Here is a 115,343-nt window from a genome sequence, read left to right as displayed (position 1 = left end):
GTGGTGAGCCAGATGGCGTTCAGGAATGCCATGATAGCTGAAGAGAAGGTAATCATGAGAAGCCAGGTAAGGTTCGATAAGCGCTGCTTGTGCTTTGATAAAGCCTGGATGATGATAAAAATCACGGATCACAGTTAATGTCGGTATGCTCTTTTGGGTTGCAAGTAACTTCAATAGTTTCTCAATGGCAGAACCTGTTGCGGCAGAAGAGTATTGTGGGAAGAGGGGGAGAACGGTCAGGCGTTCACAGTCATTGACCTCATCTAAGGCTTCACTAATCGAAGGATTGCCATAGCGCATTCCCAAAACAACTTTATATTCTTCCCCAAGCCTACATTGTAATTTAGTTTGTAATTTACGACTGTTGATAAGTAGAGGAGATCCTTCCTTATCCCAGATGGCTTTATAAGCATGCGCAGCTTGTTTAGGTCTGAAAGGTAAGATGAGGGTATGAAGTATTAAATACCTAAGCGGAGCCGGCAAATCGATAACTCTTTTATCAGCAAGAAATTCACGAAGGTAGCGTTTAACTGCAGCAGGAGTGCAATGATCAGGGGTACCTAGATTAATGAGCAGTAAACCATTTTTCATAAAATAAAAAACATCAACATATGACAAAAGATTGTCAATGGTAGTGTAAGATAAACGACACAGCAGCCCAGAGCTGCTGCATTTATCGAGGTAGTTTAAGCGCTAGTCTCTTCATTGGCTAGTGCCACCACATTCGAGGCGTGCAAGCCACGCTCGCCTTTCTCAAGGTCATAGCTTACTTGCTGGCCAGGAACCAGTGTTTTATAACCGGTGCCACGAATCGCGGAAAAATGAACAAAGACGTCTTCCCCACCGCCTTCGGGGACAATAAACCCCCATCCTTTGGCGTTGTTAAACCATTTGACTTCGCCTATAGCCATAACATCCCTCCTTTTGCTAAAGCTATCAATCGTCAACTTTCTAAGCTGTTGAGCAATTGCATTCGTCCTTAAATGACAATTGTAGTGCCCATTCATACTTGGGTTATTCCACCTTAACGTAAAATAGGGTTCAGTCTCAATAGTTTTTTATAAAAAATTGTGTAATTTCCACCATAAACGATTAAATACTCACCAAATTTTATTTTTTAAGCGTCGTACCACAGTCGCTGCTTATCAAAATGTTAAATAAAATGGCAGCATGGACGTCATGAATGGTAGTGATAGTAGAATCATAAATAATCGGGTAAAGGTTTTTGATTCGGAAATATTTCTTCCAGTGAGACCGAAAACCCATCTTCCTTTACTATTCTTGCGTGTTTACGTTGCAATTGCCTTGGCTCTTCCACCCCGCAAGAGTGGCTAATAATGGCAACTTCATGAGCCATATTATTGGCATAGTGATAGACGCGCTCTGCTTTATCAGGGACGACGAGACCTCGCTGCAAGCGAGGATTGTGCGTTGCAATTCCTGTGGGACAGGTATTTTTATGACATTGCATCGCTTGAATACAACCTAGAGCAAACATAAAACCACGCGCAGAATTCACAAAATCAGCTCCCGCACAAAGAGCCCAGACAACGCCTGATGGCGTTATCAACTTGCCACTTGCAATGACCCTGATGCGTTCACGAAGATTATATAAAACAAGAATGTCCACCAATCTTGGTAAAGATTCCTGAATAGGAATACCCATGTAATCCATTAAGCCTTGAGGAGATGCTCCAGTCCCACCATCAGCACTGTCCAATGTAATAAAGTCTGGAGCAAATTTAGTGCCTCGTTTATGAATGGCTTTGCACAAATCATGGACCCATTCATAGCTTCCTAGCACAAATTTACAACCCACAGGTTTCCCAGTAACTTCACGTACATGTTCGATGACATCCAAAAGCTCCTCCACATTGCTAATGTCTATGTGACGATTAGGACTAATGGAATCAACGTAGGGAAGAATACCGCGAATCGCTGCAACCTCTGGGGTTACCTTCACTGCAGGCAAAATCCCCCCTTTTCCAGGTTTAGCACCTTGGCTGAGTTTAATTTCAAACATTTTAATGCAGTCTATGGCTGCAAGTTCACGTAGGCGATTGTCAGACAAATAACCTTCCGCATCACGAACCCCATATTTTGCAGTTCCTATCTGAGCAACGATGTCGCAGCCTGCTTCTAAATGGTAAGGAGCCACACCCCCTTCACCTGTATTTAGCCAACACCCAGCCTTTTTTGCTCCTCTCGATAAGGCTTGAATAGCAGGTTTGGAAATCGACCCATAGCTCATAGCAGAGATATTAAAAATGTGAGTCGAAGTAAAAGGTTGTCTGCAGTAAGGGCCTATCGTCATGGGTTGCATAGGCGCTTCACTCGTTGCTAAAGGTGGGAAAGGTGCACTGACGAAATACACCGTTCCGGTTTCATGAAGCGAGCGAGTAGAACCAAAACCAATTGTTGTATCCACATTTTTGGCTGCACGGTAGACCCAGGAGCGTTCGGCTCTGTTAAATGGCATTTCTTCTCGATCGTTAGTAAAGAAATATTGCCGGAAAAATTCGCCCAAGAATTCAAAGAAATAGCGAAAATGTCCTATAACGGGATAGTTGCGTAAAATCGTATGTTCTCTTTGGCGTCTATCCCATAAATAAACGGTAGTCAGTATAGTGATTAACCCTAAGATTATGATGAGTATAACGATCTCATCGAGCTCTAGAAGTCGTAGGAAGAAGATGTCTTGTTTTGAAAGCTGTATTGTTTCCATGATAAAAATCTACTGTTCTTAATCTTTATATATTCTAGATTCTAGATGTAGTCTATAAAAAATTCCTTTTAGAGACATTATTTAGTTTGTTCTCAGAGCTAAAAATTTGGAAATAATAAAATTTCCTGAAATCCAGTCCCAACAAGAAGGTTCTTGTTCCGATCCCAAAATGAGAGGATTTCTCAGCGCGGAAAGAAGGACTCCTACCATGCGCAGCTTGCGGGCACAGTGGGGTACCTTCCGCTGCACTTAAATTATTTAGTATATACTTATATTGAAACCAATCGGAGTTTGAGGGGGTGCGCCATGACAGTAAATTCCTCATTGGCCAATCACCTACTGATCGCCATGCCCTCTCTAATCGACCCCAATTTCTATCACACAGTCGTGTATATTTGCGAGCATCATGTTCAAGGAACGGTTGGATTGATTATAAATAGGCCATTGCAGTATCCTCTTGGTTTGGTGTTCGAACAAATGCAAATTGAACCAGCTCGTCATGAACAAAACCAAATGCCATTACTTTTTGGAGGACCTATCCAACCAGAGCGAGGATTTGTCATTCACCGTCCTGTCGGAGGCTGGCGCTCGAGTTTGGCTTTACGTGATGACGTGACGGTGACGACTTCCAATGATATCATCCACGCTATCGCCGCCGATAAAGGACCTAAAGATGCTTTGGTCACTTTAGGGTATTCTGGTTGGGGTGAAAATCAACTTGAAGAGGAAGTAAGGAATAATACATGGTTGGTTTGCCCATGTACCCCTGAATTACTTTATGAGGTGCCATTTTCAGAGCGTTGGGAATACGCTGGTTCCCTCATTGGAGTGAAAATGAACCAGTTAACCTCTATTGCAGGTCATGCTTAAGTTCTCACTAATCCTACATTGGAGTTTCGCATGCCAAAGGGTGTCTATTTGGGATTTGATTTCGGTTACAAACGAATAGGCGTAGCAGTAGGTCAAAAAATTACTGACAGTGCCAGACCACTAACTACCTTAGATGCAAATTTAGGAATTCCAAATTGGGATTTGATTCAGAAGATGGTAAACGATTGGCAGCCCGAGGCTTTGATTGTCGGGTTGCCAACACATATCGATGACAGTGAGCAGTATACTACAAATGCTGCTCGCAGCTTTGCATCACAATTACAAAAGCGATTCTCCTTGCCGGTGCATTTGGTCGATGAGCGACTTTCCACTGTCGAAGCCCGCGCTCGGTTGTTTGCCAAGGGCGGATATCGTAAAATCAAGCAGTCCGAGGTCGATAGCTTCGCTGCTTGCATCATATTAGAGCAGTGGCTGCAACATTCAAGGTAATAAGATGAAGCATTTTTTAGAAATTAGTCAGCTTTCGCGCCAAGAAATTGATCGTCTTCTGCACAAGGCTCTTTATTTTAAAAGCGCAACACTCTATCCAAATTATTCCCAACATACAGTCGCAAATCTGTTCTATGAGAACAGTACTCGAACACGCGTTAGCTTTGAGTTGGCAGCCAAAAAACTATCGATGTCTGTGATTAACTTGGCTTTGCAAAGTTCCTCAGAAGCCAAGGGAGAGCATATTGAGGATACTCTAAAGACCTTGGCTGCCATGGGTATCAATTTATTTGTCATTAGGCACAGCCAGGATGGATTGCAGCAAACACTAGCCCGTAAGATAGGCGATAATGTTCATATCATTAATGCTGGGGATGGCAAACATGCTCATCCAAGTCAAGCCATGCTTGATTTCATGACGATTTACGAACAAAAACCTGATTTTGAGCAACTTAAAATAGCTATCGTCGGTAACATTCGTCATTCTCGTGTGGCTAATTCATTGCAATGCCTTTGTGCAACAATGGGTGTTAAAGAACTCACTTTGGTGGCACCAGAAGTTTGGCAACCACAACAGGTTCATTTTGGTCGAGTCACTTCTTCTTTAGCCGAGGGGCTAGAAGCAGCAGATGTAGTTATCTGTTTGCGGGTGCAACACGAACGGCTACAAGAGCATGAAGCATTAGACCTGGATGTTTACCGTCGGGAATTTGCGCTCACACCAACTACACTGAAATATGCTAAGCCAGATGCAATGGTGATGCATCCAGGTCCCATGAATCGTGGTGTGGAAATAGATAGTGAGGTTGCCGATGGAGTGCAATCGTTTATATTGCAACAGGTGACTAACGGTGTTTTCATGCGCATGGCTATTCTGGAGGTGCTAACTCAGCACTGATTGTTATTAGCTAGCATTTTGGGCTATAAGGATTTGGGAAGGTTTACAGTGACCGCCTAATTTTGACAGATAATGATCTTAAACGAGGGGTGGGGCGGAAAAGGATGGCTCCTACCGCGCGTAGCCTGCGAGCACGGTGGGATACCTGCAGCGACAGGCCCCCGAGACAAGGCATTCCCTTTGAGGAACGATTAAAAAGAAACCTTTTTTTATCTGTCAAAATTAGGCGTCACTGTAGTAGTGCAAGGAAATTTAGTAAGGAACCACAAGGAATGCATGCTAAAAAACCTCTGGTAGTGATTACTGGCGCTAGTGAAGGAATAGGTCGCGCGCTAGCGAAACAATTTGCTGAGGAGGGTTATCCTTGCCTCTTGATTAGCCGCCATATTGAACCACTGCCTGAATTAAAAAATCATGAAATTATTTATGCCAAACTGGATGTCACGGATTACTCCCAATTTGAAGCTGCTGTCCGCGCTGCTGAAAAAATCCATGGTAAAACGGAGTGTTTGATCAATAATGCCGGTCTTCTTAATGTAGGGGAGTTCAGGGATATTCCAATAGACAAAATACATTATGAAATTGAGGTGCTGATCAACGGGGTTATTAACGGCATTAAAATTGTCTTGCCCGATATGTCTCATAGGAAGTCGGGTACGATTATCAATATCAGTTCTATTGGTGACCGAAAGCCAGCCCCATTAGGAGTAGGCTATCATGCATCTAAGCATGCCGTTCGCTCACTAAGTGAGAGTTTGCAAATGGCAGAAGCAAAAAATAATGTCCGAATTATGAATATTGCGCCTGGCTTAATAAAAACGAACATCCATGCCAATATGGGCATTAGCTTTGAAAATTACTGTGAGATGCTGGGCAATCCCACGTTTATTATGCCTGAGGAGTTAGCTGAAATAATTATGTTCTGCTGGAAGTTGCCCCAAAGGATCTGCATTAGAGATCTTGTAGTGATGCCTACTGATTGTGCGTTTTAGATGATTCGCTCCCATCTTTGAGGTCTTCTATCTCAATAATAGTGGCTTGTCATTTGGGCATCTGTAGCATTTGTCTAAAAGACAAAGCAGACTGAAGCGTCTGCAGCTCTACGTTTTTGTGTTCTTTCATATCGGCAATGGTGCGCGCTACTTTCAATAAGCGATGGTATCCTCGGGCAGAGAGCTTTAAGCGGTTCATGGCTTCAGCTAAAAATGCTTGTTCGTTCTGTCCTAAATCACAATAAAGTTCACAATCTCTTCCACTTAAGTGAGCATTCAGGCATTGTTGGCGTTCCAGTTGTATTTCGCGTATCAAAGCCACCCGTTGGCGCAATTTTTTGCTTTCTTCTACAACAGTGTAATCCGGTTTAATTAAATCTTCCTGTAGTAAGGGTTGTATATTGATTTGTATATCAATCCTATCTAATAGTGGGGCTGATAACTTCGCTAAATAACGAGTAATGCGCTCAGGTGTACATAAACAATTCGCGTGTGGATTCCCCCACTGACCACAAGGACAGGGGTTCATTGCTGCAATCAGTTGGAATTGGGCTGGGAATTCTACTTGGCTGGCTGCTCGCGAAATACAGATATTGCCTGACTCCAGAGGTTGACGCAGCGTTTCCAAGACCTGTTTAGAAAACTCAGGTAACTCATCAAGAAATAGCACGCCATGATGGGCTAAGGAAATTTCTCCTGGTTTAGGAGGATTACCACCACCCACAAGGGCGATTGGTGATGCAGTATGATGTGGGGAGCGAAAAGGTGGATGGCGCCAGGTATTGAAATCTGGGTGTGATCCACGTATGGAGTTTATTGCAGCGCATTCAAGGGCTTGGATCTCGGTTAGCTCAGGAAGGATAGTGCTGAAGCGCTTAGCCAACATCGTTTTACCACTTCCGGGAGGACCACTTAACAAAATGCTATGGCCGCCACAAGCTGCGATTTCCATAGCATGCTTTGCGTGCTGCTGTCCTTTAATATCTGACCAATCCAGTTTGCAATCCACGTTTAAGATTTCGGGACGATCTGGCAGTGGCTGTAAGGCCATGTCTTGACATAAATAACTGCAAACTTCACGTAAATTGTTCGCTGTATAGACGCCTTCATAGCCCGCAATTGCTGCCTCTTTAGCATTGGCAACGGCGATGATAAGCTGTTGGTGATCACGATGAGCAGCCAGCACAACAGGAATAATCGCTGATACCCCTCGTAAATCCCCACTTAAGGCTAATTCACCAACAAATTCATGATCACATAATTTATGTTGCGGTAGTTGTCCGGAGGCAGCGAGTATGCCGATGGCTATTGGTAGATCAAACCCACTGCCTGATTTTGGCAGATCCGCAGGAGCTAAATTTACAGTGATTTTGCGACAGGGGAATTCAAATTGGCTGTTAATAATAGCACTACGTACACGATCTTTACTTTCTTTAACCGCAGTTTCAGCAAGACCTACGATGGTAAAACCGGGTAAGCCATTAGATAGATGTACCTCTACGGAAACAGGTTGCGCATGAATACCTACAGCACTCCGCGTTTTGCTAAAAGCGAGATTCATTTTATCTTCCTGATAAGCTGGACTATTTGCTAACCACTCGATCTTCAAGTTTTTTAATTTGACAAATCAAAACCGAATTACCGTGGCTTGACCACGGTAATTCGATGTTCTAAGAAGTCAAGCAATAAAAACTTGAAGATCGAGTAGCCAGGCTATTTTACTCTTTTTCTTTAAGTTAACCAGTAAATTTTATTTATCTTGCTTCTTAGCTAGCAATTTTTCAATTTGTGCTTGTAAGTCGTCCAATTTCTCGCGCGTGCGCGCTAATACTTTGGTTTGCACATCAAATTCTTCTCTTGTTACTAGATCTAAGCGTGCAAAAGTGGCTTGAAGGACATCCTTGAATTTTTGTTGAATCTCATTTTCAAAGTTTTGTAGACTTGTAGGTAAGGTGGCAAAGAGCTTTTTAGCTAAATCGTCAAAATGTTTTGTATCAAACATGCAAATCTCCTGCGTGTTTATTCATGATACATCAGTCTAACAAAAGTTAGGGCTGGTAGTCATGTGTTAATCGACGTTATTATGAGGAAAACTATGAAGATGCTTACAGCAATTATCAAGCCATTTAAACTTGATGATGTGCACGAGGCCTTGATGGAAATTGGGGTGCCTGGAATAACAATTTCCGAAACTCGCGGTTTTGGTCGTCAGAAGGGACATACAGAACTCTATCGCGGTGCCGAATATGTTGTGGATTTTTTACCAAAGATTAAAATCGAACTGGCTTTACCTGATAACATGATTGAGGCTGCCATTGATGCTATTTGTAAGGCGGCTTATACAGGGAAGATTGGTGATGGCAAGATTTTTGTTTATGAACTTGAACAGGTCGTACGTATAAGAACAGGTGAGGTGGGGGATGATGCGCTTTGAGGCGACAGAATGCAAGAGTGTTTACCAAAACCGTGTCATACCCGACTGGATTCCCGCCTACGCGGGAATGACACAGTTCAGTGGACAGCCCTCCAGAATGCTGTTATTTTAAATGATTAACAATAAAATCCCACTCGCCTGCGCTCACAGGTAAAACTGATAACCGGTTACCTTTACGAAGCAAGGCCATTTTCTCAAGCTCAGGGTATTGTCTTAATTGCTCTAAAGAAATTAAATGCTTGAATTTTTCCTTAAACCGGATATCAACCATATACCAACGTGGATTATCCAGGTTGCTTTTGGGATCGGGATGTTCGCTTTCGGGGTCAAAGGCCGTATGATCCGGATAAGCCTTACTCGTTACTTCTGCGATCCCGATAATACCAGGTGGATTGCAATTGGAATGATAAAAAAATATTTTGTCTCCAATGGTCATTTGATCGCGCATAAAGTTACGGGCCTGATAATTACGTACCCCATCCCAATGAGTCGTTTGATTGGGGGCATTTATAAGATCATCAATACTAAAACAATCAGGCTCTGATTTCATTAACCAATAATGGGTCATTATTTACTCCAATAGATTGCACGTGGGGTAACCACAGCGGTTAGCGGGACATCCCACGGGTGTCGCTCGATAAAAGGTTGTCGTTGAAATTCGTAAGCAACGCCAATGAGCATGGGATGTTTTTCATTGGCCAAGGTCATATCATAATATCCCGCTCCTACCCCTAAACGAGTGCATTTTTCATCGAAAGCAACTAATGGCACAAAAATAATATCCAGTTTGCCAGGGGGAACAGCTTCTTCAATGCTTACATCGGGCTCCGGTATGCTATAACGATTTTCAATAAAAGGAGTGGCAGGAGTGGCAGGTAAAAAAGAGAGGGTTTTATCCTTATTAAGCGCCGGGAAATAACAATACTTTCCTTGTAAGGGGGCGGAATCCCATAAGTTATTTAAATTAATTTCACCTGCAACAGCTTTATAAAGTGCAATCCGTTTTGCATAGCGATATTGATCCAATTTGCGAATGTGTGTGCAAACTTGAGTAGAGGCCATTCGTTGGTAGGCGGGGGAGAGTTTTTCGCGTATTCCTCGACAACTACGTCTTAAAGCATCTTTAAAGCGATCAGCCATGTTGTAATATCTCTTTTTCTCTGTTACTACGCAAACTAGGGAACGTCCCTAAATACTAGTGCAAGTCAGGCGCTTGTGAAAGAAATTTTTTAAAAAGTCTAGTCATAATAATAAAAATAGGGTATATAGCTTTCGAATTTTACTAGAGCTGATAAAGCGAGAGTGTTTACCAAACTGTGTTATCCCCGCGTAGACGGGGATCTGCAGATTAAAGCCGTGTGCTAATCCAGAATGGATTCCCGCCTACGCGGGAATGACACTGATTAATGAACAGTCTCGGTAAAGCGGATAACTAAGTAAAACTTTAGAGAGAATGGCATGAGTGATATGTTTGATGACGATGATTTAGACGAAGTAGATGCCTTTGCGAATCCTGAAGATGAACTAATTAACGCTGATCCACAGGAAGGCTCAACGTTGGATGCGCGTAGACGCCTTGAAAACATGTTAGAAGAAAAGCGCCTCCGCGATGAACTTGATGATTTTGTCGACTATTAATGTTCATGACTATGCTCATTTTTATGAATAAAAATGGGCTAGCTCCTTTTCCCTTGGAAGATCGTATTTTTTTGGGGGAGGGACTTTTTGAGACCCTACGTGTCGCAAACGGAAAACCATGTTACCCAAAGCTCCATTGGCAGCGTCTGCAAAATTCTGCTTCATTTTTAGACATCCCTTTTGATCTGTCTTTTGATACATGGCTAAGGAAACTGTTGCAGTGTATCAAGATAAACGCCATGCAAAATGGGGGTATAAAGGTCTTATTAAGCAGTGGCAGCGCACCCAGAGGACTACTCCAAAAAAGTAAAGAAGCACGGTTGGTCTTTGATGCTTTTAACTATGTTAAAAATCCCCGACCACTCAAGCTTATCAGTGCGCCTTGGCTGCGAGATGGTAACAATCCAATTTATCAAATTAAATCCATTAATTATCTAGAGGCTATCATGGCACGGCGACAGGCCGAACATGCAGAGGCAGATGACGTTTTATTTTTTAATCTAAGACAGCATGCAACAGAAACATCCGTGGCTAATCTGTTTATGATTAAAGATAATCAATTATATACCCCAGGGCTTAAAAGCGGGATACTGGCAGGTATAATTCGCCAGCGTCTATTAGCCTTATGTAAGTCCAATGGTATTGCTCATTGTGAGGGTGAATTAGACAGAGCTACCCTGATAAAAAGCGATGCGATCTTCATTACAAATACGTTACAAGGTATCCGCCTCGTTGCGACACTTGATGATGTGTCTTTCGTGACTAACCATCCCCTAATTACGCTATTGCAAGATTTATTGTCAAAAGATAGCTAGGGACGCTCTCTATTGTAATCGGTGGTTTTGCGACGATGTTGGTAATATCGTGCGAGTTTAATTGCAAAAATAACGACAGCCAAAAGAAGTAAAATAATAAGACTTGAACTGTACAACGATGTGTGATGAGTTAAGACATCCATGCCTGCATACCCACAATAGGTATATACGATCTCGGCAGGGGTTAAAAAAATAAATGTAGTAATAATGTAATGACTAAATTTAATTTTTGTTAAACCTAAGCCGTAATTGACAAGATTGAAAGGAATGATGGGCAATAAACGTAATAATGCAACAAATTGCCAGCCATTCTCTTCAACACCTTGGATAAGTTTATTAATTTTAGGTCCTCTTTTAGTGGCAAACCAATCAGTGGCTAGATGCCTGCTAATACAAAAAGCAAGAGCTGCTCCAAAAGAGGCTCCAAGCAAATTCAAAAAAATACCATACACAGGACCAAATAATGCACCGCCGGCAAGTGTCAATACCATGGTAGGTAAGAGGAGAACAGTAGCAATGGCATACAACAGTAAGAACAACACAGGAGCGAGCCATCCTAAGTTTTTGATGCCCTCAAGAATAAAAGGCGCATTCTGCTGAAAAAGAAAGGCGCTAGCAATAAAGGCGATAATTGCCAAGGCTGTGCAGAATACTCTCATTAAAAATCAAATCGATGCGGCATGCTATCACTTTATTACAGAGTGGTTATTTGAGCAAGTTTACGTTAGAGATGTGGGGATAAAGACAAGTGAGTATCTTTATTTGCTTCATAGACCCTCAATGGTATTCCGGTCCTTGGGAGTGAGATGAAGTATCAGCACCAGTTGGTTGTTTATCTTTAGGTGTAAATATACCGCCTTGCGATGTGGGCACATGAGAAGAATTAAGTTGCTGTTCCTTCATGGCACCGCGTTGTAGGGTTTTGATTTGGTCTTTCCATTGTGCATAGAGCTCATCTTTGATACAAAGTTTAAGTTTGGGCAGTAATTCTTTCGATGCAACGGTAAGCTCTTCGTTGCTCAATTGACAATGATTAAGTAGATTATAAAAGTCCTGCAGCGCTTCCTGATAAGCTTTATATTGTTTCTCAACGTTAAGCCCTGCACTTTTAGCTTCTTCGAGTGCGTTTTCGATTGCTTTAATTATTTGATCAGATTGAGAGTTACTTGGAGTAGATTTGGCCCAGACGGCTAACTGTTCAGTACCATGAATCTTGACCTCAGTAAAAATATATTTTAATGGCTCTACAAGTTCGGGGTAGACGTGTCGGACTCGTGCCAGAATCCAGTCTAACTCCTGGGGTTCCAGTGCTTTATTCTTGAGGTATTCCTTACAGCACTTAAGCGCCACATCCAAACCCCAAGCGGGCACCACTGCCGCTTGAAGTAGAACTTCGGCAGTTATTTTCTCTGCTAGTCTGTAGTTAACGAAAAAAGAAGATCCATGAGAGTAGGGATTCAGCAAAACACCTTTATCTTGATTGAAAAAATTAAATTTTTGGGGCCATGCGTTAAGAATATTTTTAACTAGAAAATGAAGGGTGTCATAACTCATATAACCTTCTTTCCAAGTACCTTCTCCTTTTCCTTGCACGTATGCAAATAACAGGTTTTCGCAAGCTAAGCGAACAAATTGGATCAGAAGAGGATGGTTGTCAACCTTTAATTCCTCATACATATCAGCAAGCACTCGATGGGGAAAATCGTAGGAACGAGATTTAGACTGAAATCTTTTTTCCCCCATTTTATCCTGCAGTTCTTTAAGGATTTTATCCTTGAGTGAGGTTTCTTGATCACGCCTCTTCGTTTTTTTCTGAGAGGAGCTTGTTTTTCCACTATAAATTGCATCTATTGCATCAGATGTTTCTTTAGGAACCGAAGCTAAAGCCAGCAAAGGATCGCTGTCCTTTTTAGTCTTCCAGCTTAATAGAATGACTAATTTTTGGATATCATAAAGAATAGGGTTTATCTCTTCGACGTCATCTATTTTTTTCCCTCTTAACACGAAGACGTTGAGTAGGGTACGAGCCATGAGATAGTATTCGATAGCTTGATGGGGTTCATATGGGTGACTCTTCAGATCGGCAAGATAGACAGAATAAAAATGATTCAAACATTCTCTGGGCGCACGTGTAAATAGAGTATCCAGATAGTCTCGATAAACTTGTGGCGCCAGTCTTAATTTTATTGCGTCCAGGCGTTCAATAGCTACCTCTATTTCTTTTGGATCATATTCTGATTTTGGTGCTTTTAGTCGCTCTATCCGAGTGTGAAGGTCTGCTAATGCTTCCTCTGGTTTAAAAAACAGACTATGTTCGAATGCATCGTCGGTTAAATTGACTTCATCACTGATGCTTGTCGTGGCGTCCGGTGTTACTTCTTTTATATCAATCTCTGGCTCTTCTGCTAGAAATTGGCGAAGTCTTGATCCTGGTTGCGGGTTAATTTTAATCAGGGTAAATGACAAATAATAGAGAATTGTCCAAAGCCAATTAAAATGAGGTGTCCAACTCCAGCCTTGGTTGTGCTCTTCGCCCAAAAGCTTGGCTCGTTCAGTATTGAAATTCTGCCAGCGTGTTTCTGGATCATACTTAGGGTTGGAAAGCAAACTCAACAAGTGTGCTTTTAATGGTTCTCTATCGGTGTCATTAAAGTTCTTAAGCCGTTGCTTCCACAGCATCAGTCGCGCCGTTTTTGTATTATATGAAATCATTTTGTGCTCTAAATGAGTTTTTAGTTTAAAAACTACTTAAATATATAGTAATCCAAATAAGACACACTGATTGTTAAGTTATTGTAAGGTTTTGCATCAAGCTTTGGAGCAGATAAAAATTGTTGATCATTTTGCTTGTTATTTATCTCTAGATAAGGCAACTTATAAGTTAAGAGTCATTTTTCTAGCATTTTGTTTGTGGTAAGGCATTTTCCTGTTGCCTCAATAGAACCTGTTGCCGAAGGACAAAAAATATACTGAGTCGTTGCCTCAGAATAGGTGTTGCTTTTGAGAGGTTTTGTTGCGATTAAAAAATAATTGCTATTGAGCCTGGTGGGTGTGTGGGCGAGAAGCCTGTGAGTGTGGGCAATAACTGTGAATAACGTCTTTTTGTTATTCATGGTTTTGTCCACACGTCCCATAGGGCACAGGCTGGTCCGAAGGACTCGTCCATCATATCCACAGGCTTTATGTTCCTGTCTTTTTACAATATTGAATAAGACTTTCATTAAAGAGCCTTTCTTTGTTTTACATGTTGAATATTCACTAATCTAAATATTAATTTTAGCTTTTTTTGAATCTTTTTTTGCAAGTCAAACGGGTCGAGTGTATTAAAGGTCTCTTGTAATTTTGTTTTCTGAGCGAGAGTAAGACCATTCGACGTCATCAGTCGCTGATAGGGCGTTTGGGGTTGATCATATTTTTTGATTACACGGGATTGAATTCGTACTTTGTCAATGAGCTTAATGCAAGGATAGAAAAAATTAAATAACAAGGAGACTTCGTTAGAATATAAGTCATTCATAAGCTCAACGAGCTTTGGATTACCAAAACGATGATAACCAAACAGTTGACGCACATGAGTCCAGTTCTTTTGTTCAACATGTGCATTATCGTCTTTTTTATAAGGACGAGAGCGAGTAAATTGAACCGCTTTTTGTGGGTCCCGCTCAGTAAAATAATGAATGAGATGCCAATTGAGAAACTCTGAGCCGTTATCACAATCAAACCCTTTGATTTCAAAAGGTAAATTTTTTTCTATGTCTTGAATACCCCCCAAGACACCATGAGCTCCTTTATTCCAAGTGGCCCGCATTTCTGTCCAGCCACTGAAAATATCCGTCAGCGTAATAGACCAAACAAAATCACCGGCTAGTGATGCTCCACAATGCGCAACGCTGTCGGCCTCCATAAAACCCACTTCGTTAGTATTCCACTGATTCGTATTGACTGGAATTTGATTCCTGAGAATACTTCCAGGCTTTGTTCCACTTAAGCCTTTTCCATAGCGAGTTTTAACAGGCTTGAGTAAGCGATCAATTGTAGCAGCGCTCATGGTTAGCAGTTGAGAGGATATCTCCGCCGCTAAAGGCTCATAATGATTTTGATAATGAGGTAACCATAAGGGAAGAGCTCTCTTTAATCGTTTACCACACATCTGATCCGTGCCAAGCCATATCTTTTTTAAAGGCTCCAGCAATATGGATGGGTCATAGGTCTTCTTTTTTCCAACTTTCTTCGGACTTTTATCAGAAATGGGTAACTGTCTTAATAAACGAGCTGCTGCTTTGCGATGATAATGATGCGTCTCGCAAAATTCATCCAGAATGCGTTTTTTTAACGCTCTATTGCCTCGTTGATAGCGGATACGCTGTATTTTTAGATACAAATCCATATTCACTTGCCCCATTTCTGTTCCTCTCGCTCGGCAACAGCCATATTGAGGCAACGAAGCAATTTATGGACTTATTTACGTCATCCTTCGGCAACAGATAATTTGAGGCAATTCGTTTTGGTAAAAAATTTAAATGACTTAATAAAGCCTTAATTTTTGTTTGTTATGATTCAATCAATGAATCAATTGCCTGGAGGCTGTGATGGCAAATAGCACGAACTACATGTTGACGAAAATGCATCCTTTCAAGTCAGCTGTTGACGTATCAGCTAATCAATCTGTGCCTCAAAATAAGACAAATGAAATAAAGGAGATTCCAGTTCCTGAGCTTGCTCCCACTGCAGAATTATCACTCGGAAATGTGGTTAAAAACTGTCTTTCCAACAAGGATGAAAAAAAGTTGCTCCCTGGATCCTAATTCCTAATTTCATCTTATCCTGCGTAGTTTTACTCTTGAATTCTCATCCCCTAACGATATACTGTTAATATATCAGTCAAGTAGTTTGAGGTTTGTATGGCGGCTGGAGGGTTTGCTGAAACCGCTCATTGGAGGGATTCTGCAAGAAGCGCTCGTTTTTTTATGGTAGATGCACGAGCGGCTTTTCCAATCTTTCTTTTTCTAATGCATATTAGGGTCTGGACCGGTATCTTGGTTTTAGTATCAGCTGTCTTCTTTGGAGTCATTGAGCACTATGGTTTTACAGTTCCAGTTTTTCTAAGATGGATAAGAAGTTTTTTGGCGGGTCCTATAAAAAATTCAAAACCGTGGTGGCGATAAATGGAAATAGATATCCGTAAAAGCATGGCCCTGATCGCCGCAAATATGAACGCCAAATTTTACCTCAATGATCGCTTTGTTAGTTATGAGGAAGTGTTCTCAGATACGGGTCTGCTTCCTGCTATCGCTCGTAGGGCGGATCAATTATGTTCATTGTGCTTAGGTTATGGTTTGGGCGTAACTTTTGACGAGGCAGAGAATGCGTTACTAGGAATACGCGTGGTTTTTGATGAGGTGACTCCAAATGCATTGCGATTACTGTGCATGACGGATGTGCTAAATGAGCTTATTCAAGGGGGGCCGAGTCGAGATTACACGCCCTTGGACGAGTTAATGTATGATTAAAAAACAAATGGTACCTATTTAATTGTAAAGAAAGTGAAAGTTTAGTTGCCTTAAGTTTACCTTAAGCAAATTGATGATAATCTAACTGTACTAAAGTTGTTTGGAGTAATGGGTAATGCCAGGTGAAGACAGCGGCAAAAAAATAACAAATTTACTGCATAGAAGTGGTTTATTTGGTGCTGAGAATTCTGCCCAAAAGGCGGATGATATTTCTGCTGCCCAAAAAACATCAGCCCAAGAAGGACTCGCTTTTGCACAAGTACAAAATCTAATAGCTTCTATAGACGCTCGTGTTAGTCGTCCACTTATCCAAATGATCACCATGAACAAGGCTAATACAGGAGCTAAAAACGCTCAGGTTAATTTAGAGGCTAAAGAAGTAGTAGAAGAATTTTTTCAAACAACTGAGACTATTGTTAGTGGCGATCAAAAAACCGCTTCTGAAGTTACCGTCCCGCATAATGCTAATGAGGTAGAAGAAGAAATAGACTCTGATACTTCTTACTCATCAGGACCACCATAAGATAGTACTCCGCGTTTTCTATTGAATGCTGTTATACTGTTCATAATTGTTTCTTGAACAAAGCTGAAATTGACGCTTAAGATTTTCCTCTATGAAAGACAGATTAACGCAAGATCAAGCCCAAGCCATTTTGAAAGCATTAGATGATGCCATTGAGAAAGGACCGTGGGATGAATCTAATTTTTTACGCGCCATCGGCAGAAATTTACGCGAAATAAGGCAAAATTTTGCTAATCAAATCGGTAGTGGCCAAGATCAACAAACCCAAATTAAAAAGGAATCCGGCTTCTTTGCAAGTCAGGGTTCCCAACGCACTGAACAACAAGAAGTATTTATAGCGCTTTATTCTACTGAGGGTAATAACATACAAGCTTGGGAGCGCCTTCTTGCCAATTTACCTCGGCAAATGATCTCTCGACCCATTTATGCAGATGAACAAGATGTGAAGAATTTGATTAAGGCAAAAGCAAATAAAGTAAATGAGGCATATGTGGCTGCTTATATTAATCAAAGTGATATTCTATCCATAGCAGCAGATAAAATACCAACAGATAGATTTGGCAAGCCACTGTTGTCACTCAAAGATCGTTCTTTAAGTCTTGATAATATTACTCGCTTTGTCCATTTATCCGGTGTTTATCATTATGTAAAAGGACGTTTAGTGAAAAAATCTCCGTCAGAATAAAGGCTGATGGTCGCATCATGCTTAAACTGGGTATATACTTTTTTAATATGGATTCAATTTGACGCAGCGTATGGCACAACAATCACAGCAACAAGGTGGCGGCGATAACTCAATGGCACCAGTATGGATTATGGTGCTGATATTTTTCACCGCTTTTTTTATCTGGAAACTTGGACATCAATACATTGTTGCCCTCGTTTTTTATCTAAATGTATTACAAGCAAAATTAATCAGTTTTTTTGTTAGCAATGCTCAGCTGCAAAATAATATTTACTTGATGCAAACCATTGATCCGGCAACAGTAAGCTGGGATCAGTTCGTTGATCTGACTCGCAGTGTTGGCAATTTTATTCGCTACCCAATTGTTGTCATCCTTATATTCTTAGCTATTTTTCTTTACCGTTCCGACATCACTCTTAGATTCAAAAAAGCACATAATATGAAAACCCTACGCACCCAAGAACAGCATAATTGGCTAGCGATTATGCCTGTCGTTAAAGAAGATTTAGTGAGCGTAGATATTAATAAAGGCCCTTGGGCCATGGCACTTACCCCGATGGAATTTGCCCGCAAATACAAGTTACTCAAAAAAGATGATGCTCTCTTAGATAATCCTACACCAGGGCAAGAGATGACTGCTGGTATTCGCAAGGGAGACGCAAAACGTGTATTCACATTGCAATTAGGTCCGTATTGGGATGGTTTTGATCACTGCCCACCGCAAGTTTATGCTCTAGCTGCAGTGTTTATTGCTAGAATGAACCGGGATAGGAATTCTGCTAGCTCTATTCTAGAGTCCTTAGATAAATCTTACGCTGCCGGAAAAATGGACTTTTCTGTAGCTAAGTCGGTATTGAAGAAATATCAACATGCTGAAAATGTGCAAGAAATTTTAGGAAAGCACGCTTACCTCTTGACGGTTATGGCTTCACTATTGGAATCGGCACGTGAAGATGGGGTTGTGCCAAGTTCAGAGTTTTTATGGCTTAAGCCCATCGATCGTCGATTATGGTATATGCTTAATTGTGTAGGCCGTCAAACGCCTTTTGCAGAGGTTGCAGGTCCTTTTGCCCATTGGCGTGCCGAAAAGGTTATGGGTAGACGGTCTTTAGTACCTATGATAGATGAAGCAATTAAAGCACTTGAAATCGCTGTGAAAGAAGTGAAATTAACGCCTAAAGAGTTGCAGGAGTTAGAGCCATGATGCGTGGTATTGATTCGCGACATGAAATAGATCCTACCCAGCTTTTGCGGGATACACGCACGCTTGGCCAACGTCTTGCAGATTTTTTCTCTGATCCAACAAATGTCGCTATTGTTTTGGTTTCCATGGCAGCAGTTGCTTACTATTTATCTGAAGTGTCAACGCTGATGTTGATTGTTGGCGCTGCTATCTTCCTCTACGCTTACTCTTGCAAACAGAAGCTCCCCTTTAGACTGCCTAAGATCGCTAGAGTCAAAGATTATAATGATTTAAAACCGGGTATAGGGACCCCAAATATTGCTCGCGGAATTGCCTTCTTTGGTAATGATCGCAAAACAAAAGAAGAGCTGTGGTTCACCAATGATGATCTTAGAACACATGCGCTTATTTTCGGTTCCACCGGTAGTGGTAAAACAGAAACACTCGTCTCACTTGCTTATAATGCCTTAGTGCATGCCAGTGGTTTTATTTACGTCGACGGTAAAGGTGATAACTCGCTTTATGCGAAGATCTTCTCCATGGTGCGCAGCATGGGGCGTGAGGATGATTTACTATTGATCAACTTCATGACTGGTGCGCGTGATATTGTCGGGCCTCAGGAAAAACGTTTATCCAATACCCTTAATCCGTTTTGTCAGGGTTCTTCCAGTATGTTGACCCAGCTGGTGGTGAGTTTGATGGGATCGTCTGGTCAGTCTTCTGACGGGGACATGTGGAAAGGTCGTGCTATCAGCTTCGTGGAAGCTTTAATGAAGTTATTGGTCTATATGCGTGATGAAGGTGCTATCCTACTTGATGCCAATACGATTCGTAACTATTTTGACTTAGCCCGTCTTGAAGCAATCGTGCTCGATAAGGTTTTTCCACGAGATGACCAAGAAAGCATAAATATTGACTCAGTCCCTAAATTAATTACTGATCCATTGCGTAACTATGTATTTAACCTCCCTGGTTACAATAAAGAAAAAAAGGGTAAACAAGTTTCACAAGTTCTGGAACAGCACGGTTTTATTACCATGCAGTTGGTTCGTGTATTCTCATCTTTAGCAGACACCTATGGCCACATTATTCGCACAAATTTGGCAGAAGTGGATTTTAAAGATGTAGTACTCAATCGACGCATCCTCGTTGTATTGTTGCCTGCATTGGAGAAATCTCCTGATGAGTTATCCAATTTAGGTAAGGTCATTGTTTCTTCTTTGAAAGCCATGATGGCTGCAGGATTAGGTGACCAGGTTGAAGGTGATTACCGAGATGTGATCGAAAGAAAACCAACCACTGCCCCTACACCTTACATGTGTATTTTGGATGAGTATGGTTACTACGCTGTTCAGGGGTTTGCTGTGGTGCCTGCTCAGGCGCGTTCACTTGGATTCTCTGCAATTTTTGCTGGACAAGACTTACCTGCTTTCCAGAAAGCATCCAAGGAAGAAGCTGCATCTATCGGTGCAAATACGAACATCAAGATTTGTATGAAACTTGAGGATCCTACCGAAACGTGGGATTTCTTTACTAAAACAGCTGGGGAAGCTTACGTCACTAAGGTTGATTCATTCCAAACCAAAGATACAAGTATGTCGAACAGTTATTTGGACACGAAGAGTTCCTCTTTTGAAAAACGTGCCCGTATCGATTTGCTGGATCTGAAAGAGCAAACGGAAGGTGAAGCACATATATTCTTTAAATCCAAGATTGTTCGTGCTCGCATGTTTTATGCTAACCCTAAACCAGTGAAGCAGTTGAAGCTTAATCAATTTTTGAAGGTAGAGCCGCCTCCTGATGAATACTTGATGAAATTGCAAAAACAACTTTCAGGATTTCAAAAGATATTGGAGAGTGGAGATTTAAGTATCAGCAAAGCCGTTGAAACAGAAGAAATTACGTTAATCACTAAAGCATTGCATGACTCTAAGATCAGTGAGCCAATTGAGCGAGGAGTGGCTGCTTTACTGGCATTCCATGGTCATAATGAACCACCTCCAGTAGAAGAGATCATTGAGGAAGAAGAGGAAGGGATATTAACCATCTTCAGTAAACTTCGCCAACCATCCAATGCACTTCCTTTGTTGGCAAAAGATATGGAACAATTTTCTCTACCCTTATTGGCTATCAACGAGACAAGAGACTTTCTGTCGGTTATTGAGCGTGCTAGCGGGGCGAAAGACAAGTATGCTGGCACGGTCGCTAATGAACTGATTAAAGACTTTCAAATGGCGACACATTATCCGCCTCAAGAAAGAGACCAAGTCACATCTACAGAACTGTCTGAAATAGTAAACGCACTATCAGAAAAAATTGTGAGTGAACGAGAAAAAGCCCAAGCTAAATCAGAAGAGATCTAATCTTAAATCAATCCCTCATTTGCCAGTATTTTGGCCTCTTTGGCCCCACTCTGCCATTTCTGCTGTTATCTTACAAAGCGGGTTATTTTTGTCGTTTATTTATTATTCACAAAGCAAAAATATTGTTAAATTTTTAAGAACTGCTTGTAACGTAATGATTTGTATGTTTTTATTTGATGAAATGGGAAATCTAATAATTAATGAGGGTGAGAGTGAAACAAATGTGGAGTAGCGTATTCGGTTTTTCAATATGGCATGCCACTCTGCTAGCCTCTCTATTATTATTAGGTTGTCATAAAACTCCCCCTTATATCCCAGCGGATGATGGTCCTAAACTACCACGAAAAGTAGCAGGCACCTCTGATAAAGCAGTCATCCGTTTGCAAAAGCGACTAAATAGTTGCGGAATAAAAGTAGTTACCATCGGTTCGGATTATTTAATAAGTATTCCTTCAGCAGCTTTGTTCGCTAATCAATCCCCGAGATTAACTTGGGAATCTTATGGCGTACTTAATAATGTTGTCCTTTTTTTAAAACAATTTCGCAAAGTAGCAATAACGGTTACCAGTTATAGCACTAAATATGTTTCTTCAAAGCGTGAACGCGCCTTAACATTGGCGAGAGCAAGAGCAGTGGGAGATTACTTATGGTCGCAAGGAATAGACAGTCGTTTTATCTTTACAGTTGGTGCTGGCAGTGATAAACCTATAATGGCCTGGCCTCATGGTGGCGATAAATCGCCAAATTCACGTATTGAAATTACTTTTAGAGATGCGATCATCTAGATGAGGATAGAATGACTCGAGGTACTTGGGATACAATAAAGAGTTCTAAAGGATTTTATGTTCGCACCTATCGTAAAGGAATAAAGTGGGTTATTGTATCGTTGACTATTAATTTATTTTTAACCCTTGCAATATATTATGTCCATTTTAATGAACCAGAGCGTGATTATTATGCAACTAGTGGAATAACTCCGCCTGTCAAATTAACGCCACTAGATAAACCAAATTATTCAAGCACACCTTTGCTTGAACCAGATCCTGTTAATGAGGATGAGACGAGGGTCATACCGCAATAACCGAGGATATTATGGCTGAAGATGCTTTAACAACTGTCGCGATGAGAAACGCTTTTTACCGTGATGGACAACGTAAGATAATAATCGCTCTCCTGATTTCTGTTTTGGTTAATATTGTTTCAGCCTCCTTGCTATTTTATTTATTGACACATCCGCCCGCACCAAAATATTTTGCTACAAGCATTAATGGACGAATTACGCCATTATTTCCATTAAATGAACCTAACCAATCCGATTCAGCTGTCTTGCAATGGGCAAACCAGGCAGCTATTGCAGCGTTTACTTATAATTTTGTAAATTACCGTGAGGAATTGCAGGCTTCTTCTGGTTTTTTCACAGCTGATGGATGGACTCAATTCCTGAATGCCCTACAAGAATCTAATAATTTGGATGCAGTAAAAGCAAAGAAATTGATTGTTTCTGCTGTAGCTACTCGTGCACCAATTATTTTGCAAAAAGGGATTTTGAATGGTAGGTATTCCTGGCGAGTACAAATGCCCATCTTGGTTACCTACCAAAGCGCTAGCGAATTTTCTCAACAAAATAACGTCGTTACCATGTTGATAACTCGGGTATCAACGTTAAATTCTCCGCGTGGTATTGGTATAGCTCAGTTTGTTGTTGGACCAGCTAGTGGTGGGATAAGTTGATGAATAGATCTCTTTCAAAATTCTACTACTGTGGTGGCGAATTGCTTCATCGATGCGGTGCTCGAATCCTCATGTACTGGCGTGTACACTGCGGTTCTGCGCTTCGCTTCTCCTCGCACTTCGCTCACCACAGCGAGTTTCGAAAGAGATCTAATAAAAAAAAGAAACAGGCGGTTCATTGGATTGCTATCATTAGTATTCTTATCCTTGATTCATTGCATCTTACCTATGCAACTGATCAGTCTGATTCTGCACAACAAGCGCTTCAACAACTGCGTTTATTACAACAAAAGCTATCTCAAGGGACTAATGCGCAAGGGCAACCAGCACCGGCAGCACCTACGCCAACTCAGGCGACTCAGGCGACTCAGGCGACGCAACCGGCCCCCGCAGGTCAAACCACTACAACACCACCCGCTGGACCACCACCAACACCACAAGCAGCTCCACCTCAAGAGGCTGCTTCTGCTGGTCCCACAGAGGCGGATAATGAACTTATTGATACACAGGCCTTCGATGGTGTGACTCGACAATTGTTTCCTCTGACCCCAGAGCAAATCGTGAGACTGAAGCAACTCTACCATGCCTCAGAATATGCCCAGGCAGCCACGGCTGGTACGCCGCCGAAACCCACAGCGACGTCTCAATTTGTGAATCTCTCACCAGGTTCAACTCCTCCGGTAATTCGTTTATCCCAAGGATTTGTATCCTCCTTGGTTTTTCTTGACTCAACAGGAGCGCCTTGGCCCATCAGTGCTTATGATTTGGGCGATCCCGCTTCTTTCAATATTCAATGGGATAAAACCAGCAATACGTTAATGATTCAATCACTAAAACTTTATACTTATGGTAATCTTGCAGTGAGGTTGCGTGGGCTGAATACTCCCGTGATGCTGACTCTCATTCCGGGACAAAAAGCTGTTGATTATCGGGTGGATCTGCGAGTACAAGGCTATGGTCCGAATGCAAAGGCAATGCCCATGGAAGAGGGTATCCCTCCAAGTGCCAGTGATATTCTTTTGCATGTTTTAGATGGTGTTCCTCCTCCGGGTAGCCAGCGTTTGACAGTAAGTGGTGGGGATGCAAGAGCCTGGCTTTTAAATGAAAAGATGTATGTTCGCACGAACCTCACGATCTTGTCCCCAGGGTGGATAGGAAGCATGACTAGTGCAGATGGAATGCATGCTTACGAAATGCAAAAATCTCCGGTATTACTTGTTTCCTGGCATGGCAAGGTTATGCAACTTAAGGTAGAAGGGTTATAATCACATGGCAGGTAAAAAAGAAAATCTTAAGGCGCTCTTTACCAATACCCGAACACGGGTAATTGTCATTTTCACTGCTGTCCTATTGATAATCGCGGTTGTTGTTGGGGTTATTAGGTTTCGCTCTACTGTAGATGTTAATGGTGGACCCACAGTGGTAGGTGGTGTTCCGGCTATACAGTCAATCCCAGGGGCCCTTGATCCAACTGTACAATATGCAAAATTAGTAGAAGAACAAAATGTGAGCCAGGCTCAATCAGCATTGAAAACGGGTGGGAGTGCTATCCCTACCATTGTTCGTGCCCAAGCTTTGGGTGAAGGTGTTCAGGCTGTAGGACCTCAGCAGGGGGAGGGCGGCGTTGGTTTTGCCACCCTTGCTCGAGAAGATGAAGCAGGAGCTCAGCGTAGCTTATGGATTCAATCACTCCAAGGCAATAACTGCAGTAAAGCCACGGTAACTAACGTCGTTAATCAAGGAGCCACGATCGCAGATTTAAAAGCAGGTTGTACCTGTGCTCAATTGCGAGACGTTGGCTATCAAATTCAAGATCTACAACAAGTTTGTTCTTGCAAAGAATTGCGCGCAGCAGGTTTTAACGCTCGTCAACTGAAAGATGCTGGTTTTAGTGCCGAGCGTTTGCGGCTTTGTAATTTTAATGCTTGTGAACTACGTAGTGCTGGATTTACCGCGCAAGAAATGAAAGATGGCGGATTCACTGATGGTGAATTAAAGGGCGCCGGTTTTTCTGATAATGACATTGCAAAAGCGAGTGGTTTGCCAGATGGGATCACTGAAGCGGATGTGCGTAATGCAGGCTGTCAGGTAGATGCTCTCAAACGATTACGTGCCGCAGGAGTCTCGGCAGCAGCGATCCGACGCATCAGTGGCTGTAGTGCCGCACAATTAAAAGCGGCTGGCTATACCGCACAAGATTTAAGAAATGCTGGCTTTAGTGCTGCCGATCTAAAAAGAGCAGGATTTACTCCAGCCGAACTTAGGCAAGCGGGTTTTAGTGCAAGAGATCTGCTTAACGCTGGCTTTAGTCCAGATGATTTAAAAAAGGCGGGTTTTACACCTGGTGAGATCGCAGCTGCTGAGGCTGAACTCCCACCAGGGGTCACACCAGCAGATATCAAAGCTGCAGGTTGTGACATCGAGACGCTAAAAAAAGAACGCCTTGCAGGCGTTAGCGCTAAACTAATTAGACAATATGCTGGTTGTAGTGCTCAGGCTTTGAAGGCTGCTGGATTTACAGATGAGGATTTAGCAAATGCTGGATTTACCCCAGCCCAAATTGCTGCTGCCACCCCCGTAGATGATAATACCATTCGTGCTGCTGGTTGTGATCCTACGAAGTTACGAGCACTTTTAGAACGGGGAGTTACAGCAAAAAAAATACGAGACTTAAATGGTTGTAGTATAGATGCTTTAAAAGCAGCAGGTTTTACTGCAAAAGATTTGGCGGACGCTGGTTTCACTCCGCAACAACTGCTAGCGGCAGGTTTTACTCCAGAGCAAGTTCAAGCGGCAACTAGGCTCTCGGATGCCATAATCCGGTCCGCTGATTGCGATCCTGCTAAGCTGAAGTATTTATTTAGTCAAGGTGTCTCTGCGAAACGTATTCGCGATTTAAATGGCTGTACTGCTGAACAGTTAAAAAATGCCGGCTATGATGCTAAGGCATTGTCTGATGCAGGTTTTACCCCTGAGCAACTTTTGGCAGCAGGTTTTACTCCCGCTGAGCTTAGACAGGCAGGTATTGGTACTGCAGCAATCGCAGCAGGTAGAACCGCGGATTGCAGTGTTGCTTCATTGCGGGCAGCAAGAGCAGCTGGAGTCTCAGCAACGACCATTAGACAAACACTTGGATGTAGCGCCGCTGCAATGAAGGCTGCAGGTTATACAGCTGCGGAATTAAAGGCAGCTGGCTTTACCGCTGCAGAACTAAAAAATGCTGGCTTTAGTGCGGCTGATTTGAAAAATGCCGGCTTTAGCGCTAAAGAATTACGCGCAGCGGGCTTTAGTGCTGCCGATCTGAAGAATGCTGGTTTTTCCGCAAGTGAATTAAAGGATGCTGGTTTCAGTGCAGCTGATTTGAAAAATGCCGGTTTTACTGCTAGTCAACTGAAAGCAGCCGGTTTTAGTGCTAAAGATCTTAAAGATGCTGGTTTTAGTGCGGCGGATCTGCGCAAAGCGGGCTACAGTGCGAAAGATATGAAGGATGCAGGGTTCACCGCAGATCAGTTGCGCAACGCAGGTTATAGTGATGCAGAACTACAAAATGCTGGTTTCCCACCCACCCAAGTGGCTGGTTTAGAGGGTGTAACGCAAGTTGGAGCTCCTTCTGCTGTTCCAGGTATTCCTGGCGTCCCAACCCCGCAAACGGCGGAGACGGCAGAAGCTGCTAATACTCGACAATTACAAGCCATTTTAGCGAGGCAGAACCAACAATTGGCCGATCAACGCTTCCAACAAAAAATTCAACAGCGTTTATCGCAAATGTTAGGCACAGCCAACCAATCCTTACAGGCATGGCAAAAAATTGCAGTACAATCCTACACTGCTAGCAGTGTGCCGGAAGATAAGGCTGCTCCTCAAGCTGTAGCAGCAGCAGCTCCTGTGACTGGCCAGGTAACTACGCAAGTTCAAGCAACAAGCACAGGAGGAGGGGCTCAAGATCAAAAGGCTATCATCAAAACGGGTGATGTCATGTTTGCAGTACTTGATACCTCAGTGAATAGCGATGAACCAAGCCCCATTTTGGCTACTATCGTTACAGGCAAATTTAAAGGTGCCAAATTAATTGGCAGTTTTAATTTGCCTAGCAACGCAGATAAAATGGTCATTAGTTTTAATACCATGTCCGTGCCTGGTGCTCCCCATACAACATCAATCAGTGCTTATGCCATTGATCCTAATACAGCAAGAACCGCCATAGCGAGTAAAGTTAATCATCATTATCTTTTACGCTATGGATCCTTATTCGCTTCTTCTTTCATTGAAGGATTTGGTAATGCTTTCCAGTCAGCTAATACCACAGTGACGATTGGTGGAACAGGTGGTGGAGATAATATAACCGTACAGAATGGTATTGGGCGCTCTGCATTAGAAAATGCCATAATTGGTTTAGCAACTGTTGGAAAAAGTTGGGGGCAAGTTGCGCAGCAGCAATTTAGTACCCCCACAACGGTAGAAGTATATTCAGGTACTGGCTTGGGTATATTATTTACTCAAGACGTTACCACACTTTAACTTGATGAGTGGGTAAGAAATGGCAGAAGACGAAAAAGATGAGTATGGTGGTGATGAGTATCAGTTTTCAGATCTGGATGCCATTGAACCAGATCAAGGAGAAGAACCAACGAAAAAAACAATGGCACCAGAGGGACAGCCTGGTTCTAATCTCAGGCGTAATGCGGTAATAGCCATAGTGGTTATCGTTATTGTTATGCTCGCATATAAATTTCTTACCCCTGTGTTTACAAAAAAAACTCAACCAGATGTCGTGCCACCACTCACTACCGCGACAACGCAACCTATTACCCCACCACCTCAGGTACAACCTATACCCGTGACCCCAACACCAGTGCCAACCGTACAGCCCGTGACAACGGATACTACCCAGATTACTCAAAGGTTATCTGTTCTTGAAGCAAATCAGGAAAGTCTGCGCTCGCAAATGGAGTCCTTAAATAACCAATTGGGGGCAATTAATTCCAATATTAATCAACTAGCTGCCAAATTAGCTCAACTTAACCAAACTTTTACAGTTTTAGCCGCTCAAGTGGAACAACAATCTAAAGAACTCACTATACTTACTGTAAGAGCCAAGCCCAAAGTTGTGAAACGTGTAGTAGTGAAGACTCCTCCACCGACTTATTTCTTACAGGCTGTCATTCCTGGAAGAGCTTGGTTGATTGCACAAAATGGGTCTACAATTACCGTTAGAGAAGGAAGCCAAATAGCCGGTTATGGGGTAGTTAAGCTGATTGATTCCAGACAAGGAAAGGTCATCACTAGCTCTGGCAGAGTGATTAGGTTTAGTCAGCAAGATAGTTGAGGACACTTATGTCTGGTGGGAATAATGGCAGTTCTGGTATTACGTGGCTGACAAACCAAGCTGATATATTAACCAATATTGCAAATAACCTTTTGCCAGTTGAGCGGTTGATTACTGGCGCGGCCTATTTGATAGGGTTGGCATTTGCATTTAAGGCTATATATAGTCTAAAGCAATTCGGTGAATCTAGGACCATGTACTCCCAGAGTGCTAGCCTTAAGGAACCTTTGGCCTATTTATTGGTAGCGGGAATATTTATTTGGTTCCCGACAGGTTTGGGTATCTTGCTGCAGACAACGTTTGGCTCCTCGAGTATTCTGCAATATGCTCCTGTGAACAGTAGTAATCAGGCGCTTAGTGCTATTTTTGGTTCTGGAAGTACAATCGGTCGGCCACTGACGATAATTATTCAGACCATCGGGGTAATCGCTTTTGTCAGGGGGTGGGTATTGATAGCAAGGTCCGCATCACAAGGGCAACCGCCAGGTGGGACGGGAAAAGGTTTAATACATGTTTTTGGTGGAATTTTAGCGATGAACATTGTAGCAACGCTACAAATCATCAATAATACAATTTATGGTACAGGTTAGTTTTTCGGAAGGAGAAAGTTAAGTGAATGCACCCTTAAAGCATAATTTAAAACAGCTGCTTTTGTTTACCGCTTACCTTGGTTTAATGGTATTTGCAGGTGAAGTGGCTGCTAGCGGTAAAACGTTAGGAAATATGGCATCCAGTATTACGGGCTCTTTTACGAGTATCGCTAAATTGATTACTGCGGGCTCCTATCTTGCGGGCCTCGGTTTTTCAATTGGTGCGATTATGAAGTTTAAGCAGCACAAAGATAATCCGACGCAGATCCCAATTGGTACACCTATTGCCTTAGTTTTTATTGCTGCTGCTTTGCTATTTCTCCCTTCCATCTTGGGGGTAGCAGGTCAAACGATGTTTGGTGAAACCGGATCCGTAGCTGGTCCATCTGGAACCATTTTTGGTACTAGTTAATTCTAAAAAACCAGGAAGCTTGGTCTTCCTGGTTTTATTTTTAACATTAATTCGATTTAAAATTTTATATTGTGAGTGGTGAATGGCTGCTAACCAAGAACGTTGCAGGTTAAAACTGATAGCTAGTCCAGGAGCCTGGCGTTTATACTCAGCCAGAAAAGCTGATGAGCGCTTCAAGGCTTATGAGTTAAAGGTCTTTCAGCGCGATCGTTACACTTGCCAGTTTTGTGGTTTCCAAGCCAGACTCTTTCAAGAAGTGGTTAATCTTGATTATGATTTTACGAATAATCGTCTATCGAACTTGGTAACGGCTTGCTGTTTTTGTGCACAATGCTTTTTTGTTGAGTCAGTTGGTGTAGGGGGATATGGCGGTGGGACATTAATCTATCTGCCTGAACTTAGCCAACCCGAGTTAAATAGCTTATGCCATGTTTTATTTTGTGCTATCACCAATGATACAGGTTATAAAAATAGTGCTCAAAATATCTATAGAAGTTTTAAGTTTCGTTCTCAGATTGTGGAAGAAAAATTTGGGGAGGGCACGAGTGATCCAGCAATCTTTGGGCAACTAATTATTGACTCCGGAGTAACTCCGGAAGTTGCGGATAATTTGTTTAATAATATTCGCTTGCTGCCTTCGAGGGCTAAATTCCGCAAGCAAATTGAACGATGGGCAGCCAGTGCCTTGGAAGAAATTACTGAAAACAAATGAGGACATGATTTTTAACTGGATGTGCAACTTTCTGAAACTACGAATTACCGCTCCCCGGATTCGATCCGGGATCAGACCGTGGTCAAGCCATGGGATCCGAAAAATTGCACATCAGGTTAATTTTATATTCTCAATGAGAGTCTATAGGGAATGACATGGGGAAATGGGCAGAGTCATTTTTTGAAGGTGTTGATACATTTTTTGCTTGGCTAAGTACCGCGTTAAAACAAACGACCGAATCCTATTGCGATTTAGAAACAGCAGATAGTCCAACTGTTTTAGTCAATCATGATGGCAGCTTGTTATCTATTTTGAAGATAGAAGGGGTGACAGCACTTGCTGGCACGGAAGAGTTTGAACGCTTGGTGGAAGGGCTGAGTAATGCTTTCCAGGCAGCCATGGGGCGTCCCGGGCATGCTCTCCAAGTCTATTTCAGTCACGATAAGCAAAACATCAAAAAAGTCATCCAAGATATTTATTCGCCAGCGGATGCTACTGCCCAACGATTGGAATTAAATTTAGAAGATCTATTTACAGAACGAGTTAATTTTTTATCACAATATTGTGCGGAAGAACGGGTATTTTTTGCTCTGTATACTCGACCGTATAATCTACCTCAGGATCAGCTAAAGGTAGCTAATAAAGCAAAATTGAAAATGCTTAAGGATACTAAAGCCCCACCGTTTAAGAATACGCAAACAATTTATGCGGCCATTCCTGAATTGCGGGATACCCATGATGCTTATGTCCGTTCGATCATCAATGATCTTGAGGCTTTGAACATATTTTCGCGATTAATGGAAGTTCATGATGCTATCCACGCAATTCGTATGACAGCTGATCCTGACTTTACTGCTGATGATTGGCGAGCTACTCTCCCTGGCGATCGCATAATGCCTCGTGAAATTAATGGTTTCGATGGCGATCCCTCTGATTTATTATGGCCATCCTTAGCTAAGCAAGTGATTCCTCGTGACGCTGAAGCTTTAGATTTACGTACCGTGAGGGTCGGGAATAAAATTTATTCTTCTGTATTCATCGATCTCTTTCCCAAAGATCTTAGACCTTTTCTTAATCTCTTTGCGCGTATTCTTCCCTCACATATTCCTTGGCGTATCTCGTTTTTAGTTGAAAGCGAAGGTTTAAATACACTTAAACTCAAAGGATTACTGGCTGCAATTTTGAGTTTCTCTTCAGCACAAAACAGGTTAATCAGTGACTCGGTGAACTTGTTGAAGTATCTACAACTGAATAGCGATGATGCCATCGTGCGTTTACGGGTTGTGGCAACGACTTGGGCACCAGAAGATCAACTCCCTATATTGAGAAGACGAAGCTCTGAGTTAGTTAAGGCTATTGAGGGGTGGGGATCTACTGATGTGTCAGAGATTTGCGGAGATCCTTTTGCAGGCTTTGTCTCCAGTATGTTAGCCACCACATTAAAGAGTGCTGCAGTTCCTTCAGTAGCTCCTTTGTCACATGTCATTAGCATGTTGCCAATCACCAGACCCGCTTCTCCGTGGGAGCAGGGTGCCTTACTTTTTAGAACACCAGATGGTAAGCCTTGGCCATTCCAACCTGGCTCCACGCAGCAAACGACTTGGATTGATTTGGTGTATGCTCGACCAGGGTCCGGTAAATCAGTATTATCTAATGCTCTAAACTTGGCTCTTTGTCTATCTGGGGGATTAACTCGCTTACCAAGAATTGCAATTATTGATATTGGTCCATCAAGTAGTGGTTTAATTTCTTTGTTGAAGGAAGCGCTTCCAGCTGCCAAACGGCACCTGGTTGCCTACCATCGACTGCGAATGACTCCAGATTATTCAATCAATCCTTTCGATACGCAATTAGGTTGCCGCTACCCAACAGCGCTTGAGCGTTCTTTTTTGGTGAATTTTTTAACGCTTCTGACTACACCTTTGGGTGCTGCGAAACCCTATGACGGAATGGCAGATTTAGCAGGGATGGTTGTGGACGAACTTTACAAAAGCTTGGCTGATGAGTTTAATCCCACCCCTTATGCCCCTGGAGTAGAAGAGTTTATTGACAGTATTTTGGAAGAAATTGGGTTTGTTCGTGATTCCAAGTCTACCTGGTGGGAGGTTACGGATTCGCTGTATTCCGCAGGTTTTATCCACGAAGCGATGCTCGCTCAACGTTATGCGATGCCTTTACTGGCCGATGCAGCGTCTATCTGTCGAACACCTTCAATTGAAGATCTATACGAAAAAGTGACCGCTCCTACAGGAGAATCCTTGATCAATGCTTTTTCACGTATGATTTCTGCAGCCGTACGTGAGTATCCAATTTTGTCTAGAGTAACAAGTTTTGATATTGGCGATGCTCGGGTGGTTTCTCTGGACCTTGATGAGGTTGCTAAAAGTGGTGGTGATGCAGCAGATCGTCAAACTGCGGTTATGTATATGCTCGCTCGCTATGTTCTGGCACGTCACTATTATTTAACCGAAGAAAGTTTAGGGAATATTCCCGCGCAATATCAGGAATATCATAAAGAAAGAATCATGGAAATTAGAGAAGACCCTAAACGAATTGTATATGATGAATTTCACCGTACCTCTAAATCTTCAGCGGTTCGCGATCAGGTGATTATTGATATGCGGGAAGGACGTAAGTGGAAAGTACAGATTGCCTTGCTCTCCCAATCTGTGGATGACTTTGATGCCATCATGATTGATTTTAGTACTGCCATTTATGTCATGGATGCTGGTCCTTCACAAGCAGTAGAAAAAACGTCTCAGATTTTTGGTTTGTCGAATACTGCAAAAACGGCTCTGCGCACTCGTGTTCATGGTCCTCGTCAAGGTGGTGCTACCTTTCTTGTTCAATATGCCACCAAAAGTGGCATTAACGTTCAGCTGCTGACCCTTACTCTGGGTCCTGTAGAATTGTGGGCTTTTAGTACCACAGCTGAGGATGCCAATGTTCGCAATCAACTCTACCGCCACTTAGGACCTGCTGAGGCTCGAAGATTGTTAGCGGCGTTATTTCCAAATGGTTCGGTAGCTAAAGAAATTGAAATGCGTTTAGCCTCAATGAAACAGGAAACAGGTCTCATCGAAGAAGATGCGAAAGAAAGTGTGATGGAACAGTTAGTTACTGACATTCTCAATGCCTATGCTAAAGATCCAAATGTGAAAATGCTACCCAAGCATTAGGGTCACTGCGGCAAACGCATGACAGTAAAATTAAAACAATTCGCCGTCATTGCGAACGAAGTGAAGCAATCTAGAGCTGAATTTTAATGAGGCATCGATTCTGGATTGCTTCACTTCGTTTGCAACGACGTCAGATAGAGATTAATTAACCATAAGATGCGGTTGCTCTGACATTTGATCGTCATACCTTGATCTTATTGAAATTATTGTTTAGAAGGAAATTTTCATTGAATCCTGTCACCTCTTTACCTCTCAGCGGTTTACGTGTAATTACCCTAGAGCAAGCAGTTGCAGCTCCTTTTTGTTCTCGTCAATTAGCGGACATGGGTGCTGATGTTATCAAAATTGAGCGTCCTGATGGTGGTGATTTTTCACGTGACTATGATCATGTAATTAATGGGCAATCAGCCTATTTCGTGTGGTTGAATCGTGGTAAGCGCAGTGTGGTACTCGATTTAAAACAGCCAGAAGATCATGGTAAATTCAATCAACTTCTTATGCGGGCTGACATCTTCATCCACAATTTAGCACCGGGCGCAGTGGAACGCTTGGGGTTTGATTATGAGACTCTCAAGGAAAAACACCCACGTTTAATTTGGTGTGCCATTTCTGGTTATGGTCCCGATGGTCCTTACCGAGATAAAAGGGCTTATGACATGTTGATTCAGGCAGAATCAGGAGTACCTAGTTTAACAGGCAGTCCTGACGAGCCGGCTAAAGTGGGGGTATCGATTGCTGATATTGCTGCCGGCTTATATGGTTATTCATCTATTCTTGCCGCCCTGTTAAATCGGGAGCGTAGTGGTCGAGGTGAGCGTATCGAGATTTCCATGTTTGAATGCTTAGTAGAGTGGATGATGCCCCCTATTTATGTCTGGGAAGGTTCTGGATGCGCTCCTGTGCGGGCTGGAATGCGCCACAACATGATAGTTCCTTATGGTGCTTACCCTTGCAAAGATGATTTGGTTAATTTTGCTATTCAAAATGAACGTGAATGGCAACGGTTTTGTACAACGGTGTTGCAACTGCCAAAACTGGCACAAGATAAGCGTTTTGCGAGCAACGCACAGCGATTACAAAATCGCCAAGAATTGGAATCATTAATCGAAAACACGTTTCTAGCTTTATCTAAGCAAGAGGTAATCACGCGATTAGAGATAGCCAAGATCGCCAATGGTGCGTTAAATGATGTAGCTAAAGTCGCAACCCACACTCAACTTGAAGCGCGAAAACGATGGGTTGAAGTGAATTCTCCTCAAGGAATGATAAAAACGCTTTTACCACCGCATAATCTAAGTAGTATTGTACCTTACATGGGTGCAATCCCCGCACTGGGAGAGCATACACAAGAAGTACTCAATGAACTGCAGGAAAAACCATGAAGACGATAGCAACACGGCTTTCGCGTAGTATGTTATTCGTGCCCGCATCACGCCCAGAGATGTTTAAGAAAGCATTTGATAGTTGCGCCGATGTGATTTGTCTTGATTTGGAAGACTCTGTTGCAATCGCGCAAAAAGAAGGTAGTCGTGCTCATATTGTTCAAGCACTTAAATCGGCTGATGTTAATAAAACTCTCATGTTGCGTATTAATGCATTGGATACTCATTTTGCTTATCGTGATGTGATTGAAATCGTCGAAGCAGCTGGGCAGCATCTCGATCTTATTATGTTGCCAAAAGTGCAGACTGCTCGCGATGTCCATTTTCTGGATGATTTACTCACGCAAATTGAGATGCATAAAAAAATGTCTAATCGTATTGGTATTGAAGCTCAAATTGAAACGGCTAGTGCTTTTATGGAGTTACGTGAAATAGCGCAAAGCTCTGAACGATTGGAGGGACTCATTTTTGGTTCCGGTGATTACGCGGCTTCAATGCATATGCCTTTGTCCAGTATTGGTGCAGCGGATCATCACGATGCGCATTATCCAGGGCATCGTTGGCATGCAGTCATGCATGCCATTGTAGCAGCGGCACGTGCGAATGGTTTGCGTTGCATGGATGGACCTTATGCTAATTTCAAAGATGCAGTGGAATTTACAGCGTCTTGTGAAATAGCTTTAGCTATGGGATTTGATGGTAAACAATGCATTCATCCCATACAACTCGAAACGGCAAATCGTATCTTTTCACCATCGTCGGAAGATGTTTATTGGGCAAAGGCTGTCATGGCAGCTTACGAGCAAGCCAATTCTGCAGGCAATGGCGCGATTAATTTAAATGGCAAGATGGTTGATGCTGCGAACATAAGGGTGGCTGAAGTCATTATCCAGCGACAGCAATTGATTGAGAGAGAACTTGGTAAACAACGCTCTAAGTCATAAAATAATGGTTCATTTATTCACTGTCGCAAATTTTTCTTTCCCTGATTGATATAAATCACCCCCATAGATGTCATTCACCACCACAACAGAAAAATCTTCTACGACAAATTCATAAACTGCTTCAGCTCCCAAATCTTCATAAGCAATGATTTTTGCAGATTTTATGGCACGAGAGATAAGGACGGCGGTGCCTTCAATCGCACCGAAATAAACACATTTATGCGTTCTCATTGATGAGAGAACGTTATTGTTTCTTCTTCCTTTGCCAATCATCCCTTTCAAACCTCGTTCGATAAGCAGGGGAGCATAGGGATCCATGCGACTGGCGGTTGTTGGTCCAGCTGAACCAATTGGATGTCCTGGCTTAGGTGGCGTCGGTCCGACGTAATAAACGATTTGTCCGTGTGGATCAAAAGGAAGCGGTTTATTTGCCTCTATTGCTTCTTTAAAGCGAGCATGCGCTGCGTCACGTGCGGCATAAATCACACCAGATAAAGATACCAGATCGCCACTTTTTAATGCTTCGATGTCGGCATCATCTAAGGGGGTTTTAAGTTTAATTTTTTTTAATTTCATTATAAGGTGATCTCTTTGACACGATGTGAATGACAATCAATGTTAACAGCGACAGGAAAACTTGCGATATGCGTAGCTCCGGATTCAATATGCAGTCCGAAGGCAGTCACAGTACCACCATATCCTGCAGGGCCAATACCCAATGCGTTTATCTCCTCCAGCAACTCAGACTCTAAGCTTGCTAACTGAGAATCTGGATTGATTTTTCCAATGGGCCATAGCAATGCTTTTTGTGCAAGTACGGCGGCACGTGCGAATGGACCACCTAATCCAATACCAATCGTAACCGGTGGACTAGCATTTGGGCCTGCCTGATCGATGGTTTCAATGATGAATTTTTTAGCTGCTGCTAAGCCTTCAGCCGGTGTAAACATTTTCAGTCTGCTCATATTGTCACAACCACACCCTTTGATTAACAAGGAGATTTTCATTTTTTCACCTAAAACTAAATCATAATTGATCATAGCAGGAGTGTTATCGCCCGTATTAACTCGACATATAGGGCTTTTAAGCATGGACTTTCTTAAGCAACCTTGTGTGTAGCCTTGCCGAACACCTTCGTGGATCGCTTCCGTTAATAACCCACCTTCGATGTGTATGTTTTGTCCCAATTCAATAAAGAATACGGCGTATCCCGTATCCTGGCAGAATGGGAGTTTCTCTTTCGCTGCATACTCGGCATTTTCGAGTAATTGCTTTAATACTTCTCTACCTAATTCGGATTTCTCAGTGTGTAGGGCCTGTTGATAGGCACGTATGACATCTTCTCTTAAAGCAATATTTGCTTCGATACAAAGATTTTTAATTCGGTCGATGATTTCATTCGTATGAATTATTCTCATTTATCCATCCCTGAATTTGGGTGCGATTAAAAAAACCACATTTTTAACCGCACCCCTGAAATTTTAGAGTCTATTTCTATTATGTTACGTTAACTTTTGGCAAACATGTCAATCACCGCCTGATTCCATTGTTGTGGTTGTTCAAGATTTGATAAATGTCCTGCATCGGCAAGGACAATTAATTTGCTATTCGTTGCTAGTAGATGCATGGTTTCACTTTGTTGCGGGGAAATGAGGCTATCTTCACTCCCTGTTATGATTAGGATAGGTAATTTACATTTGGCCAATAAGGGTAGCGTGTCAGGTCGTAAAGCCATCCCACGTAGAGCCGAAGCGAGTCCAGTGGGTTCTTGTCTTGCCAGAATAGAGTATAAAAATTCTTTGAGGTGTTCTTGTGCATTAGACGACAGCGCTTTGGGCATAAAGCCCTTGATAAAGTTCATCGTGCCATGCTCAAGAACATCAACAGCTATTGTTTCTCGTTTTGCTTTTGTCTCTTCGCTGTCAGCTATGGCTTGTGTATTCGATAAGACTAAGCCTTTTACTTTATGCGGATATTTTGCAAGAAAAGCAAGCGTAATATATCCACCCATGGATTCACCCACAATAATAGCTTTATCGAGATTCAATTGATCCATTAGCTGATTGACTTCATCAGCGTAATCAGCCATTGCTATCGCTTGTCCATCTGCTCTTGCAGACTCACCGAACCCCCATAAGTCCAGAGTGATTACACGAAACTTTTCGGAGAGTGGTTGTTGCAATTGCCATAGTTGTTTATCGGTAGGGAAGGCGTGAATCAAAATAAGCGGTTGACCATGTCCGCTATCGCTATAGGAAATAAAATTGTTTACCTGCTTGGTGAGAGCTAAAGCCATATTGCCCAAAAGGCTTAGAGCACCAAGTACAATTAGTATAAATGATTTTTGCAAGAGCTCTTTACTCATGAAATCCCTATTCGCGTTTGTTTAGGCAAGAGCAAATTGTATAAAGCATTTTAAGAGGCAGGTAAAGCTTTCTTTTATTGCTTATTCTCGATCTTCAAGTTTTGTTGTTTGACTTAGAGCATCGAATTACCGTGGCTTGACCACGGTATCTATAGTTCATTGAAGCTTGCTGGATACCGTGGTCAAGCCACGGTAATTCGGTTTTTTGCTTTGTCAAACTTAAAAACTTGAAGATCGAGTTATTAAAAATGTATACACACGCTAAGGTGGATTTTTGAGCAATCTTTACACAGAAATGTAGTGCTGGTATTATGATGATATGAAGCTAATGCCCAAATTATTGCATTTCATCATGATGGCCAGTCTGGTTTTATTCACCATAAAACCGTTGCTTTTGCTTTACCATGACCATCAAAAACAAGCATCTCCTCAGGCACAATATACGGTCGGAACCAAATGTTCAGGCAGAACGACAACCACACTCTCGTATTGCCAGAGCTCGCATTGCTATGTCTTAGCCGAAAACGCACATATTGATGGTTTTTATTTATTTATTCTTTCAGGCTTGCTGTTCTTCGTGTATACACAACTGACCTCTTCTTCCCCTCGCTCTCGTCTCTTTAAACCGCCCATTTGTCTTCATTAATCGTGGACGATATACAGTTGAGTTGTATATCACTTTGTTAATTGGATTAATGAGGAATTTATAATGAAACATTTCAAACGCTTTTTGGGCGTCTTGACGCTTATGGCCATTTCACATGTCGTTTGGTCATTTTCAGCTAATTTTGAGAGTGCTAACCCAACTACAGTTATGCATTTCATCCAAGGGAACAGTGCGTTAATTTATCTAAGTGCTTTTTTTGGCTTGGGAATTCTACTGGCTTTCACTCCTTGTGTGTTGCCTATGGTACCTATTCTATCGGGGATTATTGTGGGACAGCGCTCATTATCTACGCGTAAAGCAATTAAGCTTTCGCTGAGTTATGTGCTTGGGATGGCGGTTACTTATGCTGGGGCGGGAGTGCTAGCTGGTTATATGGGGAGTACTGTACAGACAATCATGCAACAGCCATTGGCGATTATCACGTTTAGCTTGGTGTTTGTGTTGATGGCTCTTGCTATGTTTGGTCTATTTGAGTTGCGTATGCCTGCTAAAATCCATAATAAATTTGTTTTTCTGAACCAGAAGAATAATACACCCAATATGGTTTCTGTTGCTCTGATGGGGATTATTTCAACGTTGGTTGTTTCTCCTTGTGTGACAGCGCCTTTAATTGGTGTTTTAACCTATATTGGCCAAAGTGGACAAGCTTTGATGGGAGGAGTGATCCTCTTTGTGATGGCTTTGGGTATGGGTATTCCCTTGATAATCGTTGGTGCCGGTTACGGTTCCTTTTTGCCAAAGACAGGTCCGTGGATGATAAAAATAAAACAACTCTTTGGCGTTATCATGCTGGCCATGGCTATTTGGATGCTAGGTCGGATATTACCTGAGACCATCATCAAATTTTTATGGGCGGCACTATTGATCATAAGTAGTATCGGTTTGGGAACCTTAACGGCTAAGTCAACTAAATCAGGACATCTATTGCAAGGAGTTGGACTTATCAGCATCGTTCTCGGAGGGATTATTGCGTATTCAGCAATTGTTCAGAGTGTAAACTTCGGCAGTTCAATGGCTTTGAATGGCACGCAGGTCCCTTTTATAAGAGCGAACAGCTTGGCTGCTATAAAAGAAGAGTTAGCCACGGCGAAACAAGAACGTAAAGTCGTGTTTATTGAGTTTTATGCAAGCTGGTGCAGTGACTGTCAGGAGATGGAGACGAAAGTCTTTAATCAATCCGAGGTCACCAAAGCCATGGCCGGTTTAGTGAATCTCAAAGTGGACATCAGTGACAGTAAGAGCCCTGAGGTTATTAAGATAAAGAAAGCGTTTGCGATTTATGGAACGCCCACGATGCTATTCTTTGATACGCAAGGAGAGCCTTTACCGCAATTGACCATGGTTGGGTACATCAATAAAAAGACATTAATTGGTGTGTTGGAACAGGTTCATAAATTGTCTTGATCTCACAAGATGACTGTTGGTCTTCGTGGTCAACAGTCTCTGAATTTATATTAAATCTAAATGCAGTTTCAATGCTGCATTTATCTTCATCATTAATTCTGGTGTAGCTCTACCAGCGATTTTTGGGTTAGTCATTCTATTTTTTAATATCGTTCGTATTTGATGACATTGAGCTTTGGATGTTTTTCCTGGTCCTGTATATTCTTTTTCTAATAGAACCTCAAACTTAGCGTGTTAGAGATACAGGCTATTAGGTCTATGTAACTTCTTCTTTCAGAATAAAGCCAGTTAGTATGCCAGGACTGAAGGGGTTAATTTGGTTCTGAGTTTTGAGCAAATACCTACCAGAATTACCATTGACCTCAAATAAGATTTGCAAACTTGCACTGTCTTCACTATCAACCAAAACATTGACTTTTTGCAGCATCTTAAAGAATGCCCAAGGACCTGTTTCTTCAAGTTCAAAATGGCTCCCTTCTATGGAATCCAAGCTGAGTTTGGCATCATTTTGTGGCCAGCTAAATTGAGTAAACGATTCAGTGTTTTGATTATCGGTTAGTGTTGTTTTACCCAAAGTTAATTGCAAGTTTGCAACCACAGGATCTAAATTGATTTTCTGCAGGCTAAATTCGATTTTACTGGTTTCACTATCGGGTGAGAAAAACATATTTGTGATGACATTACCCCGGATTAACTCATTGGTAATATCGCTAGAAATCGGCATAACATAACCATTTACCTCTTTTGGTTGCCATTGTGGGGTTGAGGTATCTAGGAAGGGTTTCAGATAATTGGCAACGAACGTGTTAAGTGTTCCATGAGGTGAGAAGAAATGATCAAAGTCGGTTAATGTGACCTCAGCGGTTTGTAAAGCATCCAGAGGGTAGCGGTTAGCAATAGCAACTTTGTATTCGTTATACACCATCTGTTGCCATTGTTGGTTTAGGTATTGTTTGCTTTCATTGATAAAAATAAACCAGGTATCATCAGCTATTTGTTTAGTCCAGGTGGCTACTGGCTCAGGTAATTGCCTCGCTTTGTTATATAAACTGCTTAGTGGATCAGAAGACGTGCCACCTTGAAAATGGGCTTTGGTTAGCTCAAAGGCTGTGCGCCCACGATCATTAACCAGAGATAATGTGGTTAGGAATTTTTCCAATTCGTTGATATTTTGCGTTAAGTCATTAGCAGCTGAGCTACTTAATAAGTTTAAATTGGTAAATTCGTTGGCTATTTTTTGATTAAATAAAGCTGAATTTTCATTCGCTTCAGGTACTGTTTGCTGCTGGATTAGTTCAATTAATCTCGGTATGGCATTGCTTCGATGCAGCGTTTGTGTCACCTGACGTCCTTGTTGATAATCCTGGTAACGTGAGGGTTTTGTCCGACGAGTGAAATTTTGCCACCAGGTTACGTACTCAAAGCAATAGGCTTGCTCCAATTGTGAATGCAAGTTATCCAGATCTTGGCGCGCCAGAACCCAATTTTCATGTTGTAGCTGTGAAGAAATTTTAGGTAAAGCAGCAATAATTTCCTTAAACCCTGCTTTGGTGAAAGAATAGGGCAATTCTTTACTTGCCAAGTCAAAACCTTCTACCGCAATAGGCTGTTTGCTTGCAGGGAAGTTATTTTTGGCCAAAGTGTAGTATAAGTAGGTTGCAGGTAAAGCATTCAGATAATTTCGAACATCGCTAACCAATTGCCTGTTAATCGCAACAGGTTGCATTGGTTGTCGCAAAGCACTTCGCAGCAGCGTTAATCGCTTGTGTAAGGCTTGTTGATTATTTGCATTCCAGTACTCACTAAACCAGCGAGTGACTTCTGCCTCCGAATAATGTTCAGGCTCACCCAACATAAGATAAATTTTTAAGGCTTGATAGCGAGCAATCTGGGTTTGAGAGGGATCCAAAATAATCTTCTCAACACCTGCAAGCAATTCCGGTAAAAAATCATCGTGCAAACGGTGTTTGGTATTGCTATAAAGCTGATTCTTTAGATGTTCTATGGAGGTTACAGATAAGATATTGGTAGGAATCTGTTGTAATTTAGTAGCTGCCAAAGATAAGTGATAAAGCGCGGATGTTTTATCATTCGCTTGACTTAGAAATGTTTCGTAAGTGATTAGTTCTTTACTTGCCTCATCCAATAGCCTTGCTGTTTTCACATGCTGTTGCAGCAGCCACAAAAGAGAAACACCAACGATACTGGCCGATAAGCCGATTAACCATTTCTGCGTCGCACTGGTTTGTGCAGTAAAACGCTTGGTTTGTTCCTGAAATGCTCTTAGCGCACCCTGAATAAAATAGGCGCGGTAATTATTCGATTGCGGGAATTTATCTTGTATTGTTAAGGCATATTCATGCTGAATTTTTTTATTTAATTTATCAATGCTCAAGCCACCTTGTTCTGCACTGGTAAAATAAATGGCTTGCAGATTAAAAAGTTGTACTGGCAAATTTTGTATCAAGGATTGTATGGGTACTCTTAAGCTTGCGAGCTGCAGAGGAAATTCGCGAATGAGGGTGCGTTTGACGCTGGAGCGAGCCGGGTGCAACTTATTGATAATCTGTTGCCCTAACACTTCGATCATCTGGTCAAATCGGTATCTATAGCTGTCGAGTAATTTGTTCCTTTGCAGGGTTGGGTTTAATGAGAAACCAAGAGGTTTGCTAAGATCATTAACATGATCAGCTTGAAAAAAATCGCAAAAGCCTGCCAGGGCGTCTAGTTTTGTCAAAAGAAGAGCAATGTCTACCCGGTATCCTAGACCATGACCAAAGCGCTCTAATAATTGTGCATGGGATTTACACCGTTCTATCAATTGAGTCGCTTCAATAAGTAACAAGTCACTGGTATCGATACAAAGAATAATACCGGTGATGCGCACAGATTTATGGCAACGATTTAATTGTTTCAAGGTATAAGCGAGCAAATTGTCGCTTTGATTAAGCCATGACTCTCCCAATTCCAGGATGACCCCATGCTGGTTATAAAAGAAGTTGGCGCTTGATTCTGTATCCAGAGGATAATGGGTTAAGTTACTCTGGCGAAGTAAGGCGGTTTTGCCCTGATGAATTTTTCCGGTAAGAAGTAAAAAAGAAATTGCGTTATTTTGGGGTTTTAACGTGCCAAGAATTTTTCTTAATGTCTCGCAGAGGGTATTTAATGATTGATCCATTAGTCGTCCAGTTTAGCTGTTACTGTATGTCCAAACTGGACAACTTTAGCTTGATTTTCTAATAGAACATGGCTAATCAAATAGCCACTGGCTAATATTATCAAGGCAAGAATAGAGCTGGCAATTAAAGGTTTATAATTTTTGGGAAAGGCATCAATCTTCTTGTGTTGTTTAAATAGTTGATGGGATTTATTAACGCGATGCTGTTGGATGAGTTGATATAATTCTTCAAGTAAATTATCGAGTACCTGTCTACCATCGGCGCGCCCGTGTTGTTCACCCTCAAAACCGGTAATTAAGCAATAATAAGCCAGCTCAATCAGATCAAGGTATTGATTAGCTCTTTCTTTAATGTAGTTCACAATATCAAAGAAGCGACGTTGTGGGCCGACATCATCATGTGATGAAGGGGTAAATGCCTTGAACTCAGCAATGGTTCCATAAAGACGCAAATAGTTCTTTCCTATTAGCTCGTCAATGGTTGCACACAATAAGTAATGAGCGATGGCATCTAATTCTTCAGTGTAGGCTTTCCCTTGTAGGCGACTGTGGAAAGCACGTAGTTCATGGTCGATATTTTCGCGAATACTGTTTATCGGGGGTAGTGAAGGGGTAATGCATAAGCGCTCGAGCAAAGATAATAACGGCCCTGCTGCAGCAACTAACGGATTGGTTGTAAAAGGTGCAATAAATAGCTTGGAGCGATAATAGCCGTGAGGCGTTTGTTGAGCGCTGGGTAATGACAGTCGGTTCACAATAGAGGCCGAAAAGCGTTCGGCTGTCATGGCTTTACTCCAAATATTTAATAAAATCTGTAACTTTTTGCTCTCAAGTGAACAATAGAAGTTCAATCATTGAAACAGTTACAACCTAGTGGTGAGTCTGTTTGAAGTAAAAATAATACGTTATCTTAAAAGTCTTGTCGATAAACTTTATTAGACCTCTATTCAAGCCCTGTTGCAAAATGACGCATTACCCAGTCTTCTCCTAGATATTCAAAACAATCATTGAGAAAATCTGCCAATTCTTGCGGATTAAGCTCATACTCCAAACCAACTGGCTCAACATGGTGGTGGAAGTATTCTCCAAAATAATGGTGACAAAATGGCAGGTAGTCGCGAGTGTGTAGGATAAAAGCGTGCCAAATTTCATCCAGAGGTAATAACGGCCCAAATAAATAAGTGTAACGATTTTTTATTTGACGATAAACATTGAGCCACATCCAAGCCAAGAGATCAGTAAAAAGTGAACGCGCTTGTTCTTGAGCATAATTAGGATGATGATGACAAAAATAACGAATTACTTGCTCATTTTCATAAGCAAGTAATTCTGAAAGAGATGGTAATCTCATTACCTGCAGCAGGTTTTTTGTAGAGATTTATTGGTAAGAAAACGAACAATACGACATATCATTTCTTCTTTCGACATGACGAATCTCCATAACAAAGCGGGTAAGGTTATTTGAACACCATTATTATCAGAAATCAATCAGTTTGTCTGCAATTCTCTAGAAACGTAAAGCCTTGGCCCAACAAGATGTTGGGCTTCGCAAGCTCAACCCAACCCCATCTTTTATTGTTATTGCAGCGTTGAGCTCACCATGAGTTTGGCTTCTCGTTCGTAATCTACAGATTCTGTCTTAGCAGTGGCTTTCGCACAATCAATGACTTTCTTAATAGCCACAGTATTGCCTGCAACCCCAGGTAATTTCTCGAGCAACCCTTCGAAGCGCTCTAATTCTTTTTCAGTCAAATTCATAATGGGTTGTCTGTTACCTTCTATAAGGATGCCAGCTGTATCCATAGCATTAAAAATTCGATTAATTCTTTCAGCTTTGCTTTGCAGTTCACCGGCATGATCAATAATGTAATTAGCCGTTTTGTCATCCAAAACATCCACCTTATCAAGGGTTTTTAAAAGGCTTGAGACAGCTTGTAACTGACCTTTGTCTAATTTCGCAAGTCGATCCAATTTATCCTGTCCAAAGAGTTGGGTGATGCCAAGCTTGTTATCTTGGAGTATTTTTATGCAGTCTCTTAAGAGCGGTGCTGTTTCTGTAGTTATCTTATCTGTATTATTAAGTAAAATTTTGACAGCGTCTTTATCGAGTTTTGCTCCGTCAAAATGAGGCAAAATGGTTTTAAGCTTTTGCAGCTCTTCTTTGCCCATCTCCATGATAGGTTGTCTGTTTCCTTTAATGGTCATTCCCTGTCTTCCCATCTCTTTGAATATATCAGAAATATCTTGGGCGTTCTCTTTTAATTCTTTGGCATTTGCAACCACATAATTAAAGGTTTTTTCATCCAAAGCGTCTTTTGGCAAGCTGGTTAAGATTGTCTCCACGGTTTTAAGTTGCTCGTCTGGAAGTTTGCGTAAACGGTCGATATTATTTTCTCCAATGGCCTGCGTAAGCGGAACCTTGGCCTCGGCATTCGTCATAGCTTTAATACAGGCTATTAGGCGACTGCCAACTGTAGTAGCTGGATCGAAATCTTCTATATGACTTTGGATAGCTTCGAAATCCCTTTGCTCTAACTTCTTAACCCCAGCTGTTTGCAATGCTTCTAAAACGGTTTTAAGTTTACCTAAATCTTTTCCCATATTGATGACATCTTGCCGGTTTCCTTGAATAGGTATGTGTAGTGCTTCCATTGCTTTGAATGTACCAGCAATTGCCGTGGCAGACGTTTTTAAGTCTGGGGCCTTTGCAACTACATACTTAAAAATTTTTTCATCCAAGTCTTCTTTTGGCAAGCTTGTTAAGATTGTTTTCACTGTTTCAAGTTCATCTTTTGAAAGCTTGCTTAAGCGGTCGATATTATTTTCTCCAATGGCTTGCGTAAGCGGAATCTGAGCGTCTTTTATAGCCTTCACACAGGCTGCAAAGTCGGCGATTTTATTAGTTTGTTCTTTAAAGTTATCTATATGACTTTGAAGGGCTTTGAAATCACGTTGCTCTATCTTATCAACACCAGCTTTTTTTAATTCTTCTAGAACGGTTTTAAGATTACCCAACTCTTTTCCCGTATTGATGACAGCTTGCATGTTTTCCTTAATGGGTAATTGCAGTGCTTTCATCGCTTTGAATGTATTAGAGATATCCTGGACAGAAGATGGAGTTAACTCTTTAACTTTTGCAACCAGGGACTTAAAGATTTTTTCATCCAAAGCTTCATCTGGAGCTTCTTCTGATAAGCTTGTTAGAATTGTCGCCACTGTGTCGAGTTGACTTTTATCGAGTTCGCTTAGGCGAACGATGTTATCCTCTCCGACAATTTGCGTGAGTGGAATCTTGGCAGCCGCCATGGCCTTAACACATTTCGCAAAGGCTTCAGTTCTATCATCCTTTAAAGTCGGTAGAAGATCGATTAGTGCTTTAAAAGCAGTTTGGTCTAAAGGAACTTTTTTATCGGCTTGTAATACATTCAAAACACTATTGAGTTTATTTAAATCATTCCACTTCATCTTCATGATGGGCTGCCTATTTCCTTGAATGGGTACAAGTCCTGGCATTGCTGTGAATATTGCAGAAATAATCGGAGCTTTCGTTTTTAAATCGTCAGGAGCTTTCGCTTTTAAGTCTGTAGCACTTGCAATGACATAATTAAAGGTTTTTTCATCCCGGTCTTTTTTTGGCAAGCTTGTTAAGATTGTCTTCACTGCTATAAGTTGATCGTTATCAAGTTTGCTCAAACGATCGATATTATTTTCTCCAATGGTCTGCGTAAGCGGAATCTTAGGGTCTGCGTCTGTCATAGCGTTAACGCAGGCTGCGAAGAGTTTAATTTTATCTGTATCAGTAATCGTCTTACCTGCAGAAGTCTTAATAGTAAAGTTATTGTCCTCTCTTTTAAGGATGGTGAGAAGGGCTTTGAAATCACGTTGCTCTAGCTTAGTAACGCCAGCTGTTTTTAATTCGTCTAGAACAGTTTTAAGTCTACCTAACTTTGCAATTTCCATATTCATGACAGGTTGTCTATTTCCCTTAATGAGTACTCCAAGTTGATCCATGGCCTTGAATACCTGGGGAATAAGATTAACTTTGTCTTCTGAAAACTTGCCAGCCTTTGAAACGACATAATTAAAGGTTTTTTCATCGAGGGCCTCCTTATATGTTGACAATGTTTCTAAAACACTTGCCACGGGTGCAAGTTCTTCCTCGGGTAATTTAGCCAGCTTTGATAACTTGTCTTCGCCCAAAGTTTGGGTCAAAGAGATATGAGCTTTCTCCATCGCGACAACGCATGTCTTGAATGCATCTGTTTTCTCGGGACTTAGGGGGGCTAGGATTTCTACATTTACTCTTAAGGCTTTAAATTCATCCTGACTAATAGTTCCCTCACGACCTCTTATTTCTTTTATCGCTCCTATGATGCCAGTAAGCGCTTGCAACTCTGCTTGATTCATAACCATCAAAGGCTGTCTATTTCCTTGTATGGGAATGCCTGCATCGTCCATGGCTATAAAGGCTTCGCATAAAGCATCTACTTTGTCAATGTCTGCCAAATTCAAATCTTTTGCCTGTTTTGCCACGTAATCAACCGTTGGTCCATCCAAGGCTTTTAAGTCGGACAATGTTTTGAAAATTTTTGCTGCACCTTTTAAAGGAGTTGGATCCAAATCAAGTAGCCGTTCCAGTTTGTCTCTTCCTATATCCTGAGTGAAAGGAATATCACTATCCATCATGGCTCTTAAGCATGGTCCAAGGTTTTCTTCTTTGCCTTGTGCCTTCTTACCCATATTCTTACGCAATATCTCAAAAGCATGAGGAGATGGAATTTTAGAGGAACCTTCAAATGATTTTAAAACTTTAGCAAGTGAATTGAGCTCATCGCTATGCATAGCCATCATTGCCCTTCTGTGACCCTCGATGGGTATTTTAGCTGTCCCCATAGCGTCAAAAGCTTTTACCAAACTATCTGCATTTTCTTTTATCTTCGGTGCATTCTTCATGTCGAGCAAAAAATCGATCGTGCGTTCGTCCAAAGCCTTATGTTTGGATAGCACATTTAGAACCTTTTCCAGGCTTTGTAATTGTTCTTTGTCACGTTTAAGTAAAAGAGAAATTTTGTTGGTTCCAATAAATTGAGTTAATGAAACATTTTTATCGAGCAGCATATTGACGCAGTTACTAAAACTTTTTGCGTGGCCAGCATCTGATAAATTGGCGATACCTGTTTGAATTAAATTGAAAGTCTTTTTATCTAACTGTTTCCCTGGTGGTAAATTATTTAAAATAATTAAAATGTGATCGCATTGCTTCTCACCCATTTGAGCCATCTGGATAAAAGATGCCCGCGGTATAACGGGTAATTTTCCGGCTGGTAAGGCAGCAATTTTTTCTAAAAAGTCTAATTTTTTCTTATCCTTGGCAAGATTTAAGAGAGCAATAAAGTTATTATTATTTAGGTCACCCTTCGCATCGAGAAATCCAAGGACCTTATTAATGGCCTCTTTGTTGTCACTGAGATCCTTTAGTGAAATGCCATCAATTTCTCTACTATCTTTAAGCTTTAATTTATCAAGAAATTTTTTATCCAATACCTTACTATTTTTAATCTCTTTGATTGTAACTGGCATGCTGCTCCTCCAGTTTGCATTCACCCTGTAGTGACATGAATTATTGGTGCAATTTTTAACAAAATATCAAATTTAAGATCATGTTTTAATTATAGTGCTATTTTTTTACAAAGAATTAACGAAATAAGTGAGGATATGTAAACTTTTAGATTAGATGGGGATATATCAGTATGCGGGAATGACACAGTTAAATGAGCAGTCTCGTATGTAACCCGGGGATTATCCCCGGATTACATTGGGCATTACTCTAAAACAGGTGCATCGTAAAGAACGTCTTCCTCTTCTTCGATTCGCCTTACTGCAGTGGTTCGCCCCCATGCCCCCGTTAGAATGGAATTATTACGGTGTTCAGCAAATAAAGGCATTTTTTTCGCCGTTTCCAGTTTGCTCAATTTCTCAGCTCTATCCTCTTCGTATTCTACTTCAGCAAAGAGAGTTTCCAGTGCTACCTTTCTGAATTGCGCCAGAGTATCACGCCAGGATGCGGTATTTTTGACGCCAAAAAAATTATCCCAACGAGGATTTCTATGCGTATTTAGCGCATCTATGTGTTTGACTTGATGATAAAGCTCATTGAGCTCTTCAACAGACAAGTTTTTTTCTCTGACATGGGTTAATAGAACTTGTTGTTTTTTAGCTTTTGTGTTTTGACTATGGATAACCTTGATTATTTCCTCTATGGGGTTAGGCTTAGATTCCGAGACCTTATCGTCAACAGGTTCAACGTCTGGCAATTTAACAGCCACTAAGCCTGCTTCAGAGACGGTGAATGGTAGATTTGTTTTGGAGAGGCACTCCTTTATCTGAGCAAGCTGGTTTTCACTGCTCTGGGTTTTGATATCACCTAAACCATTGAGGAAAGCCTCAGCACGTCCTGTTGCTTGCAAACACGCCAACATACTGGCGAAGCAGTTTTTTTGTTGCAAACTGGCATCTTTATACCAGTTAAAGACTTTTTCGACGATTTTTGCTAAATCGCCAACATCCATGAAGCTATATTCAGCTGATTTCTTCGCTTGCAAATTGTATAGCTCAGTGTATAAGTCAAGCATGGGTGCCAGACATTCAGCAATTTTTGTCTTGTTCGTTGGATCGTTAGCTGCAAATTCCGATCCAGTTGTGGCAGTGAGTAATAATTTGGGTCCGTACATGAGCATGACAGAAGGTCTACCACTGCTATCTATATTTCTATTTAAGCATTCAACCAACTTTTCTTGCGACTCATGATCTAACAATTGAAACGCTGCATCGATGCTTTCCACAAACAATGTTGTTCTCGATTCATACGCGCCGTCCTCAGCGATGCTCATTTGTTCTGACTCGTCAGTTCTGGTTTTAAATAAATGACAACGTAACATTTGTGCCAGACGAGTTTTGGCAAGAACAACGCTGCTCTCGGGAGTATCTTCTGATTTTAGTATTGCTGGTATCGCATGGGCCAATTTTTCTCGATAGCGATGATAAGCAGTGGCGCTTACTTCTTTTCCTAAATCTTCTTCTGCAACTTCTAAAAGGGTTTCGTAAAGGAGATTTATTTTTAAATGGATCTCTTTAGAATTACCGGCTGTAACACTGGCCAAGGAATCTAAAGGCGCTGCACCAAAGATATCATAGCAATGGTGGGCGAAGATCAATTCCGCTTTTAGTGGATCTTGCTTATAGGCTTCAAAAAAGCGATCAAGCCCTTTTTTAATCCCTGCGAATGGGATTTCTCCCTGAACAATTTGGGCAATATTGATTTCATTGCATAAACTGATTAACTCATCACAAAGTGCAATGGCATCTCTTGTGTCTTCACGGAGTTCTTCATCAATAACTTCCCCGTATAATAAAAATTCTGTTGGTGAGCAGTTCGCTACCATCGATCCTACTCGAGCATAGATTTCTAAAGCATCATCATGATCAACATGCCGATTTGCTTCCTTAAAGATTCGTTCATCAATTTCAGGGAGAGTGTTAGGGGTTTGATATTGAAAATAGCCGTCATTCATCTTAACGATATAGTAATAACTATCCTCAAGTTTAACCATATAAAATCCACCCGGATGCAATTTCACAGCATTTTTAATGGTATCTCCTTTGCCTGCATCATGTATTGCGAGATGGAAGAGAAAGGCAAGTTTATTGCTAATACTATGCTGCGTCAGACTCAGTAAGGCTTTATATGCTGGTGACATGCCTCGAACACCTTCAGGAAAGGGTATTGACAAGTTATCTTTGATGGTGGCTTCGTACGCATATAACAGACTATTGCCTGTTCGCTTAAACTCAACACCAAGCTTACCATTTTGCTCAAGCAGATCGCAGACTCTCTCGGGTATCATTGAAGCCCTTAGGCAGTTATACATGAAACTGGTGAGTGGATTGATCGTTTTGTTCCTGCTGGCCTCAGCCCATGCATCGGTAAAATAAGGGAGGTAATAATCTTCTAATTCAATGTTTAATTTCTGTATGATCTCGGCGAAATCTTTAAGCCACTTAAGAACCTGCTCTCCGAGGAAACTGCGGGAAGCTTCATTTTGACTAGCGCTATTCACAACCATGGTGACGAGATCATATAGGAACTTTGCTTGTCCTTCAGAAAATTTCGCCAAGGTAAATTCTGCTGTGCCTTGACTTCCAAGTACATATGAAATGTCTGGTAGATTGAGTTTGTATTCTGCAGTCAATTCTTGTGATTCTGTTGCTTTAACTTGGGTTTGCAAGGCAAGCTGTTGTTGTAACTCCATAAGGCAAACGAGATTCCAATTTATCTGAATCTCTTGCGCAAGTGCTATTTTTACTTCAGGGTTGTTGCTATCAAACAAACGGGCCTTAAGTTCTACAATTTTTTTGTAGTATGGCAGTATCTTCAATTCTTGTTTTTGTGTGGTTGGTAATGCTTCTAGCGCCAAAAGATGCAACAGTGAGCTAAAGAAAACCACATCTAGCTCCTTCCCATAGGTAAAAGCATGATTTTCTGTACTAACTGCTTGGTCGTTTTCTTCTGCAGGTACAGTGGAGTCAAGTAAAACACCCGTGTTGCCAATCATTCGCAAGCGTATCCGCTGAGCATCAAGGCTTTCTACTTCGGTAAATAACATTTCTCTGTTAAGTTTAGGTAGACCAAGCTTTTCCCATTGCCCTTGCTCAAGCAGCATCATCAAGGAAGCAACGACATCATGGGGCCAAAATCCTTTGTATTTTGAGTTCTTAATGAACTCGATCATGCTTATAAGCAAAGACTTAGCGTAGTGACCTGCATAAATGGGATAAGCCCGAGAGGTAATTTCTATAAAGCTTGCAAGCCAGCTATTTGCATCATATTTGGGTAACGTACGGGTGGTGCCTGAAACAACATGGAAAGAATGGGGTAATTCGGTTAAGGTCGTGATGGCTTGTAAAGCTTTCTGTGGGTCGGTGGTTCGCGCATTATAAGGAAGCCGATTAGGATCATTCGTTTTTTGTTGGTACTCTTCAGCTGAATAGGGTCTATTATACCCCATGGTGATTACGCTAAAGTTTTCTTGGTGTTGTCCTGGTATTAATTTTAAAACGTCGCCAATAGCATCAAAGGCGGCTATGCTAATGAATGTTGCCCCTTCCTGGAAAATCATGGGTTTTAGTGTTTCAAGCCAAGCCAAAGGCTCCTCAATGGGACTTAGAGTACAAGAAAAATTATCGCAGTCTTTATCAGCAAAATACGTTTGGACTTCATTATTAAGATAAAAAGCCTCACTGCCTGATGCCTCGTGCGAGAATGCTTTTTTCTCCTCACTGTAACGATAATAAGTTGTTCGTGGTCCTGCAATGACCTGTGGGAAAGTTCCAGCTGGGAGAGGTACTTCTTCTTTGAGCTTTGCTAGTTGCATCGTCAAGTATTGTGCTCTTAAGCCATATTGACCATTCGGATCCTGAATGCCTTTTTCATTTGCAGGAATCTCATCTGCTGTCACGAGGATAATTGATGTATCTAGCGGAATAATGCCAGCCGATTTTGCTTGTAAAATAACATGAACAGTTGCGATTAAATCGTCACCGTCTTTACCAGTATCCGTGAAAAAAACAATTGGTTTCACTCTGAGCACTCCTTACTATTACTGAAGCGCAGATTTCTATCATAGTTTGTACTTAAAATACAGAGAAGGGGAGCGTAGGTGTTGTCAATAGTCTATATCTATTAAATCAATAAAAATATTCAATTTTACTTATAATTTGTTTTTATCTACAGTTAGCATGAAACCAACATAAAGGAGGAAACGATGATTAGCGTAGGTAACAAATTCCCTGAATTTCAATTAAAAGCAACTGTTAGCAATGATATACAGCATGCATTTCAGACCATTTCGCAAGAAAGTTACCCAGGAAAATGGTTGGTAGTATTTTTTTGGCCGAAAGATTTTACGTTTGTATGTCCTACAGAAATTGCTGAGTTTGGCAAACTTAATGAAGAATTTCGTGACCGAGATGCGCAGATTTTAGGCGCAAGTATCGATAGTGAATTTGTTCATTTGGCCTGGCGAAAACAGCATGTAGATTTACATGAGTTGCCTTTTCCTATGCTAGCAGATATTAAGAGAGAATTGAGCCAAGCTCTAGGTATTCTTGACCCACAAGAGGGTGTCACTCAACGAGCCACATTCATTGTTGATCCACAAGGAGTTACGCGTTTTGTTATGGTGACGGATCTGAATGTAGGGCGTAATCCTCATGAGGTTTTGCGTGTTTTAGATGCCTTGCAAACGGATGAACTTTGTCCGTGCAATTGGAAAAAGGGAGAAGAAACGATTCATGTGGAGTGATCTTTTCTCATCGTGAAACGTCATTTCTGAGACCGTTCATTTAACTATGGTCATTCCCGAGAAGGCGGGAATCCATTCTGGGGTGGTTCGGAGACTTTTTTATAGGAGAAACAAATGCTTGAGAATCTTAAACAACAATTACCAGAATTTGCCAAAGATATTCGCCTAAATCTGTTGAGAGCGCTTGATTTTAACCAAGCAGATGGTCTTACTGAAGAGCAAATTGTCGGCGCAGCACTTGCTGTGGCATATCATTTGGGGAACCAAGAGTTACTTAAGAATTTGCTTGCCTTACCTCATGCAGAAAAACTGAGCGAGTCAGCAAAGCTTGCTGCTACCTTGATGGCCATGACAAATATCTATTACCGTTTTACTCATTTGAGTGAAAGTGCGGAATTATCTCAGTTTCCAGCAGGCCTACGTATGCAGGGGATGATGAATCCAGGAGTAGATAGAGTTAGTTTTGAAGTTTTTTCACTCGCGGTATCTGTGTTGAATGGTTGTGGTGCTTGTATTAGTGCGCACACACGTCAATTGCAGGAACATGGCTTTTCAGCGCAAACCCTTAGTCGGATTGGTCGAATTAGCGCAGTGATGCATGCTACTCATGTGGCTCTTACAGTTAAATGATTTTGCTGGTAAGACCACAGAAAGTAGGTTGGGCCTTGGCCCATAGCCGTCAGGCTAAGAAAGAAATTGTTTGTTTAACTTATTGAAATAATAATAAAAAAAGCTAGAGTACCCTTTTAAATTTTTTCCCGCCAGGAAAACAACCAAAAGGGACTCTATGCTGCTGGATACCCTATCAAATATTCCTCAAGAAATCTTTAAATTTTTTACTTATGAAGCGGATCGGATAGGAAAGGAAACAGGTTTTCAGAAACGCCGTTCAAAATTGACACCTAGTGTTTTTATAAAATCATTGATAACGCTCTGTTTTTCAGAACATTTTAATTTGGAACTTTTCTGTGGATTGGTAAAAACGCAAAAAGTTTATATCAAAAAACAATCATTACATGAGCGATTTAACGAACGAACAGCCGGATTTCTTAAAGCCTTTTCATTATTCTGTTTAAAGCACTTTCAAATGAAAAAGTTACCTCAACTCCAAGGATTGGAGCAATTTAGTAGCCTTAACATCATTGATAGCAGTACTATATCCTTACATCAGGCGCTGAATGAGCTTTTTAAAGGCAGTGGCGGAGCCGCATCCAGTTCCGCTATGAAAATCCAAATGATGTTTGATTATCTTGGTGGACAAATAAAAGAGCTTACTCTAACTTCGGGCTGTGATAACGATCAGGGCTTTGATAATTATTTTAATACTATTGAAAAAGGAGCTCTTTATTTAATGGATTTAGGTTATTTTAAACTGAACACGTTTAAGAAAATTATGGAAGAAAACGCTTTCTTCATAAGCCGCTTGCTCACCGGAACTAAACTTCTAACACAAGATAAGAAACCTTTTGATTTACTCGTTACCTTGGAGAATGCTGCACCATTCTTTTCTCAGCAGGTCCTTATGGGAGCAACGCATAAAATTCCTGTCCGCTTGGTCGCTCAACGATTACCACCAGTCATTGCCGAGCAAAGGCGGAGAAGACTTATAAAAGATCATCGTCGCCGTGGTTCCACACCAAACCAGGAATCGTTGGCTTTACAAAGTTGGTCTATTTATATTACCAATACCTCTGAAACTCAAATCAATAATAAAGCAATTCATCAAACGTATGCTTTACGATGGCAGGTAGAACTCCTCTTTAAATTAAGTAAATCCTTAATGCATATTGACTCTATCAAAACTAAAAAGTTTGCTCGAGTGATTATTGAAACCTATGGTAAGTTTATTGCAATGATGCTTTTGTTTTTGCTATGCAATCCCATGCGCAACATAGAAGGCAAACAACTTTCTTTTTATAAAGCCTGTCACCAACTAAGTTCCAAGGCTACTGGATTGATTATCGCCCTCATGTCTCCTTATCGATTAAAGCATTTCTTGAATGATTTCTATGAAAATCTCTCCCTCTTTGCTATCAAAGATTCAAAAAAGAAACCTCTTTTGACCTTTGACTTCTGCGAAGGAGAGTGCTTTTAAACTCTTAGCCTGACGGCTATGGGCCTTGGCCCAACCTACAATCGGTTAGCATTTCAACTCAGCTTTTTTCTTTAATGACACCACAGGCAATCCTATCGCCGCCACCGCCTAGTGGCGGTGTATCGCTATAGTTATCTCCACCTGCATGAACCATGACAGCTAGACCACTCAGATCGTTTGTTTTAAGCCGTGGAGCAAGCATGGGGACATTAGCATTACCGTTAGCATCGACATATAAAACAGGCAGATCCCCTAGATGACCTTTGCCATAAGGACCTTGGTGACTATTGGTATGGCCTGGATCGTAATGCCCACCAGCGTGCATGCCTTTATCCCCACAATCCGGGTGTTGGTGCAAGTGAAAACCATGTAATCCGGGCGGTAAGGAAGACAGAGCGGGCAGGATCAATAAACCGTATTCACTGTCATTAAAAGTCACTTTGCCAAGTTCTTTTTTCTTGCCATCGGTTGAATAAATGATCACGGTGATTTGCGCTGCATAGCTATGTACACTGAGAAGACATAAAAGAAGCAGGGTGACTAATTTATTCATAATGCTCCATGCTGAATGTTGAGTATTGTTTTATAATATCGAGCTTCAAGTTTTAGTTTGGCAAATCAAAAAAACGAATTACCGTGGCTTGACCACGGTATCCAGCGCTCTTCAATAAACCTTCGCAAGATGATAATAAATAATAACCATGGTCACAATCCTTTTTCGTAACCCTCTATTCGTTTGCTGCTAATGCTAACTGCCATTTGCTCATGATTTAAAACTCAATGATAAAGAGGAAAGAGATTCTATATTATTTGGTTTTAAAAAAATATCAGCTTGCATTAAATTTAATCGAAGAATTATTTAGTCGTTGTCGCGAAATGACTGAAATACACCTTCTTTGTAATGACGTCATCCTCCGCGAAAGCGGGGGATCCAGTATTGGCAAGGCTCTTCTGGACTCCCCGCTTTCGCGGAGGGTGACGATAAGTGTGTAAAATTTAATTTCGTGACAGCGACTATTTAAGAAGGTTACTTTGTACTGAGCAACGTTAGGACGATTTATTAAAGTCCAATTTAAAAGGTTGAGTCCCTTGGTCTCGGATCCAATGGCGTTAATTTAAGGAATTTACACCGATCCGTTCGGGCTGAGGAGGCGTTTACGCCGTCTCGAAGCCTTTGTTGAGAGGTGCTTCGAGACGGCGTAAACGCCTCCTCAGCCCGAAGGGGGTTGGCTCAGACCAAGAGGAATTCAACCTACTTTTTTCTACCTATGATAATCTTGTAAAAAAGCATTATACTTTAATTTTTGCTAGTCATTTTGTGAGTATTCAATGGAATTGAGAGTTAATAATGCCCCCTTTAAGGCTTTATTCCAGCCTCTAGACTTAGGTTTTACCCAGCTTAAAAACCGTCTGCTGATGGGATCGATGCATACTGGATTGGAAGAAGATAAAGAAAATCTTTTGCGTTTGGCGACTTTTTATAAAGAGCGAGCGTTGGGAGGCGCAGGTTTAATTGTGACCGGAGGTTTTGCTCCTAATCGTTCCGGTCGCCTCGCTCCTTTTGCAGCGAAGCTGACTTCAGCGAAAGAGCAACAACGTCACGAACTAGTTACTGATACTGTTCATGATGTGGGTGGAAAAATTGCACTACAAATCTTGCATGCGGGGCGTTATGGCTATCATCCTTTTGTTGTGGCACCTAGTGCTTTGAAATCACCGATTAGTCCTTTTACACCATGGAAAATGAGCAAGACGCGGATAGTAAAAACGATCAAGCATTTTGCTCGTTGTGCTTCTCTTGCACAAAAAGCGGGCTACGATGGTGTAGAAATTATGGGAAGTGAAGGTTACCTTATTAATCAATTTATCGTTGCTCATACCAATCAACGTAATGATGAATGGGGTGGTAGCTTTGCAAATCGCATGCGCTTTCCCGTTGAAGTGGTTCGCGGTATCCGCGAAGCCGTTGGTGACCATTTTATTATCATATATCGACTATCCATGCTTGATTTAATCCATGAGGGTAGTAGTTGGGAAGAAGTCGTTCAATTGGCCAAAGCGATTGAAAATGCAGGTGCAACCTTAATTAATACAGGCATTGGTTGGCATGAGGCTCGTATCCCAACCATTGCCACCATGGTGCCCGCAGCTGCCTTTACTCAGATTACAAAACGACTTAAACCGGAAATTACTATTCCTATCATCACCTCCAATCGTATCAATACACCGGAACTTGCTAATGCTTTGCTCGAAGAGAATGTAGCAGACATGGTATCCATGGCGAGGCCGTTTTTAGCCGATCCCTTGTTCGCCAAAAAAGCAAAAATGGGAGACACCAAAGCCATCAATGTATGCATTGCTTGCAATCAAGCCTGTCTTGATCGAGTCTTTGTCAATAAAACAGCTTCTTGTCTTGTTAATCCTCGGGCATGCAATGAAACGGAATTGATTTATGAAACCGTTGATTGTCCCAAGAGAATTGCTGTTGTGGGAGCAGGTCCTGCTGGTTTAGCTTTTGCCAGTGTGGCTGCTGAACGAGGACATAAGGTCACTTTATTTGAAAAAGGTGAACAATTAGGGGGACAATTCAATCTGGCCAAAAATATTCCAGGAAAGGAAGAATTTCAACATACCATTAATTATTTCACGCACCAATTAAACAATTTTCAAGTCAATATACGTTTAAATACAACAGCTACTTCAGACATGCTACAAGACTATGATGAGATTGTTCTTGCCACAGGTATTCGTCCACGCATACCTCAAATTGAAGGAATTAATCACGAAAAAGTTATCAGCTATGTGGATTTGATTCGAAAGCGAAAAACACCTGGCGAGAGGGTTGCGATAATTGGTGCAGGAGGGATCGGCTTTGATGTTGCTGAATGGCTAACCCATAAATCGAATGGTCATGTTCAGCAATTTTATGACGAGTGGGGCATCGATCTAAGTATGCAGCACCGAGGTGGGGTGAAACAGGCTCAAACGCTGCAAAGTCCCCGATTGGTTTATTTATTGCAGCGTAAAAAAGAGAAACATGGCAAAAATCTTGGCAAAACCACAGGATGGATTCATCGCTTAAGTTTGAAACATAGGCAGGTGAAAATGATTTCAGGGGTGCAATATGAACGTATTGATGATCGGGGATTGCATATTGTTGTCAAGGAGAATAAAGAAGTGCTCGATGTGGACTCAGTTATCATTTGTGCAGGCCAGACAGAATTGCGAGAGCTCTATGAGCCTCTAAAACAAGCAGGCCATTCTGTTCATCTAATTGGTGGGGCTTTTAAAGCCTTGGAATTGGATGCTCGCCATGCCATCAATCAGGCTTGCCGGTTAGCTGCTATTTTATGAGCTCTGTTGCCGTCATCATCAATCCTATCTCAGGAGGTGGTCGGGGCAAAAAGGCTTGGAACGTTTTGTTGCCTGGCTTGCGTGCTTTGTTTGATCGGATAGACTATCGGATGTCTAATCAAGTTGATGATATTGCTCAACTCACGACCAATTTACTCCAGGGAAATCCTGATTATTTTCTAATTGTTGGTGGCGATGGTACGTTGAGTCATGCGCTTAATGGTCTTTATGTTAATGACGAGCTTATTAATCCTCATACTGTCTATGCTTACTTTAATTCAGGTTGCGGCGGCGATTTCGCAAGCCAGTTTCCCCGTCAAAGAGTAACCGAATTTTTAGATCGCTTGAGTCATCATCATGGAACGCAAACGAATATTGGCAAAATTACTTTTGCTAATCAAAGCGTGCGTTATTTCATCAATATCGCTAGTTGTGGTTTGTCTACTCATGTTGTTGAGAAATCAGCAAATAGCAAATGGATAAAAAAACTTGGTGGGAGTGTTAATTATTTTGTGAATGCTTTGCTTGGACTGATGACGTATAGCCATGCTGCTGTTCGCATTCAATTTGACGAGAACCCGGCGTTTACTACAGAGATATGTCTTATGGCTGTCTGCAATGGTCAATATTTTGGAGGCCGAATGCATGTAGCTCCTATGGCAAGAATTGATGACAATTTATTTGATGTCGTTGTTTTCCACAGATTATCTTGCTTTGCTGCTATGAGGAAGTTAGTTAAAATATATTCAGGAAAGCATTTACTTGAAAAGCAAGTGCATTACGTGCAGGCCAAAAAAATCTTCGTCGAAGCCATAAACGCTGGTCAATTGGCTATTGAAGCTGATGGCGAGCTGGTTGGACATTTGCCTGCATGTTTTGAGTTATTGGATGAAAAACTAATGCTGATTATATAGGATCATGCTGATTATATTTAGTACAATATATTGAATAATAAGTCAACTGGGAGTATAATGAGCCATGAGTCGTTGATATGCATTCTTGATTTGTTTTTTTATCTCACAACCGTTTACAAAATCACAGAAAAATATAATCCGTGCAACATCCTGCTTATTTTGTTATTATACTGCGCAATTTTTACATTAGTTAACCCATTGGGATTTTACGATTTTTTATTGGATTTTTTATGACACAAGAATTACTAAACTTCTCTGCCCTTAATTTATCGGAAGCGTTATTAAAAGCGCTTGAGGACATGAAGTTTAAAACACCATCGCCAGTGCAGGCGCAGACCATTCCTTTATTATTGCAAGGTCGGGATGTTATTGCTCAAGCTCAAACCGGTACAGGCAAAACGGCAGCCTTTGCTTTGCCTATTTTACAACGCTTGATACCAAAATCTCAGGCCACGCAAGCTTTGATATTAGCTCCTACCCGTGAATTAGCTATCCAGGTTGCTGAACAATTCGAATTGTTGAGCGCTCATCAGACAGTAACGGTCTCAGTGCTTTGTGGTGGTCAAGACTATCGTCGCCAGCTAAAGCAGTTACGTGAAGGTGCGCAAGTGGTTGTGGGTACACCGGGTCGTATTCTTGATCATATCGATCGCGGTACGTTACAACTAGGAAGTTTAACCACATTTGTTCTTGATGAAGCCGATGAAATGCTACGTATGGGCTTTATTGAAGATGTAGAGACCATTCTTGCTAAATTACCAGCAGCAAAGCAAATAGCTTTATTTTCAGCAACAATGCCTCCTCGCATTCGTAATATTGCTCGAAGCTACTTAAATAACCCAGCCTCTGTCGAAATCCGAGCAGAGACAGCCACGGTTAAAGCAATTGAGCAACGTTTTCTTTTTGCCTCTGTTGCGCAAAAACCTGATGCTTTGTTAAGGATATTGGCAGTTGAGGATCATCAAGGCGTTATTGTATTTGTGCGAACCAAAAGCAGTACCGAAGGAGTTGCTGAACTGTTGCAGCAACAGGGCCATCGAGCCATGGCCATCCATGGTGATATTACTCAAGCCTTACGGGAAAAAATCGTAGCTCAGTTTAGACAAGGGACTATTGATATTTTAGTTGCGACGGATGTAGCAGCGCGTGGTTTAGATGTTGAACGGGTCACTCATGTGATTAATTATGACGTTCCGCATGATTGTGAAACGTATGTGCATCGCATAGGCAGAACGGGCCGTGCTGGCCGTAGCGGGGTTACTGTTCTCTTCATCACTCCTAAAGAAGGTCGTGTTCTCAATACCATTGAACGCCACACACGCCAACGTATTGAAAAGATTGGGGTGCCCAACGACCATATGATTCAAATCGCAAGACAGCAGCGTTTTATGGCAAACATTAGTGCACGCTTGCAACATGAACATTTGCCAGCTTATCAACAGATTATTGAAGATTTTCTTAAAGAGAATCAGGTTTCAGCCATTGAGATAGCCGCAGCTCTCGCGCTTATAGTCAATCAAGATAAGCCTTGGAAACGTGATTTGCCCAAGGCGCCACATACTCCTAGAGAAGCGCGTTTTGAAGATAGGGAATCCAAATCTACTCGTATGAGTCGCAGTGAAAAAAGTAAAAAGTCTTTTCGCGACAACTATCCTCAAGAATTATTCCGCATTGATGTGGGACGCATCCATGGCGTTAAACCCGGGAATATCGTAGGTGCTATAGCTAATGAAGCCGGTTTGGAGAGTCGTTTTATTACTGGACTTAAGATTCATGAGGATCATTCTACAGTTAGGCTACCGCAAGGGATGTCAAAAGAGGTCTTTCGGGATTTAAATAAAGCATGGGTTTGTGGTCGACAATTGAAACTTACTTCACTGGGTGTGGCTTGAGGGTCACTTAGTGGGTCTGAGGTTCTGTTGATATGTCAATAGGGCCCCCCACTAATCATCTTACTTGGGCGTTAAAGACCAAGCTACGGTTGCCACAATAGCGGTGGCCGCTAATCCACCAAACAAAACATATGGGTTATTGAAATAGCTTTTATCTGCGGTCAACTGCAGCAATTTTTTTTCAACGTTCAGTTTTACAGCGATCATTGGATTATTTGTATCCACGTTGGCTGTTAACTTGGGTACCAAATTGGTTTTAATGTTATCACTATATCGTTGAATTAATTTGAGTTGCTCATCATCCTTAGTGAAAAAAGCAGTGGTTGTTTGTCGAAGCGCTTCGGCAATTACAGCACTAAATTTTCCTGCATTCTCATCATTCCAACCATGTAAACCGAAAGAATCTCGACACAAATAACGATTGATATTAGGGTCTTCTTGCTGAAAATATGAAGAAACTTTACACAACTGATTCTCATCATTAAGAAGAGTCAATACATTTTGGAGAAATGCGAGCGTAAATTGTTTTTGAGACATACAGTAACAAATCCTTGTTAGTGATCAATCCGTATACCTGAATAGGATAAACTGCCTTACTAGAAAAAAGAAGACTTAAGTGAGATCACTATAGAATAGACCTCTTTCCAAACTCTACTGAGGAGGCGAATTGCTTCGTCGATGCGGTGCTCGAATCCTCATGTACTGGCGTGTACACTCCGGTTCTCCGCTCCGCGTCTCCTCGCACTTCACTCTCCTCAGCGAGTTTGGAAAGAGGGTCTAATGCCTTTCTTAAGAGCGGTCTGTAGAAAAAATTGATTCTAAGAATTTTTCAGTATATAATCACAAAATTTTTTGCAAAATCAATTAATTAGGGTGACAGATGAAGCTCTTACTTACCTGGTTTATCCTGCTTTTTAGTGGGTTGGTAGCTGCAAAACCATTAAATAACATCGTTGTGTTTGGGGATAGCTTATCTGATAACGGCAATCTTTATGCGCATATGGATCAAAAATTACCGCAGTCTCCTCCATATCATCAGGGACGGTTTACCAATGGCCCGGTTTGGGTGGAACGTTTGGCTGAGTTTTATTTTCCATTAGCAGCCAAAGAACATTTATTGGATTATGCATTTGGCGGAGCGGGGATCTCAGAAGATCCTGATGATGAGGATGTTTTGTTTACATTAAAAAAAGAAATCGATACTTATTTTTTAGCCCATGAAGACAAAGCGGATGAAGACAGCTTGTTTATTGTGTGGATAGGGGCAAATAATTATTTGGGTGTTCCAGACGACACTGAAAAGGTTGTGAGCACGGTGAATTTAGGTATTACCCATGGGCTACAGCGTTTGGCAAATGCAGGAGCAAAACACATTCTAGTTGTCAATTTACCTGATTTAGGCCAGACACCTATCGCGTATGCTTTTAATATTCAAGAAAAATTATCTAATTTTACTGAACGTCACAATGAATTATTATCAACCAGCATTCAGACACTGCGGGAGACTTATCCTGACGTGGAATGGCTTTACTTTGATGTTAAAGAGACCTTAAATGATTTGATCGTTTCTCCTGAAAAATTCGGTTTTAATAATATTACCGATACTTGTTATGACGCCATGGTGGAAAAGCCTTCTAAACGAGCTATTCTGCGCATGGCGACTAATATTAAAGCCAAAAGGTTGAAGGGAGATGCTTGCGAAGGATTTTTGTTCTTTGATCCTGTTCATCCCACCGCTCCAGCTCACCAAATTATGGCTGAGCGTGCAAGAATATTTTTAGATGATAAAGGCTTAGAGTTTACCAGGTAACTTGCTGGTCGACCCCAGGAAAGGAAGTTGTCATCCTGAGTTGAAAGATCCCCACGAAAATTGAACCACTACGTACCGCGCTTTATGCGCGGTATCCATACAGCGATCTGCATGTAAGCTCGATGACAACTTCTTTGGAAGCAGGCAGGAAATTTGCTTAGTGTACCAAACCCCAAACGAACCGGTATTTACTATGCAACTTCTCTTAAGCTTCTGCTTGTTGTTCTTTTTAAATTTTGCCGAAGTGGCAACGGCAAGCTTAGATATTCTCGTCAAACAGCAAAAATTTGCCGTTCCTTATATGCCTTTTAAAGGGAAGAAGCAGCGAGGAGAGGTTGTGATTATCAATAAGAAGCAAGCCAAGGATTTAGACGATACGGAGAATTTGAGCAAAGATTCACCTAAACTCGCATGGTCCATGTTAAATACTAGTTTACAAATTCAAACTGTTCCTTGGAGTGAACAGGCTTTGAGACCGTATCTTCTAAAGGGTGATGCAGGCACTCAAAGCCGAGACCTGCATTTATAAATTAAGGTTGTGTCGTTGTTGTCGTTGTGGTCGTCGTAGTGGTCGGAGAGCTAGTCGTTGTCGAATGGGTAGTCGGGACCGGGGGAACGGATGGCTTTAGGACTTTACGTGGCATTGCTATTATCTGTGTAATACCTAAATCTCCAGAAACTTTGCGGCCAATGACTAAGTGAACCATAAGTGCTTGTGTTAATTTCTCTTTGTCATTTTGATATACAACTTGCAGAGGAATATTTACTTTCCATTGATTGTCCTTAATTTGTGTGATTTGCATTGGACCACTGAGCATGCTGCTTACTATTAATTTTTGCGTTTTAATGGCGTTTAGGTTCCCTGATTTTTGTAAAGCATCGTTAAAACCTTGCCAGCCTAAATCTGTGTAACAAGCTTTCAATTTAGAAAGCTGTGTGTCTATGGTGTTGTAATCGAAATCAAAAGACTGTACGGCGGCTTTTGTGGCCCATCTAAGTACTAGAGATTGGTCAACTGTAGTTGTTTCAGCGGGTATGCGATAATTGCAATCAATTTTTGGCACATTAACTTGTTCAATTGTCATAGTGCTTTGCACCGTTGGGGCTGTGCTCGGAGGCGCTGTCGGTGTGGTGACTCCTTGTTGTGCTGGTGTCTGCGTACCTTTAGGGCTGACATTTTGAGAAGCGGGTACCGTTGTTCCCTGTGTTGTGGTAGTGCCTTGTTGTGTTTGTGGTATGGTCACAGGTTGTGTGCTTTGAGTGTTAGGTAAATCTGGACCTTGTGGCGTTGGAACTTGTGGTCCTTGTGGATCAGGTACTTTGGGTCCTGTGGGGTCAGGAGGAGTAACGCCCTGCGAGGCCAGTACTTGCTTAGGTTTAAGTAAATTGTTCTCTTTATCAGAAGAGCCATATTCTATGGTTGAGCCTGCTACTGTTTGCGTTAGATTTGTCTCAGGCGTCTTTTTATCTTCCGCATACGTGCTTGTACATAAAATACCAATTAATCCCGCGTACAGCATGGATTTGTTCATTTGAGACACTCCTTGCATTAGTAGTAATTCAATAATTCTGCCACTAGATTAGCCGCTAGACGTGCAGTTTTCTGTTCTTGATCCAGTGGGGGTGAAAGCTCAGCCACATCAAAACTTACAACTTTGCCAGTTTGTAAGATATATTTCAACAGGGGTAGTGCTTGCCAAGGTGTTAACCCTAAAGCTTGAGGTGCACTAACACCAGGTGCAAAACACTCGGCAAAGACATCAAGACAAATTGTTAAATAGATGTAATCATGATCTGATAAAAAATCATCCAGAAAAGCAATTTGCCAAGCTAGGTTTTCTCTATTTATTTGTTCAGCCGTCAAATAGGTAACCTTTAATTCAGCTGCTGTAGCAAAGAGGCTGCGTGTATTACCTAACGTTTGTATGCCCAGGCAGCAATAATCAAAAGAAGAATAATTCTGCTCACAATGTTGTGCAATTTGGCGGAAGGGTGTTCCTGAAGTAGCTTCATTTTCCTTTAACGGACGCAAATCAAAATGGGCATCAAAATTAATGATAGCTAACTTTGGGTAACAGGACTGCAGGCCCAAAAAATGGCCCCAGGCAATTTCATGTCCACCACCAAAGGCGATGGTTTTATGCCCTTGTTCCTGAACATAATGAATGAGATTTGCGAATTGCTCTTGCGCAGATTCCAGGTGATCATCACATATGATGTTCCCTACATCAATGAGGTTTTTATTGGAATGGCAAGGAAGTTTAGCTAATTGCTCGCGTAGCTTAAATGGACCGGCTTTGGCTCCTAGACGTCCTTCATTTCGTCTTATTCCTTCATCGCTACAAAACCCAAGAATAACGATATCTTTGGCACTCTTTTGGAGGGATTGGGTTCGAAGATCGAGAAAATTGACGCGTTGAAAGAAACGCTCTTTAGGCAAACTATCTTTACGGCCTTGCCACAGGGAAGAATCTGTAGGCTCGTATTGTAAAATATTGGCTAACATGAGGATCCTCCTCGTGAGGTACTCTGGCTAAGAGCGGCGATAATTTTCATAGCAAGCAAGTTTATAAAATAAAGATTTAAAAAAACAGTAGGAAGAGCCTTTACTTGCTTTCATCATATACCTTTCTTTATCTAAATTTATGCCAATTCCCAAGAATGTCTGCTATTATCGGCACATTTATTATTTTGGTGACTGATAGAGCTTGAAATATCTCAATTGCTTCAGGTCTGATCATTATCGTGGTGTTCAAAGCTAGGGAAAAGAACGTTTTTATATATTAATTCTAGGAGAATAGCGGTGTTTGTAGTCACTGGTGGTGGGACGGGGATTGGTCGGGCATTGGCTCAAGCTTTGGCATCACGAGGAAACAAAGTCTTGATTGTCGGGCGACATGAAAATACTCTGGCTGAAACAGCAGACTTTTCACCTTTAATTTCTTTTCTTTGTGCAGATGTCTCTACTCATGAAGGAAGACAAACGATTGCCACCCAACTTAAATACATTATTTCTCTAGCAGGATTAATTCATAATGCAGGTACGATTGAACCCATTGTTCCTATTGCAGCTGTTGATGAATTATCCTGGCATCATACTATGGCAACCAATCTTGATGGTCCCTTATTTTTAACGCAAATTTTATTAGATAAATTAAAGCACGGTCGTGTTTTGCATATTGGTTCAGGGGCTGCCTATTTTCCTGTTACCGGATGGGCGGCTTATTGTGTCTCCAAAGCTGCTTTATCTATGTTGACTCGTTGTTGGCAGCTGGAAAGCCGCAGCACTGCTTTTACAAGTGTTATGCCGGGCATCATTGATACAGATATGCAAGCAATTATTCGTCATGCAAGATTTATGGATGAAGAAAAGCGCCATTTTTTCCAGGTTTTGAAAGAGGATAGACGTCTATTATCACCAGAAACCGTAGCTCTTTTTTTGTGTTGGTTACTTTTAGATGTAAGCAAAGAGCAATTTATATCTCAGGAATGGGATATTTATGATAAAAGTCATCATTCATCTTGGCTTGTGGCTCCTCATGAGGTGCCTGAGTTGGAGGAATAAATGACTGATTGTGATCATCTCTTGCTAAATGCCACAACCATTGATGCCCATGGGCATCAATTGCGGAACCAAGCAATTGCAATTACTGATGGTTTAATAATCTGGTGCGGCCTTATGGATGAGCTTGATCACGATTTTAAGCGTAAGGCAACGGCTATCCATGAGTGCGACGGTCAATTAGTGACTCCCGGGTTTATCGATTGTCATACACATTTGGTTTATGCTGGCAATCGTGCAGATGAATTTAAACAGCGTCTCGAAGGTAAAACGTATACAGAAATTGCTCGTGCGGGCGGTGGTATTTTATCTACGGTTAGAGAAACTCGCGCGGCTTCTGAAGATGATTTATTAGAGCAATCCCTCCCAAGGATTTTGGCCATGCGGACTGAAGGTGTTACCACGGTGGAAATTAAATCTGGCTACGGGCTGGATTTAGACACTGAAATTAAAATGCTTAAAGTCGCAAGAAAGTTGGGTGCTTTAAGTGGCTTGCGTGTGAAAACGACTTTCCTAGGTGCTCATGCTGTTCCTCCAGAGTTTCAGAACAATGCACAAGCTTACGTGGATTTTTTATGCTACGAGATGATACCTGCGATCGCCGCAGAAGGGCTAGCTGATGCTATCGATGTTTTTTGTGAATCAATTGGTTTTACTTTGGCACAAACTGAGAAGTTGTTCATAAGAGCAAGAGATTTTTCTTTGCCAATTCATTGTCATGCAGAGCAATTATCTAATCTTGGAGCAACAGAATTAGCCGCAAAATTAGAGGCTTTATCTTGTGACCATCTGGAACATCTAGATTCTGCTGGGGTTGCTGCTATGGCGCGTAGTGGTACTATTGCTGTTCTTTTACCTGGTGCTTATTATTTTTTACGCGAAAACCGCAAACCTCCTGTCGATGCTTTGCGGCAAATGGGTGTAGGCATGGCGATAGCAACAGATTCAAATCCAGGTTCATCACCAACGACATCATTACCATTGATGTTGAATATGGCTTGTCAATTTTTTGGACTTACGGTGGATGAGGCATTAGCTGGTGTAAGTTATCAGGCAGCCAAAGCGCTTGGGCTGGAGAAAGAGGTCGGGGAAATAGCCGTAGGGAAATATGCCGATTTAGTTTGTTGGTCAGTAAGTGATAGCGCTTCGCTTTGTTATCATTTTGGTTACCCATTACCGCATACAACGATGATTGCTGGTAATTGGCTGAGTGTTTAATGGTAGGAGCAAAAATAATGCAAAAATATATTTTGGCGATAGTTTTAATGAGTGTTTGCCTTGTTCATCCTGCCTTGGCGAATACACCTAAGACGGTGGTTGTAAAAAAAGAAACAGCTACCTTTGATTTGGATCTTAAATACCCACAAGGTTTTGCAGACAAAAATATCGATAAAACTGTAAAAGCATTCATCGATGAAACACAAAAAGCAGATGCCAATCCAGATGCAAAGGATGTCCCCGACGCTCCCGGAAAAAATAGCTTGTATGTGGACTATAAAACGGAGTTTCAAAACAAGAATGCCATAAGCTTACTGTTTACGATTTCTGTCTACAATCGCGGCGCTGCTCATCCCAATAATACAGTCAAGTCCTTTAATTTTATTCATGGAAAGGAAATAACTCTGACGGAATTGTTCAAACCCAATAGCGAGTATTTGCTCACAATCGCCAAACTTAGCAAGGCCGCTTTGCAAGAGAAGAAAATTTCTGATGAAAATTGGCTAACCACAGGCACAAACCCAACCGCAGAAAATTATCGTAATTGGTACTTTACGGCTGATGGACTGGCGATCGTGTTTGATACGTATCAGGTTGCCGCCTACGTTTATGGTCCACAAACGGTAATGATCGCTAAATCTAAACTAAAGAATTTATTACGTCCGGAAATAGTTAAAGCTGTATGGGGTAGTCAATGAATAATGCTGTCCCGTTTATTGCAGCGGATAAAAAAATTGCTGAGTTAACATTTCGTAGCGTGATTTTAGCCGTTATTCTCACGGTAATATTAGCATTGTCTAATGCCTATTTAGCGTTGAAATTGGGTATCTTGACCTCGGCGTCCATTCCGGCGGCCATCATCTCGATGGGTATTTTACGTTTCTTTAAAAATGCCACTATTCTTGAGAATAATGCCGTACAAACAGCTGCCTCAGCGGGTGAGGCGGTAGCAGGAGGTATTGTTTATACTATTCCGGCACTCATCATTATTCAATACTGGAATGGTTTTGATTACATAACCAATTTTTTTATTGCGGCAATTGGCGGCATTCTTGGTGTGCTATTTTCTATTCCTTTGCGGCGAGTTTTGGTCAATGAACCTGTCTTAAAATTTCCCGAGGGGCGCGCAATTGCTGAGGTCTTGAAATCGTCTGCTGAAAAGGCAGGTATTCGAGATATTTTTATTGGAGGCGCAGTTGGAGGACTTCTTGAACTCTTACAATCTGGTTTTAAAGTGGTTGCTGATAGTTGGAGTTATTGGTTTGCTGTCAAACGTTCTTTAATTGGTTTTGGAGTGGGATTCTCAGCAACCATGATAGGTGCTGGTTATTTAGTGGGCCATGAAATGGCTATCAGTATCTTTCTAGGGGCAATCATTTCCTGGTTTATTGCTATGCCCATTGTTAGTCAATTTTACCCGCAATTTGTTGGCCAATATCCTGCTGATAAAGCAGCTGTTCTATTATGGAATAGCGAAATGCGTTATTTGGGTATAGGAGCCATGCTCTTTGCAGGAACCTGGACTTTCTTAAAATTAGTCAGACCTTTATTAAAGAGTATGAGTGTTTCCTTTCGTGCTTTTATGGCGAAAGGTCGCACGGAGGCGCAATTACCACGTACTGACAGAGATATACCCCTGCCTTTCATCCTGATTGGTGTATTGATAATGGCGTCGGTATTGTTTTTATTTTTCCAATTTATCTTCCCCTTAGAGGATGTAGGTCTTGATGGTGACTTTGGTCCTAGTTTTGTGTTTGGTGCTGTTCTCTATGTCCTAATTATTGGTTTTTTATTCTCAGTGATCACCGGTTATTTTTCCGGAATGGTGGGAGTGACTGCAAGCCCAGGTAGTTCAGTAGTTATTGCTGGAATGCTATTCGCAGCTTGGATATTGCTTACTGTTATGAATCATATTTTCCCACTATCATTAACCCATGATCAAATTCGAGCGGCAGAGGCAATTACCATCATTATTGGTTCCGTTGTTACTGGTATTGCAGCGATTGCTAATGATAATACTCAGGATTTGAAAGTAGGGCAGTTAGTCGGTGCTACACCCTGGAGACAGCAAGTCATGCTTTTGCTAGGTGTAGTTATTTCCTCATTAGTCATCCCACCAGTTATGCAGTTGCTATTCGATGTTTATGGAATAGCAGGGGTCATGCCTCATGAAGGCATGGATCCCAGTCAATCTTTGCCGGCTCCTACTGCAGCACTCATGGCTGCAATCACGGAAGCGGTGTTTCGTAATACTCTGCCGTGGACAATGATGTTTATTGGGGCAGCAGTTATTCTGGTGATTATCCTTGTAAACTATTTCTTCAAGTTGGAGCGGGTGATCCGGCTTTCTATATTAGGGGTAGCTATCGGCATGTATTTACCCCTTGCCTCCTCCTTTCCTTTATTTTTGGGAGGAATGATTGCGATGTTGGTACAATCGCGTTTAAACAAACAGTCATTGGATGCTGATGAAAAACGTCAACGCCGACAAAGAGGTGTTTTAATTGCTTGTGGATTGGTAGCAGGTTCTGCGATTGTGGATGTATTGCTAGCTATCCCCTTTTCTATCTTACATACTCCAGATGCGTTAACGTTAGTCGGAGCTGGTTGGTCTCGTTATGGGATTATGTTAGGCGTATTATCAACGGTATTGCTTGCCGTCTGGATTGGGAGGCGTGTCAGTGGTAGTCGTTGAAAGGAGTCTTTATGTTAATCTACGAAGTGAATCTAGAAGTAAATAGACCCATTTTTGAGGATTACATACGGTGGTTGCAACCCCATATCAAAGAACTGTTGACTTTTGATGGTTTTCTCAAAGCAGATTTACTTTTTGACACTAATGACGAGCAAGCCGACGTTAGAAAAATCACCATAGCCTATTATCTTAAAGACTATCAAAGTTATTACAATTATATAAATGGTCCTGCAGTAACAATGCGGGAACAGGGAAGTCAACGTTTCAAAGGCCAGTTTGTTGCTCATCGAAGGTTATTGGAGTTACAGCGCTCGTATTTACCAAATGAGCTGTTATACTGAGCGTAGTACAGTGATACACCAATTTTGACAGGTAAAAAGCTTCTTTTTAATCGTTCCTCAAAGAGAACTCCTCGCCTCGGGGTAGGAGCCCTCCTTCCGTGCCCCCTCGTTTGAGATCGTACCTGTCAAAAATTAGTTCACTGTAGACCGTGGCCGCCTCATTTTGACAGATCTTGATGGAAGCATATACTGAAGGCAATGGCGTTAAGTTAAGCGATAATATGTATTCCCGTTCGGGCTGAGGAGGTGCGAAGCACCGTCTCGAAGCCTTGATGCAGGAGCCTTCGAGAGCCTCAGGACTGGCTTCGAGACGACGTAAACGCCTCCTCAGCGGCATTGTCACCACAGTTTTCGTCACTAATCTTCCTTCAAAATGATTCCTCATCTGGTTCCGGGGCTTGGATTGGCAATTACGAAGGACATGGTTATATCTTAACCGCAGGACATATGTTTCCCCCTGGCACTAAGGCTTCTGCCTATACTTATCAAACGATTGATGAGCTTCTTGTGGCCAAAACAAACCCCATAAAAGCGCACTGTTATAGCTATAAACATATACTTAAAGGACGAAAGAAATACGGAAGGATAAAACGCGACCAAGTGGCAATAAAAGCGTCTAAGGGATATCGAGAGCCTTGGATATTGGTATCCTCATTAAACAGGCAGGATAAACCTGGAAAAATTATTCAAATATATAAGCAGCGCATGACCATTGAAGAAAACTTCAGAGACACCAAAAGCCCTCAATTTGGATTTGGGCTAAAAGAGAATGTCTGTCATACCCCTGAAAGGCTTTCTGCTTGGTTGCTGCTTGTTGCCTTAGCGACTTTAATAGCCTTTTACGTAGGGCACTGGATTGAGAGAATGGGGATGCATAGATAGTTTCAAGCAAATAGTTATAAGCATAAGAGAGTGTTATCTTTTGTGTTTTTAGGGTGGGTGCCAAGCTATAAAAAATAACAAAATCCCTATCCTTGAAATAAGTTCTCGAAAGATAGGGAGCAATTTATGAACTGTATAAAAAAAGGTGACGATCACTCAGGTCAAAATGACCCAACCTACAGCGACTCAACTGTTTTTTTATGCTCAAGCAATTTATCTTTGCTGGCTCTTGCCTGTGCGAGTTTTTCTTGTTCTTTAGCAATAATGTCAGCGGGCGCTCTATCAGTAAAGTTAGGATTACTAAGCTTGTTTTCAGCAAGTGAAATGTCCTTATCCAGCTTTGCTATTTCTTTGGTAAGCCGTGTAATTTCTGCATCTTTATCGATAAGCCCCGCCATAGGGATAAGCAATTCCAAGTCACCAACAACAGCAGAGGCAGATACGGGAGTAGGCTCATTTTCTTCCATGCAGTGAATATGAGTTAACTTACTTAACGACAAAAGAGTAGGGCGATATTTTTCAACTCTTTCTTGAATTGCAGGTGTGGCATTCTTTATATACAAGGGAATAAGCTTAGCTGGAGAAATGGTCATTTCGCTGCGAATCGTTCGTATAGATTGAATGACTGCTTTCAACCAGGAGATTTCTTCTTCCACTTCGGGATTGATGAAATCTTTATTCACTTGAGGGTAAGGGCTTAGCATAATGGTTTCACCATTTATGCTGGTTAACTTACTTGTCCTTTGCCAGATTTCTTCTGTAATGAAAGGGATGATAGGGTGCAGCAATTTTAAAATTTGATCGAGCACATGAATCAATGTGCGCCGTGTCCCCCTTCTCATTGAGCCCAAGGCCTGAGGGTCATAAAGTACAGATTTAGATAATTCAAGATACCAGTCACAGTACTCGTGCCAAACAAATTCGTAAAGGGTGTTGGCTAATAAATCAAAACGATACGTTTCGAAATAATGATGGCATTGCGCAATGGTGCGTTGTAAACGTGAAAGAATCCATTGATCAGAAGGACTGTATTGGAATGCTCCATCACCAAAATCGATTTGCTCTTCGTCTGTATTGAGCAAGACATAACGTGATGCATTCCAAAGTTTATTGCAAAAGTTTCTGTAGCCCTCAACGCGTCCCATATCAAAACGAACATTGCGGCCCGTTGATGCTAAGGAGCAAAAAGTAAAACGCAAGGCATCAGTGCCGAAGGCGGCTATCCCTTCTGGGAACTCTTTCCGTGTTGTTTTGGCAATTTTATTGCGCACGGAGGTTAACATTAGGTTCGATGTTCTCTTCTCAACGAGATGCTCAAGATCAATACCATCAATAATGTCTATTGGGTCCAACACATTTCCTTTGGATTTAGACATTTTTTGTCCTTCGCTATCCCGAATCAGTCCGGTGATAACGACATCTTTAAAGGGTACTTTGCCAGTAAACTTTAGACCCATCATAATCATGCGGGCGACCCAAAAGAAAATAATGTCAAACCCAGTGACTAATACAGAGGTCGGATAGAATTGCTCAAACTCCGGGGTACGCTCTGGCCAGCCTAATGTTGAAAATGGCCAAAGTGCAGAAGAAAACCAGGTGTCAAGAACATCTTCATCTTGCTTTAATGGTATGGAATCATCAAGCTTATATTTAAAGCGGATATCATTTTCACTGTAACCCACATAAATATGGCCTTGACTATCATACCAGGCTGGGATGCGGTGTCCCCACCACAGCTGCCTGCTAATGCACCAATCTTCGATGTTTTCCATCCATTGAAAATAAGTTCTCGTCCAATTATCAGGGATAAAGCGTATTTCACCTTTTTTTACAGCTTCAATTGCAGGTTCAGCTAAAGGTTTGATTTTGACGTACCATTGATCGGTAAGCAAAGGTTCGATGATGACTCCGGATTTCTCACCTCGTGGAACTTTTAATTTATGAGGTTCTCTTTTAATCAATAACCCAGCGGCTTCTAAGTCTTGAATGATTTGTTCACGAGCCACAAAACGATCCATGCCTTGATAAGCTAAGGGTGCATTTTTATTAATTGTTCCTTTTTTGGTGAGGATATTGATTAAAGGCAGGTTATGACGCTTGCCGATTTCATGATCGTTAAAGTCATGTGCCGGCGTTATTTTAACACAACCACTACCAAAATCCTTCTCAACGTATTCATCTGCAATAATGGGTATGACTCTATCGCAGAGTGGCAATTGAATCTGTTTCCCTATTAAATGCTGGTAGCGTGGATCTTGAGGGTGCACAGCAACGGCTGTATCACCAAGCATGGTTTCGGGTCTGGTGGTGGCGATTATGATAGAGTCACTTGAATCCACTAAAGGATAGCGAATGTGCCATAAAAAGCCGTCTTCCTCCTCAGAAATCACTTCAAGATCGGAGACAGCAGTACTTAATTTGGGGTCCCAATTAACTAAACGCGTACCACGATAAATTAAACCTTCGTCATACAACTGCACAAATACTTTCTGTACAGCGGCGGATAAGCCCTCATCCATGGTAAAACGTTCTCTAGACCAATCTACGGAAGACCCAATTCGACGCATTTGGCTGGTAATTTGATTACCTGATTCCTCCCTCCATTGCCAAACTCTTTCTAAGAACTGGTCGCGACTCATTTCTCTGCGGGAAAGACCCTCTGCTTCCAATTGTCTCTCCACCACAAGCTGTGTAGAAATGCCTGCATGATCAGTTCCTGGTTGCCAAAGTGTTTTTTCCCCTCGCATGCGGTGATAACGAATAAGGGTATCCATCAGCGTATGCTGAAAGCCATGACCCATGTGCAAGCTACCAGTAACGTTAGGAGGTGGTAACATGATGCAGTAGCTTTTGCCTTCACCCTGGGGCGAAAAGTAATTTTGGTTTTCCCACTTTTCATAACATGCTTGCTCAATGGCTTGCGGGGAATAAGTCTTTTCCATGTTCTAACCTGTACAGATGAAAAGTTGCGAATATTAACACATCCTGCAGGGATCATCGAACCCTGATCTCACTGCCCATTAAGTTAAGGATTTTTTCTGCTCGAATTACCGCGGCTTGACCGCGGTATCCATGTCCATACTGACATGATGGACCCCGCGGTCGATGCCGCGGGGATTCGAAATCGCTCAACTTAATGGCAGTGACCCTGAGCTATGGTCATCAGATAACCTGTTGCGTCTTCGGTTGTGATTGATGAAAATCAGAAGTTGACTCCTCCATAGATGCTTTCTTCTCTTTGTCGTAATCATGGCGATGATCCGCAGCAAGATATGTATACATTGTAGGTACAACAAAAAGAGTAAAGCCAGTACCTACCAATAAACCCATAGCGATAACCAAACCAATGTCAAACCGACTGACTGCTCCGGCGCCGGTGGCAACTAAAAGAGGAATGACCCCAAATACCATGGCGGCGGTGGTCATCAAAATCGGGCGAAGACGAATGCCTGCTGCCTCTTCTACTGCTGCTCTGCGGTCAAGTTGTTTTTCACGTTGTAATTGGTTGGCAAAATCAACGATAAGAATCCCATGCTTGCTGATCAGGCCGATTAAAGTAATTAATCCGACCTGAGTATAAATGTTGATGCTTGCCGCACCCAGATTTAAAGGAATCAGAGCGCCACAGATAGACATAGGCACACTGATAAGGATAATTAATGGATCTCTGAAGCTTTCATATTGTGCGGAGAGTACTAAAAAAATAACAATAATAGCCATAAAGAAAGCTAGAATAAGGGCGCTGCCCTCCTGAATGAATTGTCTAGATTGCCCCCCATAATCAAAGGTAAATCCTTTTGGTAAGACGTCTTTAGCTTGATCTTTAAGGAAAGCCAAACCTTGTCCCAAGGTAACACCAGGCATCATGACTCCTTGAATCGTAGCAGCATTTAGTTGCTGAAAGTGGGTTACGGCATTGGGTTGGACTTTCTCTTTCGCTGTCACGACAGTTGATAATGGCACCATCTTACCATCTGTCGAACGCACATAAATTTTTCCTAGCTGATCGGGACTTAGACGATATCTTCTATCCAACTGAGGAATAACCTCATAGCTCCGCCCTTGTAGATTAAAATAATTAACATAATTTCCTGATAAGGCACTGGTTAAGCTACTACCTATTGCTTGCATGTCTAAACCAAGGTCGGAAGCTTTAGAGCGATTGATTTGGAATTCCATTTCTGGCTGATTAAATTTAAGGCTATTGTCCAAATAAATGAATAAGCCACTTTTTTGTGCTTTATCCAGTAACTGGTTGGATACTTCAAACAGGGTTTGAAAATCATTCGTTGTTTTGATCACAAATTGAATGGGTGTACCCTCACCTCCTCCAGGTAAAGGCGGGGGTATTACGGCAAAGGATTTTAATCCAGTCACTTCATCCAGTTTTTGCTGCAATGGTTCTTTTAGTTGAAATTGCGTTTTGTCCCGTTTGTCCCATGCTTTTAATACCATTCCAGAAACAGGAGAACTCATATTCACAGTAAAGTAATGTTCTGCTTCAGGAAAACTCTTGTAAATTTCATCAAAGGGTTTGGTGAAGGCTTCAATGTAATTGATCGTTGCGTACTGAGGAGCTGTTCCTACTACGAAGAAGAATCCTTGGTCCTCCTCAGGCGCTGTTTCTTCTGGAGTATGGAGGTACAAATAAGGTAGCATCAATAACACAGCTGCAGCGAAGATTAATATAATAGAGCGCGTATCGAGTAAGCTATGCAAGGCTCGTTGATAGCGATCTCTGAGGGCATCAAATTTTCTATCCAGGAAGTGAACAAATCGTCCACTACTGGTATCAGAGGTTAGAATTTTAGAACACATCATCGGTGTGAGTGTAAGAGCAATGATACCGGAAATGATGACCGCGCTCGCAAGAGTAAAAGCAAATTCCTTGAATAAAGCGCCAGTTAGTCCTCCCATAAAGCCAATGGGCGCATAAACTGCTGCCAATGTGATGGTCATGGCGATAACTGGTGTGGCAATTTCCCGCGCTCCGATCAGAGCGGCTTGTAGTGGTGTTTTACCTTCCTCAATATGACGATGAACATTTTCAACAACGACAATGGCATCGTCCACAACCAAACCAATGGCCAATACGAAAGCGAGGAGAGTTAATAAGTTAATTGAATAGCCTAGGAACAACATAAAGGTACATACCCCAATTAAAGATAAAGGTATGGTGACCACAGGGATCGCAACTGATCGGATGGAACCTAGAAATAAAAAAATGACCACAACAACAATTAATGCTGCTTCAATAATGGTTTGTACAACTTCCTTAATCGAAGCGCGAATAAAGTCCGTTGCGTCATAGACGATTGTACCCTTCAAGGAGGGAGGAAATTCATGTTGGATAGAAGGCATGATTTTCCGCACATTACTGATTACCGTTAACGGATTGGCCGTGGGTGTAGGAGTAATGGCAATAAAGACAGCTTTTTTCCCGTCAAAACGAACTGACGTATTGTAATCTTGCGATCCCAATTCAACCTTAGCGATATCTCGAAGACGGATGATTGAATTCTTACTCGACCTCACAATAAGCTGCTCGAATTCCTCCACATTATTCAAATCCGTTTTGGCTGTCATATTGATAGCAACATATTCTCCTTTTGTCCCTCCAGCAGCTGTGAGAAAGTTGTTGCGTGCTAAAACATTGGAAACATCAGAGGGGGATACGCCAAGAGCTGCCATTTTGATCGGATCAAGAAATATTCGCATTGAGTACGTTGCTCCTCCCAATATTTCTGCCTTGGCCACGCCATCAACCGTTTGTAATTGTGGTTGTACAACCCGGATAGCATAGTCAGTAATTTGCTGGGGGGTCATTTGGGTACTATCAAGACTGATATACATGAGCGGGGTTGAGACATCTGAGCTTTTAACAATGACAGGTTGCTGTGCTTCAGGTGGTAATTGATTTAAGGTTTGTTGGACCTTGCTCATGACATCCGTAAAAGCAACCTGAGGATCAAAATTAAGTTTAATATTGAGGGTAATAGTACTAACGCTCTGTGTACTTGTGGACGTCATATAATCAATCCCCTCAGCGCTTGCCACTGCAGCTTCAAGAGGAGTGGTAATGAAACCGGCAATCAGATTGGCATCCGCCCCAGGATAAGCTGTAGTGACGGTAATCACGGTGTTATCCATCCGTGGGTATTGTCTGATTTGCATCGTTAAAATCGAAGTTAAGCCAAATAAAAAAATCAAAAGACTAATAACGGTGGCAAGGACAGGTCGTTTGATAAATATATCTGTAAATTTCATGTTTATCCTGACAAAACTTAACATTTCAAAGTTTCCCGCTCCGCCACGCGCGCAACGTGAGGGAGAGGGTAGGGTGAGGGGTGTTATTGACCCAGCTTATCCGGATCAGGAATGTCCTTTAGCTTAACACTGTCGTTGATGACTACACGTGTGTCATTCTGCAATTTCAACTCGCCAGAACTGACAACCAGTTGGCCTTCCTTAACCCCTTCTTTAATAACCGTAAAATTACCTTCCTGTTCCCCTGTATTAACAAAAGCCCGTTTTACCCGCAGAATATCCTTACCTGCATCATCCTTTTTTCCACCTTTATCTTTTTCGATAACAAACACTGAATTACCATAAAGACTATAGGAAATTGCCGTGGAAGGTAGAACAATCACATCAGAAATGGCTGGTTGCTCCACTGAAATAGAGGCAAACATGCCTGGGATAAATGCAAATTGAGTCACATGATTCTTACTGTTTGAATTGCTATCACAGCGAATAAGGTCTTTGCTGCTACCCTTTTGTTTTATTCTTTGTACTAAAGGAGTGGTTTTTGAGTTAAGCGCAGCTGCCGGGCAATTGGGGATTGTGGCCTGTACCCAAATATTATGCGTATTAACATCTACTTTGGCGTTAATAGCCGTGATTTTTCCTTCGAAAACAACATTAGGGAATTCTTCAACAGTAAACTGGATTCCTTGGTTGATGTGCAAACGTTTCAACATCTGTTCAGGTAGATAAAACTCAAGGAATAAGGGATCCATGGATTGTAGGGTTACAATTGCAGTCTGTCCTGGTGTGACATATTGCCCTAAGTTGACTTGACGAATCCCAAGTTGTCCAGAGAAAGGGGCAGTAATGTGTTTTTGCCTTATCTCTGCTTCTGTTCTCTCGACATTGGCTTTTGCTTGTTCAAGATTTGCTGTTGCCTCGTCCACATTTGAACTAGGCGTAGCTCCTTTTTTAAATAAGTCTGTTTGACGCTTATAATTAAGCTCTTTCAGGGCCAAATCAGCCTTATTAAATTTTAAGGTAGCCTGATCAACGCTATCATCAATGTCGATCAATGGCTGATCTTTTTCTAGGTATTGGCCTGAATCAAAATGAATTTTGACTACATTACCAGAGGCTTCAGAATTGACATCGACACCATTAATCGCAACGAAGTTACCGACTGCGGCGATGCGTGGCTCCCATTTTTTCTTGATGGCTTTGACGGCTGATACACTTACAGCAGGCGGCTCATAGCTGGCAAAAAAGCGTTTGATCATAAAACTTTTAAAGAGGTTAAACGCTACGATACCACCAAATACAATCACCAAAGCAATTATCATGATAGTCATGCGTTTTTTCATTTCCAATCCTCTAACCAAACCGAGCGCTATAAAAAATTCAGGCGGGCTTTACTATAACATAAATAGCTAGGGTATAAAGTCTTTAATCATCGCAAGAAATGGGTTCTTCATCAGTACTACATCATCTATTTAATTTTTCCAGGTAGCGATCTTAAACAAGGAATGTATGCGGAAGGAGGATTTTCACGATAACTAAATGAATAAATGATAGCACGTTTTTTCTCATGGGCACAAAAAAATCCTATTGACTAAATACAAGGCTTTGCTAACATCTGTTTTCCACTAATATTAGGGGGTTAATAATAATGAAACTTAAGTCGCTCCTTTTTGTATGTTGTCTTGGTTTACTAACATCAGCTTTTGCTGACAATCGACATCTCCACCCACAAGCGAACAGCCCAACTGCGAATACTGCGGGCGCCAAATCAGTTGCCAAAGGTGCTAAATTACCAGGTTATTGCGAAATTGAAATCATCAATAGCAGCTATGATCATGTTCGTGTTTATGGCGTTTTTGACGATGGCAAGAGTCTGACCCCCTTCAATGTTTACAGTTATGAAGGTCCTCATTATATTGATTTGTTCTATTATGGTTACTGCCATGCTGGCATGAATTTATGGATCGATACGTTCAGTGGTTATCGTATCTATGGCGGATACACTTACGTTAATAGTACTGTACGCGTCGTCCCCTACCTGAACAAGCAATTAAAAGTGGAAATTAATGCGAAATAAGATTTGTTGACTCCTTATAAGGCACGAAAATTATCGTGCCTTTCTTTTATCTGGGCTTTGTCCCAGGAGGTCTGTATGAAACGTTTATTTGTTCTGTTGTCCTTGTTAATCCCTCTCACATCATGCACGTTTGAAAATGATTTTTATGGTGATGGTTTTTATCGACAACCACCACGGGCGCGAGTTGAGGTTCCCTATGGTTATTCTTATCAAGCAAATCCACGAACTTATCATCACGATCATGATGAGTCCATTGCTTATAAAGGCTCTGTAAGGTCCAATCGTAGTGTACGAAGTCAAAGACATGAACATGATGATTCCGCGAATACTAACAATTACGTGGATACCAGGGTTCATGGTCATGAAAGTATAGAAAACAGGCCAATTCATGGGCATGACGACGAGGTCGCAGAAAGTAATATTCACGGTCATGACTAGGGACGTTCCCTAATAAATTATGCTATCTTTTGTGATTTCACTATTCACGGAGAGATAGAGATAATGTTAAGAACAATTAGGTCATTCGTTATTATTGTACTTGTGTCAATAATCATTGCTTGCGCGGCTAGCCCAACAAGTGAGAGTACTGGCCAATTCTTAGATAGCTCTGCTGTAACCGCAAAAGTGAAGGCCGAATTAGTTGATAAATTGGGTGCGAAAGGATTCGCTATTAAAGTAAAAACTTACAAAGGCGAAGTGCAGCTCAGCGGGTTTGTAGATAGCGCAGTGGTTAAACAAAGAGCTGGTGTTATTGCAGGCAATGTTAATGGTGTAAAACGTATCCGTAATCATTTAATTGTTAAGTGAACGAGTTAATTCGTATTGGTAAAGAAACCAAGTAATACATGACACCGTCTCACAAGCAGTACTATAATAGTGCAACTCTCTAGGATAAGGATTGCAAATGTTTGATAAGAGCTACAAGATTGCAGGTTTTGACGATGAGCTTTGGCGAGCTATTCAAGCTGAGTGCGTGCGTCAAGAAGATCACATTGAACTCATCGCTTCAGAAAACTATGTTAGTCCTCGAGTCCTGGAAGCTCAAGGTTCGGTTCTCACCAATAAATATGCCGAAGGTTATCCTGCAAAACGTTACTATGGTGGATGTGAAAATGTTGATGTGGCTGAATCTTTAGCCATATCTCGTGCTAAAGAGTTATTCAGTGCAGATTATGTCAATGTTCAACCCCATTCTGGTTCCCAGGCCAATGCGGCTGTTATGATGGCTCTTCTTTCACCAGGTGATTTAATCCTGGGAATGGCATTGCCACACGGCGGGCATTTAACTCACGGTTCCAAAGTTAATTTTTCTGGTAAGCTCTATCAATCGATGGAATATGGAGTCGATGTTAACACCGGCTTTATCGATTATGATGCGCTAGAAGAGTTGGCTCTAAAGCATCGACCGAAAATGATCATTGCAGGGTTTTCCGCTTATTCACGAATCCTTGATTGGCAACGATTCAGAGCCATCGCTGATCGAATAGGGGCTTATCTGATGGCGGATGTAGCTCATGTGGCTGGACTCATTGCTGTTGGCCTTTATCCTTCACCCATTCCTTATGCGGACGTGGTGACATCAACCACTCACAAAACGCTGCGTGGACCCCGGGGTGGTCTAATTTTGGCACGTGCTAATGAAGACATTGAGAAAAAATTAAATTCGGCAGTGTTTCCTGGAATGCAGGGGGGGCCATTAATGCATGTTATCGCAGCAAAGGCTGTCGCGTTTGCTGAGGCTATGCAACCTGAGTTTAAGCAATACCAAAATCAAGTATTACTTAATGCCAAAGTCATGGCAGAAACACTGAGGGGCCGCGGCTACCCAATTGTTTCTGGAGGGACCGATAATCATTTGTTTTTGGTGAATTTAATTTCTAAAGATATTACTGGTAAAGATGCTGATGCAGCCCTGGGTCGTGCTCATATTACAGTGAATAAAAACACGGTGCCCAATGATCCTCGGTCGCCGTTTGTAACCAGTGGTCTTCGCATAGGTACTCCAGCGATGACGACGCGAGGTTTTAAAGAGAAAGAAGCAAGTACAGTGGCGGGATGGATAGCAGATATACTTGATGATCTAAATAATGAAAGCACTATTGCGCAAATTAAGACGCAAGTATTGCAATTATGTCGTGAATTTCCGGTTTATCGTTAATCATGCACTGTCCATTTTGTCACGCTGAAGAAACCAAGGTTGTTGATTCACGTCTTGTTGCAGATGGAGCTCAAGTTCGCAGAAGAAGAGAGTGTCTTCTTTGCCATGAGCGATTTACTACGTTTGAAACGGCTGAATTAATCATGCCTTCCATCATCAAGCGTGATGGACGCCGAGAGCCGTTTAACATTAAAAACTTACGAGCAGGTATGCTGCGAGCGCTAGAAAAAAGACCCGTGAGTGTTGATGCACTTGAAGAAGCGCTGGTAACCATTATGCAAGAGATTCGTCGTCGTGGCGAGCGTGAAATTGAATCACGTGAAGTGGGTGAGTTGGTGATGAAACAATTGCATCGTCTTGATCATGTGGCCTATGTGCGATTTGCTTCAGTGTATAAACGATTTAAAGATGTCAGCGAGTTTAGTCAAACCATTGACGAGCTAAAAAATGACAAAAATTCATGAGGTAATTTGTGGAAAAACAGGCAATTAGCGGCAAAAGGCGCGCTAGAAAATTAGCACTGCAAGCTCTTTATCAATGGTTTATGTCAGGTCAAGAGTTACATGAGATTGAAGCTCAGTTTCGTGCCAACACGAATATGGCAAAGGTGGATAGCGAGTATTTTTGTCGGCTTCTTTATGGTGTACCAGCAAACTTAAGCAAGTTAGAAGACAGTTTTAAGCCTTTTTTGGATAGGCCAATCGAAGGGTTGAATCCAATAGAGTTAACTGTTCTAAGACTTGGAGCATTTGAATTGCTTTATTGCCCAGAAATCCCTTATCGGGTGCTGCTTGATGAAGCGATTTCACTTACTAAAGAGTTCGGTTCACAAGATGGTCATCGCTATGTAAATGGGGTATTAAATAATCTGGCACAAAAGGCTAGAAAAGTTGAAATTAGTAATGGATGAATTTTCCTTAATTGATGTTTTTTTTAAATCTCCCACCCATTGGCGACAAGACGTAGTTTATGGTATCGGTGATGATGCTGCTTGCGTCATTGTTCCCAACAATCACGAATTGTTAATTAGTACTGATACGCTTGTTGCCGAAGTTCATTTTCTTAGTTCCTGGGATGCTTATGATATTGCTTATAAAGCGGTGATGGTTAATATCAGTGATATAGCAGCTATGGCAGCCACTCCTTGTTGGTTAAGTTTAGCTCTAACATTACCTGAGCTAAATACCACTTGGTTACAACGCTTTTCTCAGGGTCTTCATGACGCATTATCTCAGTTTAATTTGGCATTGATTGGTGGTGATACAACCAAGGGCCCATTAAGTCTGACATTGACCATTCATGGTGTAGTGCCATCTGGGAAATCTGTCAGGCGCTCTGGCGCTCAGGTTGGGGATAAAATTTATGTTAGTGGTGAGTTAGGTGCAGCAGCACTCGCGGTCCATTTTCTTCATCGTGATGATCTTCATCCGACGGATAAGGATTGCTTGATGCAGAAATTAAAGCACCCTAAACCTCGGGTGGATTTACAAATGATCTTGCAAGAATATGCCACGGCAGCTATTGATATCTCTGATGGTTTAAGTGCTGATCTTAATCATATTTGTAAGAGTAGTAAGGTAGGTGCTTGTTTTAATGAAGAGACTATTCCACTGCATCCGCTTTTAAAAAAGTATCAGCCTGCAGACAAGGCTATGAATTTGGCTCTTAGTGGTGGAGATGATTATGAGTTATGCTTTACCGTGCCAGCTGAGAAAGAGCAACATTTTTTAACCCTGCTTCCTAAACTTGGGCTCAGTACTTTCCCAATAGGTATTATTGAAGAAAAACCAGGACTAAGAATAAAAAAAATTGACGGAACTGTGAATACGTTTATTCCACATGGATATAGTCATTTTTAATTTTGTTTTAGAACCTCGAATTACCGTGGTCAAGCCACGGTAATTCGGCTTTTAGATTAGTCACATTAAAAAACTTGAAGGTCGAGTATAAAACTGAGATGAATGTGATGCGATTAGAGAACAAAGTTTGGCAGGATCCGGTATACTTTATTGCCTTTGGTTTCGGAAGCGGACTGATGCCCATTGCTCCAGGAACTTGGGGGACGCTTGCGGCTATTCCCATCTATCTATTGATTGCCGGGCAGTCTTTAGCTGTTTATCTTGTATTTACTATCCTTGCTTTTTTAATAGGGGTATGGGTTAGCGATAAAGTCTCTCGTGATTTAGGTGTTCATGATTACTCAGGTATTGTATGTGATGAGGTTGTTGGTTATCTATTGACAATGATGATGGCGCCTGTGGGCTTATTCTGGATAGTAACTGGCTTTTTATTATTCCGTATTTTTGATATCTGGAAACCAGAGCCAATACGTAGCATTGATCATCACGTACGTGGTGGTATTGGAATCATGTTAGATGATTTATTAGCAGCAGTGCCTGCCTGGTTAATCCTACAACTCTTGGCGTGGGGGTTTTTGCCTAAATGAACGAAAATCATAAGGAATTAATTAGCATAGGGCTGACGATTGCTATCGTTACTCTAGCGGTATTTATTATTCATCGATTCATTCCTTCGATAATTTGGGCGGCTATCATAGGCATAGCGACTTATCCTCTGTATTTGCGTTGGCGTCAATTTTTTGGTAATCGTCACGGTGTGGCCTCGCTACTCTTTACCTTTATTCTGGCATTATTATTTTTGTTACCACTGAGTTGGTTGGTAAGTATATTGGTGAAAGAATTGCAATTATTTATCAATTATTTGCAACTAATTAACCGTGAAGGTGGTCAAGCGCCAGCTTTTCTACGTCAATTTCCTATGATAGGTAATGATCTAGTCAATTATTGGGATACAAATATTGGCCGACCTGGAAATGTTCGACATTTATTGTCGAATCTGCATTTGTCTTTAACGCCAGCTAGCTACTATATCAAACGGGTAGGTGTCGACTTGGCTCACCGTGGCTTTCAACTCGGATTTACTTTGCTAACTCTGTTCTTCTTTTATCGAGACGGGGATAAATTGATTCAGCAAATTAATCACATTGGTGAATTTTGTTTAGGCCAGCGATGGTTTCGTTATGCCGATCGGCTACCATCAGCTCTGCGTGCTACTGTTAATGGTACTATCGTGGTAGGTTTAGGTGTTGGTTTTTTGATGGGTATTTGTTACTTCTTGGTTGATTTTCCTGCTCCTACTCTAACAGGATTTATTACAGCATTTGCTGCAATGATTCCTTTTGTCGTTCCTATTGTTTTTGCCATCGTGGCACTCATTTTATTATCTTCCGGTGCGATGATTAGCGCCATTTTCGTGGTCATTTGGGGTACTTTTGTGATGTTTGTAGCCGATCATTTCATCAAACCCGTGTTGATTGGTGGTGCTATCCAGTTACCTTTCCTTGCTGTTCTTTTTGGGATCTTGGGTGGTGTGGAAACGTTGGGCTTGTTGGGCTTATTCGTTGGTCCTATCATCATGGTGCTCTTTGTTACTTTGTGGCAAGAACCACAAGGTATCGTCAAACCATGTGTAACAACTTAGAATATCACTTAGAGGAGTGGTGATAAAATATTTTGCTTTATACCATCTTGCAATTTTGCCATTTGGCCCCATTTGTTTAACATTGAAATTAGCCCACAGTAGGGGGAGTGATGAATAAAGATTGGCCAACTAAAGATAAGGATATGAGTACTGCGCAGCGGATAATGGAAGAATATGCTAGAGAGCAAAACACTGATTCCTTAGGCTTGTTCGAGTTGGTTGTTAATACTGAGGAAAAAAGAATGGATTTTCGCCTATCTTCTTGGGTGGTGCTTTTGGCTGAGCATTTCAAATCCCTCTACGGAGCAAACCAAGGTGATTTTGTAACAAGGCAAGTCATTAGCCGTTACATTACAAAGGATGAAACGGTGCATTAAGATTTTTTCTGTTCTTTCTATGGAGCAAAATCGTTTTCTCCAATGTATTTACCATACTCTCTTTTAAATTCTTTACTATTCATATAAAGGGCGAGTGCTTTATTAATGACCTGTAAAAGTTCAGGTTCCTGAGGAGTAATAGCAATACCGAAGCCAAAACCGTAGGCAAAGGCGTTACCCAATACGCTAAATCTTCCTGATGATTGCATCTGCCAATACATGGCGGAGGGGGCATCCAGCAGGACTAAATCCACTTTGCCCGCTTGCAATGCATCAATTAGATGGGGTGCATCCTCGAATTCGATGATTTTCGGGTTTTTAATTCCCAGAGCATTAATGACTGCAGGGAACACAGTTCCCTTCTCAATGCCAATCCTCTGATCATTTAGTGAATGTAAGCCAAAATTTTTTGTTGCCAGTTGGCTTGGGCCTAAAAAACGTGAGAGGCTTAATAAGTAGGGTGAAGAAAAATTAACTCGAGCTACTCGTTCGGAAGTGATGGTCAAAGCGCTCACAGCAACATCAACTTTGCCAATTTCAACGGCAGGAATGAGCTCTTCGAAGGGAAGGGAAACAAAAACACATCTGCGTTTAATCATTTGACAAATGTATTGCATCATTGAAATATCAAAACCAAAGAATTGCCTATTAGCTCCCTCCATAACAAAAGGAGGAGTAAAACTGTCTATTCCAACTCTAAGAAGAAGTTCCTCTTGGGCCGTTGAGAGTGACGGAGGACTAAAGACTAGAAGAGAGATAAGAAGGAACAATATTTTCATGATGTCCTGCCCCTTTGGTTTTTAATACCTATAGCATACTACAAAAGATGGATGAATAACGATTAGCTTGGTAGGCTTATATAATTATAAAATATGGCTGCGATAGATCGTGTGTGAAATCTCTCCTCTTTTACAATCTAAACTAGCTTTTTACCGCAAGAATTTTCCTGAGATAAAAGCCTGTCCTGCTTTAAAAACATTACTCCTGATCAGTGACTATGCTTGTCGACACATAGACATTTTAAAACAGTTAGTCACTATGGATTATCATAGTCCTCTAATGTTCTATGATTACCAGCAGCTACTACGGAATTTAGATGAGCAATCTTCGGCTGGTTATGCGCTCTCTTTGCGTCAGTTTCGGCATACCCATTTATTGCGGTTGCTGCTTAGAGAGTTGGCTGGGCTCTCTTCTACGGAAGAAACGATGAAGGCTTGGTCTGACTGTGCTGACGCTATCATTTTACAAACCATTGGTTTTTGTGAGAGGGATTTAACGAAACGCCATGGACAACCTTGTGATGAGAACGGTAGTCCAACGAAAATTTATACTCTAGCCATGGGTAAACTTGGTGGTCAGGAGCTAAATTTTTCTTCTGATGTCGATTTGATTTTTGCCTTCTCAGCTGCGGGTAGCACAAATGGTAAGGAGCAAATAAGTAATCAACAATATTACACGAAGCTAGTTCAAGCATTTATACATCTTTTGCAGAATATTACCGCGGAGGGTTTTGTTTTTCGTGTCGATTTGCGTTTACGGCCTAATGGAGACAGCGGGGCTTTAGTGTCGAGTCTCGCAGCTATGGAAAACTATTATCAGGAGCAAGGTAGAGATTGGGAGCGTTACGCTATGGTAAAAGCACGTTTAATCGGTGAAAAAACCGATCAAATAAATCATTGGTTTAATCGCTTGATCATTCCTTTTGTATATAGACGCTACATCGATTTTAGTGTGATTGAATCCTTACGCAGCATGAAAGCAATGATAGAGCGGGAAGTTCAATTAAATCCCATGTTAGATGACATCAAACGTGGATTTGGTGGAATTCGTGAAGTTGAATTTGTTATTCAAAACATGCAGCTCATCCGTGGGGGACGACTGCCAGCGTTGCGAGTGCAGAATACAATTGAGGCTCTGATTGTGCTAAAGCAACAAAATCTGCTTTCTCATACACCCGCATTGAAGCAAGCTTATTTGTTTTTAAGAAAACTGGAAAATGCTTTACAAAGCTTGAATGATCAACAAACACATTCTTTGCCTAAAGATGAAATTAAGCAAGCGCAAATTGCCCTCGCTATGGGGTGCAGCGATTGGCAAAATTTACTACATAAACTGCATCAGTATCAGCGGATCATTAGTGCTGTTTTTAAAGCGGTGCTTGCTAAAGCCGATCCCTATGAAGATGAAAAACGACTTCTAAATCACCAATTGATGAGTCTATGGCAAGGGCATGTTGAGACGACAATGGCTGTTAATTGGTTAAAAAGTCTGGGCTTTCAACAAGCGGAGCGTTGTTATCAAATGATCCATGCTTTTCGCCATGCTCCTCGCTGCCGGCGCTTAACGCAAGCAGCCAGATTGCGACTTGATCGCTTTATGGTTCTCTTACTCAGTGAATTAACGACGGTTGCAGATACTGAAAGGGTCTTACTGCAAGTTTTGCAATTACTAGAAAATATCGTGGGCCGCAGTTCCTATTTGGCTTTAATTACAGAGAATCCGCCGGTTCTAAAAGAGTTAATTCATTGGTTTGGACATAGTCCATTTATTACAAGCTTGTTAGTGAGGCAGCCTTTTTTGTTGGAGGTATTACTTGATCAAGAACAAAATTGGCGCCTGCCCTCACGTAAAGAATTAGAGAAAACGTTAAATTATCAATTGGCGCATTGTTCCGAGAGTGAACAGCAAGATGAAGTTCTTAGGCAATTTAAGTTGATCAATTGGCTTTCGGCAGCTCGTGCAGAGGTTTATGGTCGTTACCATGCTGTGCGCATCAGTCGATTTTTGGCAGACATAGCGGAGGTCATCGTTAGTAAGGTTTTTGCTCTAGCCAGTGAGCAGTTAACCCAACGTTATCCGCAAATGAAACAAATCAAATCGCGTTTTGCCATTCTTGCTTATGGCAAATTGGGTAGTCGTGAGATGAATTACAATTCTGATCTCGATTTGGTTTTTATCTATGCCACCTTGCCTGAAGAAGAAGCTTTAGTTATTCGTTTAACCCAGAAAATTCTGCACATGCTAACGACACGCTCCCAATCCGATATTCTTTACTCTGTCGATACGCGGTTGCGGCCTTCGGGAGAGGCAGGGTTATTAGTAAGTCATATTGATGCATTTGCTGAATATCAACGTCATCATGCTTGGACCTGGGAACATCAAGCGTTAATCCGTGCTCGAGTACTGGTTGGAAGTGCACAAATAAACCAACGATTTAAACAATTAAGAAATGAGATATTACTCATAGCCCGCGATCATTCTTCGGTGCGTGATGACGTTTTGGCGATGAGAGCAAAAATCTCTAAATATACAGGGAGGGATGAAATTAAGTATGGCGCAGGAGGCTTAATCGACCTGGAATTTTTAGTACAGTTTTTGGTATTGACACATCCACATAAAAATTTAACTTACACAACAAATCTGTTGAGCTTACTGCAAAAACTCTATTTTTCACAGACAATCGGTAAACATCAATTTACCAAACTAAAGAACGCTTATCGCTATTTTCATCATTTATTGCATCAAAATCTGCTAAACCCACAAAAACAAAATGCGCAAATTCAGCAAAATAATGTTTTACAGATCAGTAAAGAGATTTATGAAAAGCTTTAGTTTTAATCGCTAGAGTGCTTCGACCGTTCAGCGTTTTTGCCTATAGAGAAATTCAACGAATTATTTTCTAACCGAATTCTAATCTGGAATAAAAGCGTAATAAGACGAAGGTAATTCTATTGCGTATTTTACGTAGATGGATTCATCAAGACTTAAAGCTCATTTTTTATACTGTAAGAAGTAAGTAATCCGAGGATTTTCAAATGCCATATTATTTAAGTTATATACAAATTAATGGCCATGGTGGATTGATGCTAGCTGAACAAGCCAAGTCCTCTGAGGCTGCAAGAATAATATGTAATGTAGGATTTAACCCTAGATATGGGAAAATGTTCGGTGAGGGCTACCTTGCCGAAGAGCTAACTGCTGATAGGGCGATATTTTATCCATATGCCAAAGTATTTCATAGAACTTATGAAATTTCCAAAGCAGAAATGGAAAAATTTTTCTCTATTATAAATAGAGAGAGACGCATAAATGCAGCAACCCTGCCCTCTAAACAAGCCTCGTCACAAGCAAAGCATGTAGGCGGCCCTGATTTTAATATATTTGCTTTTAACTGCAAAACGTTTGCCATGAGTGTATTCAAAGAAATGGGCATCATTGATGCAGAACATTTAAGTAATTTTTTAGTTCAACGAACAATAATGACCTCTGGTGATTTATTAAAACCTCTTACAAAACATGAGCTATCATGTCCTCTTAAAGAGGAAGTATTTTCTCTGGCAGCCCGTTTAAATACAGAGCTGGCTTCTTTCAAAAAAAGCTTAGCTGATAAAAAAATTAATCCCCAAATGAAAGATCAACTCATTCAAGAAATATTATGGTTATGTGGTGCTCTCCTTGCGGATGGAAGCCAAAGAGAATATAAGAAAGCGTTGAATGAAAAATTTGAAAAGCTGAGTCCCCTGCTTGAGTCAAAGCTTTTTAGTAAACATAAGGATTTCCCAAAAGATCTTAAATTGCTAGTTGAAAGAGTAAATGAAATTGATCAATTGATATATCAACGCCAGCTTAATTTTTATTGGAAAACAACGCCTCCTGTAGCAGAAAGGTTAAATTTGGATAATTTCAATAATGAGGAAAAAGCAATATATTTAACGAAGGTTAAAATTAATGAAACTTCTGATGGCTTAAAACAAATATTACAAGAGCTTATTAAGAAAAGGGGCGATGCGAAAAGTTCTAATCCAGATTTATATTCAGATTTAACTCATTTAGCAAAAATAATAGTCGATGCTAAAAAAAGTGTTGATGCAATCAAAAAAGAGTTTGATTCTCTGGATCAAAAGAAACCTGAAGATATTATCAGTGAATGTGCTAAACAACAAAGAGCCCTTAATAGCACCATACATAACATGGAGCAAAATCTTTCTAAGTTTATTCCAAGAACTCAGGAAACATCTGTTTTTATGAGATTTATTAACAGAATTGTTGCATATTTTACAAAGGATTTCTTCATAGAAGATGTATGTTCAGCTGTCGAAGAGAACGTTTCAAACATAAAACAATCAATGGCAAAAGGCAGACATGCTTTCTTCCGTGCAGTCGAACCAAAACAAGAAGAGGTTAGGCAACCAGGCAATGTCAGAGCAATAAGAGACAAATTTACGCACGCTATGGCTGTAGAAAGAGCAAAAGCGCCAGAAGCAGAGCATTTAAGCCCAAATGATATGAATCTTAGCAATTAGGATAATCAAAGAGGTCAGGCTCTGCTAAGTGCGTATTTATGCATTGCAAGCAACAAACCCTTAAAGCTTGCAACCCCCACCAGCTGACAATTGATCGTCTTGTTTTGGGCGTATTGCCTGTAATAGCTTTTCGATTATATGCTGTAATAACTCAACGAAGCCTCTTGAGTCAATTGCTTCTGCTGCATATCTATTGGGACAATCAATAAGAAACTCTTTAATCTCAGCACGAGTCTCATTATCTTTGACACAAAACAATACTTCGCTAGACGTTTTTGCATAATAGTCATCGGGCTTATCGGTTGTAATTTTTTGGGTTCCCCGGCACATTCGTTTGACCACTAACTGAGAATAAGTATTCTCTTCTTTGATCAAGACACCATCCTTTGTTGGTATAAATGTCGTTTTGACTTGTTCACTGGAAAATCTGACGTTCGTTTTTCCGTATTGATCACTATACGTTGTCAAACAGTGGTGGCTAGCAAAAGGAAGCCCTCCTTGATGAAAAATCAATAAAGCTTCTTCAACTAATTTCATTCTTGTTGTGTCGTCAGATACTTCAGAAAATAAAACAGTTGAAAAGAAGTCCTGTAATTCTTCTACATTGGCAAAGGGTTTGCCACCCCTTAATTGACCTAATGATCGTTCCTTTTCTTGTCCTTCTTCTTTTACTCTTATAAAGATTTGAGCGTTTCCACTCTCACCAAGCAGTCTATTCCAGTCTGAAAGCACTTGCGCTTTCCCCTTTGAGTCTGGATTTCGAGTATAAGAAAATCGATGTGGAGCATTATACTGCCAAAAACTAGCCATTATTTTAAACCTTTCAAAAACCAAATTGCACAAATTTTAGCATTTTAACATTATGGGAATATTAAGAGTAGGCTGCGACACGAATTGCCCGAATTGCCTCAAATTATCTGTTGCCGAAGGATGACGTAAATAAGTCCATAAATTGCTTCGTTGCCTCAATATGGCTGTTGCCGAGCGAGAGGAACAGAAATGGGGCAAGTGAATATGGATTTGTATCTAAAAATACAGCGTATCCGCTATCAACGAGGCAATAGAGCGTTAAAAAAACGCATTCTGGATGAATTTTGCGAGACGCATCATTATCATCGCAAAGCAGCAGCTCGTTTATTAAGACAGTTACCCATTTCTGATAAAAGTCCGAAGAAAGTTGGAAAAAAGAAGACCTATGACCCATCCATATTGCTGGAGCCTTTAAAAAAGATATGGCTTGGCACGGATCAGATGTGTGGTAAACGATTAAAGAGAGCTCTTCCCTTATGGTTACCTCATTATCAAAATCATTATGAGCCTTTAGCGGCGGAGATATCCTCTCAACTGCTAACCATGAGCGCTGCTACAATTGATCGCTTACTCAAGCCTGTTAAAACTCGCTATGGAAAAGGCTTAAGTGGAACAAAGCCTGGAAGTATTCTCAGGAATCAAATTCCAGTCAATACGAATCAGTGGAATACTAACGAAGTGGGTTTTATGGAGGCCGACAGCGTTGCGCATTGTGGAGCATCACTAGCCGGTGATTTTGTTTGGTCTATTACGCTGACGGATATTTTAGTGGCTGGACAGAAATGCGGGCCACTTGGAATAAAGGAGCTCATGGTGTCTTGGGGGGTATTCAAGACATAGAAAAAAATTTACCTTTTGAAATCAAAGGGTTTGATTGTGATAACGGCTCAGAGTTTCTCAATTGGCATCTCATTCATTATTTTACTGAGCGGGACCCACAAAAAGCGGTTCAATTTACTCGCTCTCGTCCTTATAAAAAAGACGATAATGCACATGTTGAACAAAAGAACTGGACTCATGTGCGTCAACTGTTTGGTTATCATCGTTTTGGTAATCCAAAGCTCGTTGAGCTTATGAATGACTTATATTCTAACGAAGTCTCCTTGTTATTTAATTTTTTCTATCCTTGCATTAAGCTCATTGACAAAGTACGAATTCAATCCCGTGTAATCAAAAAATATGATCAACCCCAAACGCCCTATCAGCGACTGATGACGTCGAATGGTCTTACTCTCGCTCAGAAAACAAAATTACAAGAGACCTTTAATACACTCGACCCGTTTGACTTGCAAAAAAAGATTCAAAAAAAGCTAAAATTAATATTTAGATTAGTGAATATTCAACATGTAAAACAAAGAAAGGCTCTTTAATGAAAGTCTTATTCAATATTGTAAAAAGACAGGAACATAAAGCCTGTGGATATGATGGACGAGTCCTTCGGACCAGCCTGTGCCCTATGGGACGTGTGGACAAAACCATGAATAACAAAAAGACGTTATTCACAGTTATTGCCCACACTCACAGGCTTCTCGCCCACACACCCACCAGGCTCAATAGCAATTATTTTTTAATCGCAACAAAACCTCTCAAAAGCAACACCTATTCTGAGGCAACGACTCAGTATATTTTTTGTCCTTCGGCAACAGGTTCTATTGAGGCAACAGGACGATAGAGGAAAGCAGGTTGGGCCTTGGCCCATAGCCGTCAGGCTAAGAAAGAAATTGTTTGTTTAACTTATTGAAATAATAATAAAAAAAGCTAGAGTACCCTTTTAAATTTTTTCCCGCCAGGAAAACAACCAAAAGGGACTCTATGCTGCTGGATACCCTATCAAATATTCCTCAAGAAATCTTTAAATTTTTTACTTATGAAGCGGATCGGATAGGAAAGGAAACAGGTTTTCAGAAACGCCGTTCAAAATTGACACCTAGTGTTTTTATAAAATCATTGATAACGCTCTGTTTTTCAGAACATTTTAATTTGGAACTTTTCTGTGGATTGGTAAAAACGCAAAAAGTTTATATCAAAAAACAATCATTACATGAGCGATTTAACGAACGAACAGCCGGATTTCTTAAAGCCTTTTCATTATTCTGTTTAAAGCACTTTCAAATGAAAAAGTTACCTCAACTCCAAGGATTGGAGCAATTTAGTAGCCTTAACATCATTGATAGCAGTACTATATCCTTACATCAGGCGCTGAATGAGCTTTTTAAAGGCAGTGGCGGAGCCGCATCCAGTTCCGCTATGAAAATCCAAATGATGTTTGATTATCTTGGTGGACAAATAAAAGAGCTTACTCTAACTTCGGGCTGTGATAACGATCAGGGCTTTGATAATTATTTTAATACTATTGAAAAAGGAGCTCTTTATTTAATGGATTTAGGTTATTTTAAACTGAACACGTTTAAGAAAATTATGGAAGAAAACGCTTTCTTCATAAGCCGCTTGCTCACCGGAACTAAACTTCTAACACAAGATAAGAAACCTTTTGATTTACTCGTTACCTTGGAGAATGCTGCACCATTCTTTTCTCAGCAGGTCCTTATGGGAGCAACGCATAAAATTCCTGTCCGCTTGGTCGCTCAACGATTACCACCAGTCATTGCCGAGCAAAGGCGGAGAAGACTTATAAAAGATCATCGTCGCCGTGGTTCCACACCAAACCAGGAATCGTTGGCTTTACAAAGTTGGTCTATTTATATTACCAATACCTCTGAAACTCAAATCAATAATAAAGCAATTCATCAAACGTATGCTTTACGATGGCAGGTAGAACTCCTCTTTAAATTAAGTAAATCCTTAATGCATATTGACTCTATCAAAACTAAAAAGTTTGCTCGAGTGATTATTGAAACCTATGGTAAGTTTATTGCAATGATGCTTTTGTTTTTGCTATGCAATCCCATGCGCAACATAGAAGGCAAACAACTTTCTTTTTATAAAGCCTGTCACCAACTAAGTTCCAAGGCTACTGGATTGATTATCGCCCTCATGTCTCCTTATCGATTAAAGCATTTCTTGAATGATTTCTATGAAAATCTCTCCCTCTTTGCTATCAAAGATTCAAAAAAGAAACCTCTTTTGACCTTTGACTTCTGCGAAGGAGAGTGCTTTTAAACTCTTAGCCTGACGGCTATGGGCCTTGGCCCAACCTACTTTGGCAACGTCTTTCATCAAGCAATAAAGACCTACCATGCAGGTATTGCTGCATCACCAAAGAGTTCTTTCGCCTTCGCCTTTACTTCTGGAGAGTTCATAGCCTTAACAAAGTTTTCAAGTTGTGGCTTTTTAGTACTGTCACGACGAATGACAATTAAATTGGCATAAGGTGAATCCTTGCCTTCAGTATAAATGGCATCTCGAGAAGGGCTTAAACCTGCGGGAATGGCGAAGGTCGTATTGATTACAGCGGCATCGACATCAGTTAAGATCCTTGGTAACTGGGCTGCGTCCAATTCCTTGATCGTTAAATGCTTTGGATTGTTGGCAATGTCTGCGATGGATGCTGTGTATTTATTCTTTAAAGTAATTAATCCTGCTTTCTGGAGGAGCAATAGAGCACGTGCTTCATTGCTGGGATCATTAGGAATGGCAATAATGGCTTTGTCTGGTAATTGTCGCAATGATTTAATCTTGTTTGAATAAATGCCTGCAGGGTAGACAAATGTTCTACCGATAGCCTCCAAATTATAGCCATGCGCTTTCATAGCCGCTTTTAAATAAGGTAGATGTTGATAAATATTCGCATCTAAACTGCCGTCCTGCAAAGCCTCATTTGGTAAATTGTAATCATTGAATTCAACAATTTTTATGTCCAAGCCATATTGTTTTAAAGCCACATCTTTCGCAACTTCAACTAACTCGGTTTCAGGGCCAGCAATGGTGCCCACAGTTAAGGTGTTTGGGGACGGTTTACTACACGCAACCAGACTGAGAATTAAAATAAATAGACTACAAATACGCATTAACTCTGATCTCCTAAATTAGCAATATTATCGATGGGAAAAGTGTCGCGCCAAACGGTCTCCACTCATTTGCAATAATTGTACGATAAGGACCAACACCAAAACAGTCGCTAGCATAATAGCAACATTAAAGCGTTGATAACCATAACGGATTGCCAGATCACCTAAGCCACCTCCTCCTACAGTGCCGGCCATCGCCGAATAATTCACCAGAGTGATAGCCGTGACGGTGATCGCTTGAATGAGGGCTGGGAATGCTTCGGGTAATAAAATATGGCGAATCATCTGCCAAGTGCTGGCTCCCATTGAAAAACCTGCCTCAATTAAGCCGTTAGGTATACCTTGATAAACATTATCAACAAGGCGTGCAAAAAAAGGTGTGGCTCCCAGGGTAAGGGGCACCATAGCTGCATGAATTCCTATGGATGTTCCCACGAGTAATCGTGTAAAGGGAATGAGTGCTACCAATAAAATGATAAAAGGGATCGAGCGGCTAAAATTGATAAACCCGGAAATAAACCGGCTCAAAATAGCATGCGGCTTTATTCTTGTGTAACTAAATAGGAGGGTCCCCAAAGGTAATCCTAGTAAGGTGGCAAAAAAGGTGCTGACGATAACCATATATAGGGTTTCAGCACTTGCTAAAAACAAATCATAAAGCATCGTCAGTGACATACCCTAAAATCTCCACAGTTAAATTGGATTCTTCGCAGCGCTTGATAAATAAATTTAACAGGTTTTTATCCGCGTTTAGTTCGACTATGACTACACCACAGGTAACTGTGTCATAACGGTCAATGTTAGCCAACAAAATATTGATATCTAAGTTTAAATCGCGGCTGGTTTTACTAATAAAGGGAACAGTTGCATTCTCACCTTGGAAAAAAAGACGAAGAAGTGGTTTATTATTGGCTACCGGCGATAAAGAGCTCTTAAGACAAGCGGGCAATTCAGGACTTAGCTGCGTATAAAGCATACTGCGTGCTTGGCTATTTGCTTTATTAAAAACAGTTGCCAAAGCAGCCACTTCAATAATTTCTCCGGCCTCCATTAATGCCAAACGATGGCAAATACGTTTAACGACTTCCATTTCATGCGTGATCAAGACAATGGTGATACCGTAGAGTTGATTAATTTTTTTGAGTAACTCTAATATAGCGTTTGTGGTCTCGGGATCGAGGGCTGAAGTCGCTTCATCACAAAGCAATATTTTTGGAGAACAACTCAGTGCTCGTGCGATGGCCACGCGTTGCTTTTGACCTCCACTGAGTTGTTCAGGATAGAAATGAATTTTTTCCTCAAGCTCAACCACAGGCAATAATTCCTCAATCTTGCTTTTGATGGTAGCTTCAGACATTCCCTGAATGCGCATAGGCAAGGCGATATTTTCATATACAGTCTTGGAACTTAAAAGATTGAAATGTTGGAAAATCATTGCCATCTTATGGCGTGCTATGCGCAAGCCGCGGCGTGGAAGTGTGGTGATATTCTCATTATCGATAATGACATCACCACTATCGGGTCGTTCTAGCAGATTGATGCAGCGCAATAGCGTTGATTTACCAGCTCCACTGCGACCTATAATGCCAAAAATCTCACCTTCCTGAATAAATAAATTAATATCCCGAAGAGCAATGGTATTAGCGTAGGATTTATTTAACCCAATTAATTCAATCATCACATAACCTGAGAGTTACAGCAGCGATAGGGCAAAGAAGGAGGGAATACCCGCTTTAGCCGTGTTTACAATAGTCGCACTATCGAGCGCCCGCAAGCTGAATTTCAAATCGGCGCAGAAAATCATAATAACTCAACTTCTTAAATAAATAAACTAAAAAATACATTTATCAGCGATTCTGTTCCGTACTACAGTACTGGAAAATGGAGTTAAAATATTTTGCTACTTTTTTCATCAGGAGGAGCAGCCGCAGGCTGGATAGCAGTTGTCACGTCATTGCTATATTTATTTTTCTTGGAATTAGTCGTCTCTGGGTATAGTTGAGCACCATTGACAAAATCATAAATCTTATCAAAATTTCCCTTCTTTGCTTGAAAAGCAAAAGGACCGTTGATTTTATCTGCCTCTTCTTGCAAAGAAACCCCATAAACATTAAGTATTTTGCTTAATAATTCATCATAGGGTATTTTGTATATTGGACTTGGTCCAGTTAATTGCGCAGGTACATTGGGATCAGAGAGATAGACAAAATGACTTCCATTGCAATTTTCTACACCAATAATAAGGAGTGAATGGCTCCCATCATTACCTGGTTGATCAGTTACAAGGTTGGAATAAATTTGATACCGCTCAGTATCCTTCACTATTTGACAATTTTTTATATCAAATAGCACACAGGGTTCGGTATAGATAATAAGAGGACCAAATTCCCTAAGTGTATCCATAAGTGCTTCTATTGGCATCGTCGGGTGCCACTCGGAGCCTTCTAACTGATAACAAGATGCAGCAAGATTAATTACTGCCTGGTGGTATAAGGGAGCCATAAATTGCGGGTTACCGAGGGTCAGTTGCAATGTTTCTCCATAGCTGTTCCCCGAAGTATTGATGACCGATTTTATATGTTCGCTTACGTGCTTGTCGAATACTTCTTGTGCACCAAAACCAGTAATAGAACTTAAAAGATTTATCGTTTTTTGAGCAAGCTTGATGTGATCAATATGTTCTTTTTGAGAGATAAATTCTTCAAAATCCTCATCTTGACATTCTTCACTCGTAAATTCACGACAAATTTGCATGTAGCGTATAATCTGATTTTTGAGTCCGCTGGTATCTCCAGATAACCCTTTAATTTCTTCTAAATTAGCGTCTAAATTCGCAACAAATTTTTCCACATCCTCTTTTGTTATTTGAGTGTTATCTGCGCTACTTCTATTTAAGAAATCTTTAATTTCTTCTAATAGTTCTTTGTATGTATTAGCTACATCATAATCAATTTTATTGAGGCCTTTACGATACTCAGAGAAGACTAATTCAATATGTCTTTCTCTGCTATCCTCTGAATATTTTTTCCCAAAACGAAAACGTAATGGATTGAAAGCATACAGTGCACAGGTATTGCCTTTTTGGGCTGATTGGGGGAGAAGAACTGAAGGCTCTCCAACATATCTTTTTCCACGCTGAACATCAAGCAATACAACGTTGGTATTGTTTTCAAGGAATTTTGGCATAATCTTCATTCATGATTAATTTTGTAATAGAAATATACATTTTTTTTATTAATGAAATATTAGCTTCTTATACCATCTGCTTTGGTTTTCCTTGATTAACCCATCATGTTTACTTGATTATCCTTACTTTCTCCAAATTCCGAACGCGCTTTTGCAAATAAATCAGCCCCAAAAAAGGCACTGTACGAAGAGGTAGAAGGTGCTTGTATTTGAGCTTGGGTTGTTGAAGAATTTGCTGGTCTTCCCTGGGTACCATCCTCTCTAAATTGAGAGGGTGCCTCTGCAAATAAATCACCTCCAAAGAAAGGATTATATGAAGAGGTAGAAGGAAGTGTTTCTGTATGGTCTTTCTGGAGCGTCCTAGAAGGAGTGATAGGGGTAAAGAATGAAGATGAATGGCTAGTAATAGCTAATTGTCTTCGATATTCTGCTTGCTGAATCTCTATTTCAAGATCATGTTTCATTCTTTGAAGACTCAAGACAAATTTCACGAAATGATCGTCTTTCTCTACAATGTACGGGAAGGGCGATAAATAGCTGCTTAATTGAAAATAATCGACCATCGCATTGAGCAATTCAAGTGAGTTATGGGAAGAGACAATCCGCAAGATAACATTGAAATCAATTGTCATTGCGTAATCCATTTGTTTGAGTTTCGAGATTTCGATTCTATTTATTTTTCTGCTTAAATCGGACAATGTGTATTGTCCTGTTAACCTAAGGATCTGCAATATATTATTCGAGCAGAAGAAAGCGTGGAAGTGTTTGTTAGTCACCTTATCTTCCGTAGTGACTTTAGTGTAAATTAAAACAAGAGCAAACAAATGTTGGGCAAAACCAACGTAGGAAACAGAGTTATCCTTTTGCCCTGCAAATTGCTTGTGCATGTGGTAGATAACGCCTAACACCAATTCAAAAGGTAGTGGTTCTTCTGATGTATAATTTTGTTGCAAGCTTGTCTGAACTATATTAGCTAACGTAGCACCATGCGTTTTTTTTATCTCATGAAGGAGATTGGAAAAGGAGGAAAAAGGGATGTTTCTATCTGGATAGTGGATGTTCAGAAGCTCATCAATTACCTCGGAATTAATAAGGATTCTTTGCCAAATTATATTGTTGATATACCTGCAGAATGGTTGATGTTCTTGTTGGGCTAGATAGGGGAGATAACCGAATAATTGGCTTATAAAATCTTGCGCTTTTGCTCTTTCATCAGGTTTTACTTTAACCAGCAAAGACATCAAAATTTGCTCATACCACATAACCCAATTCCAAGTAGAGTAAATTTTGCACTATAACATGGCTTGATTAAATAAACCTTAAGAGACCGATTCTTTCTGATACATGTAAACTTATTCCTTCAATTCCTTGCGATTTTTGAAATAATCCAAGGCTTCTGGGTTGGCTAAAGATTGTAGATTATTCACTGTCTGGCCATGTACGACTTGTCTTACAGCAAGTTCCACCACTTTGCCGCTGATCGTTCTTGGGATATCAGGGACTTGCAAGATTTTTGCAGGCATATGACGAGGAGAAGCATTATGTCGTATCGTTTGACGAATAGATTGCTCTATTGCTTCATTAAGTTCTATGCCTTCTCTTAATTTCACAAATAACACGACGCGCACATCGTCCTGCCAATCTTGGCCAATGACCACACTGTCTAAAACTTCAGGAATTTTTTCAACTTGGCGATAAATTTCTGCTGTGCCAATGCGCACTCCACCTGGATTTAGAACAGCATCTGAGCGACCATAGATGATGAGGCCATTATGTTTTGTGATTTCTGCAAAATCTCCATGCGCCCAGACATTTGGAAACCGCTCAAAATAAGCATGTTTATATGCTTTTTTATCCTTATCTTGCCAGAAACCAACAGGCATAGACGGGAAAGGTTTGGTACAAACCAATTCCCCGCGTGTTTCACGGACAGGTTGGCCTTGATCATTAAAAACATCCACGGCCATGCCGAGTCCTAAACATTGTAATTCTCCGCGATAGATAGGCAAAATGGGATTTCCTAAAGCAAAACAAGAGACAATATCTGTGCCACCAGAGATCGAACTAAGTTGCACGTCAGGTTTGATGTGTTCATACACAAAATCATAGTTTTGCGGAAGAAGTGGCGAGCCTGTGGATAAAATTGCCCGTAAACTTTTCAAAGAGAATTGATAACGAGGGCTTGCTCCTGCCTTTTCAACACTGGAAATGAATTTTGCACTGGTTCCAAAGACAGTAATTTTTTCCTCATCAATCAAGTGGAACAAGCGATTAACGTTAGGGTAAGCCGGGGCCCCCTCATAAAGAGTCAGTGTAGCACCTAAAGCCAGCACACTAACCATCCAATTCCACATCATCCAGCCACAAGTGGTATAAAAACACAGGTTGTCGTGCTCACGAATGTCGGTATGCAAACCAAGTTCTTTTAAATGCTGTAATAAAGTCCCGCCTGCCCCATGAACAATGCATTTAGGTTTACCTGTTGTTCCCGAGGAAAAAAGGATATAGACAGGATGCGCAAAAGGCATGGCTTTAAATTCGCATTCGTGAGCTTGTTTTAAAAAATCATCCCATTTAACCGCATGGGGGATGGTATTGGTATTGGGTTGGCTATAGATAATTGGACAAATGACGACTTTAGTGAGAGAAGGCATGGCGAAAGCCACGTCAAGAATTTTAGTTGCGCCATCATGTACTTTCCCCAAGTATTGATGCCCATCACAGATAAATAGTACTTTGGGTTCCACTTGTCCAAGCCTATCGATAGCGGCTTGTGCTCCAAAGTCGGGGGAGCAGGAGGACCAAATGGCCCCTAGAGATGTTGTGGCAAGCATGGCAATGACCGTGCAAGAGACATTAGGCATAAGAGCTGCAACGCGATCACCTGCAACCACACCAGCTTCTTTTAATCCTGCCGCACAAGAGGCTACTTGCTGACGCAATTCCTTATAACTTAAAATTTCCCTTTTTCCCTCTTCAGTGACGCTGATAAGAGCAGGGTGATTATCATTGCGACTAAGTAATTTTTCTGCAAAATTAAAGGTCGCTCCAGAAAACCATTTTGCATTAAGCATATGGTCATAGTCGTTAAGTATTTCCTGTGGTGGGGTATCAAAAGCTATTTTAAAATAATCACACAGCGTCTGCCAAAAAAGAGCAGGTTGTTCTATAGACCAAGTGTGTAGTTGTTGATAATGGTTGAATGCTTTTGCATGTTTTTCTGCGACAAAATGCATGAATTCCCACATTCTGCTAGTCTTAGGATCCGCGGGTTGCCATACCAATTGCTTCATCATGATATCCTTTGCTACTTTTTCTTTTGCTAGATATTTTAGCGGCTATTGATATTTCAATAGCTTGAGATAGTAGAAATGTCAACAGACCTACTTACTGGTTGCTGTTGCGTAATGCAATGTATTCCCCCGCCTCCAGCAAAAACATCCAAAGCGTCTATTTGCGAAATATGATGTTTAGGAAAGAGTTGGGTAAAAAGCTCGTAAGCCGCTTTATCATATTTTGTATGACCAAAAGCAGGCATAACAATGCCCTTATTTGCCATGTAAAAATTAATATAGGATAACGTTAGGCGCTCGCCATGAAGGTAAGTGGCCGGCGGCTGCTCAACAGTAATGACCTCAAATGATCGTCCTTTGGCATCTGTTGCTGTTTTTAATGCTTCAAGATTCTCATGCAACGTTTGATAATTGGCGTCGCTTTTGTCATGAGTAATTAAAGCCAATATTTTTCTCGGTGCAATAAAGCATGCTATCTCATCAATATGACCATCCGTTTCATCACCGAGCAAGCCTTTATTTAACCAAATAATTTTTTCAGCATTGAGGTAGTTGCGCAAGTAATCTTCAATTTCAGTCTGTGACAATTGAGGGTTACGGTTTGGATTAAGTAGACATTCCCGGCTGGTTAAGATGGTGCCTTCTCCATTGACATGAAAAGACCCACCTTCCATAACTAAAGGTGCTTTAAAGTAACGTGCCTGTGTTTTTTTAATGACGGCAGCAGCTATTTGATTATCTAGAGCACAGTCCTCGTAATTTCCACCCCAGGCATTATGAATCCAATCAACGCCAGCGAGCTCATTCTGTTCGTTAAGTAGAAAAGTAGGTCCGGTATCACGAGTCCAAGAGTCATTAAGGGGTTGAATAACAAACCGAATGTGTTCCCCACATAATTTTTTTGCAAGAGCTTCATCTTCTGGGTTGACCAACATGATAACCGGTTCATATTGAGCAATGGTTCTAGCAACATGCGCATAGGCTTCGCGTGCGCGTTCCAGATCAATTAATGCCCAAGTCTGTTGATGACAAGGCCATGCCATCCAACAAGCAGCATGAGGATGCCACTCAGGAGGCATTTTAAAACCGGCTTGCTTAGGTGTAATCATGTTTATCCTTTATTTGTTACCGTCAAGATAAGTCAGTTGACTAAAAATGCTGCGTAATTCATTCAGATACGTTTGAATTTTTTCGCTTGACAATTCAGCATGAATCAATTGCTTTTCATAAGACAAAAGCAGTTTTTTCGTGTCGAAATGAGCATAATTTAATACGTTCGTTACTGTATCGCCGCTGATTAAATCCGTTATATCAAATTGTCCATCTTCTAAGAGCTTGACATCCAGGGAATTGGTATCGCCAAATAAGTTGTGTAAATTCCCTAAAATTTCCTGGTAAGCTCCCACCAAAAAGAAGGCAATTGCATAGGGGTTCTCAGGTACGAATTGCGGCAGTAACAAGGTAGTGTTGATGGAATCACTACCGGTATACTCTTTGATTGTTCCATCTGAATCACAAGTCAAGTCTTGAAGGACGCTATGCATGCTTGGTTTTTCAGTAAGATGTGAAATAGGAGCCACAGGAAAAATTTGTCCGATAGCCCATGCATCAGGGATGGATTGAAAAAATGATAAGTTACAAAAAATCTTTGCTGCCATCCGCTCATTAATTTGGTTGATAAGTTCGCTATCACCCGGATTGCTCTCATCCAGTTGTTGTTGGATACCAAAACAGATTGCGGTAAAAAATTGTTCTACTTTGGCTTTTTCTTCCAAACTGAGCACACCATGTTTAAACATGGAATGGGCCTCATCTAGAGCCAGTGTTGCATAGTTATAAATTTCGCTGGCCGAACTCTCTGACATGGATTGATAAGTGTCCCAAATATCACGAATAACATGAGAGTCATCCGCTGCAATGACGGGTAATTCCCAGGTTTTCTTCACTAATTCCACATCAGTAATATTAGTGATAAGGACAGCATGATGGGCAGTTAGAGCACGTCCCGATTCGGAGATGATATTGGGTTCTGGCATATTAGCTTCTTCGCAGAGTGGACGAATAGCTAGTAGGATATTGGTGGCATATTCCTTGATGGAATAATTCATTGAGCAGTCCGTTGTGGAGTGAGTTCCTTCATAATCCACACCCAATCCGCCTCCTACATCGATCGTGGTTATAGGAGCCTGTAGGCGGCGTAATTCGATATAATAACGGGCTACTTCCTGCATACAATGGCGAATATCATGAATATTAGCGATTTGTGAACCCAAATGACAATGCATCAGTTGTAAACAATCCAGTGAGTTGTGGTTTTTTAGCTGCTTAATTAAATCCAGAACCTGTTCAGCATTTAAGCCAAATTTAGATTTAACCCCCCCCGTATTTTCCCATTTCCCAGCTCCTTTGGTCACTAAACGAACGCGAACGCCAATTTTGGGTTTGATATCCAAACGAGCGGATTCTTTGAGGATAATATCCAACTCAGAGCGCTTCTCAATAACGATAAAAACGTCATGGCCCATCTGCTGTGCGATGAGTGCAGTGCGCACATAAGAACTGTCTTTATAACCATTACACACAATGGTAGAGGGTATTTGTCCTAATAAGCCAATCACGGCCATCAATTCTGGTTTGCTTCCTGCTTCCAGACCAACTGGGTATTTCGGTGCTTTTAAAAGTTCGCGGACGACACTGGATTCCTGATTGACTTTAATAGGATAGACAAGCTTGTAAGAACCATGGTAGTCATTTTCCACAATGGCTTCGGCAAACGCTTCATTGATCTTCAGCACTCTGTCATGAAGAATATCGGTAAAGCGGATTAACAGAGGTAGTTGCAAACCGGCACGACTTGCGGCATTAACGATGGCTTGTAATTCTACGCCCCTGCTTTCTGTGTTCTTACTCACTTCAATGTTGCCGCGTGCATTGATGGTAAAATAGCCTTCACCCCAATGATCAATGTTATACAAATTGGTATCATCTACTACTTTCGTTATCATTAGGGTTTTTCCGCATTAAAGGGTTTCAATAATTCATGATAGGTTTCAGGTTGTCTTTGTGCTGGGAAGGGAAACAGGCGGCCCCAAAGAGCTCGCTCGTTAAAATCCAGTTCTGCCACAAGGACAGCAGGTTCATTCCGTGGCGCTTGGACTAAAATTTCCCCAAGCGGGTTACTAATAAAGCTGCTGCCATAAAATTCAAGGTCATCCTCACAACCAATTCGATTCACTGCCACGATGAATGTATTTGCCATGATGCCTTGCGCGACCATCACTTTTTGCCACATGGGTTGGCTATCAAACTCTGGAGCAGTCGGTTCACCGCCTATCGCCGTGGGGTAAACAAGAACTTCTGCTCCCTTTAAGCCATAGATTCGTGATAGTTCTGGAAACCATTGATCATAGCAGGTAGGTAAGCCAAAGCGATGTCCAACCAAAGAATGAACGGGATAATCTGAGTTGCCAGGTTTGAAATAGTAATCTTCATGGTATTTTTCACCGCAGGGGATATGTTGTTTGCGTGTCACCGCAATTAAATCCCCATGCTCATTAAAAGCGACAGCAGTGTTGTACCCGGCATTTTCAAACAAAGAGGCGGTGATCGTTACTTGTGCTGTCTTTGCCATGTGTCCTACAAAGCGAGCCGTGGGACCTGTTTTAAGATCTTCTTTATAAGGAGCACTATCAACATCATGCCGCGTACAGAAATAAGGAGATAGCGTTAATTCTTGTAAACAAATTAATTGCGCCCCTTGCTTTGCCGCAGATAAAATGCCCTGTGCGAGGTGATCTTGATGCTCTTGTGGATTTTCATACCATTTTTCTTGCACCAAACCTACTGTTAATTTGTGATTAGTCATTGAAATTCCGGTCTAAAAAATGTGCTATAAGATAACATTATTATCAGTATTGAACCAAGATTATTTTTGGAAGATAGAGGTCAAAAAATTATTTGTAAATTAACTTTGCATTACTGCAATATTAATTTGGATTTGCTAACAAAGCATTGGCCACTTTTGATTGATTTTTTTTACCCAATGCTTTGCAGATCATATCGCCAGCAGCCACAATTTTAAAAATATCAACGCCGGTTTCAATGCCCAAGCCATGCATAAGGTATAAAACATCCTCTGTAGCGACATTCCCACTCGCTCCTCTCGCATAGGGACAACCTCCAAGACCAGCAACTGAGCTGTCAAAACGATCGACGCCACATTCCAAAGAGGCATAAATATTGGCAATGGCTTGACCATAAGTATCATGAAAGTGCATCGCGAGTTGTGATAATGGCAGAAATTGTAATACTTCATTAATAACAGCCTTCGTTTGCTTAGGGGTTCCAACGCCAATGGTATCTCCTAGGCAAATCTCATCCACGCCTAAGTCCAACAATTGACGAGTGACTAGGGCAACTTGCTGAGGGGTAATTTCTCCTTCATAAGGGCAGCCGAGTACACAAGAAATATAGCCTCGAACGTGAACATGATGCCCTTTAGCCAAATCGAGTACGGGTTTAAAGCGTTCAATACTTTCTTTAATTGAGCAGTTGATATTGCGTTGATTAAAAGACTCACTAGCAGCAGTAAATACTGCGATCTCTTTCGCACCCACTTCCAACGCTTTTTGCATCCCTCTTTCATTGGGGACCAATGCGGAAAAGTGAATGGGTTCTGGCTTGTTAATGGTCGTAAAAACAACCTCATTATCCGCTAGTTGCGGAATGGCTTTAGCTGAAACGAAACTCGTGACCTCAATATGCTGCAAGCCACTTTGACTTAGTAAATTCACCAATTCAACTTTGGTCTCGGTAGCTACGAAAGAGGATTCGTTCTGTAACCCATCGCGTGGGCCTACTTCAACTATCGTAACTTTTTTCGGATAGTTCATGGTTGTCCCTAGTCAGTTTTCAGAGCGAGTAACTCAGCTCCCTCATTTACTTGTGACCCTACATCATAAAATAATTCCGCTAACACACCATCTTTGGGGGCATGAATGGTGTGTTCCATTTTCATTGCTTCTAAAACAATCAGGCTTTCACCTTCTTTAACTTTGTCGCCAATGTTCTTTAGGATTGCTACGATGGTAGCAGGCATTGGGGCAGTAAGTTGACCTTTCTTGGTGGATTGAGCATCCAAATTTTGCCAGTTAAAGCGCTCAACGGAGAGAGGACCTTCTTTAAAATAAAGGGTGATAGTTTGCATTTGATCGTCTACGAAGGCAAGTCGCGTTTGTTGACCATCATCAATAGCGAGTTGATCGGCGATTAAGCGGGCACGCAAGTGAGCTTTTGTTTCCTTGCTTTCGAGGAAGAAAGAATTGTGGTCAATGGGAGTGATTTTAACGTCTTCTTGATTCTCTTCAATGAGGTATCGCCAATACCAATGACTGGATAAATGCATTTGCCAAGCAAAGCTTTCTTGGTATATAGGGTCTTTTTTCTTACCGGTTAATGTTAAATAATCATAACCTGCTGCCATCAATAGCGCTAAATCTTTGTCCGGATGAGGTAAAGCAATCGTTTCTTGAGCCAGAAAATTCGTGCTTAAATCAGCTCTGACAAATCGTGGATGGTTACAAATGGCTAGCAGAAACGGAAGATTGGTTTTCACACCGCCAACAGCATAATGTTCTAGCGCCTGTCGTAAACGTTGTAAAGCTTGGTCTCGATTGTCTCCCCAAGCGATGAGCTTGGCTATCATGGGGTCATAGTGCATGGTGATGTCTGAATTGGTTCGAACCCCACTGTCAATCCTGATGCCTTGTCCCTGAGGTTCTTTCAAAAAATGCAAACGACCAATGGAGGGAATAAAGCCTTGGTGAGGATCTTCAGCATAAATACGGCATTCAATGGCATGTCCTCGTGAAAGAATTTGATCCTGTGAACAAGGGAGAGGTTCGTTCGCTGCAATTTTTAATTGCCAGGCGACTAAGTCAAAACCCGTGATCATCTCTGTAACAGGATGTTCTACTTGCAGCCTGGTATTCATCTCCATAAAATAAAAATGCTCATTGTCATCGACTAAAAACTCTACCGTGCCTGCACCACGATATTGAATGGAACGAGCTACTTCACACGCGGCTTTAGCCAATCCTTGACGCAGCGAGTTAGATAAATTGGGGGCAGGCGCTTCCTCAATGATTTTTTGATGCCGACGCTGAATCGAACAATCACGCTCAAAAAGATGCACCACTTGCCCGTGATTATCAGCCATGATTTGTATTTCAACATGACGAGGATTGAGAAGCAATTTTTCGATAAGCATGGTGTCATCGGCAAAACTTGCCATGGATTCACGACGAGCCCCTGCCAGGGCCTCTGGAAACTCAGATTCTTTATGAACGGCACGCATGCCCTTTCCGCCTCCACCACTTGCTGCTTTTAATAAAATTGGAAAACCAATCTGACGAGCCTCAATCAATAAACGCTCATCACTTTGCTCACTACCATGATAACCAGGTGTTAGGGGCACGTTTGTCTTTTCAAGTAGCTGTTTGGCCACTTGTTTCGATGCCATGGCTTCCATAGCGGAAATAGAAGGGCCAATAAAGACAATCCCTGCTTCTTCGCAGGCTTTTGCAAATAAAGGATTTTCTGACAAAAAACCATAACCTGGATGAATGGCTTCGGCACCGCTACTTTTTGCAGCATCAATGACGGCTTGAATATTTAAATAGCTTGCTTTAGCTGCTGCTTCTCCTACACACACGGCACTGTCAGCTTGAGTGACATGGAGACTATCTTTATCTACTGTGGAATAAATAGCAACGGTTTGAATGCCCATCTCTCTGCACGTTTTCATAATCCGACAGGCAATTTCACCGCGGTTGGCAATAAGAATCTTATTAAACATCGACAGTCCTAGTTCCAGTTGGGTGTTTCTTTATTTAAAAAGGCATGAAGGCCTTGTTGTCCCTCTGCTGAGACACGCTTTTTGGCGATCAACGTTGCAGTGTACTGCAAGATTTCCTCTGTAATTGCTTTGCCGCTGATTTCTTCTACCAGTCTTTTACTATCACCAACAGCTTGTGGCGCTAGTTTTGTTATCTGTGCGGCATAATTCAAGCTAAAATCTAACAATTGTTCCTCGGCAACAACGTGTTGTACCAGTCCTAACTGCTTGGCGCTTTCAGCATCAAATGTTTCAGCAGTCATAAATAGCCATTTCGTGGCACGCTCACCAATGGCTTTTACCACATAGGGACTTATGACGGCAGGGATCAAACCCAGTTTCACTTCAGAAAAGCAAAAACGAGCTGTTGTTGCAGCAATGGCGATGTCACAAGCTGCCGCGAGCCCTGCGCCACCTCCGAAGGCTGCACCGTGAACCACGGCAATAGTCGGTTTGGGACTGCTATTTAACGTTGCCATGAGCCGAGCTAAAACCATAGCATCGCGTAAATTCTCTTCCTCACTAAAATGAGCCATGCGTTGCATCCAAGATAAATCAGCGCCTGCAGAAAAATGACGACCATTTGCTTTTAATACAATAATCCGTACTTGTGGGTTATTGATTCCTTCATCCAGGGTGCTTTGCAGTGAAAGTAATAAATTATCATCAAAAGCATTGTGCTTGTTGATACGATTTAACGTGATAATGAAAGTGCGCTCATGCAGTTCACTCAATAAATCCCCCACAATACCTCCTTTGAGCTAAGACATCACGAGTGATAATTGAAAGTGCAGGATTTAAGTCTATTCTTTATATCGACTTCCCGCGGTCAAGCCGCGGGAAGTCGATATAAAGGTCGGCATAAAGACTACACTTCCAATCACACCCCGACATCTAAATTTAATTTTTACATTCGAAATACGCCAAATTGAGTTGCCACAATCGGGGCATTTAAAGCAGCCGAAAGGCTCAAACCTAGAATTTTACGCGTATCTTCAGGGGCAATCACCCCATCATCCCAAAGTCTCGCACTGGCATAATAAGGGTTACCTTGAGCCTCATACTGCGCCCGTAACTCGGCTTTGAACGTTTCTTCTTCTTCAATTGACCAGGTGACCCCTTGCTTAGCATATTTATCTCGATTTACTTGTGCCAATACATTGGCTGCTTGCTCTCCCCCCATGACGGAGATGCGCGCATTGGGCCATGACCATAAAAATCGTGGACCGTAGGCGCGGCCGCACATGGCATAATTTCCAGCGCCAAAACTGCCACCGACGATCACCGTGAATTTTGGCACGTTAGCATTAGCTACGGCGGTTACCATTTTTGCTCCATGTTTGGCTATGCCCGCGGCTTCATACTTACTACCAACCATAAAGCCAGTAATGTTTTGCAAAAATAATAAGGGGATGTTGCGTTGCGTGCAGAGCTCAATAAAGTGAGCTCCTTTGAGGGCACTTTCACCAAATAAAATACCATTATTAGCAATGATACCAATAGGATAGCCAAAGAGATGCGCAAAACCGCATATTAATGTTGTTCCATAAAGCGCTTTGAATTCGTCAAGTTCTGAAGCATCCACAATACGCGCAATGATTTCGCGAATATCATAAGGCTTACGAGGATCCGCAGGTACAATCCCACTTAGTTCTTGTGGATCGTAGATGGGCTCTCGACTTGGAATTCGCTGTAGGGACTCTGGCTTTCGTCGATTCAGATGCTTCACTGCAACCCGAGCCAAATGAAGGGCATGAGCATCATTTTCTGCATAATGGTCTGCGACACCAGAGTGGCGGCAATGCACATCGGCTCCCCCTAGTTCTTCCGCTGTAATCACCTCTCCAGTAGCAGCTTTGACTAGAGGTGGTCCGCCCAAAAAAATGGTTGCTTGCTTCTGTACCATAATGGATTCATCAGCCATGGCGGGTACATAAGCGCCTCCAGCAGTACATGATCCCATGACGACGGCAATTTGCGGGATATTGGCTGCTGATAAAGTTGCTTGATTGTAAAAAATACGACCGAAGTGTTCGCGATCGGGGAAAACCTCATCTTGTTGCGGCAAAAAAGCACCACCGGAATCAACAAGATAAATACAAGGTAGATGGTTCGCTTTGGCAATTTCTTGCGCGCGTAAATGTTTTTTAACGGTCAGCGGGTAATAGGTCCCACCTTTAACGGTTGCATCATTGACAACGATCATGCACTCGGTACCAGCAACTTGACCGATACCGGTAATAATTCCTGCAGCAGGAACATTATCTTCGTAAACTTGATAAGCTGCCAACTGTGATAATTCAAGAAAAGGACTGCCAGGATCAAGGAGTTGTTGTAGACGTTCACGAGGTAATAATTTGCCGTGTTTTATGTGCCTTTGTCGAGCTTTTTCATCCCCGCCCTGAGCGATCTCTTTAATGGTTTCTCTAAGCTTTGTAACCAAAGTTTGCATGACAACTTGGTTTTCCTTGAACTCTTTACTGGCAGTGTTTAACTGACTGAGAATTTTGCCCATAACGACCCTTAGCGAATTAAAATATTACTGAGTACAATGACCAGCCACAAACACCAGGTCAACTCAATAAAATAAGGCATGTCGCTACCTTTCACTAGACGATAGGCCAGTGCAGGAATTGCAGCAATAAGGACGGGAATGAACACCAGCAGAATGATTTTTCTAATTGCTAAACCCAAACCACTGTGACTAAAAATGGGGGTTAATTTTACATTAACGAATGCATATAACATGTCTATATAGACAATAAGCATATGGGCAAAACGAGCAAAAACCACAACCAGAATGCTCAGCACTAAATAAATAAGAGTCTGTCTTAGCATGTCCATCCTTTTGGGTTGAATAAATAGGGTCTGTTGATTTCTACTACCCCTCACCCTGCCCTCTCCCACAAGGGGAGAGGGAATGCGAGTACCTTCCCCTTGTGGGAGAGGTCGCGGCGGGTGAGGGGCGTAGAAATATCAACAGACCCCAGGCATATAGTAATTACAACATCTCCAACGCAATTGCTGTTGCTTCTCCACCACCAATACACAAAGCTGCTACACCACGTGTTTTTTGGCGTTGTTTTAGTGCATGCATCAGCGTTACGATAATGCGAGCACCAGAGGCTCCAATTGGGTGACCTAGAGCACAGGCGCCTCCATGAATGTTTACAATTTCATGGTCAAGTTCGAGTTCATGAATGGCTGCCATAGCGACTACAGCGAAAGCCTCATTGATCTCATATAAATCAACATCACTTGGTCGCCATTCTGCTTTGTTTAAAACTTTGCGAATGGCATCGACAGGAGCTGTGGTAAACCACTCAGGAGCTTGTGAATGGCATGCATGCGCTACAATTCGTGCCAATGGTCTTAAGCCTCGTTTTTTAGCATTGGCTGCGGTCATCAGAATCAGACTTGCGGCGCCATCTGAAATGGAGCTTGAGTTTGCTGCGGTAACCGTGCCATCTGCTTTAAAAGCAGGACGAAGCTGAGACACTTTAGCCAATTTGCTCTCATCAGGCCCCTCATCTTTGTTAACAACAACATCGCCTTTTCGACCGGCTATTGTCACAGGTGCGGTTTCTTCAGCAAAACTACCATCCTGTTCAGCCTGTAAAGCACGGGTTAATGAGCGTATGGCAAACTCATCTTGTTGTTGACGACTAAATTTGAAACGACTGGCTGTGGCTTCAGCAAAACATCCCATCAGTTGCCCACGTTCATAGGCATCTTCCAGTCCATCCAAAAACATATGATCTTTGAGTTCCCCATGACCCAATCGGTATCCTGCACGTGCTTTGCTCAACAAATAAGGCGCGTTGCTCATGCTTTCCATACCGCTTGCTAATACCACATTTGCGGAACCGGCTTTTAGCAAATCATGAGCGAACATCACAGCCTTCATCCCCGAGCCGCACATTTTATTAATTGTTGAAGCACCTACGGAGTTTGGAATGCCAGCTTGAATTGCTGCTTGTCTAGCTGGAGCTTGGCCAATGCCTGCTTGTAATACACAACCGCTGATAACTTCATCAATATCTGTTGGAGAAATGCCAGCTTGCGCAATAGCGGCACGGTGAGCGACTGCTCCGAGCTCAGGAGCTGACAAGCTGGATAGACTACCTAACATTGCACCCATAGGCGTTCTTTTGGCTGCAACAATCACAATATCATTCTGTTCCATGTTATATTTTCCTTATGCAGTTTCATTAAAAAGTTCACGTCCGATCAACATCCGTCTAATCTCAGATGTGCCAGCACCAATTTCATATAGTTTTGCATCACGCAGTAGGCGACCTGTAGGATACTCGTTAATATAGCCATTGCCTCCCAGAATTTGAATGGCCTGCAATGCCATTTGCGTTGCTCTTTCAGCGGAATACAAAATGACGCCAGCGGCATCTTTACGAGTAATTGCTCCTTGATCGCAAGCTCTTGCAACACTGTAAAGATAGGCTCTTGTGGCATTTAATTCTGTATACATATCAGCCAACTTCCCTTGAATGAACTGAAATTCACCAATGGCTTGGTCAAATTGTTTGCGTTCATGCACATAGGGAAGAACCACATCCAGACAAGCTTGCATAATACCTACAGGGCCTGCAGCTAATATTGTTCGCTCATAATCCAGCCCACTCATTAATACTTTTACGCCTTTATTCACTTCCCCCAAGATATTCTCTGCGGGGACTTCACAGTGTTCAAAGACGAGTTCACAGGTATTAGAACCACGCATGCCCAGTTTATCAAGCTTTTGCGCGGTACGAAAACCTTTGAATCCTTTCTCAATGATAAACGCTGTGATGCCTCTACTACCGGCGTGTTTGTCGGTTTTGGCATATACGACCAAAACATTTGCATCGGGGCCATTGGTTATCCACATTTTCGTGCCATCGAGAATATATCTATCTCCTTCAGCACGCGCTTGCAATTGCATGCTCACTACATCTGAGCCGGAGTTTGCTTCGCTCATGGCCAGAGCGCCGACGTGTTCTCCACTTATTAGTTTAGGCAAATAATATTCTTTTTGCTTGCTATTTCCATTTAAATAAATTTGATTTACGCAAAGGTTAGAATGAGCACCGTAGCTTAAACCCACAGAGGCTGAAGCACGAGAAATTTCTTCCATTGCAATAGCATGGGCAAGATATCCCATATTAGCCCCGCCATACTCTTCACTGACCGTGATGCCGAGTAAACCCATTTTCCCTAACTGTCGCCATAGATGATTGGGAAAATGATTATCAATATCGATTTGGGCTGCTAAAGGTGCAATTTCCTTTTGCGCAAACTCATAAACACTATTGCGTAAAAGATCGTAAGTTTCTCCAAGTTGGTATTGTAAGCCAGTGTACATAGATAGACTTCCTGTTACTTAAACAAATAGGCTAGACTATACCCAATCA

At 41.4% G+C, this 115,343-nt stretch carries 102 protein-coding genes and 1 pseudogene (1 of these 103 running past the window's edge); 58 read left to right on the top strand and 45 right to left on the bottom strand.

Annotated elements, in window-relative coordinates:
* The 3 genes from hemH to CKV79_RS10655 all read right to left on the bottom strand — a co-directional run.
* A protein-coding gene (gene hemH, locus CKV79_RS10665) for a ferrochelatase (RefSeq protein WP_028373749.1) crosses the window boundary here: on the bottom strand, positions 1–591 show its 5' portion. Its footprint begins 402 nt before the window's first position; only the first 591 of its 993 coding nucleotides appear in the window; its start codon is at positions 589–591; the stop codon falls past the left edge of the window.
* Positions 592–686: 95 nt separating this feature from the next.
* Positions 687–911 carry a cold-shock protein gene (locus tag CKV79_RS10660; RefSeq protein ID WP_028373750.1) on the bottom strand — a complete coding sequence of 75 codons (225 nt, stop codon included), beginning with the start codon at positions 909–911 and terminating at the stop codon, positions 687–689.
* A gap of 290 nt (positions 912–1,201) precedes the next feature.
* Positions 1,202–2,725, bottom strand: coding sequence for an FMN-binding glutamate synthase family protein (locus CKV79_RS10655; RefSeq protein WP_028373751.1), 1,524 nt, complete (start codon positions 2,723–2,725; stop codon positions 1,202–1,204).
* Positions 2,726–3,031: 306 nt separating this feature from the next.
* On the opposite strand from CKV79_RS10655, the gene CKV79_RS10650 reads away from it, so the two are divergent.
* The 4 genes from CKV79_RS10650 (at position 3,032) to CKV79_RS10635 (ending at position 5,935) form a co-directional block, all read left to right on the top strand.
* A complete protein-coding gene (locus tag CKV79_RS10650) occupies positions 3,032–3,595 on the top strand; it encodes a YqgE/AlgH family protein (protein WP_028373752.1) in 564 nt (187 codons plus the stop codon).
* 30 nt (positions 3,596–3,625) lie between these two features.
* Entirely contained in the window at positions 3,626–4,045 is a 420-nt protein-coding gene (ruvX, locus tag CKV79_RS10645; protein ID WP_028373753.1) for a Holliday junction resolvase RuvX, read from the top strand.
* Positions 4,046–4,049: 4 nt separating this feature from the next.
* Positions 4,050–4,943, top strand: a complete 894-nt coding sequence (locus CKV79_RS10640) for an aspartate carbamoyltransferase catalytic subunit (RefSeq protein ID WP_028373754.1) — start codon at positions 4,050–4,052, stop codon at positions 4,941–4,943.
* Between the two features lie 272 nt (positions 4,944–5,215).
* Positions 5,216–5,935, top strand: coding sequence for an SDR family oxidoreductase (locus tag CKV79_RS10635; RefSeq protein ID WP_028373755.1), 720 nt, complete (start codon positions 5,216–5,218; stop codon positions 5,933–5,935).
* Positions 5,936–5,984: 49 nt separating this feature from the next.
* Here CKV79_RS10635 and CKV79_RS10630 read toward each other — a convergent pair whose 3' ends face one another.
* Together CKV79_RS10630 and ubiK are read right to left on the bottom strand one after the other, a co-directional pair.
* Entirely contained in the window at positions 5,985–7,496 is a 1,512-nt protein-coding gene (locus tag CKV79_RS10630) for a YifB family Mg chelatase-like AAA ATPase (protein WP_028373756.1), read from the bottom strand.
* A gap of 189 nt (positions 7,497–7,685) precedes the next feature.
* The gene (gene ubiK / locus CKV79_RS10625; protein ID WP_028373757.1) at positions 7,686–7,937 is read right to left on the bottom strand and encodes a ubiquinone biosynthesis accessory factor UbiK; all 252 of its coding nucleotides are present in this window, start codon (positions 7,935–7,937) and stop codon (positions 7,686–7,688) included.
* A gap of 93 nt (positions 7,938–8,030) precedes the next feature.
* On the opposite strand from ubiK, the gene CKV79_RS10620 reads away from it, so the two are divergent.
* On the top strand, positions 8,031–8,369 hold the full coding sequence (locus CKV79_RS10620) for a P-II family nitrogen regulator (RefSeq protein ID WP_028373758.1): 339 nt from the start codon (positions 8,031–8,033) through the stop codon (positions 8,367–8,369).
* Positions 8,370–8,472: 103 nt separating this feature from the next.
* Here CKV79_RS10620 and CKV79_RS10615 read toward each other — a convergent pair whose 3' ends face one another.
* On the bottom strand, positions 8,473–8,937 hold the full coding sequence (locus CKV79_RS10615) for an EVE domain-containing protein (protein WP_028373759.1): 465 nt from the start codon (positions 8,935–8,937) through the stop codon (positions 8,473–8,475).
* Positions 8,937–9,509, bottom strand: coding sequence for a 5-formyltetrahydrofolate cyclo-ligase (locus CKV79_RS10610; RefSeq protein WP_028373760.1), 573 nt, complete (start codon positions 9,507–9,509; stop codon positions 8,937–8,939). Before CKV79_RS10610 ends, CKV79_RS10615 begins: the two co-directional genes overlap by 1 nt.
* Positions 9,510–9,827: 318 nt before the next feature.
* Here CKV79_RS10610 and CKV79_RS10605 point away from each other — a divergent pair, with 318 nt between their 5' ends.
* Positions 9,828–10,007 carry a PA3496 family putative envelope integrity protein gene (locus CKV79_RS10605; RefSeq protein ID WP_028373761.1) on the top strand — a complete coding sequence of 60 codons (180 nt, stop codon included), beginning with the start codon at positions 9,828–9,830 and terminating at the stop codon, positions 10,005–10,007.
* 11 nt (positions 10,008–10,018) lie between these two features.
* Complete coding sequence (locus CKV79_RS10600) at positions 10,019–10,822, top strand: aminotransferase class IV (protein ID WP_231950104.1); 804 nt, start codon at positions 10,019–10,021, stop codon at positions 10,820–10,822.
* On the opposite strand, the gene CKV79_RS10595 is transcribed toward CKV79_RS10600, so the two are convergent.
* The 4 genes from CKV79_RS10595 to CKV79_RS10580 form a co-directional block, all read right to left on the bottom strand.
* A complete protein-coding gene (locus CKV79_RS10595) occupies positions 10,819–11,481 on the bottom strand; it encodes a TVP38/TMEM64 family protein (RefSeq protein WP_051546204.1) in 663 nt (220 codons plus the stop codon). The two genes, CKV79_RS10600 and CKV79_RS10595, sit on opposite strands and share 4 nt — an antisense overlap.
* A gap of 118 nt (positions 11,482–11,599) precedes the next feature.
* Positions 11,600–13,534, bottom strand: a complete 1,935-nt coding sequence (locus CKV79_RS10590; RefSeq protein ID WP_028373763.1) for a hypothetical protein — start codon at positions 13,532–13,534, stop codon at positions 11,600–11,602.
* 176 nt (positions 13,535–13,710) lie between these two features.
* Positions 13,711–14,043, bottom strand: coding sequence for a hypothetical protein (locus tag CKV79_RS10585; protein ID WP_095141794.1), 333 nt, complete (start codon positions 14,041–14,043; stop codon positions 13,711–13,713).
* Positions 14,043–15,224: an integrase gene (locus CKV79_RS10580; protein WP_095141685.1), complete on the bottom strand. Its 1,182-nt coding sequence runs from the start codon at positions 15,222–15,224 to the stop codon at positions 14,043–14,045. Before CKV79_RS10580 ends, CKV79_RS10585 begins: the two co-directional genes overlap by 1 nt.
* A 187-nt stretch (positions 15,225–15,411) precedes the next feature.
* Here CKV79_RS10580 and CKV79_RS10575 point away from each other — a divergent pair, with 187 nt between their 5' ends.
* The 19 genes from CKV79_RS10575 (at position 15,412) to CKV79_RS10480 (ending at position 35,362) form a co-directional block, all read left to right on the top strand.
* Positions 15,412–15,627, top strand: coding sequence for a hypothetical protein (locus CKV79_RS10575; protein ID WP_028373831.1), 216 nt, complete (start codon positions 15,412–15,414; stop codon positions 15,625–15,627).
* Positions 15,628–15,723: 96 nt separating this feature from the next.
* A complete protein-coding gene (gene icmT, locus CKV79_RS14020; RefSeq protein WP_028373832.1) occupies positions 15,724–15,987 on the top strand; it encodes an IcmT/TraK family protein in 264 nt (87 codons plus the stop codon).
* Positions 15,988–16,332, top strand: coding sequence for a type IV secretion IcmS family protein (locus tag CKV79_RS10565; protein ID WP_028373833.1), 345 nt, complete (start codon positions 15,988–15,990; stop codon positions 16,330–16,332).
* A 115-nt stretch (positions 16,333–16,447) separates the two neighbouring features.
* A complete protein-coding gene (locus CKV79_RS10560) occupies positions 16,448–16,855 on the top strand; it encodes a hypothetical protein (RefSeq protein ID WP_028373834.1) in 408 nt (135 codons plus the stop codon).
* A gap of 91 nt (positions 16,856–16,946) precedes the next feature.
* Positions 16,947–17,540, top strand: a complete 594-nt coding sequence (gene icmQ / locus CKV79_RS10555; RefSeq protein WP_028373835.1) for a Dot/Icm secretion system protein IcmQ — start codon at positions 16,947–16,949, stop codon at positions 17,538–17,540.
* 70 nt (positions 17,541–17,610) lie between these two features.
* Positions 17,611–18,744 (top strand): type IVB secretion system coupling complex protein DotM/IcmP, encoded by a 1,134-nt coding sequence (icmP, locus tag CKV79_RS10550; protein ID WP_028373836.1) that lies wholly within the window; start codon positions 17,611–17,613, stop codon positions 18,742–18,744.
* Positions 18,741–21,086: a TraM recognition domain-containing protein gene (locus tag CKV79_RS10545; RefSeq protein ID WP_028373837.1), complete on the top strand. Its 2,346-nt coding sequence runs from the start codon at positions 18,741–18,743 to the stop codon at positions 21,084–21,086. Before icmP ends, CKV79_RS10545 begins: the two co-directional genes overlap by 4 nt.
* A gap of 221 nt (positions 21,087–21,307) precedes the next feature.
* Positions 21,308–21,871 (top strand): type IVB secretion system protein IcmN/DotK, encoded by a 564-nt coding sequence (gene icmN, locus CKV79_RS10535; protein ID WP_051546213.1) that lies wholly within the window; start codon positions 21,308–21,310, stop codon positions 21,869–21,871.
* An 11-nt stretch (positions 21,872–21,882) separates the two neighbouring features.
* Positions 21,883–22,167 (top strand): type IVB secretion system protein IcmM/DotJ, encoded by a 285-nt coding sequence (gene icmM / locus CKV79_RS10530; RefSeq protein WP_028373840.1) that lies wholly within the window; start codon positions 21,883–21,885, stop codon positions 22,165–22,167.
* 11 nt (positions 22,168–22,178) lie between these two features.
* On the top strand, positions 22,179–22,817 hold the full coding sequence (locus CKV79_RS10525) for a type IVB secretion system apparatus protein IcmL/DotI (RefSeq protein WP_028373841.1): 639 nt from the start codon (positions 22,179–22,181) through the stop codon (positions 22,815–22,817).
* Entirely contained in the window at positions 22,817–24,082 is a 1,266-nt protein-coding gene (locus CKV79_RS10520) for a DotH/IcmK family type IV secretion protein (protein ID WP_408606907.1), read from the top strand. Before CKV79_RS10525 ends, CKV79_RS10520 begins: the two co-directional genes overlap by 1 nt.
* A 4-nt stretch (positions 24,083–24,086) precedes the next feature.
* The gene (gene dotG, locus CKV79_RS10515) at positions 24,087–27,335 is read left to right on the top strand and encodes a type IVB secretion system protein DotG/IcmE (RefSeq protein ID WP_028373843.1); all 3,249 of its coding nucleotides are present in this window, start codon (positions 24,087–24,089) and stop codon (positions 27,333–27,335) included.
* Between the two features lie 19 nt (positions 27,336–27,354).
* Positions 27,355–28,143, top strand: coding sequence for a type IVB secretion system protein IcmG/DotF (gene icmG, locus CKV79_RS10510; protein ID WP_028373844.1), 789 nt, complete (start codon positions 27,355–27,357; stop codon positions 28,141–28,143).
* A gap of 8 nt (positions 28,144–28,151) precedes the next feature.
* Positions 28,152–28,733 carry a hypothetical protein gene (locus CKV79_RS10505; protein WP_035915885.1) on the top strand — a complete coding sequence of 194 codons (582 nt, stop codon included), beginning with the start codon at positions 28,152–28,154 and terminating at the stop codon, positions 28,731–28,733.
* Between the two features lie 85 nt (positions 28,734–28,818).
* Positions 28,819–29,145 carry an IcmD protein gene (locus CKV79_RS10500; RefSeq protein ID WP_081778103.1) on the top strand — a complete coding sequence of 109 codons (327 nt, stop codon included), beginning with the start codon at positions 28,819–28,821 and terminating at the stop codon, positions 29,143–29,145.
* Positions 29,146–29,227: 82 nt separating this feature from the next.
* The gene (gene icmJ, locus CKV79_RS10495) at positions 29,228–29,857 is read left to right on the top strand and encodes a type IVB secretion system protein IcmJDotN (RefSeq protein ID WP_028373847.1); all 630 of its coding nucleotides are present in this window, start codon (positions 29,228–29,230) and stop codon (positions 29,855–29,857) included.
* A gap of 155 nt (positions 29,858–30,012) precedes the next feature.
* On the top strand, positions 30,013–33,036 hold the full coding sequence (locus CKV79_RS10490) for a type IV secretion protein IcmB (RefSeq protein WP_028373848.1): 3,024 nt from the start codon (positions 30,013–30,015) through the stop codon (positions 33,034–33,036).
* Positions 33,037–33,263: 227 nt separating this feature from the next.
* On the top strand, positions 33,264–34,418 hold the full coding sequence (locus CKV79_RS10485) for a CaiB/BaiF CoA transferase family protein (RefSeq protein WP_028373849.1): 1,155 nt from the start codon (positions 33,264–33,266) through the stop codon (positions 34,416–34,418).
* On the top strand, positions 34,415–35,362 hold the full coding sequence (locus CKV79_RS10480) for an HpcH/HpaI aldolase/citrate lyase family protein (RefSeq protein WP_035915889.1): 948 nt from the start codon (positions 34,415–34,417) through the stop codon (positions 35,360–35,362). Before CKV79_RS10485 ends, CKV79_RS10480 begins: the two co-directional genes overlap by 4 nt.
* 9 nt (positions 35,363–35,371) lie before the next feature.
* Here CKV79_RS10480 and CKV79_RS10475 read toward each other — a convergent pair whose 3' ends face one another.
* The 3 genes from CKV79_RS10475 to CKV79_RS10465 form a co-directional block, all read right to left on the bottom strand.
* Positions 35,372–35,938: a Fe-S-containing hydro-lyase gene (locus CKV79_RS10475; RefSeq protein ID WP_035915892.1), complete on the bottom strand. Its 567-nt coding sequence runs from the start codon at positions 35,936–35,938 to the stop codon at positions 35,372–35,374.
* The gene (locus tag CKV79_RS10470) at positions 35,938–36,780 is read right to left on the bottom strand and encodes a fumarate hydratase (protein ID WP_028373851.1); all 843 of its coding nucleotides are present in this window, start codon (positions 36,778–36,780) and stop codon (positions 35,938–35,940) included. The genes CKV79_RS10475 and CKV79_RS10470 overlap by 1 nt, the downstream gene beginning before the upstream one ends.
* Before the next feature lie 89 nt (positions 36,781–36,869).
* Positions 36,870–37,727, bottom strand: coding sequence for an alpha/beta fold hydrolase (locus CKV79_RS10465; protein WP_028373852.1), 858 nt, complete (start codon positions 37,725–37,727; stop codon positions 36,870–36,872).
* Between the two features lie 328 nt (positions 37,728–38,055).
* On the opposite strand from CKV79_RS10465, the gene CKV79_RS10460 reads away from it, so the two are divergent.
* Both CKV79_RS10460 and dsbD read left to right on the top strand, forming a co-directional pair.
* Positions 38,056–38,373: a hypothetical protein gene (locus CKV79_RS10460; protein WP_028373853.1), complete on the top strand. Its 318-nt coding sequence runs from the start codon at positions 38,056–38,058 to the stop codon at positions 38,371–38,373.
* A 63-nt stretch (positions 38,374–38,436) separates the two neighbouring features.
* On the top strand, positions 38,437–39,798 hold the full coding sequence (gene dsbD, locus CKV79_RS10455; protein ID WP_028373854.1) for a protein-disulfide reductase DsbD: 1,362 nt from the start codon (positions 38,437–38,439) through the stop codon (positions 39,796–39,798).
* Positions 39,799–39,843: 45 nt separating this feature from the next.
* Here the strand turns inward: dsbD and CKV79_RS14195 are convergent.
* From CKV79_RS14195 to CKV79_RS10425, 6 genes and pseudogenes are all read right to left on the bottom strand, one after another.
* A pseudogene (locus CKV79_RS14195) lies at positions 39,844–39,966 on the bottom strand (hypothetical protein); the annotation flags it as partial.
* An 88-nt stretch (positions 39,967–40,054) separates the two neighbouring features.
* Entirely contained in the window at positions 40,055–42,976 is a 2,922-nt protein-coding gene (gene icmF / locus CKV79_RS10445) for a type IVB secretion system protein IcmF (RefSeq protein WP_028373855.1), read from the bottom strand.
* Positions 42,976–43,761: a type IVB secretion system protein IcmH/DotU gene (icmH, locus tag CKV79_RS10440; protein WP_028373856.1), complete on the bottom strand. Its 786-nt coding sequence runs from the start codon at positions 43,759–43,761 to the stop codon at positions 42,976–42,978. The genes icmF and icmH overlap by 1 nt, the downstream gene beginning before the upstream one ends.
* A gap of 158 nt (positions 43,762–43,919) precedes the next feature.
* On the bottom strand, positions 43,920–44,327 hold the full coding sequence (locus tag CKV79_RS10435) for a glycine-rich domain-containing protein (protein ID WP_028373857.1): 408 nt from the start codon (positions 44,325–44,327) through the stop codon (positions 43,920–43,922).
* A 227-nt stretch (positions 44,328–44,554) separates the two neighbouring features.
* On the bottom strand, positions 44,555–48,556 hold the full coding sequence (locus CKV79_RS10430; protein ID WP_028373858.1) for a hypothetical protein: 4,002 nt from the start codon (positions 48,554–48,556) through the stop codon (positions 44,555–44,557).
* Between the two features lie 242 nt (positions 48,557–48,798).
* Entirely contained in the window at positions 48,799–52,614 is a 3,816-nt protein-coding gene (locus tag CKV79_RS10425; RefSeq protein WP_051546214.1) for a hypothetical protein, read from the bottom strand.
* A gap of 183 nt (positions 52,615–52,797) precedes the next feature.
* Between CKV79_RS10425 and CKV79_RS10420 the strand changes: the two genes are divergently transcribed.
* The 3 genes from CKV79_RS10420 (at position 52,798) to CKV79_RS10410 (ending at position 55,432) form a co-directional block, all read left to right on the top strand.
* Positions 52,798–53,337: a peroxiredoxin gene (locus tag CKV79_RS10420; RefSeq protein WP_028373859.1), complete on the top strand. Its 540-nt coding sequence runs from the start codon at positions 52,798–52,800 to the stop codon at positions 53,335–53,337.
* Positions 53,338–53,451: 114 nt separating this feature from the next.
* The gene (locus CKV79_RS10415) at positions 53,452–53,967 is read left to right on the top strand and encodes a carboxymuconolactone decarboxylase family protein (protein ID WP_028373860.1); all 516 of its coding nucleotides are present in this window, start codon (positions 53,452–53,454) and stop codon (positions 53,965–53,967) included.
* Positions 53,968–54,124: 157 nt separating this feature from the next.
* Entirely contained in the window at positions 54,125–55,432 is a 1,308-nt protein-coding gene (locus CKV79_RS10410; protein WP_095141691.1) for an IS4 family transposase, read from the top strand.
* Positions 55,433–55,490: 58 nt separating this feature from the next.
* Here CKV79_RS10410 and CKV79_RS10405 read toward each other — a convergent pair whose 3' ends face one another.
* Entirely contained in the window at positions 55,491–55,985 is a 495-nt protein-coding gene (locus CKV79_RS10405; protein ID WP_028373862.1) for a superoxide dismutase family protein, read from the bottom strand.
* A 776-nt stretch (positions 55,986–56,761) separates the two neighbouring features.
* Here CKV79_RS10405 and CKV79_RS10400 point away from each other — a divergent pair.
* The 3 genes from CKV79_RS10400 to CKV79_RS10390 all read left to right on the top strand — a co-directional run bounded on the left by CKV79_RS10400 (position 56,762) and on the right by CKV79_RS10390 (position 61,592).
* Positions 56,762–58,786, top strand: a complete 2,025-nt coding sequence (locus tag CKV79_RS10400) for an NADPH-dependent 2,4-dienoyl-CoA reductase (RefSeq protein ID WP_028373863.1) — start codon at positions 56,762–56,764, stop codon at positions 58,784–58,786.
* Positions 58,783–59,700, top strand: a complete 918-nt coding sequence (locus tag CKV79_RS10395) for a diacylglycerol/lipid kinase family protein (RefSeq protein ID WP_028373864.1) — start codon at positions 58,783–58,785, stop codon at positions 59,698–59,700. The genes CKV79_RS10400 and CKV79_RS10395 overlap by 4 nt, the downstream gene beginning before the upstream one ends.
* A 230-nt stretch (positions 59,701–59,930) precedes the next feature.
* Entirely contained in the window at positions 59,931–61,592 is a 1,662-nt protein-coding gene (locus tag CKV79_RS10390) for a DEAD/DEAH box helicase (protein ID WP_028373865.1), read from the top strand.
* Positions 61,593–61,652: 60 nt separating this feature from the next.
* Here the strand turns inward: CKV79_RS10390 and CKV79_RS10385 are convergent, their stop codons facing one another.
* Positions 61,653–62,129 (bottom strand): hypothetical protein, encoded by a 477-nt coding sequence (locus CKV79_RS10385; protein WP_028373866.1) that lies wholly within the window; start codon positions 62,127–62,129, stop codon positions 61,653–61,655.
* 343 nt (positions 62,130–62,472) lie between these two features.
* Here CKV79_RS10385 and plaA point away from each other — a divergent pair, with 343 nt between their 5' ends.
* Both plaA and CKV79_RS10370 read left to right on the top strand, forming a co-directional pair.
* Positions 62,473–63,402 carry a GDSL family lysophospholipase PlaA gene (plaA, locus tag CKV79_RS10375; RefSeq protein ID WP_028373867.1) on the top strand — a complete coding sequence of 310 codons (930 nt, stop codon included), beginning with the start codon at positions 62,473–62,475 and terminating at the stop codon, positions 63,400–63,402.
* A gap of 160 nt (positions 63,403–63,562) precedes the next feature.
* Positions 63,563–63,931 (top strand): hypothetical protein, encoded by a 369-nt coding sequence (locus tag CKV79_RS10370; protein WP_028373868.1) that lies wholly within the window; start codon positions 63,563–63,565, stop codon positions 63,929–63,931.
* A gap of 1 nt (position 63,932) precedes the next feature.
* On the opposite strand, the gene CKV79_RS14010 is transcribed toward CKV79_RS10370, so the two are convergent.
* Positions 63,933–64,934, bottom strand: coding sequence for a DotI/IcmL family type IV secretion protein (locus tag CKV79_RS14010; protein WP_051546215.1), 1,002 nt, complete (start codon positions 64,932–64,934; stop codon positions 63,933–63,935).
* Between the two features lie 17 nt (positions 64,935–64,951).
* The gene (hutG, locus tag CKV79_RS10360; protein ID WP_028373869.1) at positions 64,952–65,908 is read right to left on the bottom strand and encodes a formimidoylglutamase; all 957 of its coding nucleotides are present in this window, start codon (positions 65,906–65,908) and stop codon (positions 64,952–64,954) included.
* 297 nt (positions 65,909–66,205) lie between these two features.
* On the opposite strand from hutG, the gene CKV79_RS10355 reads away from it, so the two are divergent.
* The 6 genes from CKV79_RS10355 (at position 66,206) to CKV79_RS10325 (ending at position 72,100) form a co-directional block, all read left to right on the top strand.
* Entirely contained in the window at positions 66,206–66,967 is a 762-nt protein-coding gene (locus CKV79_RS10355; protein ID WP_028373870.1) for an SDR family NAD(P)-dependent oxidoreductase, read from the top strand.
* The gene (gene hutI / locus CKV79_RS10350) at positions 66,968–68,182 is read left to right on the top strand and encodes an imidazolonepropionase (RefSeq protein ID WP_028373871.1); all 1,215 of its coding nucleotides are present in this window, start codon (positions 66,968–66,970) and stop codon (positions 68,180–68,182) included. It begins immediately after the preceding gene.
* Between the two features lie 17 nt (positions 68,183–68,199).
* Positions 68,200–68,880, top strand: a complete 681-nt coding sequence (locus CKV79_RS10345; RefSeq protein ID WP_028373872.1) for a DUF3298 and DUF4163 domain-containing protein — start codon at positions 68,200–68,202, stop codon at positions 68,878–68,880.
* Positions 68,877–70,877: an OPT family oligopeptide transporter gene (locus CKV79_RS10340; RefSeq protein ID WP_028373873.1), complete on the top strand. Its 2,001-nt coding sequence runs from the start codon at positions 68,877–68,879 to the stop codon at positions 70,875–70,877. The genes CKV79_RS10345 and CKV79_RS10340 overlap by 4 nt, the downstream gene beginning before the upstream one ends.
* A gap of 11 nt (positions 70,878–70,888) precedes the next feature.
* Positions 70,889–71,218 carry a DUF4286 family protein gene (locus CKV79_RS10335; RefSeq protein WP_028373874.1) on the top strand — a complete coding sequence of 110 codons (330 nt, stop codon included), beginning with the start codon at positions 70,889–70,891 and terminating at the stop codon, positions 71,216–71,218.
* Between the two features lie 447 nt (positions 71,219–71,665).
* Positions 71,666–72,100, top strand: a complete 435-nt coding sequence (locus CKV79_RS10325) for a transposase (RefSeq protein ID WP_028373876.1) — start codon at positions 71,666–71,668, stop codon at positions 72,098–72,100.
* Between the two features lie 176 nt (positions 72,101–72,276).
* Here the strand turns inward: CKV79_RS10325 and CKV79_RS10320 are convergent, their stop codons facing one another.
* From CKV79_RS10320 to CKV79_RS10310, 3 genes are all read right to left on the bottom strand, one after another.
* The gene (locus CKV79_RS10320) at positions 72,277–75,042 is read right to left on the bottom strand and encodes a valine--tRNA ligase (RefSeq protein WP_028373877.1); all 2,766 of its coding nucleotides are present in this window, start codon (positions 75,040–75,042) and stop codon (positions 72,277–72,279) included.
* 220 nt (positions 75,043–75,262) lie between these two features.
* A complete protein-coding gene (locus CKV79_RS10315; protein WP_028373878.1) occupies positions 75,263–78,367 on the bottom strand; it encodes an efflux RND transporter permease subunit in 3,105 nt (1,034 codons plus the stop codon).
* A gap of 83 nt (positions 78,368–78,450) precedes the next feature.
* A complete protein-coding gene (locus CKV79_RS10310) occupies positions 78,451–79,710 on the bottom strand; it encodes an efflux RND transporter periplasmic adaptor subunit (RefSeq protein ID WP_028373879.1) in 1,260 nt (419 codons plus the stop codon).
* A gap of 305 nt (positions 79,711–80,015) precedes the next feature.
* Between CKV79_RS10310 and CKV79_RS10305 the strand changes: the two genes are divergently transcribed.
* The 10 genes from CKV79_RS10305 (at position 80,016) to CKV79_RS10260 (ending at position 86,480) form a co-directional block, all read left to right on the top strand.
* Positions 80,016–80,444, top strand: coding sequence for a hypothetical protein (locus CKV79_RS10305; protein ID WP_028373880.1), 429 nt, complete (start codon positions 80,016–80,018; stop codon positions 80,442–80,444).
* Between the two features lie 75 nt (positions 80,445–80,519).
* On the top strand, positions 80,520–80,882 hold the full coding sequence (locus CKV79_RS10300; protein ID WP_028373881.1) for a hypothetical protein: 363 nt from the start codon (positions 80,520–80,522) through the stop codon (positions 80,880–80,882).
* Positions 80,883–80,945: 63 nt separating this feature from the next.
* Entirely contained in the window at positions 80,946–81,251 is a 306-nt protein-coding gene (locus CKV79_RS10295; protein WP_028373882.1) for a BON domain-containing protein, read from the top strand.
* A 97-nt stretch (positions 81,252–81,348) separates the two neighbouring features.
* A complete protein-coding gene (gene glyA, locus CKV79_RS10290) occupies positions 81,349–82,602 on the top strand; it encodes a serine hydroxymethyltransferase (protein WP_028373883.1) in 1,254 nt (417 codons plus the stop codon).
* A gap of 2 nt (positions 82,603–82,604) precedes the next feature.
* Positions 82,605–83,066, top strand: a complete 462-nt coding sequence (gene nrdR / locus CKV79_RS10285) for a transcriptional regulator NrdR (protein WP_028373884.1) — start codon at positions 82,605–82,607, stop codon at positions 83,064–83,066.
* Between the two features lie 8 nt (positions 83,067–83,074).
* Positions 83,075–83,512: a transcription antitermination factor NusB gene (nusB, locus tag CKV79_RS10280; protein ID WP_028373885.1), complete on the top strand. Its 438-nt coding sequence runs from the start codon at positions 83,075–83,077 to the stop codon at positions 83,510–83,512.
* Positions 83,505–84,461, top strand: a complete 957-nt coding sequence (thiL, locus tag CKV79_RS10275) for a thiamine-phosphate kinase (protein ID WP_028373886.1) — start codon at positions 83,505–83,507, stop codon at positions 84,459–84,461. Before nusB ends, thiL begins: the two co-directional genes overlap by 8 nt.
* 98 nt (positions 84,462–84,559) lie before the next feature.
* Entirely contained in the window at positions 84,560–85,048 is a 489-nt protein-coding gene (locus CKV79_RS10270) for a phosphatidylglycerophosphatase A family protein (protein WP_028373887.1), read from the top strand.
* Positions 85,045–86,103, top strand: a complete 1,059-nt coding sequence (locus tag CKV79_RS10265) for an AI-2E family transporter (RefSeq protein ID WP_028373888.1) — start codon at positions 85,045–85,047, stop codon at positions 86,101–86,103. Before CKV79_RS10270 ends, CKV79_RS10265 begins: the two co-directional genes overlap by 4 nt.
* Before the next feature lie 110 nt (positions 86,104–86,213).
* Positions 86,214–86,480 (top strand): hypothetical protein, encoded by a 267-nt coding sequence (locus tag CKV79_RS10260; protein ID WP_028373889.1) that lies wholly within the window; start codon positions 86,214–86,216, stop codon positions 86,478–86,480.
* Positions 86,481–86,497: 17 nt separating this feature from the next.
* Here CKV79_RS10260 and CKV79_RS10255 read toward each other — a convergent pair whose 3' ends face one another.
* A complete protein-coding gene (locus tag CKV79_RS10255) occupies positions 86,498–87,259 on the bottom strand; it encodes a transporter substrate-binding domain-containing protein (protein WP_028373890.1) in 762 nt (253 codons plus the stop codon).
* 172 nt (positions 87,260–87,431) lie between these two features.
* On the opposite strand from CKV79_RS10255, the gene glnE reads away from it, so the two are divergent.
* Positions 87,432–90,092 carry a bifunctional [glutamate--ammonia ligase]-adenylyl-L-tyrosine phosphorylase/[glutamate--ammonia-ligase] adenylyltransferase gene (glnE, locus tag CKV79_RS10250; protein WP_231950254.1) on the top strand — a complete coding sequence of 887 codons (2,661 nt, stop codon included), beginning with the start codon at positions 87,432–87,434 and terminating at the stop codon, positions 90,090–90,092.
* Between the two features lie 203 nt (positions 90,093–90,295).
* Positions 90,296–91,783 (top strand): hypothetical protein, encoded by a 1,488-nt coding sequence (locus CKV79_RS10245; protein WP_028373892.1) that lies wholly within the window; start codon positions 90,296–90,298, stop codon positions 91,781–91,783.
* A 60-nt stretch (positions 91,784–91,843) separates the two neighbouring features.
* Here the strand turns inward: CKV79_RS10245 and CKV79_RS10240 are convergent, their stop codons facing one another.
* Positions 91,844–92,593, bottom strand: coding sequence for a hypothetical protein (locus tag CKV79_RS10240; RefSeq protein ID WP_028373893.1), 750 nt, complete (start codon positions 92,591–92,593; stop codon positions 91,844–91,846).
* 189 nt (positions 92,594–92,782) lie between these two features.
* Here CKV79_RS10240 and CKV79_RS13935 point away from each other — a divergent pair, with 189 nt between their 5' ends.
* The 4 genes from CKV79_RS13935 (at position 92,783) to CKV79_RS10225 (ending at position 95,713) form a co-directional block, all read left to right on the top strand.
* Positions 92,783–93,433 carry a hypothetical protein gene (locus tag CKV79_RS13935; protein ID WP_197697227.1) on the top strand — a complete coding sequence of 217 codons (651 nt, stop codon included), beginning with the start codon at positions 92,783–92,785 and terminating at the stop codon, positions 93,431–93,433.
* A complete protein-coding gene (locus CKV79_RS13930; RefSeq protein ID WP_095141825.1) occupies positions 93,376–93,963 on the top strand; it encodes a hypothetical protein in 588 nt (195 codons plus the stop codon). Before CKV79_RS13935 ends, CKV79_RS13930 begins: the two co-directional genes overlap by 58 nt.
* Positions 93,963–94,265, top strand: coding sequence for a hypothetical protein (locus tag CKV79_RS10230; RefSeq protein WP_095141788.1), 303 nt, complete (start codon positions 93,963–93,965; stop codon positions 94,263–94,265). Before CKV79_RS13930 ends, CKV79_RS10230 begins: the two co-directional genes overlap by 1 nt.
* Before the next feature lie 140 nt (positions 94,266–94,405).
* Positions 94,406–95,713: an IS4 family transposase gene (locus CKV79_RS10225; protein ID WP_095141691.1), complete on the top strand. Its 1,308-nt coding sequence runs from the start codon at positions 94,406–94,408 to the stop codon at positions 95,711–95,713.
* 71 nt (positions 95,714–95,784) lie between these two features.
* Here CKV79_RS10225 and CKV79_RS10220 read toward each other — a convergent pair whose 3' ends face one another.
* The 16 genes from CKV79_RS10220 to CKV79_RS10145 form a co-directional block, all read right to left on the bottom strand.
* Positions 95,785–96,561 carry a MetQ/NlpA family ABC transporter substrate-binding protein gene (locus CKV79_RS10220; protein WP_028373403.1) on the bottom strand — a complete coding sequence of 259 codons (777 nt, stop codon included), beginning with the start codon at positions 96,559–96,561 and terminating at the stop codon, positions 95,785–95,787.
* A 27-nt stretch (positions 96,562–96,588) separates the two neighbouring features.
* A complete protein-coding gene (locus CKV79_RS10215; RefSeq protein WP_028373404.1) occupies positions 96,589–97,236 on the bottom strand; it encodes a methionine ABC transporter permease in 648 nt (215 codons plus the stop codon).
* Positions 97,214–98,239: a methionine ABC transporter ATP-binding protein gene (locus CKV79_RS10210; protein WP_028373405.1), complete on the bottom strand. Its 1,026-nt coding sequence runs from the start codon at positions 98,237–98,239 to the stop codon at positions 97,214–97,216. The genes CKV79_RS10215 and CKV79_RS10210 overlap by 23 nt, the downstream gene beginning before the upstream one ends.
* A gap of 209 nt (positions 98,240–98,448) precedes the next feature.
* Positions 98,449–99,711: a hypothetical protein gene (locus CKV79_RS10205; RefSeq protein WP_157737141.1), complete on the bottom strand. Its 1,263-nt coding sequence runs from the start codon at positions 99,709–99,711 to the stop codon at positions 98,449–98,451.
* A 131-nt stretch (positions 99,712–99,842) separates the two neighbouring features.
* Positions 99,843–101,009, bottom strand: a complete 1,167-nt coding sequence (locus tag CKV79_RS10200) for a hypothetical protein (protein WP_028373407.1) — start codon at positions 101,007–101,009, stop codon at positions 99,843–99,845.
* A gap of 90 nt (positions 101,010–101,099) precedes the next feature.
* The gene (locus CKV79_RS10195) at positions 101,100–103,040 is read right to left on the bottom strand and encodes an acetoacetate--CoA ligase (RefSeq protein WP_028373408.1); all 1,941 of its coding nucleotides are present in this window, start codon (positions 103,038–103,040) and stop codon (positions 101,100–101,102) included.
* A 56-nt stretch (positions 103,041–103,096) separates the two neighbouring features.
* The gene (locus CKV79_RS10190; protein ID WP_193787152.1) at positions 103,097–104,149 is read right to left on the bottom strand and encodes an agmatine deiminase family protein; all 1,053 of its coding nucleotides are present in this window, start codon (positions 104,147–104,149) and stop codon (positions 103,097–103,099) included.
* Between the two features lie 9 nt (positions 104,150–104,158).
* The gene (speA, locus tag CKV79_RS10185; protein ID WP_028373410.1) at positions 104,159–106,045 is read right to left on the bottom strand and encodes a biosynthetic arginine decarboxylase; all 1,887 of its coding nucleotides are present in this window, start codon (positions 106,043–106,045) and stop codon (positions 104,159–104,161) included.
* Complete coding sequence (locus tag CKV79_RS10180; protein ID WP_028373411.1) at positions 106,045–106,905, bottom strand: carbon-nitrogen hydrolase; 861 nt, start codon at positions 106,903–106,905, stop codon at positions 106,045–106,047. Before CKV79_RS10180 ends, speA begins: the two co-directional genes overlap by 1 nt.
* Before the next feature lie 121 nt (positions 106,906–107,026).
* Positions 107,027–107,932: a hydroxymethylglutaryl-CoA lyase gene (locus CKV79_RS10175; protein WP_028373412.1), complete on the bottom strand. Its 906-nt coding sequence runs from the start codon at positions 107,930–107,932 to the stop codon at positions 107,027–107,029.
* Between the two features lie 8 nt (positions 107,933–107,940).
* Positions 107,941–109,896, bottom strand: coding sequence for an acetyl/propionyl/methylcrotonyl-CoA carboxylase subunit alpha (locus CKV79_RS10170; RefSeq protein WP_028373413.1), 1,956 nt, complete (start codon positions 109,894–109,896; stop codon positions 107,941–107,943).
* A gap of 8 nt (positions 109,897–109,904) precedes the next feature.
* The gene (locus tag CKV79_RS10165) at positions 109,905–110,681 is read right to left on the bottom strand and encodes an enoyl-CoA hydratase-related protein (RefSeq protein ID WP_028373414.1); all 777 of its coding nucleotides are present in this window, start codon (positions 110,679–110,681) and stop codon (positions 109,905–109,907) included.
* A 161-nt stretch (positions 110,682–110,842) separates the two neighbouring features.
* Complete coding sequence (locus CKV79_RS10160) at positions 110,843–112,450, bottom strand: carboxyl transferase domain-containing protein (RefSeq protein WP_028373415.1); 1,608 nt, start codon at positions 112,448–112,450, stop codon at positions 110,843–110,845.
* An 8-nt stretch (positions 112,451–112,458) separates the two neighbouring features.
* A complete protein-coding gene (locus CKV79_RS10155) occupies positions 112,459–112,773 on the bottom strand; it encodes a hypothetical protein (protein WP_028373416.1) in 315 nt (104 codons plus the stop codon).
* Positions 112,774–112,936: 163 nt separating this feature from the next.
* Positions 112,937–114,121: an acetyl-CoA C-acyltransferase gene (locus tag CKV79_RS10150; RefSeq protein ID WP_028373417.1), complete on the bottom strand. Its 1,185-nt coding sequence runs from the start codon at positions 114,119–114,121 to the stop codon at positions 112,937–112,939.
* A gap of 12 nt (positions 114,122–114,133) precedes the next feature.
* Positions 114,134–115,294 (bottom strand): isovaleryl-CoA dehydrogenase, encoded by a 1,161-nt coding sequence (locus CKV79_RS10145; protein WP_028373418.1) that lies wholly within the window; start codon positions 115,292–115,294, stop codon positions 114,134–114,136.
* Positions 115,295–115,343: the final 49 nt, after the last annotated feature.

This window comes from Legionella lansingensis, from assembly GCF_900187355.1.
GTDB classification, from domain to species: Bacteria; Pseudomonadota; Gammaproteobacteria; order Legionellales; family Legionellaceae; genus Tatlockia; species Tatlockia lansingensis.
This window is presented reverse-complemented; position numbering and strand designations above follow the sequence as displayed.

What these genes read in the sequence shown, in the direction of transcription:
- CKV79_RS10230 (WP_095141788.1), top strand. Translation starts at nt 93,963, where the DNA reads ATGAAAGTCTTATTCAATATTGTAAAAAGACAGGAACATAAAGCCTGT.
- CKV79_RS10430 (WP_028373858.1), bottom strand. Translation starts at nt 48,556, where the DNA reads ATGCCAGTTACAATCAAAGAGATTAAAAATAGTAAGGTATTGGATAAA.
- CKV79_RS10610 (WP_028373760.1), bottom strand. Translation starts at nt 9,509, where the DNA reads ATGGCTGATCGCTTTAAAGATGCTTTAAGACGTAGTTGTCGAGGAATA.
- CKV79_RS10500 (WP_081778103.1), top strand. Translation starts at nt 28,819, where the DNA reads ATGGTATTTGCAGGTGAAGTGGCTGCTAGCGGTAAAACGTTAGGAAAT.
- CKV79_RS10200 (WP_028373407.1), bottom strand. Translation starts at nt 101,009, where the DNA reads ATGTGGTATGAGCAAATTTTGATGTCTTTGCTGGTTAAAGTAAAACCT.
- ruvX (WP_028373753.1), top strand. Translation starts at nt 3,626, where the DNA reads ATGCCAAAGGGTGTCTATTTGGGATTTGATTTCGGTTACAAACGAATA.
- CKV79_RS10580 (WP_095141685.1), bottom strand. Translation starts at nt 15,224, where the DNA reads ATGGGGCAAGTGAATATGGATTTGTATCTAAAAATACAGCGTATCCGC.
- speA (WP_028373410.1), bottom strand. Translation starts at nt 106,045, where the DNA reads ATGATAACGAAAGTAGTAGATGATACCAATTTGTATAACATTGATCAT.
- CKV79_RS10575 (WP_028373831.1), top strand. Translation starts at nt 15,412, where the DNA reads ATGGCAAATAGCACGAACTACATGTTGACGAAAATGCATCCTTTCAAG.
- CKV79_RS10630 (WP_028373756.1), bottom strand. Translation starts at nt 7,496, where the DNA reads ATGAATCTCGCTTTTAGCAAAACGCGGAGTGCTGTAGGTATTCATGCG.
- CKV79_RS10335 (WP_028373874.1), top strand. Translation starts at nt 70,889, where the DNA reads ATGTTAATCTACGAAGTGAATCTAGAAGTAAATAGACCCATTTTTGAG.
- CKV79_RS13930 (WP_095141825.1), top strand. Translation starts at nt 93,376, where the DNA reads ATGCGGGCCACTTGGAATAAAGGAGCTCATGGTGTCTTGGGGGGTATT.
- CKV79_RS10410 (WP_095141691.1), top strand. Translation starts at nt 54,125, where the DNA reads ATGCTGCTGGATACCCTATCAAATATTCCTCAAGAAATCTTTAAATTT.
- CKV79_RS10210 (WP_028373405.1), bottom strand. Translation starts at nt 98,239, where the DNA reads ATGATTGAATTAATTGGGTTAAATAAATCCTACGCTAATACCATTGCT.
- nrdR (WP_028373884.1), top strand. Translation starts at nt 82,605, where the DNA reads ATGCACTGTCCATTTTGTCACGCTGAAGAAACCAAGGTTGTTGATTCA.
- icmQ (WP_028373835.1), top strand. Translation starts at nt 16,947, where the DNA reads ATGAAAGACAGATTAACGCAAGATCAAGCCCAAGCCATTTTGAAAGCA.
- CKV79_RS10465 (WP_028373852.1), bottom strand. Translation starts at nt 37,727, where the DNA reads ATGAGTAAAGAGCTCTTGCAAAAATCATTTATACTAATTGTACTTGGT.
- CKV79_RS10590 (WP_028373763.1), bottom strand. Translation starts at nt 13,534, where the DNA reads ATGATTTCATATAATACAAAAACGGCGCGACTGATGCTGTGGAAGCAA.
- icmT (WP_028373832.1), top strand. Translation starts at nt 15,724, where the DNA reads ATGGCGGCTGGAGGGTTTGCTGAAACCGCTCATTGGAGGGATTCTGCA.
- thiL (WP_028373886.1), top strand. Translation starts at nt 83,505, where the DNA reads ATGGATGAATTTTCCTTAATTGATGTTTTTTTTAAATCTCCCACCCAT.
- CKV79_RS10640 (WP_028373754.1), top strand. Translation starts at nt 4,050, where the DNA reads ATGAAGCATTTTTTAGAAATTAGTCAGCTTTCGCGCCAAGAAATTGAT.
- CKV79_RS10395 (WP_028373864.1), top strand. Translation starts at nt 58,783, where the DNA reads ATGAGCTCTGTTGCCGTCATCATCAATCCTATCTCAGGAGGTGGTCGG.
- CKV79_RS10340 (WP_028373873.1), top strand. Translation starts at nt 68,877, where the DNA reads ATGAATAATGCTGTCCCGTTTATTGCAGCGGATAAAAAAATTGCTGAG.
- CKV79_RS10260 (WP_028373889.1), top strand. Translation starts at nt 86,214, where the DNA reads ATGAATAAAGATTGGCCAACTAAAGATAAGGATATGAGTACTGCGCAG.
- CKV79_RS10155 (WP_028373416.1), bottom strand. Translation starts at nt 112,773, where the DNA reads ATGCTAAGACAGACTCTTATTTATTTAGTGCTGAGCATTCTGGTTGTG.
- CKV79_RS10175 (WP_028373412.1), bottom strand. Translation starts at nt 107,932, where the DNA reads ATGAACTATCCGAAAAAAGTTACGATAGTTGAAGTAGGCCCACGCGAT.
- CKV79_RS10310 (WP_028373879.1), bottom strand. Translation starts at nt 79,710, where the DNA reads ATGAAAAAACGCATGACTATCATGATAATTGCTTTGGTGATTGTATTT.
- CKV79_RS10325 (WP_028373876.1), top strand. Translation starts at nt 71,666, where the DNA reads ATGTTTCCCCCTGGCACTAAGGCTTCTGCCTATACTTATCAAACGATT.
- CKV79_RS10315 (WP_028373878.1), bottom strand. Translation starts at nt 78,367, where the DNA reads ATGAAATTTACAGATATATTTATCAAACGACCTGTCCTTGCCACCGTT.
- plaA (WP_028373867.1), top strand. Translation starts at nt 62,473, where the DNA reads ATGAAGCTCTTACTTACCTGGTTTATCCTGCTTTTTAGTGGGTTGGTA.
- CKV79_RS10655 (WP_028373751.1), bottom strand. Translation starts at nt 2,725, where the DNA reads ATGGAAACAATACAGCTTTCAAAACAAGACATCTTCTTCCTACGACTT.
- CKV79_RS10215 (WP_028373404.1), bottom strand. Translation starts at nt 97,236, where the DNA reads ATGTCACTGACGATGCTTTATGATTTGTTTTTAGCAAGTGCTGAAACC.
- CKV79_RS10595 (WP_051546204.1), bottom strand. Translation starts at nt 11,481, where the DNA reads ATGAGAGTATTCTGCACAGCCTTGGCAATTATCGCCTTTATTGCTAGC.
- CKV79_RS10170 (WP_028373413.1), bottom strand. Translation starts at nt 109,896, where the DNA reads ATGTTTAATAAGATTCTTATTGCCAACCGCGGTGAAATTGCCTGTCGG.
- dsbD (WP_028373854.1), top strand. Translation starts at nt 38,437, where the DNA reads ATGAAACATTTCAAACGCTTTTTGGGCGTCTTGACGCTTATGGCCATT.
- CKV79_RS10565 (WP_028373833.1), top strand. Translation starts at nt 15,988, where the DNA reads ATGGAAATAGATATCCGTAAAAGCATGGCCCTGATCGCCGCAAATATG.
- CKV79_RS10615 (WP_028373759.1), bottom strand. Translation starts at nt 8,937, where the DNA reads ATGACCCATTATTGGTTAATGAAATCAGAGCCTGATTGTTTTAGTATT.
- CKV79_RS10345 (WP_028373872.1), top strand. Translation starts at nt 68,200, where the DNA reads ATGCAAAAATATATTTTGGCGATAGTTTTAATGAGTGTTTGCCTTGTT.
- icmJ (WP_028373847.1), top strand. Translation starts at nt 29,228, where the DNA reads ATGGCTGCTAACCAAGAACGTTGCAGGTTAAAACTGATAGCTAGTCCA.
- CKV79_RS10245 (WP_028373892.1), top strand. Translation starts at nt 90,296, where the DNA reads ATGCCATATTATTTAAGTTATATACAAATTAATGGCCATGGTGGATTG.
- CKV79_RS10545 (WP_028373837.1), top strand. Translation starts at nt 18,741, where the DNA reads ATGATGCGTGGTATTGATTCGCGACATGAAATAGATCCTACCCAGCTT.
- CKV79_RS10300 (WP_028373881.1), top strand. Translation starts at nt 80,520, where the DNA reads ATGAAACGTTTATTTGTTCTGTTGTCCTTGTTAATCCCTCTCACATCA.
- CKV79_RS10270 (WP_028373887.1), top strand. Translation starts at nt 84,560, where the DNA reads ATGAATGTGATGCGATTAGAGAACAAAGTTTGGCAGGATCCGGTATAC.
- CKV79_RS10520 (WP_408606907.1), top strand. Translation starts at nt 22,817, where the DNA reads ATGAATAGATCTCTTTCAAAATTCTACTACTGTGGTGGCGAATTGCTT.
- CKV79_RS14010 (WP_051546215.1), bottom strand. Translation starts at nt 64,934, where the DNA reads ATGAACAAATCCATGCTGTACGCGGGATTAATTGGTATTTTATGTACA.
- CKV79_RS10620 (WP_028373758.1), top strand. Translation starts at nt 8,031, where the DNA reads ATGAAGATGCTTACAGCAATTATCAAGCCATTTAAACTTGATGATGTG.
- CKV79_RS10190 (WP_193787152.1), bottom strand. Translation starts at nt 104,149, where the DNA reads ATGATTACACCTAAGCAAGCCGGTTTTAAAATGCCTCCTGAGTGGCAT.
- CKV79_RS10480 (WP_035915889.1), top strand. Translation starts at nt 34,415, where the DNA reads ATGAAGACGATAGCAACACGGCTTTCGCGTAGTATGTTATTCGTGCCC.
- CKV79_RS10220 (WP_028373403.1), bottom strand. Translation starts at nt 96,561, where the DNA reads ATGCGTATTTGTAGTCTATTTATTTTAATTCTCAGTCTGGTTGCGTGT.
- CKV79_RS10180 (WP_028373411.1), bottom strand. Translation starts at nt 106,905, where the DNA reads ATGACTAATCACAAATTAACAGTAGGTTTGGTGCAAGAAAAATGGTAT.
- CKV79_RS10660 (WP_028373750.1), bottom strand. Translation starts at nt 911, where the DNA reads ATGGCTATAGGCGAAGTCAAATGGTTTAACAACGCCAAAGGATGGGGG.
- CKV79_RS10265 (WP_028373888.1), top strand. Translation starts at nt 85,045, where the DNA reads ATGAACGAAAATCATAAGGAATTAATTAGCATAGGGCTGACGATTGCT.
- icmM (WP_028373840.1), top strand. Translation starts at nt 21,883, where the DNA reads ATGACTCGAGGTACTTGGGATACAATAAAGAGTTCTAAAGGATTTTAT.
- CKV79_RS10255 (WP_028373890.1), bottom strand. Translation starts at nt 87,259, where the DNA reads ATGAAAATATTGTTCCTTCTTATCTCTCTTCTAGTCTTTAGTCCTCCG.
- icmN (WP_051546213.1), top strand. Translation starts at nt 21,308, where the DNA reads ATGTGGAGTAGCGTATTCGGTTTTTCAATATGGCATGCCACTCTGCTA.
- CKV79_RS10240 (WP_028373893.1), bottom strand. Translation starts at nt 92,593, where the DNA reads ATGGCTAGTTTTTGGCAGTATAATGCTCCACATCGATTTTCTTATACT.
- hutG (WP_028373869.1), bottom strand. Translation starts at nt 65,908, where the DNA reads ATGTTAGCCAATATTTTACAATACGAGCCTACAGATTCTTCCCTGTGG.
- CKV79_RS10490 (WP_028373848.1), top strand. Translation starts at nt 30,013, where the DNA reads ATGGGGAAATGGGCAGAGTCATTTTTTGAAGGTGTTGATACATTTTTT.
- CKV79_RS10560 (WP_028373834.1), top strand. Translation starts at nt 16,448, where the DNA reads ATGCCAGGTGAAGACAGCGGCAAAAAAATAACAAATTTACTGCATAGA.
- CKV79_RS10405 (WP_028373862.1), bottom strand. Translation starts at nt 55,985, where the DNA reads ATGAATAAATTAGTCACCCTGCTTCTTTTATGTCTTCTCAGTGTACAT.
- CKV79_RS10415 (WP_028373860.1), top strand. Translation starts at nt 53,452, where the DNA reads ATGCTTGAGAATCTTAAACAACAATTACCAGAATTTGCCAAAGATATT.
- icmF (WP_028373855.1), bottom strand. Translation starts at nt 42,976, where the DNA reads ATGGATCAATCATTAAATACCCTCTGCGAGACATTAAGAAAAATTCTT.
- CKV79_RS10435 (WP_028373857.1), bottom strand. Translation starts at nt 44,327, where the DNA reads ATGAGATTACCATCTCTTTCAGAATTACTTGCTTATGAAAATGAGCAA.
- CKV79_RS10525 (WP_028373841.1), top strand. Translation starts at nt 22,179, where the DNA reads ATGGCTGAAGATGCTTTAACAACTGTCGCGATGAGAAACGCTTTTTAC.
- CKV79_RS10650 (WP_028373752.1), top strand. Translation starts at nt 3,032, where the DNA reads ATGACAGTAAATTCCTCATTGGCCAATCACCTACTGATCGCCATGCCC.
- CKV79_RS10600 (WP_231950104.1), top strand. Translation starts at nt 10,019, where the DNA reads ATGCTCATTTTTATGAATAAAAATGGGCTAGCTCCTTTTCCCTTGGAA.
- CKV79_RS10505 (WP_035915885.1), top strand. Translation starts at nt 28,152, where the DNA reads ATGTCTGGTGGGAATAATGGCAGTTCTGGTATTACGTGGCTGACAAAC.
- icmG (WP_028373844.1), top strand. Translation starts at nt 27,355, where the DNA reads ATGGCAGAAGACGAAAAAGATGAGTATGGTGGTGATGAGTATCAGTTT.
- CKV79_RS10635 (WP_028373755.1), top strand. Translation starts at nt 5,216, where the DNA reads ATGCATGCTAAAAAACCTCTGGTAGTGATTACTGGCGCTAGTGAAGGA.
- icmP (WP_028373836.1), top strand. Translation starts at nt 17,611, where the DNA reads ATGGCACAACAATCACAGCAACAAGGTGGCGGCGATAACTCAATGGCA.
- CKV79_RS10320 (WP_028373877.1), bottom strand. Translation starts at nt 75,042, where the DNA reads ATGGAAAAGACTTATTCCCCGCAAGCCATTGAGCAAGCATGTTATGAA.
- CKV79_RS10225 (WP_095141691.1), top strand. Translation starts at nt 94,406, where the DNA reads ATGCTGCTGGATACCCTATCAAATATTCCTCAAGAAATCTTTAAATTT.
- CKV79_RS10400 (WP_028373863.1), top strand. Translation starts at nt 56,762, where the DNA reads ATGGAATTGAGAGTTAATAATGCCCCCTTTAAGGCTTTATTCCAGCCT.
- CKV79_RS10385 (WP_028373866.1), bottom strand. Translation starts at nt 62,129, where the DNA reads ATGTCTCAAAAACAATTTACGCTCGCATTTCTCCAAAATGTATTGACT.
- CKV79_RS10420 (WP_028373859.1), top strand. Translation starts at nt 52,798, where the DNA reads ATGATTAGCGTAGGTAACAAATTCCCTGAATTTCAATTAAAAGCAACT.
- icmH (WP_028373856.1), bottom strand. Translation starts at nt 43,761, where the DNA reads ATGACAGCCGAACGCTTTTCGGCCTCTATTGTGAACCGACTGTCATTA.
- dotG (WP_028373843.1), top strand. Translation starts at nt 24,087, where the DNA reads ATGGCAGGTAAAAAAGAAAATCTTAAGGCGCTCTTTACCAATACCCGA.
- CKV79_RS10605 (WP_028373761.1), top strand. Translation starts at nt 9,828, where the DNA reads ATGAGTGATATGTTTGATGACGATGATTTAGACGAAGTAGATGCCTTT.
- CKV79_RS10150 (WP_028373417.1), bottom strand. Translation starts at nt 114,121, where the DNA reads ATGGAACAGAATGATATTGTGATTGTTGCAGCCAAAAGAACGCCTATG.
- CKV79_RS10305 (WP_028373880.1), top strand. Translation starts at nt 80,016, where the DNA reads ATGAAACTTAAGTCGCTCCTTTTTGTATGTTGTCTTGGTTTACTAACA.
- CKV79_RS10160 (WP_028373415.1), bottom strand. Translation starts at nt 112,450, where the DNA reads ATGGGCAAAATTCTCAGTCAGTTAAACACTGCCAGTAAAGAGTTCAAG.
- CKV79_RS10390 (WP_028373865.1), top strand. Translation starts at nt 59,931, where the DNA reads ATGACACAAGAATTACTAAACTTCTCTGCCCTTAATTTATCGGAAGCG.
- CKV79_RS10195 (WP_028373408.1), bottom strand. Translation starts at nt 103,040, where the DNA reads ATGAAGCAATTGGTATGGCAACCCGCGGATCCTAAGACTAGCAGAATG.
- CKV79_RS10585 (WP_095141794.1), bottom strand. Translation starts at nt 14,043, where the DNA reads ATGAAAGTCTTATTCAATATTGTAAAAAGACAGGAACATAAAGCCTGT.
- hutI (WP_028373871.1), top strand. Translation starts at nt 66,968, where the DNA reads ATGACTGATTGTGATCATCTCTTGCTAAATGCCACAACCATTGATGCC.
- ubiK (WP_028373757.1), bottom strand. Translation starts at nt 7,937, where the DNA reads ATGTTTGATACAAAACATTTTGACGATTTAGCTAAAAAGCTCTTTGCC.
- CKV79_RS10295 (WP_028373882.1), top strand. Translation starts at nt 80,946, where the DNA reads ATGTTAAGAACAATTAGGTCATTCGTTATTATTGTACTTGTGTCAATA.
- CKV79_RS13935 (WP_197697227.1), top strand. Translation starts at nt 92,783, where the DNA reads ATGGGGCAAGTGAATATGGATTTGTATCTAAAAATACAGCGTATCCGC.
- CKV79_RS10145 (WP_028373418.1), bottom strand. Translation starts at nt 115,294, where the DNA reads ATGTACACTGGCTTACAATACCAACTTGGAGAAACTTACGATCTTTTA.
- CKV79_RS10460 (WP_028373853.1), top strand. Translation starts at nt 38,056, where the DNA reads ATGCCCAAATTATTGCATTTCATCATGATGGCCAGTCTGGTTTTATTC.
- CKV79_RS10470 (WP_028373851.1), bottom strand. Translation starts at nt 36,780, where the DNA reads ATGAGAATAATTCATACGAATGAAATCATCGACCGAATTAAAAATCTT.
- CKV79_RS10475 (WP_035915892.1), bottom strand. Translation starts at nt 35,938, where the DNA reads ATGAAATTAAAAAAAATTAAACTTAAAACCCCCTTAGATGATGCCGAC.
- glyA (WP_028373883.1), top strand. Translation starts at nt 81,349, where the DNA reads ATGTTTGATAAGAGCTACAAGATTGCAGGTTTTGACGATGAGCTTTGG.